The 114,976-nt window shown below is 52.3% G+C and carries 116 protein-coding genes, 1 tRNA gene and 5 pseudogenes (2 of these 122 running past the window's edge); 106 read left to right on the top strand and 16 right to left on the bottom strand.

The genetic code is table 11. The features are described 5' to 3' along the window. From ACKXF9_RS13290 to ACKXF9_RS13305, 4 genes are all read left to right on the top strand, one after another. Window positions 1-691 carry the 3' portion of an S-layer homology domain-containing protein gene (locus ACKXF9_RS13290; RefSeq protein ID WP_418266506.1) on the top strand. Its footprint begins 1,412 nt before the window's first position, so 691 of the gene's 2,103 nt are visible here — the last part of the coding sequence; its start codon lies beyond the left edge, outside the window; it ends in the stop codon at window positions 689-691. Then, entirely contained in the window at window positions 691-1,470 is a 780-nt protein-coding gene (locus ACKXF9_RS13295; RefSeq protein ID WP_339395888.1) for a ComF family protein, read from the top strand. Before ACKXF9_RS13290 ends, ACKXF9_RS13295 begins: the two co-directional genes overlap by 1 nt. A gap of 83 nt (window positions 1,471-1,553) precedes the next feature. Beyond that, window positions 1,554-1,631, top strand: a tRNA-Pro gene (locus ACKXF9_RS13300). 243 nt (window positions 1,632-1,874) lie between these two features. Continuing rightward, the gene (locus ACKXF9_RS13305) at window positions 1,875-2,126 is read left to right on the top strand and encodes a DUF6061 family protein (protein WP_418266507.1); all 252 of its coding nucleotides are present in this window, start codon (window positions 1,875-1,877) and stop codon (window positions 2,124-2,126) included. A gap of 329 nt (window positions 2,127-2,455) precedes the next feature. On the opposite strand, the gene ACKXF9_RS13310 is transcribed toward ACKXF9_RS13305, so the two are convergent. Together ACKXF9_RS13310 and ACKXF9_RS13315 are read right to left on the bottom strand one after the other, a co-directional pair. Continuing rightward, window positions 2,456-5,539, bottom strand: a complete 3,084-nt coding sequence (locus tag ACKXF9_RS13310) for a glycoside hydrolase family 2 TIM barrel-domain containing protein (protein WP_418266508.1) — start codon at window positions 5,537-5,539, stop codon at window positions 2,456-2,458. 114 nt (window positions 5,540-5,653) lie between these two features. Next, window positions 5,654-7,024: an MFS transporter gene (locus ACKXF9_RS13315; protein WP_418266509.1), complete on the bottom strand. Its 1,371-nt coding sequence runs from the start codon at window positions 7,022-7,024 to the stop codon at window positions 5,654-5,656. A 249-nt stretch (window positions 7,025-7,273) separates the two neighbouring features. On the opposite strand from ACKXF9_RS13315, the gene ACKXF9_RS13320 reads away from it, so the two are divergent. After that, complete coding sequence (locus tag ACKXF9_RS13320; RefSeq protein WP_098924928.1) at window positions 7,274-8,137, top strand: helix-turn-helix domain-containing protein; 864 nt, start codon at window positions 7,274-7,276, stop codon at window positions 8,135-8,137. 696 nt (window positions 8,138-8,833) lie between these two features. Beyond that, the gene (locus tag ACKXF9_RS13325; protein WP_418266510.1) at window positions 8,834-9,859 is read left to right on the top strand and encodes a hypothetical protein; all 1,026 of its coding nucleotides are present in this window, start codon (window positions 8,834-8,836) and stop codon (window positions 9,857-9,859) included. 64 nt (window positions 9,860-9,923) lie between these two features. Here ACKXF9_RS13325 and ACKXF9_RS13330 read toward each other — a convergent pair whose 3' ends face one another. Then, a complete protein-coding gene (locus ACKXF9_RS13330) occupies window positions 9,924-10,874 on the bottom strand; it encodes an RluA family pseudouridine synthase (protein WP_418266511.1) in 951 nt (316 codons plus the stop codon). A 514-nt stretch (window positions 10,875-11,388) separates the two neighbouring features. On the opposite strand from ACKXF9_RS13330, the gene alaS reads away from it, so the two are divergent. The 6 genes from alaS (at window position 11,389) to ACKXF9_RS13360 (ending at window position 18,890) form a co-directional block, all read left to right on the top strand. Continuing rightward, window positions 11,389-14,052 (top strand): alanine--tRNA ligase, encoded by a 2,664-nt coding sequence (alaS, locus tag ACKXF9_RS13335; protein WP_418266512.1) that lies wholly within the window; start codon window positions 11,389-11,391, stop codon window positions 14,050-14,052. 118 nt (window positions 14,053-14,170) lie between these two features. Further along, complete coding sequence (locus ACKXF9_RS13340) at window positions 14,171-14,503, top strand: histidine triad nucleotide-binding protein (protein WP_339395897.1); 333 nt, start codon at window positions 14,171-14,173, stop codon at window positions 14,501-14,503. 26 nt (window positions 14,504-14,529) lie between these two features. After that, the gene (locus ACKXF9_RS13345) at window positions 14,530-15,069 is read left to right on the top strand and encodes a phosphoribosyltransferase family protein (protein WP_339395898.1); all 540 of its coding nucleotides are present in this window, start codon (window positions 14,530-14,532) and stop codon (window positions 15,067-15,069) included. Window positions 15,070-15,159: 90 nt separating this feature from the next. Continuing rightward, window positions 15,160-17,187 (top strand): ComEC/Rec2 family competence protein, encoded by a 2,028-nt coding sequence (locus tag ACKXF9_RS13350; protein WP_418266513.1) that lies wholly within the window; start codon window positions 15,160-15,162, stop codon window positions 17,185-17,187. A 63-nt stretch (window positions 17,188-17,250) separates the two neighbouring features. Then, entirely contained in the window at window positions 17,251-18,279 is a 1,029-nt protein-coding gene (holA, locus tag ACKXF9_RS13355) for a DNA polymerase III subunit delta (protein WP_249237123.1), read from the top strand. Further along, window positions 18,276-18,890 carry a toprim domain-containing protein gene (locus ACKXF9_RS13360; RefSeq protein WP_418266514.1) on the top strand — a complete coding sequence of 205 codons (615 nt, stop codon included), beginning with the start codon at window positions 18,276-18,278 and terminating at the stop codon, window positions 18,888-18,890. The genes holA and ACKXF9_RS13360 overlap by 4 nt, the downstream gene beginning before the upstream one ends. A 28-nt stretch (window positions 18,891-18,918) precedes the next feature. On the opposite strand, the gene ACKXF9_RS13365 is transcribed toward ACKXF9_RS13360, so the two are convergent. Both ACKXF9_RS13365 and ACKXF9_RS13370 read right to left on the bottom strand, forming a co-directional pair. Beyond that, the gene (locus tag ACKXF9_RS13365; protein WP_348583014.1) at window positions 18,919-19,620 is read right to left on the bottom strand and encodes a sigma-70 family RNA polymerase sigma factor; all 702 of its coding nucleotides are present in this window, start codon (window positions 19,618-19,620) and stop codon (window positions 18,919-18,921) included. 185 nt (window positions 19,621-19,805) lie between these two features. Continuing rightward, window positions 19,806-20,276, bottom strand: a pseudogene (locus ACKXF9_RS13370) (recombinase family protein); the annotation flags it as partial. Between the two features lie 159 nt (window positions 20,277-20,435). Here ACKXF9_RS13370 and ACKXF9_RS13375 point away from each other — a divergent pair. The 3 genes from ACKXF9_RS13375 to ACKXF9_RS13385 all read left to right on the top strand — a co-directional run bounded on the left by ACKXF9_RS13375 (window position 20,436) and on the right by ACKXF9_RS13385 (window position 23,096). After that, the gene (locus ACKXF9_RS13375) at window positions 20,436-21,266 is read left to right on the top strand and encodes a replication initiator protein A (protein WP_418266515.1); all 831 of its coding nucleotides are present in this window, start codon (window positions 20,436-20,438) and stop codon (window positions 21,264-21,266) included. A gap of 132 nt (window positions 21,267-21,398) precedes the next feature. Then, window positions 21,399-21,662, top strand: a complete 264-nt coding sequence (locus tag ACKXF9_RS13380) for a hypothetical protein (RefSeq protein WP_348583017.1) — start codon at window positions 21,399-21,401, stop codon at window positions 21,660-21,662. A gap of 51 nt (window positions 21,663-21,713) precedes the next feature. Next, window positions 21,714-23,096, top strand: a complete 1,383-nt coding sequence (locus ACKXF9_RS13385) for a relaxase/mobilization nuclease domain-containing protein (protein WP_418266516.1) — start codon at window positions 21,714-21,716, stop codon at window positions 23,094-23,096. Between the two features lie 61 nt (window positions 23,097-23,157). Here the strand turns inward: ACKXF9_RS13385 and ACKXF9_RS13390 are convergent, their stop codons facing one another. After that, complete coding sequence (locus ACKXF9_RS13390; RefSeq protein ID WP_097778304.1) at window positions 23,158-23,352, bottom strand: DUF3873 family protein; 195 nt, start codon at window positions 23,350-23,352, stop codon at window positions 23,158-23,160. Between the two features lie 229 nt (window positions 23,353-23,581). On the opposite strand from ACKXF9_RS13390, the gene ACKXF9_RS13395 reads away from it, so the two are divergent. The 42 genes and pseudogenes from ACKXF9_RS13395 (at window position 23,582) to ACKXF9_RS13600 (ending at window position 63,571) form a co-directional block, all read left to right on the top strand. Beyond that, window positions 23,582-23,917 (top strand): helix-turn-helix domain-containing protein, encoded by a 336-nt coding sequence (locus ACKXF9_RS13395; RefSeq protein ID WP_418266517.1) that lies wholly within the window; start codon window positions 23,582-23,584, stop codon window positions 23,915-23,917. A 372-nt stretch (window positions 23,918-24,289) separates the two neighbouring features. Beyond that, window positions 24,290-24,901: a DUF1819 family protein gene (locus tag ACKXF9_RS13400; protein WP_348583020.1), complete on the top strand. Its 612-nt coding sequence runs from the start codon at window positions 24,290-24,292 to the stop codon at window positions 24,899-24,901. Continuing rightward, window positions 24,894-25,463 carry a DUF1788 domain-containing protein gene (locus ACKXF9_RS13405; protein ID WP_348817060.1) on the top strand — a complete coding sequence of 190 codons (570 nt, stop codon included), beginning with the start codon at window positions 24,894-24,896 and terminating at the stop codon, window positions 25,461-25,463. Before ACKXF9_RS13400 ends, ACKXF9_RS13405 begins: the two co-directional genes overlap by 8 nt. Window positions 25,464-25,494: 31 nt before the next feature. Next, window positions 25,495-29,028: a BREX system P-loop protein BrxC gene (gene brxC / locus ACKXF9_RS13410; RefSeq protein WP_418266518.1), complete on the top strand. Its 3,534-nt coding sequence runs from the start codon at window positions 25,495-25,497 to the stop codon at window positions 29,026-29,028. Further along, complete coding sequence (locus ACKXF9_RS13415; protein ID WP_418266519.1) at window positions 29,029-29,520, top strand: hypothetical protein; 492 nt, start codon at window positions 29,029-29,031, stop codon at window positions 29,518-29,520. It begins immediately after the preceding gene. 151 nt (window positions 29,521-29,671) lie between these two features. After that, window positions 29,672-31,129 carry a toll/interleukin-1 receptor domain-containing protein gene (locus tag ACKXF9_RS13420; protein WP_418266520.1) on the top strand — a complete coding sequence of 486 codons (1,458 nt, stop codon included), beginning with the start codon at window positions 29,672-29,674 and terminating at the stop codon, window positions 31,127-31,129. A 71-nt stretch (window positions 31,130-31,200) separates the two neighbouring features. Then, window positions 31,201-33,858: a BREX-1 system adenine-specific DNA-methyltransferase PglX gene (gene pglX / locus ACKXF9_RS13425; protein ID WP_418266521.1), complete on the top strand. Its 2,658-nt coding sequence runs from the start codon at window positions 31,201-31,203 to the stop codon at window positions 33,856-33,858. Further along, entirely contained in the window at window positions 33,842-35,221 is a 1,380-nt protein-coding gene (locus ACKXF9_RS13430) for a ParB/RepB/Spo0J family partition protein (protein WP_418266522.1), read from the top strand. The genes pglX and ACKXF9_RS13430 overlap by 17 nt, the downstream gene beginning before the upstream one ends. 309 nt (window positions 35,222-35,530) lie before the next feature. Beyond that, window positions 35,531-35,887, top strand: a complete 357-nt coding sequence (locus ACKXF9_RS13435) for a hypothetical protein (protein ID WP_003500157.1) — start codon at window positions 35,531-35,533, stop codon at window positions 35,885-35,887. Next, on the top strand, window positions 35,874-36,959 hold the full coding sequence (locus ACKXF9_RS13440) for a DNA cytosine methyltransferase (protein ID WP_418266523.1): 1,086 nt from the start codon (window positions 35,874-35,876) through the stop codon (window positions 36,957-36,959). The genes ACKXF9_RS13435 and ACKXF9_RS13440 overlap by 14 nt, the downstream gene beginning before the upstream one ends. 4 nt (window positions 36,960-36,963) lie before the next feature. Then, complete coding sequence (locus ACKXF9_RS13445) at window positions 36,964-37,677, top strand: antirestriction protein ArdA (RefSeq protein ID WP_005927704.1); 714 nt, start codon at window positions 36,964-36,966, stop codon at window positions 37,675-37,677. Window positions 37,678-37,691: 14 nt separating this feature from the next. After that, a complete protein-coding gene (locus tag ACKXF9_RS13450; protein ID WP_418266524.1) occupies window positions 37,692-38,741 on the top strand; it encodes a hypothetical protein in 1,050 nt (349 codons plus the stop codon). A gap of 91 nt (window positions 38,742-38,832) precedes the next feature. Then, window positions 38,833-39,303 carry a PcfB family protein gene (locus tag ACKXF9_RS13455; RefSeq protein ID WP_012741698.1) on the top strand — a complete coding sequence of 157 codons (471 nt, stop codon included), beginning with the start codon at window positions 38,833-38,835 and terminating at the stop codon, window positions 39,301-39,303. Next, window positions 39,300-40,250: pseudogene (locus ACKXF9_RS13460) on the top strand (type IV secretory system conjugative DNA transfer family protein); the annotation flags it as partial. The gene ACKXF9_RS13455 and the pseudogene ACKXF9_RS13460, both read left to right, overlap by 4 nt. Window positions 40,251-40,335: 85 nt before the next feature. Further along, window positions 40,336-42,204 (top strand): recombinase family protein, encoded by a 1,869-nt coding sequence (locus ACKXF9_RS13465; RefSeq protein WP_055163286.1) that lies wholly within the window; start codon window positions 40,336-40,338, stop codon window positions 42,202-42,204. Then, the gene (locus tag ACKXF9_RS13470; RefSeq protein WP_055163287.1) at window positions 42,201-42,599 is read left to right on the top strand and encodes a TnpV protein; all 399 of its coding nucleotides are present in this window, start codon (window positions 42,201-42,203) and stop codon (window positions 42,597-42,599) included. The genes ACKXF9_RS13465 and ACKXF9_RS13470 overlap by 4 nt, the downstream gene beginning before the upstream one ends. Further along, a complete protein-coding gene (locus ACKXF9_RS13475; RefSeq protein WP_055163288.1) occupies window positions 42,600-42,881 on the top strand; it encodes a DUF6809 family protein in 282 nt (93 codons plus the stop codon). A 122-nt stretch (window positions 42,882-43,003) separates the two neighbouring features. Continuing rightward, entirely contained in the window at window positions 43,004-43,282 is a 279-nt protein-coding gene (locus tag ACKXF9_RS13480) for a hypothetical protein (protein WP_070101529.1), read from the top strand. Then, the gene (locus ACKXF9_RS13485; RefSeq protein ID WP_055163289.1) at window positions 43,275-43,565 is read left to right on the top strand and encodes a hypothetical protein; all 291 of its coding nucleotides are present in this window, start codon (window positions 43,275-43,277) and stop codon (window positions 43,563-43,565) included. Before ACKXF9_RS13480 ends, ACKXF9_RS13485 begins: the two co-directional genes overlap by 8 nt. A gap of 216 nt (window positions 43,566-43,781) precedes the next feature. After that, window positions 43,782-44,030, top strand: coding sequence for a helix-turn-helix domain-containing protein (locus tag ACKXF9_RS13490; protein WP_055163290.1), 249 nt, complete (start codon window positions 43,782-43,784; stop codon window positions 44,028-44,030). Further along, the gene (locus tag ACKXF9_RS13495; RefSeq protein WP_055163291.1) at window positions 44,030-44,698 is read left to right on the top strand and encodes a response regulator transcription factor; all 669 of its coding nucleotides are present in this window, start codon (window positions 44,030-44,032) and stop codon (window positions 44,696-44,698) included. Before ACKXF9_RS13490 ends, ACKXF9_RS13495 begins: the two co-directional genes overlap by 1 nt. A gap of 1 nt (window position 44,699) precedes the next feature. After that, window positions 44,700-45,707: a sensor histidine kinase gene (locus ACKXF9_RS13500; RefSeq protein WP_055163292.1), complete on the top strand. Its 1,008-nt coding sequence runs from the start codon at window positions 44,700-44,702 to the stop codon at window positions 45,705-45,707. Between the two features lie 100 nt (window positions 45,708-45,807). Further along, window positions 45,808-46,488 (top strand): ABC transporter ATP-binding protein, encoded by a 681-nt coding sequence (locus tag ACKXF9_RS13505; RefSeq protein WP_055163293.1) that lies wholly within the window; start codon window positions 45,808-45,810, stop codon window positions 46,486-46,488. Further along, window positions 46,488-48,992 carry an ABC transporter permease gene (locus ACKXF9_RS13510; RefSeq protein ID WP_055163294.1) on the top strand — a complete coding sequence of 835 codons (2,505 nt, stop codon included), beginning with the start codon at window positions 46,488-46,490 and terminating at the stop codon, window positions 48,990-48,992. Before ACKXF9_RS13505 ends, ACKXF9_RS13510 begins: the two co-directional genes overlap by 1 nt. A gap of 42 nt (window positions 48,993-49,034) precedes the next feature. After that, entirely contained in the window at window positions 49,035-49,397 is a 363-nt protein-coding gene (locus ACKXF9_RS13515; RefSeq protein WP_055163295.1) for a hypothetical protein, read from the top strand. 463 nt (window positions 49,398-49,860) lie between these two features. Then, a complete protein-coding gene (locus ACKXF9_RS13520; RefSeq protein WP_055163297.1) occupies window positions 49,861-51,096 on the top strand; it encodes a hypothetical protein in 1,236 nt (411 codons plus the stop codon). Between the two features lie 60 nt (window positions 51,097-51,156). After that, window positions 51,157-51,777: a CHC2 zinc finger domain-containing protein gene (locus ACKXF9_RS13525; protein WP_055163298.1), complete on the top strand. Its 621-nt coding sequence runs from the start codon at window positions 51,157-51,159 to the stop codon at window positions 51,775-51,777. Window positions 51,778-51,793: 16 nt separating this feature from the next. Next, window positions 51,794-52,696: pseudogene (locus ACKXF9_RS13530) on the top strand (VapE domain-containing protein); the annotation flags it as partial. A gap of 32 nt (window positions 52,697-52,728) precedes the next feature. Continuing rightward, complete coding sequence (locus ACKXF9_RS13535; RefSeq protein WP_418266690.1) at window positions 52,729-54,180, top strand: DEAD/DEAH box helicase; 1,452 nt, start codon at window positions 52,729-52,731, stop codon at window positions 54,178-54,180. A gap of 103 nt (window positions 54,181-54,283) precedes the next feature. Beyond that, complete coding sequence (locus tag ACKXF9_RS13540) at window positions 54,284-56,281, top strand: phospholipase D family protein (RefSeq protein WP_418266525.1); 1,998 nt, start codon at window positions 54,284-54,286, stop codon at window positions 56,279-56,281. Between the two features lie 89 nt (window positions 56,282-56,370). Next, window positions 56,371-56,553, top strand: coding sequence for an HFLK protein (locus ACKXF9_RS13545; RefSeq protein ID WP_418266526.1), 183 nt, complete (start codon window positions 56,371-56,373; stop codon window positions 56,551-56,553). A 114-nt stretch (window positions 56,554-56,667) separates the two neighbouring features. Further along, window positions 56,668-57,195 (top strand): isochorismatase family protein, encoded by a 528-nt coding sequence (locus ACKXF9_RS13550; RefSeq protein WP_418266527.1) that lies wholly within the window; start codon window positions 56,668-56,670, stop codon window positions 57,193-57,195. A 10-nt stretch (window positions 57,196-57,205) separates the two neighbouring features. Continuing rightward, on the top strand, window positions 57,206-57,724 hold the full coding sequence (locus ACKXF9_RS13555) for an O-acetyl-ADP-ribose deacetylase (protein ID WP_418266528.1): 519 nt from the start codon (window positions 57,206-57,208) through the stop codon (window positions 57,722-57,724). A 630-nt stretch (window positions 57,725-58,354) separates the two neighbouring features. Then, window positions 58,355-58,825 carry a hypothetical protein gene (locus ACKXF9_RS13560; protein ID WP_418266529.1) on the top strand — a complete coding sequence of 157 codons (471 nt, stop codon included), beginning with the start codon at window positions 58,355-58,357 and terminating at the stop codon, window positions 58,823-58,825. Between the two features lie 14 nt (window positions 58,826-58,839). Continuing rightward, the gene (sfsA, locus tag ACKXF9_RS13565; protein WP_418266530.1) at window positions 58,840-59,505 is read left to right on the top strand and encodes a DNA/RNA nuclease SfsA; all 666 of its coding nucleotides are present in this window, start codon (window positions 58,840-58,842) and stop codon (window positions 59,503-59,505) included. Between the two features lie 110 nt (window positions 59,506-59,615). Next, window positions 59,616-59,993: a desulfoferrodoxin family protein gene (locus tag ACKXF9_RS13570; RefSeq protein ID WP_418266531.1), complete on the top strand. Its 378-nt coding sequence runs from the start codon at window positions 59,616-59,618 to the stop codon at window positions 59,991-59,993. 415 nt (window positions 59,994-60,408) lie between these two features. Further along, window positions 60,409-60,690 (top strand): helix-turn-helix domain-containing protein, encoded by a 282-nt coding sequence (locus tag ACKXF9_RS13575; RefSeq protein ID WP_418266532.1) that lies wholly within the window; start codon window positions 60,409-60,411, stop codon window positions 60,688-60,690. Window positions 60,691-60,776: 86 nt separating this feature from the next. Beyond that, entirely contained in the window at window positions 60,777-61,238 is a 462-nt protein-coding gene (locus ACKXF9_RS13580; protein WP_005921352.1) for a DUF523 domain-containing protein, read from the top strand. Next, window positions 61,223-62,032: an HAD hydrolase family protein gene (locus ACKXF9_RS13585; RefSeq protein ID WP_418266533.1), complete on the top strand. Its 810-nt coding sequence runs from the start codon at window positions 61,223-61,225 to the stop codon at window positions 62,030-62,032. Before ACKXF9_RS13580 ends, ACKXF9_RS13585 begins: the two co-directional genes overlap by 16 nt. 24 nt (window positions 62,033-62,056) lie before the next feature. Beyond that, complete coding sequence (locus ACKXF9_RS13590; RefSeq protein ID WP_418266534.1) at window positions 62,057-62,506, top strand: low molecular weight protein-tyrosine-phosphatase; 450 nt, start codon at window positions 62,057-62,059, stop codon at window positions 62,504-62,506. A gap of 12 nt (window positions 62,507-62,518) precedes the next feature. Continuing rightward, complete coding sequence (locus ACKXF9_RS13595; protein WP_418266535.1) at window positions 62,519-63,106, top strand: pentapeptide repeat-containing protein; 588 nt, start codon at window positions 62,519-62,521, stop codon at window positions 63,104-63,106. 12 nt (window positions 63,107-63,118) lie between these two features. After that, entirely contained in the window at window positions 63,119-63,571 is a 453-nt protein-coding gene (locus ACKXF9_RS13600; protein ID WP_418266536.1) for a peptidyl-tRNA hydrolase, read from the top strand. An 80-nt stretch (window positions 63,572-63,651) separates the two neighbouring features. Here ACKXF9_RS13600 and ACKXF9_RS13605 read toward each other — a convergent pair. The 5 genes and pseudogenes from ACKXF9_RS13605 to ACKXF9_RS13625 all read right to left on the bottom strand — a co-directional run. Continuing rightward, window positions 63,652-63,744, bottom strand: a pseudogene (locus ACKXF9_RS13605) (alpha/beta hydrolase); the annotation flags it as partial. Window positions 63,745-63,778: 34 nt separating this feature from the next. Next, the gene (locus tag ACKXF9_RS13610; RefSeq protein WP_418266537.1) at window positions 63,779-64,216 is read right to left on the bottom strand and encodes an alpha/beta fold hydrolase; all 438 of its coding nucleotides are present in this window, start codon (window positions 64,214-64,216) and stop codon (window positions 63,779-63,781) included. Between the two features lie 14 nt (window positions 64,217-64,230). Beyond that, a complete protein-coding gene (locus ACKXF9_RS13615) occupies window positions 64,231-64,716 on the bottom strand; it encodes a DUF5131 family protein (RefSeq protein WP_418266538.1) in 486 nt (161 codons plus the stop codon). A 156-nt stretch (window positions 64,717-64,872) separates the two neighbouring features. Then, window positions 64,873-66,012 carry a phosphotransferase enzyme family protein gene (locus ACKXF9_RS13620; RefSeq protein WP_418266539.1) on the bottom strand — a complete coding sequence of 380 codons (1,140 nt, stop codon included), beginning with the start codon at window positions 66,010-66,012 and terminating at the stop codon, window positions 64,873-64,875. Then, window positions 66,002-66,868 carry an AraC family transcriptional regulator gene (locus ACKXF9_RS13625; protein WP_348583056.1) on the bottom strand — a complete coding sequence of 289 codons (867 nt, stop codon included), beginning with the start codon at window positions 66,866-66,868 and terminating at the stop codon, window positions 66,002-66,004. Before ACKXF9_RS13625 ends, ACKXF9_RS13620 begins: the two co-directional genes overlap by 11 nt. Before the next feature lie 415 nt (window positions 66,869-67,283). Here ACKXF9_RS13625 and ACKXF9_RS13630 point away from each other — a divergent pair, with 415 nt between their 5' ends. From ACKXF9_RS13630 to ACKXF9_RS13755, 26 genes and pseudogenes are all read left to right on the top strand, one after another. Further along, entirely contained in the window at window positions 67,284-68,657 is a 1,374-nt protein-coding gene (locus ACKXF9_RS13630; RefSeq protein WP_418266540.1) for a carbohydrate ABC transporter substrate-binding protein, read from the top strand. A gap of 87 nt (window positions 68,658-68,744) precedes the next feature. Beyond that, window positions 68,745-69,629, top strand: a complete 885-nt coding sequence (locus ACKXF9_RS13635; RefSeq protein WP_005926926.1) for a carbohydrate ABC transporter permease — start codon at window positions 68,745-68,747, stop codon at window positions 69,627-69,629. Between the two features lie 12 nt (window positions 69,630-69,641). Beyond that, complete coding sequence (locus ACKXF9_RS13640) at window positions 69,642-70,538, top strand: carbohydrate ABC transporter permease (protein ID WP_291016282.1); 897 nt, start codon at window positions 69,642-69,644, stop codon at window positions 70,536-70,538. 11 nt (window positions 70,539-70,549) lie between these two features. Next, the gene (locus tag ACKXF9_RS13645; protein WP_005926920.1) at window positions 70,550-70,738 is read left to right on the top strand and encodes a DUF6903 family protein; all 189 of its coding nucleotides are present in this window, start codon (window positions 70,550-70,552) and stop codon (window positions 70,736-70,738) included. A 40-nt stretch (window positions 70,739-70,778) separates the two neighbouring features. Continuing rightward, a complete protein-coding gene (gene gnpA / locus ACKXF9_RS13650; protein WP_418266541.1) occupies window positions 70,779-72,938 on the top strand; it encodes a 1,3-beta-galactosyl-N-acetylhexosamine phosphorylase in 2,160 nt (719 codons plus the stop codon). A gap of 149 nt (window positions 72,939-73,087) precedes the next feature. Then, a pseudogene (locus ACKXF9_RS13655) lies at window positions 73,088-73,243 on the top strand (type I restriction enzyme endonuclease domain-containing protein); the annotation flags it as partial. Window positions 73,244-73,266: 23 nt separating this feature from the next. Beyond that, window positions 73,267-73,605 (top strand): ADP-ribosylglycohydrolase family protein, encoded by a 339-nt coding sequence (locus tag ACKXF9_RS13660; protein WP_418266542.1) that lies wholly within the window; start codon window positions 73,267-73,269, stop codon window positions 73,603-73,605. A 165-nt stretch (window positions 73,606-73,770) separates the two neighbouring features. After that, on the top strand, window positions 73,771-74,595 hold the full coding sequence (locus ACKXF9_RS13665) for a purine-nucleoside phosphorylase (protein WP_418266543.1): 825 nt from the start codon (window positions 73,771-73,773) through the stop codon (window positions 74,593-74,595). A 12-nt stretch (window positions 74,596-74,607) separates the two neighbouring features. Continuing rightward, entirely contained in the window at window positions 74,608-75,486 is an 879-nt protein-coding gene (locus ACKXF9_RS13670) for a ribokinase (RefSeq protein WP_120080755.1), read from the top strand. Continuing rightward, window positions 75,483-75,941 (top strand): pyridoxal-phosphate dependent enzyme, encoded by a 459-nt coding sequence (locus tag ACKXF9_RS13675; RefSeq protein WP_418266544.1) that lies wholly within the window; start codon window positions 75,483-75,485, stop codon window positions 75,939-75,941. Before ACKXF9_RS13670 ends, ACKXF9_RS13675 begins: the two co-directional genes overlap by 4 nt. Window positions 75,942-76,178: 237 nt before the next feature. Beyond that, entirely contained in the window at window positions 76,179-76,643 is a 465-nt protein-coding gene (locus tag ACKXF9_RS13680; protein ID WP_097778868.1) for an Hsp20/alpha crystallin family protein, read from the top strand. Window positions 76,644-76,892: 249 nt separating this feature from the next. Beyond that, window positions 76,893-77,750 carry a YitT family protein gene (locus ACKXF9_RS13685; protein WP_005946315.1) on the top strand — a complete coding sequence of 286 codons (858 nt, stop codon included), beginning with the start codon at window positions 76,893-76,895 and terminating at the stop codon, window positions 77,748-77,750. 92 nt (window positions 77,751-77,842) lie between these two features. After that, window positions 77,843-78,091: an alcohol dehydrogenase catalytic domain-containing protein gene (locus ACKXF9_RS13690; protein ID WP_418266545.1), complete on the top strand. Its 249-nt coding sequence runs from the start codon at window positions 77,843-77,845 to the stop codon at window positions 78,089-78,091. Window positions 78,092-78,262: 171 nt separating this feature from the next. Beyond that, the gene (gene ade / locus ACKXF9_RS13695; RefSeq protein WP_418266546.1) at window positions 78,263-80,002 is read left to right on the top strand and encodes an adenine deaminase; all 1,740 of its coding nucleotides are present in this window, start codon (window positions 78,263-78,265) and stop codon (window positions 80,000-80,002) included. A gap of 241 nt (window positions 80,003-80,243) precedes the next feature. Continuing rightward, window positions 80,244-80,849, top strand: a complete 606-nt coding sequence (locus ACKXF9_RS13700; protein WP_021885137.1) for a YczE/YyaS/YitT family protein — start codon at window positions 80,244-80,246, stop codon at window positions 80,847-80,849. A gap of 43 nt (window positions 80,850-80,892) precedes the next feature. Continuing rightward, window positions 80,893-81,063, top strand: coding sequence for a hypothetical protein (locus ACKXF9_RS13705; protein WP_172678648.1), 171 nt, complete (start codon window positions 80,893-80,895; stop codon window positions 81,061-81,063). A gap of 34 nt (window positions 81,064-81,097) precedes the next feature. Continuing rightward, the gene (locus tag ACKXF9_RS13710) at window positions 81,098-81,502 is read left to right on the top strand and encodes a GNAT family N-acetyltransferase (protein WP_227621721.1); all 405 of its coding nucleotides are present in this window, start codon (window positions 81,098-81,100) and stop codon (window positions 81,500-81,502) included. Between the two features lie 97 nt (window positions 81,503-81,599). Next, the gene (locus ACKXF9_RS13715) at window positions 81,600-82,082 is read left to right on the top strand and encodes a peptide-methionine (S)-S-oxide reductase (RefSeq protein ID WP_097774964.1); all 483 of its coding nucleotides are present in this window, start codon (window positions 81,600-81,602) and stop codon (window positions 82,080-82,082) included. A 17-nt stretch (window positions 82,083-82,099) separates the two neighbouring features. Continuing rightward, window positions 82,100-82,819, top strand: coding sequence for a DUF554 domain-containing protein (locus ACKXF9_RS13720; RefSeq protein ID WP_418266547.1), 720 nt, complete (start codon window positions 82,100-82,102; stop codon window positions 82,817-82,819). A gap of 29 nt (window positions 82,820-82,848) precedes the next feature. Further along, on the top strand, window positions 82,849-83,109 hold the full coding sequence (locus ACKXF9_RS13725) for a hypothetical protein (protein WP_097774716.1): 261 nt from the start codon (window positions 82,849-82,851) through the stop codon (window positions 83,107-83,109). Between the two features lie 53 nt (window positions 83,110-83,162). After that, window positions 83,163-83,654, top strand: coding sequence for an HD domain-containing protein (locus ACKXF9_RS13730; RefSeq protein WP_005922554.1), 492 nt, complete (start codon window positions 83,163-83,165; stop codon window positions 83,652-83,654). A gap of 2 nt (window positions 83,655-83,656) precedes the next feature. After that, window positions 83,657-84,169, top strand: coding sequence for an NAD(+) diphosphatase (locus ACKXF9_RS13735; RefSeq protein WP_005922551.1), 513 nt, complete (start codon window positions 83,657-83,659; stop codon window positions 84,167-84,169). Between the two features lie 139 nt (window positions 84,170-84,308). After that, a complete protein-coding gene (locus tag ACKXF9_RS13740; protein ID WP_339395920.1) occupies window positions 84,309-85,502 on the top strand; it encodes a Fic family protein in 1,194 nt (397 codons plus the stop codon). A gap of 21 nt (window positions 85,503-85,523) precedes the next feature. Further along, window positions 85,524-85,979: a (deoxy)nucleoside triphosphate pyrophosphohydrolase gene (locus ACKXF9_RS13745; RefSeq protein WP_418266548.1), complete on the top strand. Its 456-nt coding sequence runs from the start codon at window positions 85,524-85,526 to the stop codon at window positions 85,977-85,979. A 701-nt stretch (window positions 85,980-86,680) separates the two neighbouring features. Beyond that, complete coding sequence (locus ACKXF9_RS13750; protein WP_005922522.1) at window positions 86,681-86,917, top strand: hypothetical protein; 237 nt, start codon at window positions 86,681-86,683, stop codon at window positions 86,915-86,917. Window positions 86,918-87,239: 322 nt separating this feature from the next. Beyond that, a complete protein-coding gene (locus tag ACKXF9_RS13755; RefSeq protein ID WP_339395922.1) occupies window positions 87,240-88,325 on the top strand; it encodes a hypothetical protein in 1,086 nt (361 codons plus the stop codon). Window positions 88,326-88,447: 122 nt separating this feature from the next. On the opposite strand, the gene ACKXF9_RS13760 is transcribed toward ACKXF9_RS13755, so the two are convergent. From ACKXF9_RS13760 to ACKXF9_RS13770, 3 genes are all read right to left on the bottom strand, one after another. Continuing rightward, the gene (locus ACKXF9_RS13760) at window positions 88,448-88,927 is read right to left on the bottom strand and encodes a helix-turn-helix domain-containing protein (protein WP_339395923.1); all 480 of its coding nucleotides are present in this window, start codon (window positions 88,925-88,927) and stop codon (window positions 88,448-88,450) included. Between the two features lie 26 nt (window positions 88,928-88,953). Further along, window positions 88,954-89,433 (bottom strand): sigma-70 family RNA polymerase sigma factor, encoded by a 480-nt coding sequence (locus ACKXF9_RS13765; protein ID WP_339395924.1) that lies wholly within the window; start codon window positions 89,431-89,433, stop codon window positions 88,954-88,956. Window positions 89,434-89,586: 153 nt separating this feature from the next. Next, on the bottom strand, window positions 89,587-90,387 hold the full coding sequence (locus ACKXF9_RS13770; protein ID WP_418266549.1) for an SDR family oxidoreductase: 801 nt from the start codon (window positions 90,385-90,387) through the stop codon (window positions 89,587-89,589). A gap of 297 nt (window positions 90,388-90,684) precedes the next feature. Between ACKXF9_RS13770 and ACKXF9_RS13775 the strand changes: the two genes are divergently transcribed. From ACKXF9_RS13775 to ACKXF9_RS13805, 7 genes are all read left to right on the top strand, one after another. Further along, window positions 90,685-93,897: a response regulator gene (locus ACKXF9_RS13775; RefSeq protein ID WP_418266550.1), complete on the top strand. Its 3,213-nt coding sequence runs from the start codon at window positions 90,685-90,687 to the stop codon at window positions 93,895-93,897. Window positions 93,898-94,107: 210 nt separating this feature from the next. Continuing rightward, window positions 94,108-96,162 (top strand): TIM-barrel domain-containing protein, encoded by a 2,055-nt coding sequence (locus ACKXF9_RS13780; protein WP_418266551.1) that lies wholly within the window; start codon window positions 94,108-94,110, stop codon window positions 96,160-96,162. Between the two features lie 171 nt (window positions 96,163-96,333). After that, a complete protein-coding gene (locus ACKXF9_RS13785) occupies window positions 96,334-97,851 on the top strand; it encodes a DNA methylase (RefSeq protein ID WP_339395928.1) in 1,518 nt (505 codons plus the stop codon). After that, complete coding sequence (locus ACKXF9_RS13790) at window positions 97,832-98,329, top strand: hypothetical protein (RefSeq protein ID WP_418266552.1); 498 nt, start codon at window positions 97,832-97,834, stop codon at window positions 98,327-98,329. The genes ACKXF9_RS13785 and ACKXF9_RS13790 overlap by 20 nt, the downstream gene beginning before the upstream one ends. Window positions 98,330-98,426: 97 nt before the next feature. Beyond that, complete coding sequence (locus tag ACKXF9_RS13795) at window positions 98,427-98,642, top strand: HFLK protein (RefSeq protein WP_418266553.1); 216 nt, start codon at window positions 98,427-98,429, stop codon at window positions 98,640-98,642. Window positions 98,643-98,928: 286 nt separating this feature from the next. Continuing rightward, entirely contained in the window at window positions 98,929-99,984 is a 1,056-nt protein-coding gene (locus ACKXF9_RS13800; protein WP_418266554.1) for a macro domain-containing protein, read from the top strand. 92 nt (window positions 99,985-100,076) lie between these two features. After that, a complete protein-coding gene (locus ACKXF9_RS13805; protein WP_418266555.1) occupies window positions 100,077-100,736 on the top strand; it encodes a vWA domain-containing protein in 660 nt (219 codons plus the stop codon). A gap of 113 nt (window positions 100,737-100,849) precedes the next feature. Here ACKXF9_RS13805 and ACKXF9_RS13810 read toward each other — a convergent pair whose 3' ends face one another. Together ACKXF9_RS13810 and ACKXF9_RS13815 are read right to left on the bottom strand one after the other, a co-directional pair. Further along, the gene (locus tag ACKXF9_RS13810) at window positions 100,850-102,442 is read right to left on the bottom strand and encodes a recombinase family protein (RefSeq protein ID WP_249258104.1); all 1,593 of its coding nucleotides are present in this window, start codon (window positions 102,440-102,442) and stop codon (window positions 100,850-100,852) included. Window positions 102,443-102,489: 47 nt separating this feature from the next. Next, window positions 102,490-103,053, bottom strand: a complete 564-nt coding sequence (locus ACKXF9_RS13815) for a helix-turn-helix domain-containing protein (protein WP_249258105.1) — start codon at window positions 103,051-103,053, stop codon at window positions 102,490-102,492. Between the two features lie 185 nt (window positions 103,054-103,238). Between ACKXF9_RS13815 and ACKXF9_RS13820 the strand changes: the two genes are divergently transcribed. The 16 genes from ACKXF9_RS13820 to ACKXF9_RS13895 form a co-directional block, all read left to right on the top strand. Next, a complete protein-coding gene (locus ACKXF9_RS13820) occupies window positions 103,239-103,451 on the top strand; it encodes a helix-turn-helix transcriptional regulator (RefSeq protein WP_129872737.1) in 213 nt (70 codons plus the stop codon). A 76-nt stretch (window positions 103,452-103,527) separates the two neighbouring features. Further along, entirely contained in the window at window positions 103,528-104,019 is a 492-nt protein-coding gene (locus tag ACKXF9_RS13825; RefSeq protein ID WP_117505096.1) for a helix-turn-helix domain-containing protein, read from the top strand. 3 nt (window positions 104,020-104,022) lie between these two features. Continuing rightward, entirely contained in the window at window positions 104,023-104,211 is a 189-nt protein-coding gene (locus tag ACKXF9_RS13830; protein ID WP_156070653.1) for a hypothetical protein, read from the top strand. Between the two features lie 130 nt (window positions 104,212-104,341). Then, entirely contained in the window at window positions 104,342-104,812 is a 471-nt protein-coding gene (locus ACKXF9_RS13835) for a transglycosylase SLT domain-containing protein (protein WP_249258106.1), read from the top strand. Next, window positions 104,813-105,040, top strand: coding sequence for a hypothetical protein (locus ACKXF9_RS13840; RefSeq protein ID WP_156070649.1), 228 nt, complete (start codon window positions 104,813-104,815; stop codon window positions 105,038-105,040). Window positions 105,041-105,055: 15 nt separating this feature from the next. Then, window positions 105,056-105,253: a DUF6011 domain-containing protein gene (locus ACKXF9_RS13845; protein ID WP_117505089.1), complete on the top strand. Its 198-nt coding sequence runs from the start codon at window positions 105,056-105,058 to the stop codon at window positions 105,251-105,253. Window positions 105,254-105,342: 89 nt separating this feature from the next. Next, a complete protein-coding gene (locus tag ACKXF9_RS13850) occupies window positions 105,343-106,374 on the top strand; it encodes a hypothetical protein (protein WP_249258107.1) in 1,032 nt (343 codons plus the stop codon). A gap of 2 nt (window positions 106,375-106,376) precedes the next feature. Further along, window positions 106,377-106,754 carry a hypothetical protein gene (locus tag ACKXF9_RS13855; protein ID WP_129872742.1) on the top strand — a complete coding sequence of 126 codons (378 nt, stop codon included), beginning with the start codon at window positions 106,377-106,379 and terminating at the stop codon, window positions 106,752-106,754. Continuing rightward, on the top strand, window positions 106,754-110,590 hold the full coding sequence (locus ACKXF9_RS13860; protein WP_418266556.1) for a metallophosphoesterase: 3,837 nt from the start codon (window positions 106,754-106,756) through the stop codon (window positions 110,588-110,590). The genes ACKXF9_RS13855 and ACKXF9_RS13860 overlap by 1 nt, the downstream gene beginning before the upstream one ends. Before the next feature lie 28 nt (window positions 110,591-110,618). Further along, window positions 110,619-111,452, top strand: coding sequence for a Lin1244/Lin1753 domain-containing protein (locus ACKXF9_RS13865; RefSeq protein ID WP_249235648.1), 834 nt, complete (start codon window positions 110,619-110,621; stop codon window positions 111,450-111,452). Then, entirely contained in the window at window positions 111,400-112,338 is a 939-nt protein-coding gene (locus ACKXF9_RS13870) for an ATP-binding protein (RefSeq protein WP_238077816.1), read from the top strand. Before ACKXF9_RS13865 ends, ACKXF9_RS13870 begins: the two co-directional genes overlap by 53 nt. Beyond that, window positions 112,335-112,892, top strand: a complete 558-nt coding sequence (locus ACKXF9_RS13875; protein WP_238077805.1) for a hypothetical protein — start codon at window positions 112,335-112,337, stop codon at window positions 112,890-112,892. Before ACKXF9_RS13870 ends, ACKXF9_RS13875 begins: the two co-directional genes overlap by 4 nt. Further along, on the top strand, window positions 112,856-113,113 hold the full coding sequence (locus ACKXF9_RS13880; RefSeq protein WP_249258108.1) for a hypothetical protein: 258 nt from the start codon (window positions 112,856-112,858) through the stop codon (window positions 113,111-113,113). Before ACKXF9_RS13875 ends, ACKXF9_RS13880 begins: the two co-directional genes overlap by 37 nt. Next, entirely contained in the window at window positions 113,106-113,903 is a 798-nt protein-coding gene (locus ACKXF9_RS13885) for a hypothetical protein (RefSeq protein ID WP_249235649.1), read from the top strand. Before ACKXF9_RS13880 ends, ACKXF9_RS13885 begins: the two co-directional genes overlap by 8 nt. Window positions 113,904-113,913: 10 nt before the next feature. After that, complete coding sequence (locus ACKXF9_RS13890; protein WP_249235650.1) at window positions 113,914-114,591, top strand: hypothetical protein; 678 nt, start codon at window positions 113,914-113,916, stop codon at window positions 114,589-114,591. Then, a protein-coding gene (locus ACKXF9_RS13895) for a DUF2786 domain-containing protein (RefSeq protein WP_129872748.1) crosses the window boundary here: on the top strand, window positions 114,591-114,976 show its 5' portion. The gene runs 304 nt beyond the window's last position; the window shows 386 of its 690 coding nt (coding positions 1-386); the start codon lies at window positions 114,591-114,593; its stop codon lies beyond the right edge, outside the window. Before ACKXF9_RS13890 ends, ACKXF9_RS13895 begins: the two co-directional genes overlap by 1 nt.

Below are 114,976 nucleotides of genomic sequence, written 5' to 3' on the forward strand. Positions count from 1 at the left end.
CGATGTCACCGGCGACCTGTGGACCTATGGCGTGCTGGACGACATCAAAAATGTTTCGGTCAATTCTTCCGAGCTGAAAACGCTGGCCACCATCCTTTCGACCGGTTCCAGCACCAGCACGGATACGCAGGATAAGATCGTGGGCGACCTGAAGGGTGTTCTGGTGCCCACCACCAGCGAGGTGCTGTGGGGCGTGATCAACGGCGACATCCTCTCCACCGTCTGGCAGAAGATTACGGCCAACACGGACAGCCTGCTCAGTCTGGGTCTGCGGCAGGTGGGCACCCTTGTAGGGGAACCCTATGCGTCGATCTTCCGTTACATTGGCGGCGGCGCCACCTATGTGTGCTATGTCAATGGTTCGCAGGTGGCGTTCACCACCAACGTCAAATATCCGGTGCTGGTGGGCGGTGTTGCAGCCCGCAAGGAGACCACCGGCAGCGTAAAGACGATGGTCCAGCTGATGCCCATGAAGATCGATCAGGTGGGCGCAGCATCGGTCATGAGCAACGGGAAACGGTTTGAGATGGCGGACGATGCACAGGTCTACCTGTGGTATAAGGGCCAGTATTACGCGACCAAGCTGACCGAAGTGAACTCGGACGACTACCATCTTACCGGCTGGTACGATAACTTTGGCTGTGCTGCGGGCAAGCGTGTGCGTGTCATCGTAGCTGTTAAGAAGGACTGATGGATTACTACAGCGTTCCGTGCCGCCTGCTGCGTGGGGCAAGACAGCTGGTGTATCCACGCCGCTGCCCGTTCTGCGATCAGGTGCTGGGCAGTGTGCCCACATGCCCGGACTGCGCCGCAGAACTGGAAGAACTGCGCAGGAAGCCGGGCATGCGGCTGGATGCTTCCCAGCATTATCTGGGCAGGCTGGCCGGTGCGGCGGCGCCCTTCCGGTATGAGGGCTGTGTACGGCGGGGTGTTTTGCACACCAAATATCATGCCGCACCGTGGGCAGCAGTGGAAATGGGCGTCTGGCTGGCAAAGCTGGCCTTTGGCAGTGAGGTGCGAATGTCGGGTGCAGAGCTGCTGCCGGAACTGGTGGAGGGCATGTCCCTTGGATATGACTGCATCGTTCCTGTGCCGGCATCCGGCACAGCCCGCGGCTACAATGTGCCGCAGCTCATGGCTTTGCCGCTGACACGGGCATTGGGCGTTCCGCTGTACCCGGAGGCACTGGGCCGCGCCCGTGCAAAACAGCATCAGGCTGGCCTGCCGTTTGAGCAGCGCATGGCCAATGTGGCGGGTGCGTTCCGCGTGACAGATCCGGACAGGATCGAAGGCCGGAAGGTGCTGCTGGTGGACGATGTGATCACCACCGGTGCTACGGCTGCGGCCTGTGCGCAGGCCCTGCTGGCGGCAGGTGCAGAAAGCGTGTTTGCAATTGCACTTGCCACCGTTGAATTTGAAGCGTTCCCCGCAAAAGATCAGCCGCTGCAGGAAAATAAACCGGATTTTTGAAAAAATCTGGCCGAAAAAGCTTGACAAAACACCCTGAATCAAGTATACTGATTGAGCTGTGAGCGATAACCGCTTACAGATATCCGGGTGTAGCGCAGTTTTGGTAGCGCGCTTGAATGGGGTTCAAGAGGCCGTGAGTTCGATTCTCGCCACTCGGACCAAACAAAAATAATCCGAACTTGTTTCCGATAGGAGATGGGTTCGGATTATTTGTTTTCTTCGGAAAATTAGCGTTTGCGAAGCAATGAAAGCCCCAGTGGGGCTTTTAAGCGACGGAACGGTCTGCGTTAGCAGATGGAGGGGCTTTGCCCCGACAAGTTCCATGCAGGTGTCCGTGGAAGATAAAATCCGAAATCATAGATTGACCGACATAAACCACAACATGATTTCAGGAGGACACGAACATGAAGTACGATGAAAGCGTTTGCAAGTTCAACATGGACACCGGCTGCGTGGAGCTGCTGTTCCGGGATGGGAGAAAAATTTCCATCGACTGCACCGGGGTCGAGGATGCGTTGGATGTGACCATAGCGCAGAGGGCAGAATTGGATTACCTCATCTATAATGACCCGCTTGGCTATGCCGATTTGATTCTGAATGGCGATCCGAAGGAATATTTGAAGAAAGTGGCCGGGAGCCATGGGTTAGAAGATTAAGAGAAATGCCGTTCCAAAAGCAACTGGAACGGCATTTCTTATCTTTCGATATTCGGCATCTTCTGTCCCCGAAGCTCCTGCCGGATGGCACGGAACGGATCAGGTACATCCGCATCGGTCATCGCACCGGGGACATGCCGGGAGAAAGAGTATGCCCAACGTATGCGGCATTCATATCACAACGTAAAGTAAAAAGCTCTAGGATTAACCCCCTCTTCTTTGCGGATCTTTCTGATCCGTTCTCCAACAAGGGATGCTAGTTCGGCTGGTTCAGATTCAGACTGATCTTTCGCTTTTTTCACAGAGAACACCTCATTTGCGGACAATCATCAGATGCCACGGAACGTAAAGGTGAACTCCACAGGCTTGGTCACATCAGGAATATACTCCGGGTGGACATTGGCACCCCAGCTGTCATCGCCGCCGACGCCCATCTGCTCGCCCATAGCACGGATGACCGTGTAATGGACCGGGGGCAGCTCGTAGGGATGCTTGGCACTCTCCATTTCATGGGGAGTGTAGGGCAGCGCAGAGAAGAACATGGGCTTTGCGGCATCTGCGGTAAACAGCAGCCCGCGACCCTTGCGGTCCACTACCTTTGCCCAGCGCACAGCGGTCTTTGCACCGCACTCCTGTGGCACAAGGTACTGTGCCATGTTGTCTGCGACCTTGTTCTGGTAAATGCCCAGCTTTGCACCATGCTGACGATCCCAGTAGGTCTCCGCAGGGCCGTTTCCGTACCACTCCACCGTGTCGTAGTCAGCGTCGATCTTGAACAGTACGCCGAACTCCGGCATTGCTGCAAGTCCTTCCACCGGGTCATAGTGCAGGGTGGTCTGGATGCGGCCATCACCGAACACACGGTACTGCAGGCTGCACTCTGCTGCGGGGCTGGTCTGGAGGTTATAGAGATAGGTCACGACCACGCTGTCGGCTTCCACCTCGCAGGTGGGGTTCTGGAGGATGGTGCCGCCATGAACAGACGGGATTTCCTTGCCGATGCCCTTGGCGGTAGCGTACAGGCTTGCCAGCTTCCACTGACCGCGAACGCCGCCCATGTTGTTGCCGCAGTCGTTGTCGGTGGGAGCGCGCCAGAAGTTGGGACGGGGAATCTCCTGAATCATCTCCTTGCCAGCATAGCGGTAGGAAGTCAGGCCGCCATTCAGATCGGAGAACAAAACATCGAAATTCTCACCACGGACACCGATGTTGTGTGTACCGTGCGTAACGGTAAACGGCGTGACCTTCTTGCTGGGAATGGAACGAACCACAGCGATCACACCCTGTCCAAAGGCGACTTCATGACCCTTCTTTGCCCAGCTGGTGTCCTCCTTCAAACGGAAGCTGATGGTCACTGCATATTCACCGGGGAGCGCAGGAACCATAAACGGCAGCGGGAAGCTGGAACGCTCTTCGGGAGCAACATCAATATTGGCTAGTTCCTGCTGCTGATACAGCTTTCCATCACGGTGCAGCAGTGCAACGCAGTCGAAGGCATCCGTAGAGGTGAACAGGTTCTTGTTCCAGACTTCAAAGCCAGAGTTGTCGATGGAAATGGCGATGTTCTGATAGCAGAACTTGACCTCCTGCATCTTGGGAGAAGGAGCACGATCACCACCGTAGGCAATGCCGTTCCCGCTGAAATTATAGTCGGTAGGACGCTCACCGAAGTCGCCGCCGTAGGCTTGGAACCACTTGCCGTAGCGGTCTTTTTTCCAGATGGACTGGTCGATGTAATCCCAGATAAAGCCGCCCTGATAGCCGCAGTCCTTCTGGTCGGCAAGTTCCGTGTACTTGTGCAAAGCACCGTTGGAGTTGCCCATAGCATGAGAATATTCGCACTCGATATAAGGCCGCTTATCGCCCTGTGCCAGATACTCTTTAATGTCCTTGACCGTGCTGTACATATGGCTCTCGATATCGGTGGTTTCGAGGAAGCGGGGATCATTGACCACACCTTCGTAATGCACCAGACGGGTGTCATCAAAGCGGCGGACCATCTCTGCCATCTGGAGCAGGGTCTCACCACCAAACGATTCGTTGCCCAGAGACCAGATCAGAACAGCAGGATGGTTTTTGTCACGCTGGTAAGTGGAATTCATGCGGTCAAACAAGACAGCTTTCCACTCCGGCTTATCATTGGGCAAAACGCCCTCGATGCCGCGAATGCCCGCCTGATGGATGTCCCATGTGCCATGGGATTCCAGATTGTTCTCTGCGATCAGATACAGACCATACTCGTCGCACAGGTCGTACAGTGCATCCTGATTCTGGTAATGGCTGGTACGGATGGCATTGATGTTGTTCTGCTTCATGGTGATGATGTCCCGAAGCAGTTCCTCATGGGTGTGTACGCCCACAGCACGACCCGTAATAGAGCTGAAATCATGACGGTTGGCACCCTTGAACACGATGCGCTTGCCGTTGAGCAGCATCCGATTGTTCTTCAGCTCGAACTTGCGGAAACCGACTTTCTGCCCAGTCACCTCTACCAGATGGCCTGCATCGTCCAGCAGCTCGATTTCCAGTTCATACAGAGCCGGGTCCTCTGCACTCCACAGGTGGGGGTTCTCCACCGCATGGCTGAACAGCGCAGAGCCGCCGTTCAGTGCGATTTTTTCGGAGAACACTTCCTGTTCACTGCGGCGCAGGGTCAGACGGGCTGCGCCCTTACCCTCCACCTGCAATGCAACTTCCAGCGTGGAATGAGTAAAATCATCCCCGGCAAACAGCGTTTTGACGGATACATCTTCCAGATGCACGGTGGGGATGGCGTACAGCCACACGCTGCGGAAGATGCCGGAGAAGCGGAAGAAGTCCTGATCTTCGCACCAGCTGGAGGAAGTCCACTTGAACACCTGCACGGCAAGTTTGTTCACGCCCGGCTGGAGATAGGGAGTCAGATCGAATGCGTGTGCGGAGAAGCTGTCCTCGGTGTAACCCACATAAGACCCGTTCAGCCAAAGAGCCATGCCGCTTTCCACACCCTCGAACTCGATGTGGACGGGCTTGCCCTGCATGGATTCCGGCAGATCGAAGTATTTTACATAGCTTGCCACCGGATTGAACCGCTGCGGGATCTCGCCCGGCTGTACTTCTTCACGGCCATCCCACGGATACTGAATATTCGCATACTGGGGAATGTCGTAGCCCTCCATCTGGATGTGTGCCGGAACATGAATGTCATCCCAGCCGCTGCAATCGTAATCTGTCTTTTCAAAACCGGGGATGGCACTGGTGTAGTTCTTTGCGTAGGCGAATTTCCAGATACCGTCCAGCTTCAACGCCAAAGAAGAGGAGCCTGTCCGATATTCTTCGCGGGAAGCGTAAGTACGGAAACTTGCATGAGCATTCAGCACGTTTTCCTTGAAAAAGGTGGGGTCTTTTACTTTTGCAAAATCAAATGCAGCCATAGTATTTCCTCATTTACCTTTTATAATTTTATAATATTTCTCCAGCCTCCCCGGAGGAATCGCTGGATTCCTCCGGGGAACAGCAGATGAAGGAGAAATGATAATGGCTTGTTATCAGACTGCTGCACGCAGTTTTTCATTTGCTTCTTCGACCTTCATACGAGAGAGAATGAAGGTGATGATGGCATCCAGAGCAAACGGAATCACCAGATACATGATCTTCAGCATATTGATGCAGGAATCCGGCTGAACGGTCAGAGCGCTGTCAAAATGGCTTGCTGCCAGCAGCCAGCCGGTGATGGCAGTACCCAGACCGCCGCCCAGCTTCACACCGAGAGAAGTGCAGGAGTACATCGTGCCATCCACGCGCTTGTGCTTCGTCAGCCAAGTATATTCAGAGCAAGCAGCAATCGCAGCGTTCATATCGCCCTGCCAAGGACCCTGACCAAGAGCTGCGATTGCAGTAAAGAGCAGCATCAAGGTCACATTGCCGCTGCCCATGTAACCAGCTACAGCAACCAGTGCACGAGAAATCGTTGCCAGAGTATAGCTCATTACATTCAGCTTATACATTCCATTCCACTTTGCAACCAAGGTCGGGGTGAACACCAGTGCGATGATCAGAGGAATGTTGATTGCCCAAGAGAATACACCGAACAGATTCTGGTTGCCAAGGATGTAGGTTGCGTAGTAGGTGCCCATGCTGATCATGGCACCGTAGATCTGCTGCAAAATGTAGGTGACGCAAATCATCATATAATATTTGTTACCAGCAAGCAGCTTTGCAGCCTGAACCAGATTGTACTTTTCGTCCTGCTCGATTTCCCTTTTGTTGGTGGTATCCACCAATTCGCCTTCCGGCAGTTCCTTTACGGAGAAAACGGAGAGGGTGTTGACAAGCAGACCGATGATGGCGTAGATGATTGCAACAGTGCGCCAACCGGCAGCACCACCGCCCAATGCCGTAACAGCACCCAGCGTGATGGACTGGATGAGCAGGCTGGTGGCAAAGGCGAACATGAAACGCCAAGAACCCATCTCGACCTGTTCGGCACTGTTCTTCGTGATGAGAGCAGTCAGTGCAGAGTAGGCAATGTTGTTGGCAGTGTAGAATACAGCGTTCAGCAGAGTATATGCGATCAGGAACCATGCGTACTGTGCAAACTGTCCCAGATTGGTCGGAATGGCGAAAATTGCCACCAGCGTAATGGCACAGCCAATGTAGCCGTACAGCATCCAAGGACGGGCTTTGCCCATCTTAGAATGCGTTTTGTCAATCAAAGAACCAAAGAAAATGTCCGTCACACCGTCCAGCAGTTTGGAAACTGCAATCAGAGTGCCGACAATACCGGGGTTCAGGCCAACGGTGTTGGTCAGATAGATCATGACGAAGGAGGACAGGAATGCATACACCACGTTGCCTGCAATATCGCCTGAACCATAGCCGACTTTATTATACCACTTTAGATAACGTTTCTCAGTCATTGTGCTTTCTCCCATCTTGCTTGTTTTGTGTGGGCGCGACCAATCTGCTGCGCACTTCAGACTGGAATTCTCATTACGCAAGTTGCCCAAATCTCTTGTGTTTCGTCTGAAAATATTATAGAATCTAATGGAACGAAAAGATATAGACAAGATGGAACAAAATATGCACAAAATCAAAGTGTTTGTAATTTTTTGATAGAACATTTCTCAAATCACTGTAAAATCTCTGAAGATGAGGAGGACGCAGGAATGTATTTCAACTCAGGATATTTGAACAACTCCCGTTTGGATTTCAAAGACTACTCAAAGCCGCTGGTCGTAGGCAGCTGCGGCACTTATCGCTTGAAAAAACGCCCTAAGCTACCTACTTTTTGGGCAAAGGGTCGCAGAGACTATCAAATCCTCTATGTGGCATCTGGTAAAGCACACTTCTGGTTCGATGGTGTTGAGGAAGTGGTGACTTCTGGACACATGGTGCTTTATCAGCCGAAAGAAATCCAGAAGTATGTCTACTATGTAGAAGATCATCCAGAGGTGTTCTGGATTCACTTTACAGGATATGATGTCAAAAACATCCTGAACTATCACGGAATACCCTTGGACAAGCACGTTTTTTACAGCGGCACACTGCCGGATTACAAAATGCTGTTCCGAAAGATCATCCGGGAACTGCAACAATGTGAATATGGCTATGAAGACTATATTGCTTCTCTCTTCAACATCATTCTGCTTTTAGTAAGCAGGCAACAGCAGGAAAGCGAGAAAACAACTACAAGCATCCCGGAAGAAATCGAAGCCGCCGTTGCCTACTTTAACGAGAATTATAATACAAAGGTCAGTGTGGACGATTACGCAGAATCGCTGCATATCAGTACGAACTGGTTTATCCGTAATTTTAAGCAGTACATGAAAATAAGCCCTGCACAATACATCCTGTCCCTTCGGATGGTAAATGCACAAAGCTTATTGGAGAACACCGAATACAATATTGGAGAAATTGCAGAGATCGTAGGGTATGATAACCCACTCTATTTTAGCAGGGTATTCAAGAAAGAGTATGGTGTCAGTCCGGCACAGTACCGAAAGAATCTGGAAGAATCTACTGAAAAATGAGAAAGATTCCTTATAAATAAGGAGAGTAGAACCATGCCGTGTACTGCGCTCCATCAGCGGACACGACAAAGAGTATTTCTATCGGGATCGAAAAATCAACTGGGGAAACTTGTGATTTTAACGAACGATTCATTTTAGGCTGCAATAAACCGCAAACTAAAAAGGCCCCTTGAGGGGCCTGCCACGAGACAGGAATGCAGTTGGCAGACCCATTCGTGACCCATTCGTGGCCCCTTAAGGGGCTTTGCTAGTATTATGCCCTTCTAGGGCTTACTCAAGCCACCGGCTCAGCCGGTGGTTTTGACTTGTGGGCTGGCCTCATTTGGTTTTGACCACAATTCTGACCACAATGCCAACGATTTTATCTGGTCGATCGCAGGCACGCCTGCTTTGATCGAATGCCTGCGACGACTGGCATAAAGGATCCGGAAGGACTACCGGGATCGTCTGGGGAAATCAGAGAAACCTGGTAGACTTGCGCTGAAAAAATTTTTCCCGCATCCTTTTTACGGGCTGATTTTTTTGTCGAAAATGTAGAATATCGCTCTGGAAACTATGCATTCTCTCTAACAAAATCTGCCCAAACGTGTTAATATTGAGAAAAACGCTTCATAAACGTTTACAAAACGGTAACAGGCTGGTATACTTTATAGCGGTAGATAACAGGAATTGCAGAAGCTGAAAGGAGAATCGACCGTGAATACCGCTGCACCGTCCCATTTTCGCAAAAAACTGCTGAGCCTTGTGCTGACGCTGGTGGTAATGCTCACCTGCCTGCCTGCTGCTCTGGCAGTGGACCTGAATGTGGACGCGGGCTTCTATTTCAAGCAGAGCCGCGGCGGCACCTGCACGCTGGCATCCGCAGCCATGATGCTGCGCCGCCGGGCGTATCTTGATGGTCTGACGGATTGGACCGCTGTGACAGAAAACAGCGTACGCTCCACGGCATGGGCCAACGGTCTCTCTCACAGCTTTACATATAAGGAAATGCAGGTGGGCTACGGAACCCTGCCTTCCCGCAAACAGGAAAAGATCCAGACCCTCATTACCCTGCTGTCGCAGCATCCGGAGGGCATCGTGCTGTATGACCGCAGACAGCCCCATGCGCTGCTGCTGACCGATTACACCAATGGTACTTTCTACTGCTCCGACCCGGCAGGGAATATTTCTTCCGGCCGTATCCCGCTGGAAAATTCCAGTGTTTCGATCAACGGCTCTTCCTGCTATTGGTACGTGGCATCCGATCACAACGCGGTTGAATCCTCGCCGGACAGCCTGCGGCTGGAGGGTATGAGTTATCCCATCAACATCCATGCAGGCAAGGGCATGGCTATGACCGGTACCGCGAACGCTGCACTGGGTATGACGCTGACCGATGTTCAGGTGGCGGTGCTGGATGAAAATGACCAGACTGTGGTCACGGCGCAGGCATCGCCCAATGCGGCAGGCTTTTCCTTCAAGACGCTGGACAGCGAGATCCGTTTTGGCGAACTGCCTGCAGGCAGCTACACTTACATGGTGATCGTGACCGACTCCAATGGCGATAACCTTTGCTTCACCAGCGACTTTACGGTTTCGGATGGTTCTGCAAGCACCGGAACCTACTGGTCGGTAAAAGATACCGAGGGTGCCAAGCTGCTGGACAGCATTCAGGAAGTTCAGGATTCGTTTACCAGTGCGACCGAGTCCACGCTGGGCTGGCTTGAAAGCCTCTTCCACTAAAACGCAAAACAAAAAGATGACCCGGAGCCTGCCGCTTCGGGTCATCTTTTTTGGTGTTATGGGCTTATTTCAGCGTGCCGTCCAGCACCTGATTGTAATACCACGGTTTGGGGGCGTGGAAGGTCTTGCCGCTGAGGAAGGCAAAGTCCGGCTGGTTGAAGTGGGGCATGGTAAGTTCCCATGCGCACAGGGCCTGATACTTGAGTTTCAGCTCGCGGTTGGCGGTGTTGTTGCCGTATTTGCTGTCGCCCAGAATGGGACAGCCGATGCTGGCCATGTGGGCGCGGATCTGATGGGTGCGGCCGGTGATCAGCTGCACCTTCAGCAGGGCCAGACGACCGGAGACGGCGATGGTCTCGTACCGGGTCTCCACGTCCCTGGCACCGGGCTGCTTGTCCTCCACGATCTTCACGATGCCGCGGTCGGCGTCCTTGAGCAGATAGCCGCCCAGAGTGGCATCCGGCGGGGTCGGACGGCCGAAGGTGACGCAGAGGTAGGTCTTTTTCACTTCGCGGTTCTTGATGGCTGCAAGGAACAGCTCTTCGGCCTCCGGGGTCTTGGCAACGATGACAAGGCCGCTGGTGCCGGTGTCCAGCCGGTGGCACAGCGCCGGGGTGTACAGGTCGTTCTCCTTGTACTCGCCCTGCTGGTTCAGGTAGAGCAGGGTGCGGTTCAGCAGCGTGTCGTCCTCCGGGCCGTCCACGGCAAGACCGGCGGGCTTGTTCACAATGACGATCTGCGGGCAGTCATACACCACCTGTGCCGGGCCGCGGGCGTTCTTCCACGCCGGGCCTTCCACCCGGCGGTCCGCATCCAGAACTTCATCCAGAATGAACAGCTTGATCTCGTCACCGGCCATCACGCGGGTGGAAAGTGGCTGCTTTTTGCCGTTCAGCTTGATCTTGTTCTCCCGCAGGGCCTTGTTCAGGCGGCCGGGGGTCAGGGCGGGGTACTGCTGGGTCAGATAATTGTCCAGCCGGGTAGGGGCAAGACATTTTACTTTTAAAATCTTCACGGAATATTCCTCTCTATTATAAAATAAGAATGTGCTTTCAATATTTTTATTGTAGCGGAACAGGCACGCTGCGTCAAGCACAGCAGACTGAAAATTTTGTCCAAACCCGTTGACAAACGCCCGGCTCATGCTATAATTTAACTGTACGCGGAAAGAACTGTGTGCTTTCCGCATGTGCATGAATATTATGACAGATGGCAATGATGGGGTCAGAAATGTACACCGCCGCCCAGAGAGAGCGCTCCCAGCTGCAAGGCGCTCCGGCAGGTCTCGTTTCGTGCCGCCCCGGAGCTTCCGGCGAAACAAGTCGGACGCAGCGCAGCGTTAACGCGCCGAAAGCGGCAGGGGACACATTTTATCCTTTGCAATTTGGGTGGTACCACGGAGCAGTTTACAGGCAGCCTCGTCCCTTTTGGGATGGGGCTGTTTTTTGTTTTCTGCGCCCACCCGCCCCGTCTGCCATAATCATAAATCTGACGTGCAAACGCCAAGGACAATCGAGGAGAGAAAACCTATGCAATGGACCGGTTTGAATGAACTGCGTGAAAAGTACCTGAGCTTCTTTGAGAGCAAGGGCCACCTGCGTCTGGACAGCTTCCCGCTGGTGCCCAAGAACGACCCCAGCCTGCTGCTCATCAACAGCGGCATGGCACCGATGAAAAAGTGGTTTCTGGCTCAGGAAGAGCCGCCCCGTCACCGCGTGACCACCTGCCAGAAGTGTATCCGCACCCCGGATATCGAGCGTGTTGGCATCACTGCCCGCCACGGCACCTTCTTTGAAATGCTGGGCAACTTCTCCTTCCAGGATTACTTCAAAGAAGAGGTCATTCCCTGGGCATGGGAGTTCCTGACTTCTGACGAGTGGATGGCCATTCCGAAGGACCGCCTGCACATCTCTGTGTACGAAGAGGACGACGAGGCTTACGATATCTGGACCAAGAAGGTGGGCATCGCCCCCGACCACATGGTGCGTCTGGGCAAGGAAGACAACTTCTGGGAGCATGGCTCCGGCCCGTGCGGCCCCTGCTCCGAGATCTACTTTGACCGCGGCCCCGAGTACGGCTGCGGCAAGCCGACCTGCGGCGTGGGCTGCGACTGCGACCGCTATATGGAGATCTGGAATCTGGTGTTCAGCCAGTTCGACGCCGACGGCAAGGGCCACTACGAGCGTCTGGCACGCCCCAACATCGATACCGGCATGGGTCTGGAGCGTCTGGCCTGCGTGATGCAGGGCGTGGGCAACCTGTTTGAGGTTGACACCGTGCAGAGCGTGCTGCACCATGTAGAGCACATTGCCAACAAGACCTACGGCGAGGACGACAAGACCGATATCTCCATCCGTGTCATCACCGACCACATCCGCAGCTGCACCTTCATGGTGTCCGACGGCATCCTGCCTTCCAACGAGGGCCGCGGCTATGTGCTGCGCCGCCTGCTGCGCCGTGCTGCCCGCCATGGCCGTATGCTGGGCATCACTCACCCGTTCCTGGTGGAGCTGGTGGAGACTGTCATCCAGTCCAGCGAGACCGCATACCCCGAGCTGCGCGAGCACGATGCTTATATCAAGAAGGTCATCGGCACCGAGGAGGCAAACTTTGCCCGCACCATTGATGCCGGCATGAACATCCTGAACAACATGATCGACGGTTTGGAAAAGGCACATGAGCATCTGCTGAAGGGCCTGGACGTGTTCAAGCTGAATGATACCTTCGGCTTCCCGCTGGATCTGACCAAGGAGATCGCTGCGGAGCAGGGCATTGAGATCGACGAGGAAGGCTTCCACGCCGAAATGACCAAGCAGAAGGAGCGTGCCCGTGCGGAGCGCCTGAAGAAGAACATCTCCGGCTGGAGCGAGGATCTGTTCGGTGCGCTGAATGCAGAGCCCACCGTCTTTACCGGCTACGAGACCCTGAACGACACCGGTGTCGTGGTCGCCCTGAGCGACGAGGAGACCCTGACCGATGCCATTGCTACCGATGAGGAAGCAAAGGATGGCGTGCTGGTGGTTCTGGATAAGACTCCCTTCTACGCTGAGATGGGCGGTCAGGCTGCGGATCACGGCGTGCTGAACAGCGCTGACTGCAGCCTGCGCGTGCTGGATGTGAAGAAGACCCCCAAGGGCTACTACGTCCACACCTGCGTGCTGGAGAGCGGCATCGTGAAGGTGGGCGACCATCTGAACGCTCAGGTGGACAAGGAATACCGCATGGCCATTGCCCGCAACCACACCGCCACCCATCTGCTGCAGGCAGCGCTGCGTGAAGTGTTGGGCGACCATGTGCATCAGGCAGGCTCCTATCAGGATGCAGAGATCACGCACTTCGACTTTACCCACTTCAGCGCGGTCACTCCCGAGGAGCTGGCCCGCGTGCAGAAGATCGTGAACGACAAGATCTACGAGTCCATGAACGTCACCGTCCGGGAAATGCCCATTGAGGAAGCCAAGAAGCTGGGTGCAATGGCTCTGTTCGGCGAAAAGTACGGCAAGGTCGTGCGTGTTGTGGACATCGAGGGCTGGTCTACCGAGTTCTGCGGCGGCACCCACGTGAAGAACACCGCCCAGATCGGCGGCTTCAAGATCGTGAGCGAGGCCTCCGTTGCTGCGGGCATCCGCCGCATCGAGGCTGTCACCGGCCGCAACCTGCTGATCCGTGCAAACCTGCAGGAGGCTATGCTGCATACCGTGGCAAACACCCTGAAGGCCAACAACGTGACCGCTCTGCCCGTCCGTGCCGAGGCCGTGATGGCTGAGAACAAGGCTCTGGCCAAGGAGCTGGAAGAGATCAAGGCACAGGTCGCCGCTTCCAAGGTGACCAGCCTGTTTGACAATGCCGAGGAGATCGGCGGCGTGAAGATCGCTTCTGCATACTTCACCGGCACCACCGGCGACACCCTGCGCGGCATGTGCGATACCATCCGCGACAAGGCTGTGAAGCCCGCTGTGGCGGTTCTGGTGGGCAAGGCTGAGGACAAGATCACTATGGCTGTCACTGTGAGCAAGCAGGCACAGGAAAAGGGCCTGAAGGCCGGTGCTCTGGTCAAGGAGATCGCTGCCATTGCTGGCGGCAAGGGCGGCGGCAAGCCGGACTTTGCAATGGCTGGCCTGAAGGACGAGACCAAGATCGATGAGGCTCTGGCTGCTGTCAGCGCCATCGTCAAGAAGGCTCTGGGCGAATAAGAAAACGGGCCCGCCCTCTTCGTCAACGCTGACGCGCTGCCACCTCTGGGAGAACTGGACGCAAAGCGGCCTGAGAGGGCGGGGACGTTTATAAAATATCAGGAAGGAGTTGTTCCCCATGGAAGATTGTCTGTTTTGCATGATCGCGGAGGGCAAGATCCCCTCCAAGAAGCTGTACGAGGACGAGCAGGTGGTGGCGTTCTACGACATCAACCCGCAGGCCAAGGTGCACTTTCTGGTGGTGCCCAAAAAGCACATCACCTCTGCTGCTGCGCTGACCGAAGAGGACGGCGCACTGCTGGGCCATATCTTTGCAGTGATCGCAAAGCTGGCTGCGGAGCAGGGTCTGAACAACGGCTACCGCGTCATTTCCAATGTTGGCGAGGACGCAGGCCAGACCGTGAAACATCTGCATTTCCATGTTCTGGGCGGCGAAAAGCTGCCCGTCTGATTCCAAAAAAGGGAGAGCGTTGAATTATGGCTGAGACTTATACCCTGCATGTTGCAGGCCTGACCCGTGAGCTGACTATCTGCAAGGTGAATGACCACATGGACATTGCGGCTTTTATCATGCTGGGTGACGCCGAGCTGACCGTGGCTGCTGCCACCGAGCTGCTGAAAAAGTGCCCTGACTTTGATATCCTGCTGACCGCTGAGGCCAAGGGTATCCCTCTGGCTCACGAGATGAGCCGCCAGAGCGGCAAGCCCTACGTCTGTGCACGCAAGGGCGAAAAGCTGTATATGACCGACCCCGTGGTGGTGGAGGATCAGTCCATCACCACTGCCGGTAAGCAGAAGCTGGTCATCGACCGCAAGGAACTGGATAAGATGAGCGGCAAGCGCGTTCTGGTGGTGGATGATGTCATCTCCACCGGCGGTTCCCTCAAGGCTCTGGATGCGCTGGCTGAGCAGACCCAGTGCACCATTGTAGGCCAGGCCGCTGTTCTGGCCGAGGGCGATGCAGCTGAGCGCAAGGATATCATCTTCCTGGAGCCGCTGCCCCTGTTCTTCCACTAAGCTGCCATGCGACGCCCGCTCTGCGTTTTCTGCGCTGGAATGCTGGGTGTTGAGTTCGTGTGTGCTTTTTTGCCGCAAACGGAGCTTTTTGTGCCGTTTGCGGCATTTTTTGTTGCCGTTTGTCTGGTGCTGTGCATCTTTGATGCTGCCCGCAAAGCGGCGCTCTGCATCCTGCTGGGTGCTGCAGTGGGCATGGCATCGGTGCTGTACACTGCAAACCGGATGGAGCGCATCCGCGTGCAATATGCCGCCCGCCCGCTGGTGCTGACGGCAGAGGTGGAAAGCGTTTCGGACTCCTACTATCCCGGCGTTGTGGACGCAGTCTTGCGGGTGGAGAAGGTCAATGGTGCAAAGACCTCCTTCCGGGTGGAATGCGAGACCCTGCCGGAATGTGAGGCGGGGCAGCGGGTGCAGGGCAGATTTGTGCTGTCCGTTCCGGCACAGCAGAGCCGGGTCGGCCTGTATTCGGACGGCATTGTGCTGCTGGCAGAACCGGACGAGGAGAAACCGGATTTCAAACAGCTGGGGCAGAGCAACAGCTTCCGTGCCCGCACCCACCGGCTGCAGCAAAGGCTCAGCGCAGCCCTGCGCCGCCGCATGGATGGCAAGACCGGCGGCGTGCTGGCGGCTATGACCGTGGGCGACCGGACGCACCTTTCCCCGGCGCTGCGCAGCGCCTACCGGGGCGCGGGCCTTGCCCATGTGCTGGTGGTGAGCGGAATGCATGTATCCATCCTGTGCGGCGAGGTGTTCCGCTTGGATGCACGCAGGAAGAAAGAACGCTGCTATGCGGCGCTGCGCCTGAGAGCAGTGTGGAAGGCGCTGCTTGCGTTGCTGCTGGTGGGCGTGACCGGCTTTACGCCCTCGGTGCTTCGTGCAGCGGCAGCGGTGTGGGTCAGTGCGCTGGGGGTGTGGCTGTATGCCCCGCCGGATACCCTTACCTCTCTGGCGGTGGCAGGTATCGTTATGACCGCAGGCAACAGCTATGCAGTGTGCGATATCGGCTTTGAACTTTCGTTTGCGGCGGTGGTGGGCACGGTGGCAGGCGGTGCGTACATCCGCCGCACCCGGGATGCATGGTACCGCCAGTTCTGGAAAAACGCGAAAAATCCGGTGAAGCGCCCATGGTATTTCAAACTGCCGGAACGTCTTTGGGGCCTTGCGGAAAGCATTTGCATCTCGTTTTGTGCTTCGGTGGCCACATTCCCGGTGTTGGTGCTGCGCGGGCTGAGTGTGAGCATTTATGCGGTGGCATCCAGTGTGGCGGTGCTGTGGCTCATCCAGCCCATGATGCTGCTGGGCCTTGGCACGGCCTTTGCCGGCCTGGTACCCGCTCTTGCTCCGCTGTATGGGGTGCTGTCAGCAGCGTCTGCGGCGTTGACCGGCCTGCTCGACCGCTGGGCCGTCTGGATCTCTGCAAAACCGGGCGCGGGAATCTACTTCGATACGGCCTATGCAGCCATCGTGTGTCTGGTGCTGATCCTGTTGTGCTGGCTGGCGTTCCACTGGCGGGTACGGCTGCGGGTGGCAGGGCCATGCATCCTGCTGGCGGCAGCTGTTTCCATCGGGCTGGGCAATGCTCTCAGCCGGGATGTGGTGCACATCGACCTTGTAGGCAGCGCCAACGCGCCGGCAGTGGTGGTCACCCAGAACGATACCGCCGTGGTGCTGTTCCGGGGCGGAGCTTCTGCCCAGAACGCAGTGGAAAACCAGCTTGCCCGGCGGGGCGCGGGGAAAATTGAACTGCTGGTGGATCTGCGCACAAAACCGGAAACGCCCTGTGCGCTGGAAGCGGAACAGAGCGTTTTGGCAGAAGAAATGTCTGTGAACACTGCGCAAAAGCAAAAGTGCACACCCGCACTTGTGGAAGTCCTGCGCACCCGGAACGGCTGCCTTGTGCGGCTGACCATCGGCAACCGGCAGTTCGTGACCCTGAGCGGCAGGGTGGAGCTGGCGCAGCCGGTCTCGGCCCGGTGGCTTCTGGCATCCCCTGCAAGGCCGGAGACGGTACAGTATAAAGAGGTTCTGGCTCTGCGGCGGTATGATTGGATGCCCGGCGGAGCAGCGCAGTCCTCGTCCCTCAGCCTGCGGCGGTATGGCGGGCTCAGAGCGGAGTGATGCTTTGCAATCCGGGCAGAGTGTGGTACAATAGAACAACATGAGGGGAAAGGGGGTGCCTGCATGGCCACCGAAACCAGGCTCCGGCAGCTGGCAGACAAGGGCTGCCCGGTCTACTATTTTTATTCCAGTGAACGGTATCTGGTGCGGCAGGCCGTGGCAGCGGCCACCCGCATCCTGACCGCAGACAGCGACGAGGACGCCACCATTCTGGATGGCGGTGCGCCGGAGATCGAACAGCTCATCATGGCAGCGGGCACCATTTCTTTTTTTGGGACCCGGCGTGTGGTGGTGCTGCCGGAGCTGGAACCCGGCAGCTATGGGGATAAAGATCTGGAAGAACTCAGCAGCACGCTTGCCAGTCTGGAAAATGCCGTGGTGGTGCTGGGAAGCGTGTTTGAGCTGGAGCGCAGTAAGCTCAGGCTGAACAAAAAAGCGCAGAAGCTCATCGCGCAGTGCAAAAGCATCGGCTACACCGAAGAATTGGCTAAGCCGAAGCCCTTTGAGCTGAAAATGATGATGATCGACCGCGCCAAAGAACAGGGTACCAGCCTGCCGGACGGCGCAGCAGCGGCGCTGCTGGAACGCTGCGGCGAGGACCCTTTCCTGCTGGAAAATGAGGTGGACAAGCTCTGTGCATTGTCCGGGTACCAGACGGTCACGGCAGCGATGGTGGCCGAGATGGGCACCGTGAGTCTGGAAGCGGATGTGTTTGAAATGATCCGCATGATCACGGCCAAAAACGCCACAGGTGCCTGCAAAAAGCTGCAGACTTTGCTGCGCCTGCAGCAGGAGCCCATTGCCATCACGGCGGCACTGATCGGCAGTTATGTGGACCTGTACCGTGTCAAGCTGGGCGCGGCAAAGCGCAAGCCTTACGGCACCGTGTTCAAGGATTTCGGCTACAAGGGCAGTGACTACCGGCTCAAGCGTTCGGCCGAGACGGCCTCGCACTACACGCTGGGCCAGATCGAAAACTGTATGCAGGTGCTTCTGGAACTGGACCAGAGCCTGAAAAGCCAGCCCACCGATGACCAGATCCTGCTGGAAACAGCGCTGTGCCGGTTGGCAATGGCGGGGAGCGGACGATGAAGGAAAACGAAATGATCCATACCAGCCGGGTGCTCATTGTGGAAGGCAAATACGATGCGGCCCGGCTTTCCCATCTGACCGATGCCATGATCCTGCTGACCGACGGCTTTGGCATTTACAGCGACAAAAAGCGCCAGCAGCTGTTCAAAGCGCTGGCGCAGAAAAACGGCCTGATCCTGCTGACGGATTCGGACGCGGCAGGCTTCCGCATCCGCACCTACATCACCAATCTGGTGGGAGAAAAGAATGTGGTGCAGGCTTACGTGCCCGCGATCCACGGCAAGGAAAAGCGCAAGGAACAGCCCGGCAAGGAGGGCCTGCTGGGGGTCGAGGGTGTGGACGATGCCATCGTTCTGCAGGCGCTGCGGGATGCCCTTGGCGCAGAGGCGGGTGCCGCACTAGCCCGTCCGGAGGGACGGCAGATCACCTATACCGATCTCTATGAGTGGGGGCTCTCCGGCAGGCCGGGCAGTGCCGAGCGCAAGGCAAAGCTGCTGAACGCGCTGGGTCTGCCGCCGCGTCTTTCCAAAAAGGAACTGGTGGAAGCGCTGAATCGGCTGTATACTTTTGAACAATTGAACGAGATACAGTTGAAAATTTTGGAAAGTTGACTGTATGGCGCAGGGGAGAGCACACTTTTCACCTCTGCGCTGTTTTTGTGTCCGGGGCGTTCCAGCGCTGACGCAGAAGCTCCAATGCATGGGTCTCAAGGCGGGAGACATAGCTCCGGCTGATGTTCAGAAGCCCGGCCACCTCCAGCTGGGTCAGCGGCGGCTGGCCGGCAAGGCCATACCGCAGCAGGATAATCTGCCGTTCCCGGGCGGGCAGGCCGTCCAGAAGCAGTCTGGCCCGGCGGATCTCGGCCTGCTTTTCGCAGACCTCCTCCATGCAGAAGCTGTCCTGCAGAACATCGGCCAGAGTCAAAGAGGAAGCCTCATCAGATTCCAGCGTTTCCTGCAGAGAAACAGTGCCGCCGGTCTTGCGCTCCCGCCGGAACTGCATCCGGAGCTCGTTTTCAATGCACCGGCTGGCGTAGGTAGAAAACCGTGTCCGGCGGGCAGAGTCGAAGGTGTCCACCGCTTTCATCAGGCCGATGGTGCCGATGGAAACAAGGTCGTCCTGATCGCCGGGCAGGGCGTAGTATTTTTTTACGATGTGTGCCACCAGACGCAGATTGTGCCGGATCAGCTTTTCCCGCGCGGCAGGGTCACCGGCACGCAGTGCGGCAAAGGCTTCGGCTTCCTCCTGGGCAGAGAGGGGCCGCGGAAAGCTGCCGCTTTCCAGATGAAGCGCCAGAACCAGAAATTTTGTGGCAAAAAATTGCAGAAGAGATAAAAACATGCCGACCCCTCCCCAAAGCATCATAAACGGTTTACTGCAATTTATGAAGGAGGGCTTGCCCTTTTTCCGGACTCCGGGGCGAACAGTTCTGCCTCATTGTCCACAAAATACTGATAGGCGTCCTTGTCTGCAATCAGGTAGACAGGATTCTGCAAAATCGACTTGATGGAAAACCGGGTGAACGAACGCCCGGTCTTTGCCAGCTCGTGCATATTGTCCCGGATGCGCTCCGCAATGGTCTCACGTTCCAGCTGACTGAACACCGACGCGATGTACATCATCGCGCGGCCCATGGGGCTGGACGTGTCAAAACTTTCGCGGATGGACACAAAGTCGATGCCCAGCCGTCCCAGTTCTTCAATCAGGCTGGAAAAGTCGCTGATGTTGCGGCTGATGCGGTCCAGACGGTAGACCACAATGGCCTTGAATTTCCGGCCCTTGGCCGCAGTCATCATCTTTTTGAAATCCGGGCGGTTCAGGTTGCCGCCGGAAAAGCCCTCGTCCTCAAAGACAACGGCATGTTCCGCGGCAGCATCGCCGTAGTGAGTGCGGATATATTCGCGGCAGAGGTCGATCTGATTTCCGATACTTTCGCCCTTGCCGGTGTAGCGGGATTTGCGGGAATAGATGGCAATGGTGTCGGCAGTTTTGGCCATGAGATACTCCTTTCCTGTTGTCCGGTGGCCGTAGATGCGGCTATTGTAGCATGGCAGGCCATCTTTGTAAAGAAAAATAACGATAGTCATACATATTTCATCATACTACGAATGGAGGTGTCAAGGATGTGACAAGGCAGAACAAGCGAGGAAGTCAGGATGTTTGACTATTTCTATGGGCAGTCGGGCGAGATGTTCTCGTATTTCCGGGTGCCCAAAATTTTATTCCGGGACATAAAATTCAAGGACCTGTCCACTGATGCCAAAACGCTGTATGGCATCCTGTTGGACCGCATGGGGCTGTCGGTGAAAAACGGATGGCTGGATGAGCAGGGAAGGGTGTATATCATTTTTCCTGTGCAGGAAGTGATGGATGCACTGGGCTGCGCAGACAACAAGGCAACCAAACTGTTCCGGGAATTGGAAAAGTTTGGTCTGATTGAGCGCAAACGGCGAGGCCTTGGCAAACCCAATCTGATTTACGTCAAAAACTTTGCAGACCCGCGTTTCCGGAATCGTGAAAAGAACGGTTCCGGTGCCGCGGATTCAGCGCAGCAGGAAACGGCAAAATCACGAGGAAATAAGACTGAGTGGAATAAAACCGAGGGGAGTGAACCTGATCCTTTCTCTTCCGACGCGGAGGACGAACCGGATGAGCGCACACGGCTGGAAGCGTATTTTATGCAATCGTTGGAGGTGGACTTGCTGCTCCGGGCCTGCCCGGATGAGGAGGATACCATCCATCAAATCGTGAATCTTCTGGTGGATACCTGCTCTTCGAAACGCAGAATGCTGCGGGTGGCAGGGGATGACAAGCCTGCGGAAGTCGTGCGCAGCCGATTCGTGAAGCTGAATGGTTATTCTTCCGTTTTCGCTGCTTACGGCTTTCTTTGCGCTGATGCTGAAATTGACATTGAATCTGTCGGCATTTGTGCTTGCGCTGCCGATGCTGTATATTTTTGGCTGCGGACTTTATACTCTTTATTGTAGGGAATGGACACAGTTCCTGATCCTTTTTGTGGCAGAGTTCGGGTGCTTTTTGCTCATCGTGGCAGGAACGGCGCTTGTGGAAGCCGTCGAGCGATTCAGCAAATGGCTTACGGAACTGTAATGGAGGAAACGATGAATAAAGGTAAAATGCTGGATTATTTCAATGACCGTGAGGCAACGCTTTTTCGGGATGAATTGGGAAGCAATGCATGGTATCACGAACTCCTGCGGAAAAAACTGGCAGCGGAAGACGCACACCGGAAAATGGTGGGCGAAGCAGCATGGAAGCAGTATCTTCAGTTGGATGAGATCTGCAATGAGCTGGAAAGCGTACGATATCAGGCAATGTATCTGGCCGGGGCCGCTGATTTTGAAAAGTTGTTCCGTCAATCCTGATGGATAATGTGCCGCCTTCGGGCGGCTTTTTCTTTATGGGGGTGGTTTGAGGTGGCAGCAACACGGCTGATTGCGCTGCATAAAAACAAGGGAAAGTCTGTTGCGGCTTGCTTGAAAAGCCGCACCGACTATGCACAAAACCCGGATAAAACGGAGCAGGGGCAGCTTGTAAGCAGCTATAAATGCAGCCCCTTGACTGTAGATGAAGAATTTATGCTGTCCAAGCGGCAGTACGAACTTGTTACAGGGCGCAGACAGAAAAATGACGTGATTGCATATCAGATTCGGCAGTCCTTCAAACCCGGAGAAATCACCGCTGAAGAAGCCAACAAAGTAGGTTATGAGTTGGCGATGCGCTTTACAAAAGGCAAGTATGCTTTTCTGGTTGCTACGCACACCGACCGGGAGCATATTCACAATCACATTATCTATAACTCTACGGCTCTGGACTGCAGCCGTAAATTCCGGGACTTTTTGCTGTCGGGGTTGGCTGTGCAGCGGCTGAGCGACCTGATTTGCCTGGAACACAGCCTGTCTGTGATTGAAATAAAGCCCTACCGGGAGCGGCAGAAGCGTGTACTTTACCCGCCAAAAGAAAGCAACCGCGATCAATTGTGCGGTGTGATTGACAGCATCCTTGCGGACAAGCCGGGCAGTTACGAAGAATTTTTGAAAAAACTGGAACAGCAGGGATATGAGGTCAAGCGCGGAAAATTCACATCGGTGAAAGGTGTACGGCAAAAACGATTCATCCGGTTTCGGACTTTGGGGGCGGGATACAGTGAGGAAGAATTAAAAGCGGTCCTCGCCGGAAAAGCAGAGCATTGCCCGAGGAAAAAACATCCGGTGCAGGAACAGAAATTTCAGATGTTGGTGGATATTCAGGCAAAATTGGCTGAAGGAAAGGGAGACGGCTATGCGCGTTGGGCGAAGCGGTACAACCTGAAGGAGATGTCCAAGACGCTGATTTTTCTGCAGGAAAACAAAATCGGGAGCATGGATGAAATGGAAGAACAGGTGCGTGCTGCAACGATGCGCTATCACGAACTGGGCGACTCCATCAAAGCTGCGGAAGCGCGGATGGCAGAAATTGCGGTAATGAAAACGCACATTATCAACTATGCCAAAACAAGGTCCATCTATGAGGCCTATCGAAAAGCAGGATACAGCAAGCGATTCTTGGAAGCAAATCGGGAGAGCATTGCGTTGCACAAGGCGGCCAAAGCGGCTTTCGATGAGGCTGGGCTGAAAAAACTTCCGAAGGTAAAAGAACTGAGCATCGAATATGTTGAGCTTCTGAAAAAGAAAAAAGCAGAATATCCGAGCTATCGGAAAGCACGAGAGAGGATGCAGGAGCTGATGAAGGCACAGAAAAACGTAGAAATGTTTTTTGCAGACAACAGGAGCGAACAGGAACAGCAGCAGACCCGATAAAACGAAAGTCACCGAGGATTCGATCCCAATCCGTTTTGGGAAAGAATCCTCGGTGGCTTTTTTAGTTTATATAGCAGCGGTCCTGCGTGACGAGCCAATCCTCACATAACCGCTGCGCTTCGTCCTTTGAGCGGCAGGTGCAGTTGAAAAGTCTGCCGTGCAAAGAACAATATGTGTAGTGTACCTTTGGGATGCCATCGGAATCTCTGAAATTGACACAGCGTTCTTCGCCGGGCAGCAGGTAGATTGAATCCACGTTCGGCAGCTCCTTTTATTCTTGTTTGATGTGCATTGCACAACATTGCTATTGTAGCATGCCCGGTTCAAAAAGGCCATTGATGATTTGAACAAAGAAATGCTCTAAAATTTTCTGTCCGAAACAAACGCTAATAGAGTTGAACAAACGCCAACTGATTACATATAAAGAAATGCACGGCCTTTATTCTAGTGGTGTGTAACTAACGCCAATAGAATGCGAGGATGTTATGAAAACACTTTTAGGCCAACGAATCAGAGAACAACGCAGGAAAAAAGGCTGGACAATGGATAAACTGGCCGAGAAAGCAGATCTGTCTGTAAACTATGTGGGTGATTTGGAACGTGGGGTGAAGACGCCAAGCCTGGACGCTTTCATCCGGATCGTTGAAGCATTGGATGTTCCCGCAGATGTGCTGATCCGGGACACCGCAGCCCCAGCATCTTATGTGGCAGATGATGAGCTGAACCGGAAGCTGAGCCGTCTTACACCGGGGCAGAAGAAAGCCGCAACCGATATTTTGAACGCATATATCGATAACATACCGTACATCAAAGAGAAGTAAATAGGTTACAGTGGGTGCTGACAAAATCATTGTCGGCACTTTTTCTTTTAAGTGGGTCTGTGCCCAGCGAATATACCACTGAATCATGAACTCCATCAAAAAAGCGTTCGGCAGGAACGCGCAGCCTGCAGCGGTACGATGCAGATCACAAAGGGTTTGGAAATTCCCAACAAGCATTTTACGAAGCAAAAATGGCGTTTGTATAGACAGACGCCCTGCTTGCCGCAACAATGTCGCTGTAGTCTTTGGTATTCTTTCATTGATTTTAACTGATTACAAGTGTAAAATATATATGATGATATCATAATGGATTTTTGTACTTGCTTAATACAAAGACATCGGTTATTCACGGATTTCAGGAGGTTCCCCGGTATGATATGCCCTTTGGACAGTTCTTACAAGGCTTCTCTGACACGAGAGCAGTTTCTGTTCCACGAAATGCGTATTGTCGCTAAATTTATGGTAGATGGAAAAAATGAATCAGAAATAACGGACATAATTACAAAAGATAACCTCTTTCAGTACCCAACTGAACGTATGACAGTTGGTATGGTACGGGCGTGCTATCGACGGCTAAATCTTTTGAGCAGTGAACGACTGATTCGGAATGTTGCAGAGCATCCAGTTGAAGAGGCAAAACAAATTTGTCTTTATGCGATTATGAAAGATAATAGGCTTGTCTGGGATTTTATGGTAACAGTTATTGGGGAAAAATATCGAAACCAGGATTTCAGCTATGGAAAACTTGATCTGACAAGCTTTTTCACAAGACTACAGGAACAGAATGAAGCCATCGCGGGTTGGAGTGAATCTACAGTTAAAAAGTTAAAATCGGTTCTGAACCGAATTTTAAGGGAAAATGATTACCTGAATGATATAAAAGCAGGCCATTTGAACCCGGTTTGGCTTTATCCGGAATTGGAAAATGTGATTCTTACAAATGGGGATCAGGCGGTATTGCCCGCATTTAACCGTTTTGAGTGAGGAAAATTTAATGGGTGACATACAAAAACGCCTTGATAACGTTCGGCAGATGATTCAGAGTCAAGACTTCCTGGAAGGAAAAGGTCTTAGCAATGAAGTGAACATTCGTATCTTCTGCTATGAACCGAGAGATGAAATGGCGGTTCGACATTTCATTGAACAGCTATCTACAGATATGACACTGGGCTGTCAGTTGCGGATCTGTAATTTATATCAAATCTTCCTAGGGATTTGTGAAGGCATGGATATTTTAGATGCAATCCCCGATATGGAAGAAGAGGACGGCCATGATTATCTGTTGGAACAGCTTCAATCGACAATTGGAGTCGATGAAATTGTGCAGAAAATTCAGAGCGAGCCGTTCCAGCCGGGAGAAGTATTGGTTTTGACTGGCGTTGGAGAAGCGTTTCCATTTATGCGAATTCATACGTTACTGGAAGCATCATTGTTTGCAGAGAGGCCGGTGCTTGTGTTTTACCCGGGAACATTTAACGACCAGCAGCTGCGGCTGTTCAACTGTCTGAAGCCGAACAATTACTATCGCGCATTTAACGTTGTGTGAAGGGGGAAACAGAGCGTTGGTTATACAGAATATGTTTGTAGAAGACATCAACCGTAAAATTAACGGTGTTGTCAAGGTTGACGAGGACGAGAACAAGGTCCTGGAACAGGAACTGAACGAGTACGTTATTACACGAGAGCTGAAGCGGCATTTTGCAGACTTTTTCAATACCTATGCAGAAGCATTTGACGAACCAACGGCAGATACAGGAGTCTGGATCTCCGGTTTTTTTGGCAGCGGTAAATCTCACTTCTTGAAAATGTTGTCATACTTGTTGGAAAACAAAGAGGTTAATGGCATTCGTACGGTGGAGCGTTTCCGCAAAAAATTTGAGGATGACCCCGGTACCTTTATGCAGGTGGATCGTGCAACCAAAGGTGAAACCGAGACGATTCTGTTTAATATCGATTATGAAGGCTCTATCAATAAGGACAAAACAGCCGTTTTACGTGTTTTTGCTAAGGTGTTCTATAATCATCTGGGATTCTTTGGCAGCAATCTTAAAGTTGCTATGCTGGAGCAGTACATTACGCAGCAGGGCAAGATGGATGAATTTTGCCGTCTGGTTGAAGAAAAGAAGGGCAAGCCCTGGGCAGAAGTGCGCAAGGCGTTTGCATTCAATGGAAAGGTCATTAAACCTGCATTGGCGGAAGCATTGGATATCAGTGAAGAGGATGCAAATAACTGGTTTAACGATAAGAGCGCAACGGAACTCTCTGTTTCACAGCTTGTAGACGACATCAATGCATACGTCAGAACAAAACCTGCAAACTTCCGCCTTCTGTTTATGGTGGACGAAGCGGGTCAGTATGTTGGCACGGACACGGATATGCTGCTGAATCTGCAGTCTTTGGTGGAAAAAATCGGCAGTGAATGCAGAGGAAAAGTCTGGGTGGTCTGTACCGGACAGGAAGCTATTGATGAGATCATCAAGGTACGCGCAGATGAATTCTCTCGGATCCAGGCTCGTTTCAAAACTCGTCTGAGCCTTTCTTCCTCTTCCGTAGACGAAGTAATCCAGAAGCGCATTCTGAAAAAAACTCCAGAAGCAGAAAAAACGCTGGATGCAGTCTATGAGCAAGAAAGCTCCGGGATGCGCAACTTGTTCAGCTTTACAAATGCAATGCCGGACATCAAGGGCTTCTCTGGTCCGGCACAATTTGCAGAGGACTTTCCGTTCGTTCCATACCAGTTTCTCATCATGCAGAAAATTTTTGTGGAGATCCGCAAACACGGCAATGCAGGTAAACACTTCTCCGGCGGCGAGCGTTCCATGCTGAGCGGTTTCCAGGAAGCAGCCCAGAAAGTGGAAAAGCAGAACGAGTTTGCGTTGGTGCCGCTGTTCCGCTTCTATGATACTGTACATTCTTTTCTGGACAGCTCTATTCGCAACGTGATTGACCGCTGCAGCAAAGCTGTAGAAAATCACGATGGTCTGGAGCCAATGGACGTGGATGTTCTGAAACTTCTCTATCTGATCCGGTATGTCAATGAGGATATTCCGGCCAACTTGGACAACCTTGTGATCTTGATGGCGGACGACATTCGTCTGGAAAAGGTTGCTATGCGCGAAAAGCTGCGCGGCAGCTTGGATCGGTTGATGGGACAGAACTACATCGGCCGTACTGGTGACACCTACAACTTCCTGACGGATGAAGAACAGGACATCCAAAAAGAAATCAACCTTACACAGGTGGATACGGGCGCTATTGTTGGGGACATTGCAAAGATTATTTTTGGTATGATCTATGATGCAAAAAAGTTCCGCTATGGCAAGTGCGACTTCCCGTTTGACCAAATGGTGGATAACACCATGTATGGTATCGCTACATGCGGCATGCGCCTGCGCTTTTTGACAGCAGCTTCGGATGCAACGGAAAAAACGGAATTCCGCCTGATGAACAGCTCCAAGGGCAGTGAAGCCATTGTGGTTTTGGGCGATACACCGTATTATGAATCGCTGGAAGCATCCATGAAGATCCGCAAATATGTCAAACAGCGGAATGTCAGCCAGATGCCCAAGAGTGCTCAGGATATTATCCGCGGCCAACAGGAAGAAGCAACCAAGTATGAAGCTGAAGCCAGCAAAGCTCTGGTAGAGGCTATTGAAAACGCAAAATTTTACGCCGATGGTGAACATCTGGACATTAAGAGCGGCAATGCTAAGGCCAAAATTGACCAGACGATGGAGTATCTGGTCTCGCATGTTTACAGCAAGTTGGACCTGATTGGGAAAAACGCAGATACCGATGCTGACATTCTGGCAGTGCTGTCCGGTGCGGACTATATTCTGCCGGAGGCAGATCCGAACCGCGATGCAGAGGCGGCGGTGGAAGAATATCTTGAGATGCAGGCAATGCATCACCTGCCGACCTCCATGGCGGATGTACAGAGCAAGTTCAGCAGTATACCCTATGGCTGGAAGGAAATCGACATTGCTTATGTGGTGGCGCGTTTGATCGTGAATCAGAAGGTAACCATCAAATATGCAGGCACTACCATCCAGCCGGACAACGCCAAATTACCTGATATGCTCCGCAAAAAGAGTGAGGTGGGTAAAACATCCATTAGCAAGCGCGTGGTGGTATCGGCAACCAAAATGAAGGCTGTGCGGGACCTTCTGCGGGATTACTTCGATGTCATGGATGTTCCTGCGGACGAAGACGGTTTGGTTAAATTTATTGCCGATGAGTTCGGAAACCAGCTGCAGCATTATAACAAACTGAACGAGAAGTACGATGATGCCCACAAGTATCCGGATCAAACAATGGTGCACAACGCTATTACTGCAACGCAGGAAGTGTTGAACCAGAAGAAGGACAACATTGCGCTGATCGACTATCTGCTCAAGAAAGAGGACGACCTCTTTGATCAGAAGGATGCCATGGGCAATGTAGAGACCTTCTTCAAGAGTCAGGTCGGCACCTTTGATGATGCTGCACGGTTGGAACACGAGATGCAGGCGGATCTGGACCGCATTGCGCAGGATGCGGCGGCATACGAGGCCCTGAACAAGATTCGGCTTATCATCACAGTGCCATCTTTTGGGCAGAAGTTCAACTACAAGCGCATTCCGGAGCTGAATGGGTTGATGCAAACGGTGCGTACAGCCCATGACCAGATGCTGGATGACAAACGCTCTGAGATTCTGGAAACAGTGCGTCAGTGCATGGAAGCGACCCATACCGCTGCCGACGGCGATCCCAAGGCGATGGACATTATCCACAAATCTGACACCTACTTTGACGGGTACAAGACGAAGATCAACGAATGTAAGAGCATTGCACTGCTAGACGGTATGATTATCCCGCTGAGCAAGTACAAGGATGATGCTGTTAGCAGCATTGAGATTGCACTGATGCCACCAGCACCAAAGCCGGCCGCAGAAAAGAAGGATGTTGTTACTCCGGCACCAAGGCAGAAAAAGGTGAAATCTTACAGCCGCCAGATCCTGTTCCCGGCCAAGACACTGCGGAACGATGCAGATATTGATGCTTATGTGGAGAAGATTCGCTGCCAGCTTCAGAATCTACTGGACGACTGCGACGAGATCAAGTTGAACTAAATGGATATGTCGAATATGATTGAAATTTTCGCTGCAATTATAGGTGTTGTTGTGGGTTGGGCACTTAACGAAATCACGGATTCGCTTCATAAAAAGCCAAAGCTGTGCTTCCGAATGGTGTCAACCCCTACAAATGAATTGACGGACAAAGAGTATCGCACAAAAACTAGCTTGTCAGAGTCTGGAATTGAGGTGTTTAATATTGGCGAAAAGCCTGTAATCCTCAATGATTTCACTCTCACATACAGAGATAAAATACTTGTTGACTGTTTTATCGAAGACTCTCAGCAAGTAATTGCACCATATCAGAGCGTAATCTACACGCTGACTGAACAGGAAGCTGATGCGCTGCAATGGCACTGCAATCAGGCGCATTTTAAAACCTGCGATGTTGAAGCGCATGGTATTGATGGAAAGCAAATCAAATCTACGCTTTCAGTGCCGCTTTTTTACATTCGTTCAAATCTACACGCAGCGATGCCATCAAAATAGCAAGGATTAATAAAATGCGAGTTTTGGCACGTAAAGTCTTACCTTTCCCTTGGTACAAAAGGCTTAATGTCGTAGTATCATAAAAACGCTATCCTCTATGCAATTAATAACTCTAAAGTGAAATCAAGCTGAATTACAGCGGGAGAAAAAGATGGTGGAGAATGTTATCCCAAAAGTTTTTATATCGTATTCATGGACTAAGAGCGATTTGGTTCTCCAAGTTGCTAACAGACTAATGTCGCATGGCGTCGAGGTTGTTCTTGACAAATGGGATTTAAAAGAAGGACAAGATAAATACGTCTTCATGGAGCAGTGCGTCAATAATTCTGATATAACGAAGGTTTTGATTTTCTGTGATAAAACGTATACGGAAAAAGCCAACAATCGGACGGGTGGTGTTGGCGATGAAACGGTTATTATTTCAAGCGAAGTGTATGGAAAAGTAACTCAAGAAAAGTTCATTCCGATTATAACGGAGCGAGATGAAGAAGGAAAGGAGTATGTTCCTGCATATATAAAAGCAAGAATCTACATAGACTTTTCAAATTCGGACATATTTGAAGAAGAGTATGAGAAACTGGTTCGGAATATTTACAATAAACCATTATATAGAAAGCCAAAACTAGGAAAACAGCCTGAATGGCTTGATGAAGAAAAGAGTGATTTGTTTCCTCTGACTGATCTGATTCGTCAAATAAAAGGTGCAACAAGCGATAAAAAGAAGCATAGTTGTGCAAATAGGTTCATCGATGCGTATATTGAAGCGTTAAAATCTTATTACAAGTCAATAAAAAATGCTGGAGAAGAAGTCTATAACCAATTTTTGGAGACAAAGAGTATCAGAGACATCTTTTTAGACTTTTTACCAGCACTTGATGAGGCTGAAATTTCAATTTCAGAAGTAGTCTGCCCTGCTCTCGAAAAAATGTACAATGAATTGACCAGTGCTTATGGGTTCGAATCTGGTTCCTGTCAAGCGTCTGATTGGGATTATGAGGTATATCATATCTTTATATGGGAATTATTCATTGCAATCATTGCTTATTTACGTCATGTTGGGGAATATGAAGAAATCAATGCTATGATAACATATACGTATTTTTTAAGAAACAGCTGTTTGGATCGGAACGTCACAGAGAAGAACTACTGTGTGTTTCGACATTACAGTAGTTTGATAGAAGAAAACTATAAACCTCAAACACAATATGCACGAAAATATACTTTATTGGGAGACACTATTTGCTCACAACGAGAAAAGCTGCCGATATATTCCTCTGAGGCACTTGCAGAAGCTGATTTGTTTTTGTACCAGATTCGAAACGCTTTTCAGTTAATACAATCGGAAAAGGTGTGGAGTGCTCCATACTGGTTCCCTAATTTGTACGTTTATGCAAAAAAGAATCCGGTAGAATGGACAAAAATCAAGTCAAGAAAGTACTGTAAAAAGATGTTTGATCTTTTTGATGTTCAAAGCATAGAAGAATTAAAGAAAGTGTTATCTAAATGTGTTAGTGATAAAAATGTGCAGATGCGATATCCTGGATGCTGGGAATTCGCACCAGCAATTTTGGATGTTGTTAAACTTGAAGAAATTGGCTCGTTGAATTAAGGAGAACCATCATGGATAAAAACGCCATCAAGAAATATGCGGTCTGGGCACGGAAAGAGATGCTCTCCCGCGTGGCGCAGAAAGCCCAGCAGTACGGCATTACGGAAACGGAAATGGTGGACGCCGGTGCTGATAGCGTCAACGGCAAAGTGTTGTCTGCAGAAGAGATGCAGCAACGCAGGGCACTGATCGCACAGATCAATGAAAAGGGCTACCAGCAGGTTATGGAAGAGGTGGCGTATACATGGTTCAACCGCTTCTCGGCACTGCGGTTCATGGAGGTCAACGGCTATTTGCCCAGCCATGTGCGCGTGTTTACGGATGAAAACAATGCGTTCAAGCCCCAGATTCTGGCCGAAGCCCTGCATCTGGAATTGGATAAGCTGGATAAGGACAAGGTCTACGCCCTGAAAGAGACCGAGCAGGCCGAAGAACTGTACAAATACCTGCTCATCGTGCAATGCAACGCGCTGAACAGCATTCTTCCCGGAATGTTCCAGACCATTGCGGACTACACGGAGCTGCTTCTGCCGGACAACCTGCTCCGGGAGGGCAGCGTCATTGAGCAGATGATCTCCCAGATCCCGGAGGACAACTGGCAGGATGCCGTCCAGATCATTGGCTGGCTGTATCAGTACTACAACAGCGAGAAAAAGGACGATGTGTTTGCTGCCCTCAAGAAAAATGTCAAGATCACCAAGGAAAATATCCCGGCGGCGACCCAGCTGTTTACCCCAGACTGGATCGTGCGGTACATGGTGGAAAACAGCCTTGGACGCCTGTGGGTGGAGGGTCACCCGGACGCAAAAGCACAGCTGCTACCCACACCGGAGGAGCAAGCAGCTTATACTGCCGGGAACCGTGACCCGGAGGACACCAAGTGGCACTATTATCTGGAGGAAGCCCAGCAGGAGCCGCAGGTACAGGCACAGCTTGCCGAGATCCGCAAACAGTATGCCGACCTGACCCCGGAACAGATCAAGGTCATCGACCCTTGCTGCGGCAGCGGCCATATTCTGGCGTATCTGTTTGATGTACTGATGCAGATCTACGAGAACTACGGCTACACGCCCCGCGATGCTGTGGCCAGCATTTTGCAGAACAACCTCTATGGTCTGGATATTGACGACCGCGCCGCCCAGCTGGCCTATTTTGCGGTGATGATGAAGGCTCGCCGGTACGACCGCCGCTTTTTCAGCCACACCACCCAGCCTCATGTGTATGCCATTGAGGAAAGCAACCGCATCGAAAAGCCGGATGTAGAGTTTTTCTGCAACGGCAAACCGTCATTGACGGATGCTATGCACACTATCCTCACCCAGCTTTACGATGCCAAGGAGTATGGCTCCATTCTCACCATCACCCCGCAGGACTGGGATGCCCTCTATGCCCGGTTTGACGAGGTGGCAGACGCGTCCTCGTTCCATAGGGAGAGTATTCGCAAAAAATTACTCCCATTGGTGCAGGTGGCGCAGAAATACGATGTGGTCGTCACCAATCCGCCGTATATGGGTGCATCTAATATGAACTTGGATTTATCTGAGTATGTGAAAAAATACTACCCGGACAGCAAGAGCGATCTGTTTGCCGTGTTTATTGAAGTATGCTCCCGTATGGCAAAACAGAACGGTTATCAGGCAATGATCACCCAACACGCATGGATGTTCCTGTCCAGCTTTGAAAAGCTGCGAGAGAAGATGATGCTGACTGAAACCGTCAGCATGGCACATCTTGGCGCACGAGCATTTGAAGAAATCGGCGGCGAAGTGGTGCAGACGACCTCGTTTGTGCGTGTGCGGACGCATATTGATAATTTTAAAGGTGTGTATTGCCGCCTGATTGAACCTACCACCCAGCAGGGCAAGGAGGATATGTTCCTTGCCGGAGAAAAACGCTATACTGCCAATCAGGATGATTTTGGGAAGATTCCGGGCGTTCCGGTGGCATACTGGTTTTCTCGAAAGGCACTTCATGCATTTGAATCAATGCGGTTATCTGAAAAGTATGAGGCAAGAAATGGCATTACAACAGGGCAAAATGACATGTTTATCAGATGCTGGTACGAAATTGAACCTAATATAGAAAAGTGGTTTAAATGCAATAAAGGTGGAGCATATAGAAAATGGTATGGCAATCAAGATTATGTTATTGACTGGGAAAATAATGGATACCGATTAAAGAATTTTAAAGATGACAATGGAAAATTACGCTCAACATTGAGAAGTATTGAATTCAATTTTCAAAAGTGCATAACGATGTCGCGGATTGGCTCTGCAACAAAAAGTTTTCGGTATCTTCAAGAAGGCTTTATAACGGAGGGCGCATCAAATAATATTTATTATAAAAGCGATGAGTATAATTTGCTGGCATTTCTGAATAGCAAACCATGCGATTATATTCTGGAATTATACAACCCAACAATAAATGTTATGCCAGATGACTTAAGAAACCTTCCATTAGCATATTTGTCTGAGCATATAAATTCAAATTCACTTGTAGAAGAAAACATAGATTTATCAAAAGATGATTGCAACGGTGTACAAAGGGAACATAATAAAAAACTTAATAATGGACTGCCAATCTTACACAAAGTACCGCCCAAACGAGACTACGGGCGGTATTTTTGTATCATGGCGGAGAAAGGAGGAACTTCCCACGGGGGCTTGACTGAAAAGTTGAGCCCCTTTTTTCATGCCAAAAAACAGGAGGTAAATGCTTATGGCAGATGATAAAACCACAAAAACGCCGGAACAGCCGGTAACGGATAGCGGGCCGGGCACGGAAACGCCTCCCGCTCCCCCAAAAGAGCCGGAGAAGGTTTCCGTTTCCTCGGAGCCGGGAAAAAAGACGGAACCAGAGGTAAAGAACCCACAGGTTTCCGTCTATAACTTCGCTGAAATTATGAAGGAAAAGAAAGCCGAGGAACGGGCGGCAGCTCCCGGCGTGGAAAAGCCTGACCCGGCAAAAGTGGAGAAACCGGAAAAGCAGCCGGAGACTCCGAAAAAAGCAGAGGAAAAACCCAAAGAGCCGGAACAGCCGAAGCGCCGGGGCCGTCCCCCGAAAGCAGATAAGGACAAGGCCGCAGCCCCGAAGTCCAAAGCCCCCGCACAGAAACCGGAAAAGACGGTCAAAAAGGAGCCGGAGAAAAAAACGGCTCCAACGGTGCAGACCGCTCCCACTCCAAAGGAACCTGAAAAGCCGCAGGATGCACCACGCCGGGGCAAGGAGCAGATCGTCTATATCAAGCTGAATGAACTCCACGCCTTCAAGAACCATCCCTTTGAGGTTCGGGATGATGAAGAAATGCGGGCTATGGTGTCCAGCGTCAAGGACAAGGGCGTGACCCAGCCCGCTATCGTCCGTCCCCGTGAGGATGGCGGCTATGAGATCGTGTCCGGCCACCGCCGCCAGAAAGCCAGCGAGCTTGCCGGATATGCGGATATGCCCTGTATCGTCCGAAACCTGACGGATGATGAAGCCATCACCCAGATGGTCGAGGATAATCTGAACCAGCGTGAAGAAATCCTCCCCAGTGAGCGGGCCAAAGCCTTGAAAATGCAGCTTGAAGCTATCAAGCACCAGGGCTCCCGCACTTCGGGCCAGATTGACCCGAAGGACGCTGGCAAACGCTCCAACGAGATCGTGGCCGAGCGCAATAAGATGGCGGTCAAGCAGGTGCAGCGGTATATCCGGCTGAATGAGCTGGTTCCCGACCTGATGAAGCTGATGGATGAAAAAAAGCTGGGTTTTACTACGGCGGTGGAGCTTTCCTATATCGGCAAGAAGAACCAGAACTATATCGCTGTCGCCATTGACAGCCAGCAGTCCTCGCCTTCACAGGCGCAGGCAAAGCGTATGCGTGAGTTGGACGAAAAGAAGCTACTCAACGGGGATGTGATCGACGGCATTATGATGGAGGACAAAAAGGAGGTAGACAAAGTGATTTTGACAGGTGCGGAACTGAGCAAGTATTTCGGCAAGGAAACTACGCCAAGGGAAATGAAGGACCAGATCATCAAGTTGCTGGACGACTGGAAGGGTCAGCAGAAGGAACACGAAAAGCCGGAGAAGAAAACCGAACAGGAAAAGTAAGCCAAAACCTCGGGTCAACGTGGCCCGAGGATTGCGGGGCTCTGCCCCGCACCCCGAAGCTCTGGAGATATAAATCATTCCCCGTCGCCAGTTATTCCGTAGCATAGCCGGGAAAATCAGTCAAGGGCAGCGCCGCCGCAGGCGGTGCCAGAGGCACCCTTGACGGATTTCTCCCGGTTATGCTTTTTCCCGGTCAAGCGACGGGGATATAAATTCTCCAGAGCCGTTCCCCTTCCCGGGGGAAGGGGCGGAGGGGTTGGGCGATACCTTGCTTTTCCCTAAACCAAAACAGAAATGGAGGCTCAACCAATGAAACGACCTTTAGCATACCTGACTGCCGCATGGAGCGGCGAGCCGGATGTTGATATGGAGCTGGCGGCCCACTACTGCCGTCTTGCTTATGAGGCGGGCTTTTCCCCGATCTGCCCGCTCTTGTACCTGCCGCTGTTTTTGAATGACAGCGTTCCCGAGGAACATAAGGCCGGGATTGATATGCGCCGGGATATGCTGCGACGCTCCCATACCCTGATCGTCTGCGGCAGCGCTGTGGACGAGGATGTAAAAAATGATATTGCGGTTGCCGGGCGGCTGGGCATTGCGGCGACCACACTGGAAGGGGTGCTTGCCGTGAAGGGACACGGCACCCCGGGCCATGCCGGACATTAAGCTGGGGAGCCTTTTCGACGGGATCGGCGTGTTCCCTCTGGCTGCTTCCCGGTGCGGTATCCGTCCGGTATGGGCCAGTGAGATTGAAAAAGCGCCCATCTCCATAACCAAAAGGCACTTTCCCGATATGGCGCATTTGGGAGATATTACGAAGGTGGACGGCGGGAAAATCCCGCCGGTCCATGTGATAACCTTCGGCTCTCCCTGTCAGAACCTTTCTCTGATCGGCAACCGCTCCGGCCTTGCCGGGGCAAAATCAAGCCTGTTCTATCAGGCGTTTCGTATCATACAGGAAATGAGGGATGCTACTGATAACCTATATCCAGCTATCGCTGTTTGGGAAAACGTCATGGGAGCGTTTTCTACAAATGACCGGATGGACTTTAGAGCCGTCCTATCCGCCTTCTCGGACACCGAAGTTCCAATGCCTCCTTCGGGAAGATGGGGAAACGCCGGAATGGTGCGAGGGGGAACGCCTGATGTGTGCTGGCGGCTCATGGACGCCCAGTATTGGGCAGGCTCCCGAAGGCTGGCACGAAGGCAGCGGATTTTCGTCGTGGCGGACTTTGGAGGCAGACGTGCCGCAGACATACTATTTAAGCCCCGTCCAATGCTCCCACTTCCTCCGCCTTGCGGAGAGGGCGGGCGGGCCGCCGCCGAAGGAGATCGAACAGCTTCTTTTGAAACAGGGTGGCAGATACCAGTCATCCACCCCTTTCAGTGCTTCCGTATGCGGGGAGCGGCAAAAAGGCAGGAAGAAACGGCCTTCCGAAACAGCTTCGGATTACCAACTGACCCTTTTCCCACTCTTTTAGCCAGTGATGTAACGCCCTTTGCCTTCTGGTATGAGGGCGACCCGGAGGGTGGCTGTATCCGTTTTCTGACGGAAACAGAAAGTGAACGGCTGATGGGGCTGCCGGAGGGCTGGACAAAGTACGGGGCGGACGGCGTGGAGATCCGGCCTCTGCAACGCTACAAGGCGCTGGGAAATGCGATTGCCCTCCCTTGCGCCGATTACATTATGGCCGGGATCTATGAGGTGCTGGCTGACCGGGCCGGAAAGGAGGAATAAGCCCATGTTTGAAGCCTATATAACCAATACAGCCCTGTACCCCTTAATGGGGATCGAGGTAGGGACAACGGTACATTTCCCCATGACGACACAGGAGTTGCAGGCCGCCCTTGCCAAAATCGGGATAGATGGGAAACGGTACAGCGAAGTGTTCTTTACCAGCTTTGACAGCGATGTGCTGGGGCTCTACGATCATCTCTACGAATGTGAGAACATCGACGAGCTGAACGAGCTGGGCCACGCCCTGCTGGAAGTACGGGATAAGGGCGGACTGGAAACCTTTGAAGCCGCTCTTGTCTTGGGAAACCACACACGGAGCGTGAAGGATTTGATAAACCTGACCCAGAACCTTGACCTGTACCGCTTTTACCCGGATATTTCTGATGATGAAGGGCTGGGCCGTCTTTACGCCGACGAGCTTGGGACCATCGACATACCGGAGCACATTCAGAACTACTTCGATTATGAGGCATACGGGCGGGATGTGCGTATCAACGAGGGCGGCGTATTCGCTCCCGGTGGGTACGTGTCGGCAGTCCCGGAGGGCTTCAAGGAGTATTACCACGGGCCGCAGGACATTCCGCCGGAACACCGGATATTTGCCTATCCTGAAAAGGCCGAGCCTGTCCACTCCATTCTCGCTGCACTCAAACGGTTTCAAGAAGCCCCGCCCGCTCCGAAAAAGGACAAGGCGGGGCCTTCCCATGAAGAACGGTAAGACTTCGGGCCAGCATGGCCCGAAGCATGAAGGAGGTGCATACCATCAACTATTACCCTATCAATGAAGGGGCCGCCCGTCGGGCAAAGGAAATGAACAGCTTTTCCGACTACAAGGAAGGGAGCGCAACGGTGGAATACCGGGCAATGGTGGACAAGGCCGCCGCCATAGCGGAACAGCAGAAATCCCGGGTGGACCCCATGTACCATGAGAAGATCGACCATCTGTTAGACACCTACGCCCGCAAGCTGGCCGAAAACATGAACCAGGGCTTTGCCATTGACGCAAGGGTTCCCTCTGTGATGATCGCCGGACCTGCCAATTTCCCGGTGGGAAAGAAGGAAAAACAGAACCGGGCCCGGGACAGCAACATGGAGGAATGGCGGTATATTCAAGGGCTGCTGGATAAGATACGCAGTACCGGCATGGGCGGGATCAGCGCCGATGACCCGGCAGCGATTGAAAAGCTCCAGAAGAAGCTGGACGGGCTGGAACGCTCCCAGCTCATTATGAAGGAGGTCAACGCCTATTACCGCAAGCATGGCAAGCTGGATGGCTGTGCGCTGCTGTCGCCGGACCAGATCGAAAAGCTGAAAGCAAGCATGGCGGCAAACTGGCGGAGCGACCCGAGGCCCTTTGAAAGCTACCAGCTTACCAACAACAATGCGGAGATCCGCCGGGTAAAGACGCGTATCGAACAGCTCTCCAAACAGGCGCAGCGGGAGTTTTCCGGCTGGGAGTTCGACGGGGGCCGTGTGGAGATGAACCGGGAGGACAACCGCTTGCAGGTATTCTTTGATGGAAAGCCTGACGCGGACACCCGGGCCGAGTTGAAAAGCAGCGGTTTCCGCTGGGCTCCCAGTGTAGGCGCATGGCAGAGGCAGCTCACGGACAACGCCATCCGGGCGGCTGACCGTCTGGAATGTATCAAGCCGCTGTCCGGCGAAAAGCCCTCCCAGCTTCAAAAGAAGCCCTCTATCTTGCAGACCATGCGGGAACAGGGCGAAAAAGTCCAGACGGAGCCGGAAAAGAAAGCTCCGTCCGGCAGAGATGCCGAGCGGTAAGCCTCGGGCCACATTGGCCCGAGGTTTTCTGTTCCCCGAGATTGTACGGGGGCCTCCCGGATAGCGGGAACCCCGACGGAAAGGAGGTTTTATGCAGGAAGAAGTAAACCAAAAAACGGTTGCCCTTTCGATCAGGACAACGAAGCTCACAGGAAAAGTGCTGGCTGCCGCTCTTGGCAAGGTGGTTCGGGCGCTGCAAAAGCACCACCGGAAGGCGCTGACCCCGCAGGGACGCCAGAGTGTAAAAAAGCTGATGAACCACTATGGCGGCAAAAGCGCTATGCCCTATGTGGGAGCCCCAAAGGATTTTGACCGGATCGCAAAGGAGTTCCATGTGGACTACGCTTTCCATAAAGTGAGCCCCGGCCATTACCTGCTGTTCTTCAAAGCCAATCAGGCGGACGCTATCACGGCGGCCTTCCAGAAGTACAGCGCAAAGGTGCTGAACAAAGAGCAGGACAAGGCTTCCATCCTCGGTCAGCTTCGGAAATTCACGGAGCAAATCAGGACGCAGGCAAAGGAAAAGCAGCGGACCAGAGAGGCGGTGAAGGACGGACGTTGAGTGACAAGATCAGAAAATATGTGCTCCCAAACCTGCCGTACCTCTTTGTGTTCTGGTTTTTCTCCAAAATCGGGACGGCCTACCGGATCGCCCCCGGCACAGACTTCGGGACAAAGCTCATGGGGATGCTTGATACCTTCCCCAAAGCCTTTGAAACCTACTGGCCGGGGCTGGGAGGTATTGACCTGCTGGTGGGCCTTGCCGGTGCGGCTGGGATGTATCTGCTGATACAGTCAAAGATCAGGCAGGCGAAAAAATTCCGGCGGGATGCGGAGTACGGCACCGCCCGCTTTGGAACAAAGGAAGATATAAAGCCATTTGTTGACCCTAAATTTCAGAACAATGTCATTCTGACCGGGACGGAGTTCCTTACCATGAACACCCGTCCGAAGATACCCGCCAATGCCCGGAACCTAAACGCCTGTGTCATCGGATCGTCCGGCTCGGGAAAGACAAGGTTCTGGCTGACTCCGCAGCTCCTTCAGGCCCATTCCTCGTATGTGGTGGTAGACCCGAAGGGCGGCACTCTCGACCAGTGCGGGCGGTTTCTGCAACGGGAGAAATACAGGGTGCGGGTGTTCAACAGTATCGACTTTTCAAAATCCATGCACTACAATCCGCTGGCCTATATCAAGACAGAAAGCGATGTTTTGAAATTTGTTACCGCCCTGATTGCCAACACCAAAGGCGACGGCAAGGAGGGCGACGAGTTCTGGACAAAAGCAGAAACCCTCTTGTACTGCGCCCTTGTGTCCTACATCGTCTTTGAGGGGCCGGAGGAAGAACGCAACATGAATACGCTGGTGGAAATGATAAACAGCATGGAAGTCCGGGAGGATGACGAAACCTTCAAAAACGCGGTGGACTATATGTTTGACGGACTGGAACGCCGCAGCCCCCAGCACTTCGCCGTGAGGCAGTATAAGAAATACAAGCTCGCCAGCGGTGTTGTATGCTTTAAGAGACTTATTCATCACGATATGAGTAAGTCTCTTAAAACATATAAGGCTACAAAGCAGAAAGGAGACCCCCATGAGCAAACAGAAAATAACCGCCCTGTATGAGCGTTTGAGCCGTGACGATGAACTGCAAGGCGAGAGTAATTCCATATCCAATCAGAAAAAATTATTGGAGGAATACGCCGCACAGCAAGGCTTTACAAACTGTGTCCACTTTACGGACGATGGAATAAGCGGGACTTGTTTCGATAGACCCGGCTTTCTTGATATGATGCGGCAAGTCGAAGCCGGAAATGTGGACTATCTGTGCATTAAGGACATGAGCCGTCTGGGGCGTGATTATCTCAAAGTCGGTCAGATTATGGAGATTTTACGCCAGAGAGGTGTCCGTCTCATTGCCATCAATGACGGTGTGGACAGTGCCAGAGGAGACGATGATTTTACCCCTTTTCGCAATATCATGAACGAATACTACGCCAGAGACACAAGCCGCAAAATCAAGTCCACTTTCAAGACCAAAGGCATGACAGGCAAGCATCTGACAGGGACGGTCATTTATGGTTATCTCTGGAATGAGACGAGAGACCAATGGATTGTTGATGAATACGCCGCCGAGGTTGTCAAGCGTATTTTTGCTATGACGATTGACGGCTACGGACCGTATCAGATTGCAAAGAAGCTGTCCGAGGACAAGATACTCATTCCCTCTGCCTACCTTGCACAGCATAACGAGGGCGTGAACAAAAACAAGACTTTCAAGGATGTGTACGGTTGGGGTTCTTCCACTATCGTCAATCTGTTGGACAAGCGTGAATATCTCGGTCATACCGTCAATTTCAAGACCCGAAAGCACTTTAAGGACAAGAAAAGCCATTATGTCCCGGAGGACGAATGGACGATTTTCGAGAATACCCACGAAGCCATTATCAGCCAAGAGACTTTCGACCTTGCACAGAAAATCCGAAGCAAGGTCAGACGATACCCCGATGGATGGGGCGAAGCTGCTCCCCTCACAGGCTTGCTCTACTGTGCCGATTGCGGCGGCAAGATGTATGTCCACCGCACTAACAACGGCAAGCGTATCTCTCAATACACTTGCTCACAGTACACAAAAGTCCCTTGTGGAACGCTCTGCAAGACACAGCACCGTATCAATGAAGATGTGGTACTTTCCCTTGTCTCCGATATGCTCCGAGCCATAGCCGAGTATGCAAAGCATGAGCGAGCCGAGTTTGTCCGAGTGGTACAAGAAGCACAGTCCAGTCAGCAGACAAGCGAGGTCAAGAAGCAACGCACAAGGCTTGCTACGGCAAAACAGCGTGTTTCAGAACTGGAAGTTTTGCTCTGTAAAATTTATGAGGACAATGTATTGGGCAAGCTCCCCGATGCCAGATATGCCGTTCTGGATGCACAGTACGCAAAGGAACAGGCGGCACTTACCGCCGAGATTGCAACACTTGAAAAGGCTGTCGGAGATTATGAGAAGCATGAGAAATCCGCAGACCGCTTTATCGCTCTGATTGACAAGTATCAGAACTTCGACAAGCTGACAAATACCATGCTCAATGAGTTTGTCGATAAAATCCTTGTCCATGAGCGAGCCAGAAAAGGCAGTCGAGAGACTACGCAAGAGGTTGAAATCTTCTTTAACTTTGTCGGGCGTTTCGTCCCTCCGGCATTTGCCGAAGTGGAGCTTACACCGGAAGAATTAGAGGAAATCCGCAAGCGTGAGGAACGCAAGGACAAACTTCATCAGAACTACTTGAAGCGTAAAGCCAGCGGTGCCCAGAAGCGTTATGAGGACAAAATCAAGGCGGCAAAGAAAGCCGAGATGGACGAAAAGAAAAATGCCATTCGAGCCGAGGATATTGCAAGGGGCGTATTTATCCCTGTCAGCAATCTTCCGAAGCGAGAACCACAGAAAGGAGCTATCACAGCATGAACGAACTGAAAGCGAGAATCCATGAAAACGGCATTGACTATGTCCTTGTGGGAGATTACTATGTGCCGGATTTGAAGCTGCCGGAGGAAAAGCGACCTATCGGGCATTGGGGCAGACTTCACAAAGCCTATTTGCAGAACTACCGCCCCACCGTTTACAACGAGCTTGTTTTGTCCTGTCGGCTTCATTCCGTCCTTGCGGATCTGAACGAACAGGCAAATGACCGCTTCTCTCTGATTATGGAGCAGATGGCAAGAGCCGAGGGCGTGACAGAGCAAATGAAAGCGGAAAATCAGATGTTGTGGGTGCAGTCTATGAACTCTATCCGCAACCGAGCCGAGGAAATTGTCAAGCATGAAATGATTTACTGCCATTATAGCGGAGGGGGTGATTAAATGATTATGGAAGCGATTTTCGGCGGCGATATGTACCCATTGGAGAACATTGTACCGCAACAGGACGGCTACAAGGCAGAGGTCAAAGCCATTGCCGACCTTATGGACGAACTGGCGAACAGGTTTTCAAAAGCTGACTTTTCCAAAGTGGAGGAGCTTCATCAGCGAATGACGATTATTCAGCAGTACGAAAGCACCGAGCATTTTAAGTGCGGACTGTCCACAGGATTGCTACTTATGAAAGAAGCCTATGAATATCCACTCAATCCCAAAGAGGATTAAAAAAACAAGGTCTGAACCCGACAATTTAATACCGTAATTCAAGCGGCAAGTGTTTCGTTCTTCGTGAAATGCTTGTTGCTTTTATTAACCTTAAATCTTAATCTTTCAAGGAGGAACCCACTATGAATATGAACATCAATGAAAAGAAAGCTCTTTATGCTTTTGGCTGTCCGAATCGAGAAGCGACCGTTCAACGCTTGCGTCTTGTGGCTGCACTTGCTCCCGACCCTGCGGCTAAGAAGCTGTTTTTCGCTCTGGCAGTCAAGTTGAATGACAAGGACTGTGACCGTTGGTATCGCTGTTTCTTCTACAACATGAGGGTGGAAATGGAACGCTTTGCTCACCACAAGTATGTGCCGGACAGCTATCCTGTTCCGATTATGGAGGGGCTTTATGAGTAAGCTGACGAAGTATGAGAAAGAAACAATCGTCCTGTTTAATGAAGCAGACGAAGAAGCTCATATCCAGACTTACAATGCCGGACTTCGGAAACGCCTTGAAGCGTTCAGCAAGAAGTACCCCGACCTCTGCCGTTTGGATATGAGTATGGGGCAAGGCGGTGTGTCCTATTGGATTGACAAGTCCAGATTGTCTATCCGCTTTCAGCCGCCCATGAGCGAGGAACGCAGACGAAAAGCAAGCGAATTGGCGAAGCAAAACGGTTTTAACGGTCAGAACGGATAATGTAGCTTTTCGGGTCTGTTTGCGGTCAAAATGTCGGGTCTGTACCCGATGTTTTGACTGTTACATATCGTCAAGGTATAAAGTCCTTACCTACCCAAAAAAGGAAAAGTATGCGTTATGGAGCTAATATGAACTACGAATTTACCGCAAGAGTGTTGATTTATTCACACTTGCGTGATATAATAATAGAATATGTAAGCACAAGGAGGGTAAGCTATGGCGGTAACATATAAAAAGTTGTTTCATTTAATGATTGACAAGGGTATGAGCAATGCGGAATTGATGGAACAGGCAGGTTTTAGTGCCAACATCATAACCCGATTGAAACGAGATAATTACCTTTCCCTTGACACCATCGAAAAGATATGCAACACACTCCATTGCGGAGTTGATGATATTCTTGAATTTATACCTAACGAAAAAGGCAATGATGCCAGAAATCCTTTCAGCAAGGAGAATACATGATGAGTAAATTATTATTAGTGGAGGATGACCAAAGTATCGTATCCTCATTATCGGACTATTTAGGAAATGAAGGGTTCAAAATCGAAAGTGCTTCCGGGCAAAAAGAAGCAATAGAAAAATTGGATAACGACCAATACGATATAGCCTTGGTGGATATTCAATTATCAAATGGAAATGGCTTTTCTGTTTGTTCTGCAATTAAAGAAAGAGGAACTATGCCGGTTATTTTCTTAACGGCGTCTGATGATGAATATAGTGTTGTGGCAGGACTGGACATGGGAGCTGACGATTATATCAGTAAACCATTTAGACCAAGGGAGCTTCTTTCAAGGATCAACAGCGTATTAAGGAGAACTAAGAACACGCAAAACATTATCAGCTACCATGACTTAGTTGTGGACACAAATCAAGCAACCGTGGTAAAAAACGGAACAGAGATTTTATTGTCTGCTATGGAATATAAGTTGCTGTTAGTCTTTTTGCGTAACAAAGGTATTGTCCTTTCTCGCAGAAGATTGTTGGAGCTTTTATGGGACACTACCGGAGAGTTTATCAATGATAATACGCTGACTGTTTACATGAAAAGGCTGCGTGACAAAATTGAAACAAATCCACAGGAGCCGGAAATCATAATTACCGTTCGTGGGCTTGGCTATAAGGTGGGTTGATATGGACTTTATCAGAAATAAAGAAGTTAAAAGGCAGATTGTTGTCAGCAGTATTCTTATTCTATTTTGGGGCGGCATTGGCATTATCGTTGATAGCAAAGCTGTGTGGATTGTTCTGTCGGCTATCATTTCATCAAGTGCAGTTTCCCTCTTTTTTACATATCAGAGATACAAGAAAATTGCTGATTTTAGTTTGCATATTGATAGGCTGCTGCATGGAGATGAAACGATTTCTTTTGGGCAGTTTCAAGAAGGCGAATTATCTGTTTTACATGATGAAATATCTAAGATGACAAGACGACTTATTGAACAGGCAGAAGCTCTGAAAATGGAGAAAGGTAATTTGGCGAATGCTTTAGCCGATATTTCACATCAATTAAAAACACCTTTGACATCGCTGAATATCCTAAATGCTTCTCTGTGTAATGAGGAACTGACTGACGAAGAAAGGTATGAGCTGATCCGCAAACAGACTATGCTCTTATCAAGAATGGAGTGGCTGATAGCCACACTTCTGAAAATATCCAAGCTGGATGCAGGAACGATTACTCTAAAGCCACAGGAGATATACTTAAAAGATGTGGTAGAAAAAGCAATTCGTCCTCTGGAGATTGCGGCAGAATTAAAAATGCAGACAATAACGCAAGTGATTCCGGCAGAACTGAAACTTGCTCTTGATGCTGATTGGACTGCTGAAGCCTTGGGGAATGTAATTAAAAACTGTATCGAACATTCACCAGAGAGCAGCAGTATTGAAATCAAGGCAATAGAAAGACCTCTTTTGACACAGATCATTATAGCGGATAATGGAGCAGGTTTTCGGAAAAAGGATATACCGCATCTATTTGACCGATTTTATCAAGGAAGTGGCTCTACAATCGGTAATGCCGGTTTGGGGTTGGCTCTGGCAAAAACAATCATCGTCAATCAGGGCGGCGTCATCCAGGCGAAAAACCGGAAGTCAGGCGGTGCAGAATTTGAAATCTGCTTTTATCGGGGGACTGCTTAATGCAGCCCCTTTTTAAGTGACATTTTTGTAATGAAAAAGTAATGAAGCAGTCACTTGGCTTTGCTATACTGAATTGCAAAAATATATGGAGGAACTTTTTATGGAAATATTAAGAGTAGAGAATATCTGCAAAACCTATGAAATGGACAATGCTCCTGTCCATGCTTTGTCAGATGTTTCTTTTTCCGTCGATAAAGGAGAGTTTGTTGCAATCATTGGAGCATCTGGGTCTGGCAAGTCTACCCTGTTGCACATTTTAGGTGGTGTTGACAGACCAACTTCGGGAAAAGTATTTGTGGATGGACAGGATGTTTATGAGCAAAACGAAGATGAATTGGCTGTATTCAGAAGAAGGCAGGTTGGGCTTGTCTATCAGTTTTATAATCTGATCCCGGTTTTGACTGTCGAGGAAAATATCACGCTGCCGATTCGATTGGATGGGCGTAAAATCAATAAGGAGCGTTTGAAAGAACTGCTATCCACGCTCAAACTGGTAAAGCGTAGAAAGCACCTGCCAAGTCAGTTATCCGGCGGTCAACAACAAAGAGTGGCAATCGGACGAGCGTTGATTAACGCACCTGCGATTATCCTTGCGGACGAGCCGACGGGAAATCTGGACACGGAGAACACAAGGGATATTATGAAACTTCTGCGTGAATCCAATGAAGTCTATCGCCAGACAATGATCCTGATTACCCATGACCGTGAAATCGCAATGCAGGCAGACCGTATTCTGGAAATTCAGGATGGCAGACTTGTGAGGGATGAGGTGATACGCTGATGAATATGATTTTCACGCTTACACTCAGGAATCTGCTGTCGAATAAAAAGCGTACCCTACTCACACTTTTAACCATTCTTTTGTCAATCAGTATGATAACCGCTATTCTCTGTGGGGGATGGTCGTTGGTTGATTTTTTGAAAGAGAAAGAAAAAGTGTATGGTGGCGATTATGACTACTACATGGAGGATTTGACTTGGGAGCAGGTTCAAGAGCTATATAGTCAAAACAATGTAGGCGAGGTTTCGCTTCTCCGCTTTGCCGGAAACAGTTTTTACGGGGAGAAATCCAACAGTACAATGCTCTCCGTTGGCGAGATTGACGAGAACTTTACCCAAAGATTTTCGTTAAATCAGTATTTGCTTGCGGGGCGTTTCCCGCAAGATGAAAATGAGCTTGTTATTTCAGAATCTTTTTTGAAGAAAAACAATATGAACACAGAGATTGGAGATACGATTTCTTTAACCCTTGGTTCAAGAATTTGGGATGAATATAATGCCCAGCTTTCCGGGCTGACAAATTATAGGGGCGAAGAAGAAAGTTTCGTTCCAACGAAAGAGAAAGCGTATGTAGTTGTTGGTATTCTGTCAGATGTGAATGACTCAAAAATCGCAGCAAACTATAATGCCTTTGCAGGCGTTGACAAAACGGCATCCGATTTTGCTGCGTATGTCAAGGCAAAGAATTTATCCAATTCGATCTATACAGAAGCCGAAGAAGTGGCTGCGGCAGTAGACAGTCATGTAGCAAAGTTTCATTCTGAACTGTTAGTCTATCATGGAATTACCGGCGGCAAAGGAGCTGCCAAACTGATTGCTTTGGTAGTCATGGTCATTTGCCTTTTGATGGCTGCATCCGCTTCAATGATCAGCAACGCCCTCTCCATTTCCTTGCAGGAACGAATTAAGCAGATGGGAATGTTATCCAGTATTGGAGCCACAAAAGGGCAAAAACGCCTTAGTGTATATTTAGAAGCCTTTCTTTTGGGTGTGGTAAGCATACCTTTGGGATTGGTTGTCGGCATACTGCTGTCTGCTCTGTTGTTAAGTGTGGTCAGGGCAGCTTTTGGAGAAACATTCACTTTTGGCATTGTAGAACTGTCCTTAAAGGTAAACGGACTTATCCTACTCGTCAGCGGATTATCCGGCATTGCTTCTTTGTACTTCGGAAGCAGAAAGCCTGTGAAGCAAGCTGCTAAAATTACAGTTATTGAAGCTATCCGCCAGTCTAACAATGCGGTATCAAAAAAGAAATTCCGTGATGGAAAAATCGTTTCTTTGGTTTTTGGCATTTATGGTTCGCTGGCAGCTAAAAATATTAAGCGTAATCCAAAACGCTTCCGAGCAATTACTGGCTCTATTTTCTTGTCGGTGGTAATTGCCCTTTCCTTATACAGTTTGTCTGATTTTATGCTTTATCAGACATCCTTGGACATGAAGGAGGACGGTTCCTGTTATACTGATGTGATTTCGACGATTCAATACAAAGATATTCCTACCGCAATCGGGGCATTATCGGATGAAAATATCACTGCGGATGTTTCCTATTCTTTTCAGCGATATATGACTGCTGAATTTTCGCAGGAACAAATCAATCCTGATATGCAGGGATATTTTATCAATGGTACGAAAGCAGAGGTATATGTCGTAGGACTGGACGAAGAACATTTTACTTCCTTTTGTGAGGAAAATGGCTTTCATATTATGACTGGCAGCTCCAATCGTGGAATCCTGCTCAATCAGACAATGGGATATTATAATGCGGGTCAAAATCGAGTGATTGCAGGCTCCCCGTTTCTTATTGAACCGGGAACTGAAATCATTCCGTTGGGGGCATCCGAGGATGCCTTGCCGATTATCGTGGAAGAAATCGTTTCAGAAGAAAATGCAAATATCCAATCCATGTTTGTGAGAGATCGAGCTGTCCTCATTGTGCCTTTAAGTTATTTTAACTGGCTGATAGATGATAACGCCTATGTGGAAATGAGAATACAGACAGCACAGCATAAAGAAGCAATGGACTGTCTGGCTGACAGAGGATTTCCGCAAACTGTGGACATTGCAGCCGCAACGAATAATTCCAGACAGGTATATACGATTGCAAAACTGGTAATCTGCCTGTTCTCGATCCTGATGACGGTTATTATCAGTTTGAATGTTTGCAACACTATCTCAAATACAATTCATTTGAGAAGAAGCGAATTTGCTGTTCTGCGTTCTGTTGGTATGACTGCCAAAGGATTGAAATGTACGCTATTGCTTGAAGCTGTTTTGTACGGCGTAAAAGCATTGGTTCTTGCGTTGCCTGTGAGCTTTTTGATTCATTGTGCCATCTACTACTTCATATCGTCGGGTATGACACCATTTGCTTTTTATATCAACGGTGGTATTTATGCTCTTGCAGTTCTGGCGGTCGGTGCTATGGTATGTATCGCTATGCTGTTTGCTGTCAGAAGCGTATCAAAGGTGGAAATTGTAGAGGAACTGAAATTGAGCAATATGTAATCATTCAATCTAACAAAGCAACTGAAACGGAGGTAATAGAAATTGCGTAAAAAGAAACTGGTAAAGAGAGTTGCAGGCATTGCTTTGACTGTTGGTGTAGTTATACTTGCCATTGTATGTGTCGGTAAAGTAAATCGCATTCAGAACGAAAAAGATATTATTGGCACATGGAAGGATACAAATGCGGAGGAGGTATTTACCTTTCAAGAGAACGGGGAACTTGCTGTGAGTAAAGATATGCCCGATTCGGGTCTGTCCTGCGGTAACGCATCTTATGGTTTTTCTTACTCGGATATAATCTGCGTGACACAGGGAGATAGTAGTGTAGAATTTGAGATAGAAGTAGATCATGACGAATTGACAATCTTCTTTATGGGGCAAGAATACTTAGCGTTAGAAAGGTAATGGTAGAAACTCTCTTGTTTCGTAAAAACTGAATAGAATGAACAAACCAAAGGCGACTAACCGTAAAAAGTTGGTCGCTTTTGCTTTGCTCATTTGCAAAGCGGATGTGTCGGAAACGGCATATCCGAAAAGTGGAGAAATCCGATTTGACGAAATTGGACTTCTCCATTTTTTTGTGAAAGTCTCCGATGGAGAGTTTCGCAAAAACCGATGGACTGCAAATGTCGGCAGCTGACGATGTGAAGCAGTTTATCGGGCAGGAGTACAGAGGGCGGCAAGCCCTTTGTGCATGGGTACAGGGAATGCAATATCCCTGTGCAGGTCAAGGGCGGCAGCCTTGCCCAGTTAAGTGGCGTTTCGCCACTTAGTACTGGGTATTACTTGTCGCAAAATTGCAGCAAGGATGGCAGCTTCGCTGCCCCTTTCCCCTGCGGGGAAAATCTGAACGGAGGTTAGAAATGGTTTGAAATTAACAAGACACAACGGTCGCTCCGGCAAGCATGGCACTTACAACCCGAAGCACAATGACCGCACTTTTGATGTGAGCAACAGCGAACACATTGACGAAGAACGAGCCAAGCACAATGTCTATTGGGACTGCTTCAACGGCTATCGCACCTTTGCAGAGAAGCAAGTCCAGAGCGAGCTTGCAGACACTTTCGAGGAAGTGGAGGAACTGTTCTACTCCGCAAAATACGGTGCTTATGTCGAAGCACAGAACGCCAGAAACGATAAGAACAGGCACTCGGAACGCAACCGCACCACAACGGATTTGCTTAAAGACAAAAGGACTTGCCCGGAGGAAACCATCTATCAGATCGGAAAGATGGGCGACCATGTTTCGCCTGATGTTCTGCTGAAAGTCGTGACGGATTTCTTCGTGGAGATGGAACGGCGTTTCGGCTCTCATGTTCACATTCTGGATTGGGCATTACATCTGGATGAAGCGACACCGCACATTCAAGAACGCCATGTATTCGACTGTGAAAACCGCTACGGCGAGATTTGCCCACAACAGGAAAAGGCACTTGAAGCATTAGGCTTTGAACTGCCAGACCCCACCAAGAAGCAAGGCAGACACAACAACCGAAAAATGACTTTCGATTCTGCCTGTCGTGCCATGCTCTTTGATATTGCAAAAAGGCATGGTCTGCATTTGGAGCAAGAGCCGGAATATGGAGGGCGAGCCTATCTTGAAAAACAGGACTTCATTCTTGCCAAACAAAAAGAGCAGTTGGAGGTACAGGAGCAGAGATTAGAGGAACTGACTTTGAAAATCGAGGATGTGGAAACGCTGATTGATGATGTTGCCGATATTGCCTATGACAAGGCGGTGGAGGTCGTGACAGATACAGTCAGAGTGGAAACCCACAAGGAGGACATTCGGCTGATTGAGGAAACAAAGACATGGCTTCAATCGCCGGAACGCAAAGCACCGAAGAAAGAGCGTGACTATGCAATCAGCCGTTTGGATGGCGTGATTGGCAAAATCAAAAATGCCATGCAGTCTGCATTGCAGAAAATCCAGTCCAGACTTCTTTCGCCGGAGGTCAAGAAAACGAGCAAAGAGCAGATTAAGGAAAAGGTCAAGCCCTCCATCCTTGCCAGACTTGAAAGAAACAAGGAACTGGCAAAACAGGAAAATGAAGCGAGACGGAGCGAACACCGTCCGCACAAAAAACAGAATATGGAGCTTTAAGGCACTTGCCATTTTCGATTTGAGAATGACAGGTGCTTTTTCCATTTTGGGAGGTTGATAATGAATGTATTTGAAGCAGTAAAGCAGTCGGTCACGACAAGGCAGGCGGCAGAGTTTTACGGCTTTCGTGTAAACCGAGCCGGAATGATAGCCTGTCCGTTTCACAATGACCGCACACCGAGCATGAAAGTGGATAAGCGTTTTCATTGTTTCGGCTGCGGTGCGGATGGGGATGCCGTTGACTTTGTTTCCCGACTGTTTGAATTGCCGAGCAAAGAAGCCGCTATGAAACTGGCTGACGATTTCGGTATCGCTTATGACCGAAACGGCAAGCCGTCCATCGTGGCAAAAATCCGAGAGCCTACCGCCAAACAGAAGTTTGAAGCGGAGGAAAAACGGTGCTTTCGTGTGCTGTCCGATTACTTCCACAAGCTCCGAGCGTGGGAAAAGGACTATGCACCGAAGCAGCCAGAGGACGAATGGCATCCGCTATTTACAGAAGCCTTGAACAAGAGAGATTATATTGAATATCTCCTTGATATTTTGATTGACGGAACACTTGAAGATAGAAAGGCACTTGTAGCCGAGCAAAGAAACGAGGTGATGAAACTTGAACGAAGATTTGCAGACAGCCGCCAGAGAGGAAATTCGAGACCGATTAGAACTGACACAGCAAGGTAAGCCTGCGAATACCGCCATGAATTACAAGACGGTATTTCAGAATGACCCTCTACTGAAAGGTGCTATCCGCAAAAATCTGTTGACGGAACGCACCGACATTGTAAAGCCGCTTGGTTGGTATCGTGAAAGCTCCACTCTGACCGATGTGGATATTAAATATCTGCTTCTCTACTTTGAAGAACACTACGGCTTGACGGTTGAGAAGAAAATCGAGGATGCCGCATTGGTTATTGCCAACGAAAACCGCTACCACCCTGTCTGCGATTTTCTGAACGGCTTGGAGTGGGACGGACAGGAACGCATACGCTTTTGTCTGCACCGCTTTCTTGGGTCGGATGCCGATGATTATACCTATGAAGCCTTGAAGCTGTTTCTGCTTGGGGCAATCAGCCGAGCCTTTAAGCCGGGGTGCAAGTTTGAAGTCATGCTATGCCTTGTCGGAGGGCAAGGAGCCGGAAAGTCCTCTTTCTTCCGTCTGCTTGCGGTCAAGGACGATTGGTTTACCGATGACCTTAAAAAGCTGGATGATGAAAATGTGTACCGCAAAATGCAAGGGCATTGGATAATCGAGATGTCGGAGATGATAGCCACAGCCAATGCAAAGAGTATTGAGGAAATCAAGTCCTTTTTGAGCAGACAGAAAGAGACCTACAAAGTCCCCTATGAGACACATCCGGCAGACCGCAAGCGACAATGCGTGTTTGGCGGTTCGTCAAATACTCTGGACTTCCTACCCCTTGACCGCACAGGCAACCGCCGTTTCGTGCCGGTCATGGTTTACCCCGAAAGAGCCGAGGTGCATATCCTCGACAATGAGGAAGAATCCAGAGCCTACATTCATCAGATGTGGGCAGAAGCAATGGCGATCTACCGAAGCAGAGACTTCAAGCTGCGGTTTAGCCCGACAATGAATGAGTATGCCACCATGCAGCGGCTAATACTTATCAAAAAATCTTTACCTACTTCCATCCGAAGTTTATTCTGGGCTTGACTGCAACACCGGAGCGCAGTGATGGCGAGGATATGCTGGAGTTGTTCCAGAATGTTGCCCACAAAATGGACCTGAAGACTGCAGTGGAGCGCGGTGTACTGGTGCCGATTCGCTGCATCCGGGTCAAAACCAACATTGATCTAACCGATGTGCGGATCAATGGTATCAAATACAACTCGCAGGATCTGGAAAGTAAGCTGTTCATTCCGGAGCGCAATCAGTTGATTGTTGATACCTATCTGAAGTACGTGAATGGCAAGAAGACTGTGATTTTTTGCGCAAGTGTAGATCATGCGGCGGAGATTGCGAAGCTGCTGCGCGACAATGGGGTGAAAGCAGAGGCTGTTTCCGGGCGTGACCGGGTAGAAATCCGGGATAAGATCCTGAAAGATTACGAAACCGGTTCTACGAATGTTCTTTGTGCCTGTGACTTGCTGAATGAGGGCTGGGATAGTCCTCATACCACAGTGCTGTTCATGGCACGGCCCACAATGTCTAAAACAATCTATATGCAGCAGCTTGGGCGAGGCACCCGCCGCTGTCCGGGAAAAGATGACCTGCTGGTGATTGATTTTGTAGACAACGCCAATATGTTCAATATGCCCTACAGTCTGCATCGGGTGCTGGATATTTCAAAATATCAGCCCATGGCCTATGTGCTGGCCCCGGAGAACAAGCGGAAGCTGGATCAGGACATGCTGTTCAAGGGAGAAAAGCCGGAAGCGTGGCTGGATGTGCCGATTGATGTAGACGACTACGAAATCATCGACTTGTTCAATTGGCAGAACAGCGTCAAGGATATGATCTCGCAGATTGAGTTTGTTCGGATGGTAGATGTGCAATCCGAAACGGTAGATCGTTATATCAAGGATGGAAAAATCAAGCCGGATCTTTCTGTCCCGTTTGGCGACAAGCGGATGTTCCACTATTTCCGCGAGGAAAGTGTCCGAAACATTGCCAAGCAGTACGGCTGGGATCTCATCACGCCGCAGAATATGGCAGATAAGTTCATGAAATTCATTGAAACGATGGATATGAGCTTTTCCTATAAGCCGGTCCTGCTCAAAGCAATTTATGAGTACATGGACAGCAATGGCAGAGTTGCCCTGCCGGATGTGGTGGATTACTTCATTGACTTTTATGAAGACCGCAAGGCGCATGGGATGATTGCGGAAAAGCCCAACAGTATCTACCAAAAGGGTGGCTACACTAAGAAGGATGTGGAGAAGAACATTCTGTCCAATCCTTTCAAGCGTTTTGAAGACATGCGTTTTTTGATGCGTTGCAAAGATGTAGAGACCGTTGAAGTGAATCCCATCATCTTCCGCAAACTGACACGGGAAGATTGGCTGCATATTGTGGATGTCTGCGACAAGAGCCTTGAAAAATATTATGCACGATTCCCAAAGTGACTAAAAAGGGAGGATTATAGTACACATATAGGTGTAAAATGTGAATAAGAGCAGCATTCAAACTGAATTGTGCTGAAAAAACCAATGAAAGGAATGAATCTGAATGGAGAATTTGTCCTTTTTCGATGAGCAGCAAACTATGGAAAACTTGAACGGTGTAAAAGACTCAAAGCACTTGGATGTTGTTAAACTGAATTATGAGTCATGCGAGTCTCTGACATGGCAGGAGCTTTTTTTCGGATATAATAATCTTTGCGCAATCACCTATTCTTCCGGTATTGGTTTTGTGTGTGAACTTTTGGATCGGTTTGAACAGGCAGAGATTATTTTCGGTTGCGAAGATGTTATGGATTACTCCATGCAAAGTGTGATGGCGTACCAGTGCAAGCTGATTGAACGAATGAGAAATAAAGCGTATAAAAAGCTTGCCGAGCGTGTGGAAAATGGAACGTTGCATCTTTTCGTTGCAAGGGATATTCTTTCTCATGAAAAGATCTATTTGCTTTCAGCCAAGGATGGTAGAAAACGCGTGATAATGGGTTCGGCAAATATGTCAGCAGCCGCATTTGAAGGAAGGCAGCGCGAGAATATCTGCTATATGGATGGAGATGAAGCATTTGACTGGTATATGGAGTGTTACCAGACGTTAAAAGAAAAAAGCACGGACGAAATTGGAAAAGATTCGCTTTTGTGTGCCGATGACGGTGAAAATCTGGAAGAACTTCCGATTGCAAAGACGGTTCGAGTAAAAAAGGCTGTTGTGATTCAGCCTGTCTCAGAAAATCAGAAAGAGGAAGTGCGCTTTGCGCTTGATGTAAAGGGACTTGCAGCAAAATTCAAACCATGCGTCCCGAAACCGGATAAAAAAGGAAAAATTCTGCTGTCGCCAGATAAAATCAAAATCATCCGAAAGCATGTGGTTGAGGCAAAAACATTGGAAAAAGAACAACGCAGTGAGTACCCGCAGCTTGATGTTGAGCCGGATGAAAAGTACGTGACGTTAAATGAACAAAAACTCGATTTGAACCCTCCGAAGGCCGAAGTTGAGAAAGATGTGGAATTGTTCCTGCGTTATATGGATGGATATGAAAAATTCCATGGAGATCATGTTGGAATGCAGTTCCGATACTATGAATTTGCAAACTGGTTCTTCTGCTCTCCATTTATGGCCTGTATGAGGGATATGGCAGTTCGATATAATCAGAACACATTACCTTATCCGGTGTTCGGGCTTGTTTATGGACAAAGCAAAGCAGGAAAAACAAGTTTTCTGGAAACGCTTCTAAAAATGATGATCGGCCAAAAGACAAAGATTTCTGCACCTGATTTTACGCGATCAAGCATTGATAGCCTTAAACAAACGGTGCACGGAGCACCGATTATTGTGGATGATCTGACAAATACAAGATTCAGTCAACATGCGATCGAAACAATCAAGAATGATGATTTTGGGATTGCAGAGCATTTGGTAAACTATCCGGCTGTTGTGATCAGTGCAAATGAAGATGTCAAAGCTGTTGCACCGGAAGTGATTCGCCGGACAGTGATCTGTCGTGTTCAGGCAGGACTGACCAACACAGAAGTGATGAGCAGCAATATTGTGCGTACGGTTCAGCGGGAGGTTGGGACGGCACTTTATCGGGAATATCTGCGACAGATGCTTGAAATTGTTCCGGAATTGCTGGAATTGATGAAAGATGATGAACAGGATGAAGCGCCTGATATTCTGAAAGCATCGTCACAGGTCCTTATGAATATTTTCAAAGAGTATGGGCCGGAAACGCTGCCAGAATATATTCGAGTTTTGAGTCTTGAGGATTATTTCAGCGAGAAAGTAACGGGAAGCTACGCAATAAAAACAATTCAAAATGCATGGAAAACCAGCAAGGATTCATTTGAAATTTATCCCCGAACAAATGAACTCTGCTATAATGCGGGTGCGACATATGAGGCCGACAGAATTTTGAAAGAATTGCCAGAGACATTGGAAGTACGTAAATCCAGAGACTGCCTGATGATGAATCTGGAGGAGGCGCAGAAGTTCTTTGGTATCACTTTTAAGAAACCGTTATTTCCATGGCTTTCAAAGATTTTTGCATAAAATGCTTTGAAAGAGATGCTTGTTGGACATCACTTTCGATAAAATGAACCTCAGAAGGGAAAAAATATATTTCTGAGGAAGACAAAACAATGTCAAACGGTGATTATGGTTACTTCGGCAAAGGTGATACGGGCTATGCCCAGTACATGACGGCGTTCAACCGCAACTTCGGCGGTTCGTCCGGCGGTGGCGGCAGGGACGGCAGCGGGTGCGGCTGCCTGATCGTTATTACAGTGGTCGTGGTGCTGATCCTGATCGTCTTGGATGGCTGAATCAATCCCTGCAGGTGAAACACAGGTTTTCCCTGTGGGGATTTTTCGAATCTGCTTGTAGAAAACGGCGGTCTATGATAGCATGAAATCAAAGAAAAACAGGAGGGCTTACACATGGTTTTACTGATTGAGGATACACAAAAAGGTATCGTGGATGAACGCCTGTACGCGTTTGAAACGTTTGTCAGCAACATCAAGAAGCTGATCCGGACTGCCCGCGAACAGGGAATCGAGGTCGTCTATGTCCAGCATGACGATGGGCCCGGCACCGGTTTCTCCATCGGGGACGATGAATTCGAGGTCTATTCCGGGTTTGCGCCACTGCTGACTGAAAAACGGTTCGTCAAGACTGTATGCAGTGCGTTCAAAAAAGAGAGCGGCCTGCTGGAATATCTGACGGAAAAGGACGAAAAAGACGTGATGGTCTGCGGCATCATGACCGACTTCTGCATCAATGCAACGGTGGAGGCGGGCTTTGAGCATGGCCTGCACATGATCGTTCCTGCCTATGCAAATTCCACGCAGGACAACGAGTACATGACGGGGGAGCAGAGCTACCGCTATTATAATGAGTTCCTCTGGCTGGATCGCTATGCCGATTGTGTGCCCATGGACAAGGCGCTGGAGCTGCTCAAAAAGTGAGGTGTTTACAATGATTTCTGAAAAAGCCAAAAATCAGATTCAAGTGGTGCAGGGCGACATCACTAAGCTGGACTGTGACTGCATCGTGAATGCGGCCAATCGGAGTCTGCTGGGTGGCGGCGGTGTGGATGGTGCCATCCACTGGGCAGCAGGGCCGGAATTGTTGGCGGAGTGTCGTACGCTGCACGGCTGCCGCACCGGCGAAGCAAAAATCACCAAGGGCTACCGGTTGAGAGCAAAGTATATCATTCATACGGTAGGCCCGATTTATTCCGGCACAGCAGAGGATGCCGCGCAGCTGGCGGACTGCTACCGCAATTCGCTGGACCTTGCCAAGGAGCATGATGTCCATAGCATTGCGTTCCCGGCAATTTCGACCGGCGTGTATGGCTACCCGCTGGAAGATGCCACGGAGATTGCAGTCAAAACAGTGGCACAGTGGCTGGAAGATCACGCGGATTACGCCATGCAGATGATTTTCTGCTGCTTCGATGCCCGGACGGAGCGGGTGTATCAGGCAAGGCTGTAACCGGAAGAGGTGTGAGAGATGGGCTTTTTCAAAAAGCTGTTTACAGGGATCGGTTTTGCGGCAGGATTTCTGTTCTTCGGATGCTTGTCAGTGATTGTGTATGCGTCCCGTGGACGGCATAAACCCTGCCATCGGCGCAGCAGCTTTTGGAACACACTGGAGCGCTACCTGATTTTTTCGTGGATCTGTGATGGTGTGCGCAGCAGCCGGAAACGAGCGGAAAAGTCCTATTATCAGCGCACAGGCGGCGATTTCTGGCAGATGCAGACACAGGCTCGACCGGAAAATGTTAAAAATGCTGTTCCTGCGGTGAAAACACCAAGGCCGGAGGCAAAAAGCACGAGCACAGGTGCAACGCGGTCGGTAAAACCAAAGAGAACGGAGCGTCCTTCTGCGGCACAGAAAGCATCGGCAGCACAAAGTAGCGTCCGAAATGTGTCGGTGCCGACTATGGCAGGGCATAGCGTTTCGGAGGCTGACGCAAAAAAGCACAGCGAATGGTCAAAGCCGAAAACAGAGCCCAAGCAGGAGCATGCTGCGCAACAGTCAGAAGCCAAAGAAGTACATCAAAAGTCCGCACAGCAATTGGAAGCAAAACGGCAGCAGAAACTGGAAACTCTGCGCACTGCGATGCAGAAACAAATTTGCGCCATCCATGCAGATGTAGAACTCCCGGCCAACGGTCAGAATGACAGTGGGGCGGTGGAGCAGAAACTGCATGTCCTGTTGTACAAGTCCACGCTGCCAGAAAATGACCTGAATCGGGCACTGGACGAGCTTCGGACAGAGCGCAGACGGCAAAAGGCAGAGTATCAGGGCGCACCGTTCGCAGACGTGTTTTTGGTGAACCTGATTTTGTCCGATGAGGACAGTGAACGGGCCTGCATCGTGGATGTGGGGGATACGGGCATGAGCTATGTCATTCCATGGAGCAGCATCCCGAAAGACCTGCAGGAACCGCTGCACCGCTATGTATCGGAAGCGGAAGGAAAGCTCTGCGGCTACTGCAAGGAAGAACTCTGCAACAGTGAAAGCGGCAGGATGGTCGTGGAACTGTATCTTGGTAAACAGGATGGGCATGGCTCCCGAATCCTGTACTGAAAATGGAGTAAAGATTGAAATACAGAGAAATCGCAGACGGCATTTTTGTTGACCGTCCCAACCGCTTTATTGCCCATGTGGAAATGAATGGAGCGGTGGAAACCGTCCATGTCAAGAACACCGGGCGGTGCAGGGAACTGCTGCTGCCCGGTACTGCGGTGCGGCTGGAAGTGTCAGACAACCCAAAACGCAAAACAAAATACGACCTTGTGGCGGTACACAAGCAGGGCCTTGGCTGGGTCAACATGGACAGTCAGGCACCCAACAAGGTAGTAGGAGAGTGGCTTGCAAAACAGGGCTACGACTATATCAGGCCGGAATTCACCTATGGGAAGTCCCGCATCGACTTTTACATGGAAAAGGGAGAACAGAAGTACCTGCTGGAAGTCAAAGGCTGTACACTGGAAGTGGACGGCATCGGCTATTTCCCGGATGCAACTACCGAGCGCGGCGTGAAGCACCTGCACGAGCTGGCGCAGGCACAGCAGGCAGGGTATCGGTGCGCAGTGGCTTTCGTGATTCAGATGGAAGGCATCACCGAGGTGCGGCCAAATGTCAGCACACAGCCGGAGTTTGGTACGGCACTGGCCGAAGCAAAGGCCGCAGGTGTGCGGGTGCTGTTTCTGCTCTGCCATGTAGGGCGGGATAGTCTGGAAATCGTGGAGCAGAGGGAAGGGTGAAGACGGCAGAAAAATGCTTTGCGTGATTCAGTTACAGAAATCATAAATAGGAAATGTTATCATATAGATACAAGAAACACACCGATAACATTCCGATGGAGGATTTCGATATGAAGGCAAAGTTTTACATCTGCAATCACTGCGGCAACCTCGTCACTACCATCCATAACGCAGGCGTTCCGCTGGTCTGCTGCGGGGAGAAAATGAAAGAGCTGGTTCCCAATACGGTGGAAGCCAGTGGCGAGAAGCATCTGCCGGTGGCAGAGCTTTCCGGCAGTCGTCTCACGGTCACAGTGGGCGCGATGGAGCACCCCATGGCGGATGTTCACTATATTCAGTGGATTTTTGTGGAGACTGAGAACGGCGGGCAGATCCGCTATCTGAATCCGGGGCAGGCTCCCAACGTGGGGTTTGAACTGGGAAGTGAAAAGCCGGTGGCTGTTTACGCATACTGTAATCTGCATGGGCTCTGGATGACGAAACTCTGATACAATCAATGCAAACGGGGAGTGATTTGATGTCACTCCCTGTTTTTTGATGAGAACTTTATGCGGTTCTTTTGGTTCGGAACTGTGTATAAATGGGATGGATAAAATGAGTAGGCACACTATATGCGTTTGTTAAACGCTGACAGCGTTCAATTTTTTGCGTGGAATCGTGAAAATGAGACCTGTGAAAAACGTAGAAAATTTGATATGGTTGCGCTGCAAACTAAGACATATTGATGTTTTTGAAACGAGTTTATAGTGAAATATGTGCGATTCGAATGCAGATATTCATTCTTGTGAGTTTGTTGTGTGAATTTGTCACGTTCCGCCGCAAAAAAGGACTTGACGGAAAAATACTCTGTGGTAATTTATGAGCAAATTCGCTTTTGTGAAATAAAGTCGAATTTGAATCCGCATGCATTATCCTGGTATCCGCGATTTGCGGAAAAAGCAAGGGATTACACAGAAACAGTTGAGTATAATGCTGAACATTAGTGCGAACCATCTTGCAAAAGTTGAAACGGGAAGCCGCTGCTGCTCGATTGAGTTGCTGCAGGATCTTTCGTCCTGCCTGAATGTCAGAACGGACTATCTGCTGAACGGAGATGCACCGCATAACAACCATCTGAGGGAAAGACTGACGTTTCTTGCACAGGAATTAGAAAAGATTACGGCGGACCTCCCGGTATGGGGATAGGAAAAAGCAGAATCCTCTTTTTCAATGCCCAAAAGCGTGGTAGAATAGGTAAAAGATTCAGTATCTGAAAAACGGAGCGCGCAACAATGAAGATTCTGGTCAGCGCCTGCCTGCTGGGCGAAAACTGCAAATACAGCGGCGGAAACAATTACAATCAGGCGGTCTGTGATTTTGCGCGGGGGCATCAGGTGGTTCCGGTTTGCCCGGAGGTTTTGGGCGGCCTGCCCACACCGCGGTGCCCGGCGGAAATCGTGCAGGGCGTTGTCACGAACAAAGAGGGCATCAATGTGGACCGGGAGTTCCGAGCGGGCGCAGCCAAGGCCCTTGCCATCGCAAAAGAAAATGGGGTGGAGCTTGCCATCCTGCAATCCCGCAGCCCCAGCTGCGGCGTGAAGGAAATTTACGATGGAACGTTTTCCGGGACAAAGATTCCCGGACAGGGCGTTTTTGCCAAGATGCTGATGGACGAAGGCATCCGTGTTCTGGATGCCGGGGAATTGCCTAAAATTATCTTGAAAAATGAGGACGGAAAATGTCAATCAGACTGATTTGCAGCGATATTGACGGTACGCTGCTGCAATACGGCAGGAAAGAGCTGGAAGGCGAGATCTTTGAACAGATACGGGAGCTGCATCGGCGCGGTATTTTGTTCTGCCCGGCATCCGGCCGGCAGTATACCAGCCTGCGCAAGCTCTTTGCACCGGTGGCAGACTGCTGTGTGTTTCTCTGCGAAAACGGCGGCGTGATCTATAAGGACGAACAGTGCATCGCCAAGAACCCGATGCCCCGTGCACTGGCCGAAGAAATCGCCAACGACCTGTGGACCCGCAGCGATGGGCAGGGCGAAGTGATGCTCTCCGGTCAGAATACTGCATACCTGATGGAGCGGGGTCTGGGAATGCTCAAGCGTATTCAGTTCATCGGGAACAATTATCAAATCATCCATGACCCTTCCGAGGTGCCGGAGGAGATCACAAAAGTATCGGTGTATCTGCACGAAGGCGTAGAATCTTACACGAAACGGTTTGTCCCACGATGGAAAGAGGCGAACTGCGCTGTGGCAGGGCCGTACTGGATCGACACCACCTTTGCCAACAAGGGCATCGGTGTGCGCAGCATCTGCAAGACGCTGGACATCGCCCTTGCCGATGTGATGGCTTTTGGCGACAACTACAACGATGTTTCCATGCTGGACATTGTAGGCACGCCTTACATCATGGATGGCTCTGCTGCACCTCTGCGGGAGAAGTACCCGAACCATACACCCCGCCCAGAGGATGTGCTTCGGGAGTTCTTGAAGCAGAACTGGATTTTGAACGCGCGTGTGCAAAATTCAAAATGATACGATATAAGGAAATATTTTGACATGACAAAAGTGCTTTTCATCTGCCACGGCAACATTTGCCGCAGCCCAATGGCCGAGTTTGTAATGAAAGACTTGGTGGCCAAAGCCGGGCTTTCTGATAAATTTGAAATCGCATCCGCCGCCACCAGCACCGAGGAGATCGGCAACCCGGTCTATCCGCCCGCCCGGCGGAAGCTGGCCGAGCACGGCATCTCCTGCGAGGGTAAAACCGCCCGGCAAATGACCCGGAGGGATTACGAAACCTACAATTACCTGATCGCCATGGATCACAACAACCTGCGCAATATGGCGCGCTTTGTGGGCGGCGACCCGGAGCATAAAGTGTCTCTGCTGATGGATCATACCCGCCGCCCCGGCGATGTGGCCGACCCGTGGTATACCGGGGACTTTGAAGCTACCTGGCAGGATGTGCTGGAAGGCTGCACAGCTTTGCTGGAAGAACTGCGCTGACAGGAGAATTTTATGACAGAGCGTTATTGTGAAGGTGAACGGTTTGCTGACCTGTCGTTCACCGAGGAGACTTTTGAGGACTGCGACTTTACCGACTGCGTGTTTGTGGATTGCTCCTTTACCAAATGCGAACTGGATCATACCACGCTGAACGAGTGCAAATTCGCGCGGTGTGAGATCACAGGTCTGCGCAGCACCCATTCCTCAGTGCAGTCGCTGGATTTTGAGGACTGCCGCCTGAATGAAATCGAGTGGGCACCGCTGATGTCCAACGGTGCCTTCCCGGACCCTATCCACACGCTGAAAGAGTGCAGTCTGAAATATAACACCTTCACCGAAATGAACTTCAACCGCTTCAACTTTTCAGACGGAAACGAGATCGTCGGCTCCATGTTTGCCAAATGCGAGATGCAGTTGGCGAATTTCAAGGGCGTGGAACTTCACGAAACGGAATTCTACCAGTGTGACCTGCGCAAGGCGGATTTCCGGGATGCCGCCGGTTATAGGGTGGACATTCTGGGCAGCCGCCTGAAGGATGCGAAATTTTCCCTGCCGGAAGCGGTGAATCTGTTGGCAGATTTGAAGATCAAGCTGTCGTAAGAAGGAGAGAAAATGCGTCAACTCATCATTGCCCGAAAAGATCTGCAGATGTCTCCCGGTAAGCTGGCGGCGCAGTGCTGCCATGCTTCGCTGGCATTCCTCACCGACCCCATCGGCATGGGACAGGGCGTGGAACCCATTGAGAAAAACGGAGAAATTACCGGCTATCGGGCAGAAATCATGTTGGAGAAAGCAACCTATGAAGAATGGTTCGATGGCTCTTTTACCAAAACTATCTGCGGGGCAAAGAACCGCAATCAACTGCTGAAAGCAAAGACAATTGCCGAGGAATTGAGCCTTGTGGAAAACAAAGACTTCTTCCTTATCCGGGATGCCTGCCACACCGAGCTGGAGCCGGAAGAATTTGATGAAAACGGAGAAGGCATGACCCTGACCTGCATCGGTTTCCGCCCGCTGCCGGATGAAATTGCACACCAGATCAGCCATAAGTTCCATTTGTATTGAGTGCTGGTTCGCGGAATAATAAAAATAGTCCCGGCCATTCTCCTGTGACATACAGGAAAATGGTCGGGATATTTTGCTTTTTATTGAAGATTCATCCATGCCGCCAGTGCATCCGCTGTCTGCTGTTGCTGTTCCTCGGCGGAGATAACAGGCGCGTCATCGCCCTTCTGCGCACCGTAACTGCCAAACCCGGCATGACAGCCGCCGTCAAATGACCGTTTCGGTAGTGTCCTGTGGGAGGTTCGTGCGGTCGGCTTCGTATTTTTCGCGGTTCAGTACGCCGTCCTCGCTGCCGTAGGCGGCATAGACCCGCAGGCCGCTGTCGGTCAGGTCGGCGGTGGAGTAGGCCGCCAGCAGCACCAGACCGTCCAGTTCATCGGTGTGCTTGGCCGCATAGCTTGCCGCCATGGCCCCGCCCAGCGAGTGTCCGCCGATGTACCAGTCTGTGACTTCGGAAAAGCGTTCCGGGATGCTGTCCGCCGCGTTCATGTCCAGTACGGCCAGATTGCAGGGCATCTTGACCAGCACGCACAGAATGCCGTCCTCGGCAAGGTCGTGCAGGAGGGGAGCATAGACGGCCAGCAAAACAGCCAGCAGGCAGAGGAACACTCTGCGGGGAAACGATTTTTTCTTCTGGTTCTTCATAGAACTCCTTTATTTTATAAGCATTTTCCGCAATCGCTGCAGCCGTTGCAGATCAACTTGCTGCCGCAGGTCTCGCAGTTTGCGCGGAAATGAGGCACATAGAGATCTTCCTGCGGGATGGGGTAGCCCCAGTCGTCCACGAGGTCAAAACGGATGGGCCTTCCCTGAAAGTTCATACCGGATTTACAGGCCATTCGGCTTTGCAGCTGCTTGTTTGGCAGGTGGTAGCGCCTGCCGTCCTTGATGAACACGGTGCCGGTCTCGATAAAGCAGAAGGTCACGTTGGCATCCACGCATTCCTGCCGGAGAGACTTGACCCAATCGAAATTGCAGGGGTGGGCACCATCATAGTTTTCGCCGCCGCAGATGACCTGCTCGATTTGCCCGGCGGAAAGGTACTGCCGGATGCTTACTGACCCGATGAAGGGCGCGCACATGATGCCCTTGTGCTTGAAGGGCAGGTCAAACAGAATTTGGTCAGGGCTGAAAAGGGCTTTCATAATTTGCTGCAGCGCATCATGTCCTCGACGCTCCCAGCGTCCTCAAAGGACGATTTGATGGGTGTGTAGTGATAAGCTGTAAAAAGAAGCATGGACGCCCCCGAAAAGGAGAGCGTCCATGCTTCTTGCTGTATCCGAATGGAGGAGATTGCGAAATCAGCGCTTGTCCGGGCAGACGATTTCCAGCATCTGATCGAAAACCTCTTCCATCTGCCGCACCAGTGTGAACTGGGTGCGGGCGCGGTCGAGGTTGTGATCCGGGCGAGCAATATGGAAATAATGGTCGCCCTCCAGATAGTCAGTCAGAAAACGGATGCCGCATTCCAGCGTCATGAGCCTTGCACCCCATGCAAGGCTCTTTTTTTCTGCCATGCTCATGGATGCCCCGGCAGTGGAGAGATACCCTTTGGCGAACACTTCGTACAGATGCAGGTCAAAATGGACTTTGCTCTGGTCAGGTTCGTCCTCAGCGCAGTCGTTGGCACCGGTGCGGATGGAATCGCCGAAGTCGTAGGCCGAAAGTCCCGGCATCACGGTGTCGAGGTCAATGACACAGATGCCTTTTCCGGTAGCGGCATCGATGAGGACATTGTTGATCTTGGTGTCATTGTGGGTGACGCGCAGAGGAATTTCGCCAGCTGCCAGCTGATCCAGCAGGACATGGCAGTCCTGCTCCCTCGCATGGATAAATTCGATTTCCGACGTGATATTTTTTGCCCGGCCCAGTGCATCGGCGGCGAGGGCTTTTTCAAAATTGGCATAGCGGTTGGGCGTGTCGTGGAAGCGGGCGATGGTTTCGTGGAGGGTGGAGGCTGGGTAATCCTCCAGCTGGTTCTGGAATTTGCCCAGTGTCTCGGCCACGGTGCGGAAGTCGGTTTCGCTGCCGACCTGCTGCAAACAGATGGTATCTTCTACAAAGTCGTAGGCACGCCATGCGCCGCCGTCTGCATCCAGATAGCAAGTCGACCCCGACAAAGTTGGGATGACATTCAGCGTTTCCCGTGCTGGGTCGCCGCCCTCGGCAAGAATTTTCGCCCGCAGATGCCGGGTCACGCCGCAGACATTCTCCATCAGGCCCACCGGGTTAGTAAAGGTATCTGTGTTGATGCGCTGCAAAATAAAGCGTTTGGAATGATCTTCCCGCCAGACCACAAAGGTGTCGTTGATATGCCCCTCACCATAGTGGTGAGCATCGCAGAGCACAGGCCCGCCAAAATCAAAGGCATTTGCAGCAGACTGGAGCAGAGAAAGGGTAACGGATTTCATCATAAATTCCTCGTTTTCGTTATACTTCATGCCGTTTTGTCGGGGCGGGGCGTTTTCCCTGCCGCGTCTGACGGCGGTATTCGTTGGGGGTCATGCCCTCCGCCTTGCGGAAGCACTGGGAGAAATAGCTGGGGGAGGAAAAGCCCATCAGCTCGCTGATCTGCGCCAGACTGTAGCTGGTGTTGCCCAGCATATGCTTGCTCTCCTCAATGCGGCGGCGGTTCAGGTAAGTAATGGGGGAAATGCCGTACTCCCGCTGGAAGGTGTGGGCCAGATAGTATTTGTTCAGGTGGGTAAGCTCTGCCAGCAGGTCCAGCGAGATATCCTCGCGGTAGTTGGTGTCCAGATACCGCTTGATCTCGGCGCACTCCCGGTTCTCGGTCGGGGCAGCCTCCTCCAGCTGCAGCGAAATGGTGGTGCAGCGCACCAGCCAGATCAGCAGTACCTCCAGCAGGTCCTGACAAACGGTCTCGCAGCCGTCTAAGCTGCGGTCGGCCTCGGCCAGCAGCATGTGCAGCAACGTAACCATCCGCTCCCGGTTCTCCCGGCAATTGAAGATGGCGTAGTTCGTATCCGCCTTGCTGAACAAAAACTCCATGCTGGCAACGCCCAGCACGATATACTCCAAGGGCGAGGCGTTCAGGCTAAGCTCGGTATGCTCCACCTGCGGATTCACAATGACCATATCGTCCGGCTTTACCGGGAACAGCTGCCCGGCAAGGTAGAACTGTCCCTCGCCGCTGAGGCAGTAGAACAGCTCCGTGCAGGAGTGGGTGTGGGCAGTGCTGTTCCAATCGCCGCCAAACCGGCTCTTGCTGATGTACAGCAGACGGAAGGATTCCCGCGGGGCGGGCGCGTGGCGGATATCAAAGCGCTGGGTACTCATAGATGATCGGCTCCTTCGGGAAACGCAAATTTTCTAAAAATAAACGCAACATTCTAAAAACATTACCCCAAAATGGTGCGTTGTTTCGTGCACTTTACCCTCATTATAGAGGGAACACACAAAAAAAGCAAGCCCTGATTTTAGGCTAATTTTTATATTTTTGTTTCTCAAGTCCCTTCGAAATATGTCAAAATAGTTACAGGCTGGGGATTATGCTGAAATTTTTAAAAGATTTTTAGCACTTTTGCTGGAAGAATTTTTCAGAAAGCAACATCTATAAAAAATGAAACAACAAACCTCTTGAGCAAGGAAGCGAAAGAATTTATATTGGAGGCAGAAAAACACACAGTCCTTCGGGCAAAGCCTGTTTGCCCGGCTGTGTTTGAACGGAACAAAATGATGGAGGCAACACAGTATGAATCGTATTTCTCGTCGTAATTTCCTGAAGGCGGCCGGCGTTGGCGCCGCTGCACTGGGTCTGGCTGCCTGCGGCGGCTCTTCCAGCTCCACCGCATCCAGCGTGGCATCCTCCACCGCCGCTTCTTCCGCAGCGGCGGCTGCAGACGTTACCATCAAGGTAGCCGCCATCGAGACCGGCTACGGCGCTGATATGTGGAAAAAGGTCGCCGAGGCCTTTACCGCACAGACCGGCATCAAGGTGGACCTGACCACCGACAAGAAGCTGGAGGACGTCATCGGCCCCTCCATGCAGGGCGGCGACTACCCCGACGTTGTCCATCTGGCTACCGGCCGTGAGGCTGCCCTGACCGAGCAGTTCATCAAGGGCAACCTGATCGCCGACATCACCGACGTGCTGAGCATGACCGTGCCCGGCGAGAGCAAGAAGGTGAGCGAGAAGATCGCCGGCGGCTTTACCGACACCTCCCTGACCAACCCCTACGGCGACGGCAAGACCTATCTGGCTCCCATGTTCTACAGCCCCTGCGGCCTGTTCTACAACGCCGGTTTCCTGAAGGAAAAGGGCTGGGACGTGCCCAAGACCTGGGACGAGATGTGGGCACTGGGCGACAAGGCTGCCGCTGAGGGCACCTACCTGTTCACCTACCCCACCACCGGCTACTTCGACGCCTTCTTCTATGCGCTGATGTACGCTGCCGGCGGCCCGGAGTTCTTCAACAAGGCCACCCACTACGAAGAAGGCATCTGGGACACCCCCGAGGCAAAGACCTGCTTTGATATCGTGGCAAAGCTGGCTTCCTACACCAACCCCATCACCCCCGCACAGGCCAACGATCAGGACTTTACCCAGAACCAGCAGCTGGTGCTGGACAACAAGGCCCTGTTCATGCCCAACGGCACCTGGATCGTGGGCGAGATGGCCGAGGCTCCCCGTGCAGACGGCTTTGAGTGGGGCATGACCGCCCTGCCCGCTGTCAAGGCCGGCGGCGATGGTTACAGCTACACCTGGTTCGAGCAGGCATGGATCCCCGCCGGTGCCGAGCATCAGGATGCCGCCAAGCAGTTCGTGGCTTACCTGTACAGCGACGAAGCCTGCAAGCTGTTTGCCGAGAGCGGCGCTATCCAGCCTGTGCTGGGCATCGCCGACAGTCTGGAAGGCGACAACAAGATGTTCTACTCCATCTACGACAACGGCGCAAAGGCCGCCATGGGCAACTTTGCAGCCTTCAGCGCCATCCCCGGCGTGGAAGTGCGCACCGTGTTCTTCGACCCTGTCAACTCTCTGGTGTCCGGCAACATGACCGAGCAGCAGTGGATCGACGGCATCAAGTCCGCCAGCGACCAGATGCGCGCCAACATCATCGAGTAATTAAGCCCTGCCCAGCGGGGGCGGTTTTTACCGCCTCCGCTTTTTTGGGCTGTACAGTACCATCAAGAAAGGAGCGGTCAATCCCCTATGAGAACGGATAAAAGCCGCAAACGGTTCGTATTCCTCTGTGTGGCACCGGCTACCATCCTGTTTTTCCTCTTTATGATCCTGCCCACCCTCAACGTGTTCCGCATGAGTTTGTATGAGCGGGGTGCCTATTCTCCCAACGAGACCTTTGTGGGGCTTAAAAACTTCCAGCATCTGCTGCGGGACGCCCAGTTCATCCGCTCCATGCAGAATATGATCCTGCTGGTGGTAACGGTCACCCTGATCACCTTCGCCTTTGCACTGGTGTTTGCGGCCATCCTCACCCGGGAGAAGATCAAAGGGCAGAACTTTTTCCGCATCATCTTCTACATTCCCAACATCCTGTCGGTGGTCGTCATCTCCGGCATCTTCTCTGCCATCTATAAGCCGGAAAACGGCATGTTGAACAGCATCATCGGCCTGTTCCGCAACATGAGCGACCCCATCCTGTGGAAGGGCGAAAAACTGGTCATCCCCTCCATCATCATTGCCATGGTGTGGCAGGCCATCGGCTACTACATGGTCATGTACATGGCCTCCATGTCTGCCGTGCCCATCAGCCTGTACGAGAGCGCCAATCTGGACGGTGCCGGGCGGCTGACCCAGTTCTTCCAGATCACCATCCCCCTCATCTGGACGAATATCCGCACCACCCTCACCTTCTTTATCATCTCCACCATCAACATGGCCTTCCTCTTCGTCAAGGCCATGACCAGCGGCGGGCCCAACGGCGCATCGGATGTGGCGCTGAGCTATATGTACAGCCAGAAAGACGCTGGCCTGTATGGTTACAGTATGGCCATCGGCGTGGTAATCTTCCTGTTCTCGTTTGCCCTGTCCGCCTGTGTCAACAAGGTTACCAACCGCGATACGCTGGAATTTTAAGGAGGGAAGAAGATGCAGAATACCACCGAAAAATCTTCCCGCTCTGCGGAAGGTCTGTACAAGTTTTTCATCTATTTTGTGCTGGTTCTGCTGGCCGTTACCATCATCGTGCCGGTGGCATGGGTGTTCATGGCCTCCATCAAGCAGAATGCAGAGTTCTACGGCAACCCCTGGGCACTGCCCGCCGGCTTCTACTGGCAGAACTTTGTCAACGCATGGAACGGCGCGAAAATGGGCGAATATATGCTCAACTCGGTCATCGTCACCGCGCTGGCGCTGGCGCTGCTGCTGGTCGTTGCCCTGCCCGCCGCCTACTGCCTGTCCCGCTTTCACTTCAAGGGGTGCAAGGTGCTGAACACCCTGTTCATGGCGGGCTTGTTCATCAACGTGAACTACATCGTGGTGCCCATCTTTCTGATGCTGCGGGACGGCGATGTGTGGCTGAAAGGCCATTTCGGCAGCGGCTTTCTGCTGAACAATCTGGTGGTGCTGGCGGTGGTGTACGCCGCCACCGCGCTGCCCTTTACCATCTACCTGCTGTCGGGCTACTTTGCCACCCTGCCCCACGATTTTGAGGAGGCCGCCTATATCGACGGTGCAAGCTATTTTTCCACCATGACCCGCATCATCTTCCCCATGGCAAAGCCCTCCATCATCACCATTATCCTGTTCAACTTCCTGTCCTTCTGGAACGAGTATATCATCTCCATGACCCTGATGAGCTCCACCAAGGCACCCCGCACCCTGCCGGTAGGTCTTTTGAACCTGATGCAGGCGCAGCAGAGCGCCGCCCAGTACGGCACCATGTACGCAGGCCTTGTGCTGGTAATGCTGCCCACCCTGATCTTGTACATCTGCGTGCAGCGGCAGCTGACGCAGGGCATGACCGTGGGCGGCCTGAAAGGTTAAGGTGACAAACGATGAAAGCATACTGGAAAAACCATCCCGCCCTGCGCATGATCCTGATGCTGGTGCTGTTCGTACTGGCACTGGTGCTGGTGGTGTCCGGCTGGAAAATGACCGGACAGCTGGCAGGGCTTGGCATCATGCTGGTGGGCGTAGCGCTGCTGCTGGCTGTGCTGGCGCTGTATAACGCCGCCTACGATTGACCCCCCTACGATTCAAAGAGAGGCAAAAGGAGAGTTTCCCATGGATGAAATAAGAAAGACCGGGCGCGTGACCATTCCCACAGACTTGGACGTTGTGCCCGAAACACTGGAGATCTTAAAAAAGTGGGGTGCTGATGCCATCCGCGACTGCGACGGCACCGACTTCCCGCAGCAGCTCAAGGATGCGGATGCCAAGATCTACTCCACCTACTATACCACCCGCAAGGACAACGCATGGGCAAAGGCAAACCCGGACGAGGTGCAGCAGTGCTACATCATGACCGGCTTTTACACCGCCCCCGGCGACACCGTGACCATCCCGCTGATGAAGGGCATCAGCCCGGAGCTGATGCAGGTGAACACCAACGACGACATCACCCGCTGGTGGGAGGTCATGGATCGAACCACCGGTCAGCCCGTGCCGCCGGAGCAGTGGAGCTACGCCGACGGCAGCGTGACCGTGCAGGCCGTGCCCTTCCACGAGTACACGGTCAGCTTCCTTGCCTACCTCATTTGGGACCCGGTGCATATGTACAACGCCACCACCAACGGCTGGACGAATTTTGAGCACCAGATCACCTTTGACGTGCGTCAGCCCAAGACCCACAAGTATTCCATGGAGCGCCTGCGCAAGTTCATTGCAGAGCACCCCTATGTTAATGTCATCCGCTACACCACCTTCTTCCACCAGTTCACCCTGATTTTCGACGAGCTGAAGCGGGAGAAGTTCGTGGACTGGTATGGATACTCTGCTTCGGTCAGCCCTTATATCCTCAACCAGTTTGAGCAGGAAGTGGGCTACAAGTTCCGCCCGGAGTACATCATCGATCAGGGCTACTATAACAACCAGTACCGGGTGCCCAGCAAGGAATTCCGGGATTTTCAGGCCTTCCAGCGCCGCGAGGTGGCAAAGCTTGCCAAGGAGATGGTGGACATCACCCACGCGTGCGGGTGCGAAGCCATGATGTTCCTCGGCGATCACTGGATCGGCACCGAACCCTTTATGCCGGAGTTCAAGACCATCGGGCTGGATGCCGTGGTGGGCAGCGTGGGCAACGGCTCCACCCTGCGCCTGATCTCTGACATTGAGGGCGTGAAGTACACCGAGGGCCGTTTCCTGCCGTACTTCTTCCCCGACACCTTCCACGAGGGCGGCGACCCCGTGCGGGAAGCCAAGGAGAACTGGGTTACAGCCCGCCGCGCTATCCTGCGCAAGCCCATCGACCGCATCGGCTATGGCGGCTATCTGAAACTGGCCTTGCAGTTCCCGGAGTTCGTGGACTACGTGGAGAGCGTCTGCAACGAGTTCCGCGAACTGTACGAGAACATCAAGGGCACCACACCCTACTGTGTCAAGCGAGTGGCCGTGCTGAACTGTTGGGGTAAAATGCGGGCTTGGGGCTGTCACATGGTGCATCACGCCCTCTATTACAAGCAGAACTATAGCTATGCCGGTGTCATTGAGATGCTGTCCGGTGCGCCCTTTGATGTGAAGTTTATCAGCTTTGAGGATATCAAGAACGACCCGCATCTGCTGGATTCGTTGGATGTCATTATCAATGTCGGCGATGCCGACACCGCACACACCGGCGGCATCTGGTGGGAAGACCCGGAGATCTCCTCCGCTATCCGCAAGTTCGTCTGGAACGGCGGCGGCTTTATCGGCGTGGGTGAGCCTTCCGGTCACCCGTATCAGGGCCACATTCTCCAGCTTGCCAGCGTGCTGGGCGTGGAGGAAGAAAACGGCTTCACCCTCAACTACGACAAGTACAACTGGGAAGAACACCCGGACCATTTCATTCTGCAGGATGCCGACCGGCCCATCGACTTTGGCGAGGGCAAAAAGAACATCTACGCCCTCGAGGGCACCGAAGTGCTGGTGCAGCGAAACAAAGAAGTGCAGATGGCGGCACACGACTTCGGCAAGGGTCGTGCCGTGTACATCAGCGGTGTGCCTTACAGTTTTGCCAACAGCCGCACCCTTTACCGCGCTATCCTGTGGAGTGCCCACAGCGAGGAGGAACTGCATACATGGTTCAGCTCCAATTATAATGTAGAAGTTCACGCCTACGTCAAGAACGGCAAGTATTGTGTGGTGAACAACACGTACGAGCCGCAGGACACCACCGTTTACACCACAGACGGCAGCAGCTTTGCTCTGCATCTGGATGCCAACGAGATCAAGTGGTATGAGATCTAAGTTCTCCTTTTCATAAACGAACACAACGGGCAGCTCTGTTACCAGAGCCGCCCGTTGTGTTTGCTGTATCTGCCGATAACTCAGCCTGTGTCAATCGAACGCTGCAATGGAGATGGCTGGAAACGCAGAAATTCAGTAATGCAAGCGTAATAGACCTGCAGAAAAAAGAAACTGCCTGCGCAAGTATGCGTAAGATGGTGAAGCACTTGCTGAAAAAATATAAGTATCCACCGGAAGATTATGATACGGCAATCAGCACGGTCATTAGCCAGTGTGAGATGTGGACTGACAACATGATAGTATGAATTGTATGAAATGTCGTTGATTTGTGCTTGACAATCGGATTCCTTATGTGGAGCAGACCTTTGGCTACGATTTGAGCCGCACCTGCGATGAAATTCGTCCGGGCTATCGCCATGTGGAGACCTGTCAGCAGACCGTGCCGGAGGCCATCATTGCCTTTCTGGAAAGCACCGGCTTTGAGGATGCCCTGCGCAATGCTGTTTCCCTCGGCGGTGACAGCGACACCCTTGCCTGCATTACCGGCGGCATTGCCGAAGCCTTTTACGGGATGCCGCAGGAACTGCGGGACGAGACTTTGAAACGTCTGCCAGAGGATATCCGGGAAGGATATGAGCTGTTTCGGTGGAACATCGGCCAGAGATAAGACATTCGGAGAACCAAGGAGCAGATACAACACACTCGTGATGTGAAGTATCTGCTCCTTGGTTTTTAATAAGACTCGATGGAGGGCGTCTTGCATCGGCCTGAAAAATCCGATATACTGAACCCAGAGAGTATATCGAATTTTTTGGGAAAAGGAGAGAACGGTATGGAACATCTTTATGAAAAGGCACTGGAAAGTGCGGAATATATCAAGACGCACACGAAAAAGCGCCCGAAGATCGCGGTGGTGCTGGGCTCCGGCCTTGGCAAGCTGACCGCGGACTTTACGGACACGGAAGAACTGTCCTACAAGGATATCCCCAACTTCCCGGTATCCACGGTGGCAGGACACAAAGGTGCATTGTTGGCTGGCAAGCTGGGGGACACGGAAGTCTACGCCATGGAAGGCCGCTTCCATTTCTATGAGGGCTACTCCATGAAGGAAGTCTGCTACCCGTTCTATGTGTTCAAGCTGCTGGGCGTGGAAAAGGTGGTGCTGACCAATGCATGCGGCGGCATCAACCGGGAGTTTGCGCCGGGCACCCTGATGCTCATTACCGACTTCATCAACATGATGGGCACGAACCCCCTCATTGGCCCCAACGATGAGCGCTTCGGCCCCCGCTTCCCGGACATGACCGAACCTTACAGTCTGGAACTGCGGAACCTTGCCAAGCATACCGCCGATGAACTGGGCATTGCCTACAAGGAGGGCGTTTACATGGGCTTTATGGGCCCTTGCTATGAAACGGCGGCTGAAATTCGCGCCTTTGCGGGGATGGGAGCCGATGCCGTGGGCATGAGCACCGTGCCGGAAACCATGGTCTGCAACTACATGGGCATGAAGGTACTGGCCGTCAGCTGCATCACTAACATGGCCACCGGCATCCAGACGGTCAAGCATAGCCACGCCCGTGTGCTGGAGATCGCAAATCAGGCAGGCGATACCCTGTGCCGATGGCTGGGTGCGGTGATTCAGAGAATGGAGTAAAAAAGATATACCATGAAAATCCTTTCGTTTGGTTCCCTCAACTACGATTATACCTATGAGGTCGAGCACTTTCTCGCGCCCAAAGAGACCCTTGCAGCCAAGTCCATGCAGCGGGGCTTTGGAGGGAAAGGCGCAAACCAGTCTATCGCCTTTGCACGAGCTGGATTGTCAGTATACCATGCGGGTCGTGTCGGCGCAGATGGACAACCATTTGTGGATTACCTGAAACAAAATGGTATTCATACAGATTATCTGATAAAGGACGATGCTGCTGCCACCGGCCACGCCATCATTGAGGTATGCCGCGGCGAAAACTGTATCCTGATCTACGGCGGTGCCAATCAGGAGATCACCACAGAGCAGATCGATCACACGCTGAAAGCCTTTTCGCCAGGCGACTGGCTAGTGCTGCAAAATGAGATCTCCAATCTGCCGTACCTGATGCAGGCCGCACAGAAAAAGGGGCTTTCCATTTTCTTCAATGCCGCACCCTACGATGTCGGCATCTTGACCTACCCGATGGAACTGGTGGATGTGCTCTGTGTCAACGAGGTGGAAGCCTGCGCCCTTGCCGGAACCGAGACCTTTGAAGCGGACGCTGTTTTGACCCTGCTGCACGAAAAATACCCGCAGACCCGTCTGCTTCTGACAGCCGGGAGTGCGGGCAGCTACTATCTGGATGCGGAGCGGCGGCTGTTTGTCCCCTGCGAAAAGGTGCAGGCCGTGGATACTACAGCTGCCGGGGACACTTACAGCGGCTATTTTCTGGCGGGCCTTTGCAGCGGCAGTTCAGTAGAGGACGCCATGCGGCTTGCTACCAAAGCAGCCGGAATTGCCGTGCAGCGCAAAGGTGCAGCGGCATCCATCCCGGAAATCAAAGAGTTGAAATGAATGATACAGAAGGCCATGTGGATATTCTGGTCTGCATGGCGGGCACCGGCGGCACGGGTTTTGGCACAGCAAGTTATCTGCGCAGCCGCAACCCGAATCTGCAAGTGGTTCTGGTGCAGCCCCATCCGGACTCCCGCCTGACCCCGGAGCACCCGGATGCGCAGATCATAGATGGCGTTTTGCCGGCGTATGATGTGCCGGAAAGCGCACTTTCCGACTATCTGCGGCCAGACTGGAGCAATGCGTGCATCAATGTTCGCACCGAGGAAGCCTACGAAACGGCCCATGAGGTGCTGCGGGCGGAAGGACTGTTTCTAGGCACATCGGCAGCAGCGGCTTTGCACGCAGCGGTGCAGGTGGGCCACAGACCGGAGAATCAGGGAAAGAACATCGTGGTCATCGTCCCGGACAACGGCATGAAATATCTGTCTACGCCGATGTACCGGCAGAAATGATAAAAACACGATGATACGACTGAATTTTGAAAAGATTGCATAGGATTTTATAAAAGTGTTATTCTTTCATGAATTTTAGCACTCTTCTATTGACACTGCTAATAAACGGTGCTATAACAGTGGCGTGCTCAGGAGGAAGGGCAAAAGGAGAGCCGCTAGGCTCCCCGGAAAGCCCTTCTGAATGGACGCTTCAGATTTTTTGCCCCGACCCGAACGCCGGGATTGGAGGAATGATTTATGCTTATGCCGACTGTTTTCCATGAAAACCTGTTCGATGATTTCTTCGATCCGTTCTGGAATGACGCTGCACTGGAACGTATGATGAACCGTGAGGCTCGTGATACCTTTGGTAAGCGCGGTGCAAACATGATGAAGACCGATGTCAAACAGACGGACAACGGCTACGAAGTAGCGGTTGACCTGCCGGGCTGCAAGAAGGAAGACGTTCAGATGGATCTGAACGACGGCTACCTGACCATTCAGGCAGTGCGCAGCCACAGCAACGATGAAAAGGATAAGAAGGGCCGCTATCTGCGGCGCGAATCCTTCTCCGGCACCTGCGCGCGCAGTTTCTACGTGGGCGATGTGAAGAAGGAAGACATCCACGCAAAGTTCGAGGATGGCGTCCTGCACATCGAGCTGCCTGCTCCTCAGCAGACGAAGGCTTTGCCTGAGAACCCGAATCTGATTGCAATCGAGTAAAACGCCGGTCGTGTGCGCCAAAGCACAACGCACATAAGATGCCCCCGGAGAGCCGCAACAAGCCCTCCGGGGGCATTTTTGTTTCGCTATCTTTTCCGCAAGGGAAAATCATGGTATACTGAGAACAGCAACTCGGAATTTATGGAGGTACTTCACTATGGAATACAAACGCTTTGGCGGTAAGCTCCTTGTCCGCATCGACAAAGATGAGGAGATCGGTGAAACAAATTTGATTTTAGGGGGACAAAGATGAGTGATGTAAAAGGAAAGACCGGCGCAGTCCTGAGGGAGACGGCAGTCCTGACCGGGGCGGTGGCGATCATTGCGGCGGGCGTTTTCTTTTTTCTGGTGCCGAGCCATACATCCGTCAGCAGCATTTCCGGCCTTGGCATCGTGCTGTCCAATTTTGTGCCGCTGCCCTTGTCGGTCATTACGATGATCCTGAATGTCGTGCTTCTCATCATCGGGTTCTTTACCTGCGGCAGAGAATTTGGCGCAAAGACCGTATACACCAGTGTGCTGCTGCCGGTGTTTCTGGGGCTGTTTGAAAAGCTGTTCCCGGAGTTCGGCTCGATGACCGGCAGTCAGGAGCTGGACGTGCTGTGCTATATTCTGGTGGTCAGCATCGGGCTGAGTATTTTGTTCAACCGCAATGCATCCTCCGGCGGGCTGGATATCGTGGCAAAGATTATGAACAAGTACCTGCACATGGAATTGGGAAAAGCCATGTCTCTGTCGGGAATGTGTGTGGCGCTTTCCGCGGCCCTGGTCTACGATAAAAAGACCGTGGTGCTGAGTATCCTCGGTACTTACTTCAACGGCATCGTGCTGGACCATTTCATCTTTGATAACAGCATCAAACGCCGCGTCTGCATCATCACCGAAAAAGAGGAGGCGCTGCGTCAGTTCATCCTCCATGACCTGCACAGCGGTGCGACCATGTACGAGGCCATCGGTGCATACAATCTGGAAAAGCACAACGAGATCATTACCATCGTGGACAAGAGCGAATATCAGAAGCTGATGAACTTTATCAACCGGGAAGACCCCAAGGCTTTTGTTACCATTTACAATGTGTCCAGCATGCAGTATCAGCCCAAGATCTGATCGGCGGAGAGCTGCCGCAAAGGGCGGGCCTTTTGCGGCTTACTCTTTGCCATAGCTGCGTGGTATACTCAAGTCCGGAAAGATCAAAGCGCATGGAGGTAAAAAGCATGCTGACCTACACCTATGTTTCAAAGGGCAAGTTTGCCCTGATGGAAAAACCAAAGCCGGTGCTGCAGCACGAGCGGGACGCCATTGTAAAGGTGACCCTTGCCAGTATCTGCTCCAGCGATCTGCACATCAAGCACGGCAGCGTGCCCCGGGCCGTGCCCGGCATCACGGTAGGCCATGAGATGGTGGGCATCGTGGAAGAAGTGGGCAGTGCGGTGACCGTGGAGTGCTGACGGTCTGCGCCAAGGCACAACGCACATAAAGTGGCCCCGGAGAGCTGTAACAAGCCCTCCGGGGCCATTTTTGTTCCTGGCATCTTTTCCGCAGCGGCAAGGCGTGGTAGAATAAGGGCAGAACCAATCCACAGGTGAGAAAATCGAACTTCAGAGAGAGGAGATGTTTCTATGCAGTCTGATGAGCTGAAACGCCGGATCTCGGCAGGCAGAGGAGATGCTTTGGCCGATCTGGTTTTGAAAAATGCCAGAATCGTCAATGTGTTTACCGATGAGATCGACACCGCTGACATTGCCATCAGCGGAAATTCGATCGTGGGCGTGGGCATGTATCATGGCCGGAAAGAAGTTGATCTGCACGGCAAATATGTCTGCCCGGGCCTGATCGATGGGCATATCCACATCGAAAGCTCCATGCTCTGTGGTCCGGCTTTCGAGCAGGCAGTGCTGCCCCACGGTACCACTGCGGTGGTCACAGACCCACACGAGATCTCGAACGTTGCGGGGCTGGAAGGCTTGGATTTTATGCTGGAAACGACAAAAAATCTGACCCTTTCGGTTTATTTCATGCTGCCCTCCTGTGTTCCGGCCACGGATCTGGATGAATCCGGTGCGGTGCTGAACGCAGAACAGCTCCGGCCTTACTACGGCGATCCCCGCGTGCTGGGGCTTGCGGAACTGATGAATGCCTACGGAACGGTGCGCTGTGACCCGAAGATCCTGCAGAAGATCCGCGACTGCACCGAAGCGGGAAAGATCGTGGATGGACACGCACCGCTCTTGAGCGATAAGGAACTGAATGCTTATATTGCGGCAGACGTTCAGTCCGATCACGAGTGCTCCAACATCGAGGAAGCCATGGAAAAATTCCGGCGCGGACAATACATCATGATCCGGGAAGGAACGGCTGCCAAAAATATGGAGGCCCTGATGCCGCTGTTCCGGGAGCCCTATTGCAGCCGCTGTATGCTGGTGACGGATGATAAGCACCCCGGTGACCTGCTGGACAGCGGCCACATCGATTCCAACATCCGTAAAGCGATCCGGCTGGGCGCAGACCCAGCAGTGGCCGTCAAAATGGCAACGCTGGTCCCGGCACAGTATTTTGGGTTCAAGCAGCGCGGTGCCGTAGCACCGGGGTACCGGGCAGATCTGGTTGTGGTTTCTGATCTGGAATCCTTTACGGTCGAACAGGTTTACAAGAACGGCACGCTGGTGGCCGAGCACGGAAAAACGCTGAAATCCGCACCGCTTGACATCGACCGTGTGAGATTTTCCCACGTTATGGATTCCTTTGATCTGGATGAGATCACACTGGAGGATTTGGAACTTCGGGAAAGCGGGGAGCAGGAGCGTGTCATCTGCCTGAACCGGGGCGAGCTGCTTACGGAGGAAAAAATCATCCCGTTCCAACGGCATCCGGGCAAAGCTCCCGGTGTGGACCCGGAACACAACATCGTAAAACTGGCCGTTTTTGAGCGGCATCATCACTCCGGCCATGTGGGCATTGGCTTTTTAGGAAACTTCAGCCTGAAATGCGGAGCCGTTGCATCGAGCATTGCACATGATTCCCATAACCTGATTGTGGCAGGGGACAACGATACCGATATGATGCTGGCCGGCAACACTGTGCGGAAAAACAAAGGCGGACTTGCGTTTGTGGCAGATGGACAGGTCGTGGCAGAACTTGCGCTTCCGGTGGCCGGATTGATGAGCACCGAAAGCGCAGAGAGCGTTGCGGCGAAAATGCAGGCGCTGAACGATGCCCTCAAGGCACATGGTGTAGCGGAAGATATCGGCATCTTTATGACCCTCGCCTTCGTCAGCCTTCCGGTCATTCCCAAACTCAGACTGAATACATACGGCATCATCGATGTAGCGCAGCAGAAAGTCGTTCCGGCTGTTTTTTAATACGCGATAACAAAAATACTGCCGGAGACCGACCCGAATGGTCCGTCTCCGGCAACAGAACAGTTCGCTCCTACTCTTAGAAGCGAGCCGCATCAAGAGAAAAATTGACGGAAATTCTTATTTGATAAATCGGAATTTGTGGAGGAGAGTAATTTGCTGGTATTAAATAAATTAGAGCGGTTGCTAACGGGATGCTTTAAACCCAAAGAAAATTATACGAGGAGTGAATTATTAAAAGTCAATGAAAAATAACAATAAAAAAACACTAAAGAAATTGGCAATCCTTGTAATAGGTTCTATAATTGCGGCTTATGGAATTACACTTGCACTGTATGCTGGATTTGGCGGAGCTACGCTTGCGGTGCTGTGGCAGGGGATTGCAAGAACATTTCACATAAGCATTGGCACAGCATCTTTTGTTGTAGCATTGGGAATGATTTTGTTTGCGCTCATTTACGATAAAAGTCAGATTCATATAGGAACTGTGTTGTACCAGATTGTATACAGTACCTGTGTAGATTTGTTTGCTAACTGCCATATTTACAGTACCTATAAGTGGATCAATTTTTTAATTATGTTGTTAGGAGTGGTTTTGTTTGCTGTCGGAACAGGACTATATGCGTCGGCATCCCTTGGTAGAGGCTCCTATGAGGCAGTCACTTTTGCTTTAGCAGAAAAAAATCACTGGCAGATTAAATTTGTCCGAATGGCATTGGATATTTTGGTTGTTGTTACAGGTGTTTTGTTTGGCGGAAAGTTTGGTGTATGCACGCTTATTACAGTTATCATTTCAGGCCCAATTATCCAATTTGTTAATGCGAAAGCAAAACAAGTTTTAAAGATATGATAGTAAAGAAACTTACAACTTAGAATTTGTGGAGGAAACAAATATGGAAGATAATAAATCAACGAATGTCAAGAAAACGGTAAAATCAGGAATAACTTTTGGAAGTGCATTAGCTATGGTTATTAGTTATACAGCGTGGAAGTCTGTCGGTTGGGCGATTTTTCATGGATTACTTAGTTGGGTGTATGTCATATACTTCCTTTTGCGTTACTAAATTCACGTTTGTGGAAGTTATAAAGGGGTGCATCATGGAAATCGAGTATAAACAAACAAAAGATTTCACGGCCGATGAATTGCAGAAACTGTTTTTATCCGTTCACTGGGAATCCGGCAATTATCCCGAAAAACTTGTCCGTGCGATGCACAATTCCACACGAGTTATTTCTGCATGGGATGGTGATAAGCTGGTCGGGCTGGTTCGCGCGCTTGATGATGGAGAAACAGTCGCATTTTTGCATTATCTTTTGGTGGACCCTGCTTATCAGGGACAGTACATTGGAGATGAGCTGATGAAACGGATCATGAGTTTCTATCAAAATCTTCTGTATGTGAAAGTTATGCCGTCTGATCCTAAAACGATCCCATTTTATGAGCGATATGGCTTTCAACAATATGATAATTACTCTGCAATGGTGCGGAAGCACTTTTTGTGAGTTGGTATGATGGATCGATTTGCAGCTAGCAAGGAAACCGTAAGGAGTACAGAGCATGGATGCAAACTGTACCAGTAAAAGAAGGAAAGTCAAGAGTATGGAAACGGTATACATTGCAGGCGGGTGCCTTTGGGGCGTCCAGCATTTTTTTGACACGGTGCCCGGTGTACGGACGACCGAAGCCGGGAGAGCCAACGGAACAACAAACACGCTGGACGGCCCGTATGATGGATATGCAGAGTGCGTTAAAGTGGTCTTTGATGAGAAATGTACCAGTGTTACAGAGCTTATGGAGCATCTGTTTGAAATCATCGACCCGTACAGCCTGAACAAACAGGGCGTTGATGTTGGAAAAAAGTATCGCACGGGGCTTTACAGCACAAATCCCGGACATCTGGAAGAAGCAAGAGCCTTTATTGACAGCCGGAAGGACCGGGATAAAATCGTTGTGGAAGTGCTGCCGCTGACGAATTATGTCCGGAGTGCAGAGGAGCATCAGCATCATCTGGAGCGGTACCCGGAAGACTGCAGCTACTGTCATATCCCGGATGAAGTCTTAAACAAATACAGGAATCAGTAAGCAAAGGAAAAACGAAAATGCGGGGATTGGGAACGATCATCAATGCGCTGGCCATTGTGATAGGCGGTGTGCTGGGGATTCTGTTCAAACGCTTTCTGAAAGAGCGCTATCAGGATACAATCATCAAAGCCACGGGCTTTTCCGTGGTGTTTCTGGGAGCGGCGGGAACGCTCTCCAAGATGCTGACGGTTAGGCCAGACGGAACTTTGAGCACCGGTGGTTCTATGGTCATGATTCTATCGCTGGCGTTGGGTGCGCTGCTGGGTGAACTTATTGATCTGGATGCACAGTTTGAACGCTTTGGCGAGTGGCTCAAACACAAGACTGGCAGTGACGGCGACAACCAGTTCGTCAACGGCTTCGTGTCGGCATCCCTGACGGTGAGCATCGGGGCCATGGCCGTCATCGGCTCCATTCAGGATGGCATCTACGGCGACCATTCCACGCTGGTAGCAAAAGCGATTCTGGACTTTATCATTGTGCTCATCATGGCGTCCTCCATGGGCAAGGGCTGCGTGTTTTCATTTATTCCGGTGGCAGTGCTGCAAGGTGCCATGACGGCTCTTGCGGTAGTGCTGTCCGGCTTTATGACGGACGCTGTGCTGAACAATCTCTCGCTGGTAGGAAATATTCTGATTTTTTGTGTGGGCATCAATCTGGTGTGGCCAAGAACCATCAAGGTGGCAAACCTGCTGCCGTCCCTTCTGGTTGCAGTGGCGCTGACGGGGATTTTATGAATCGGAATTTGTAGAGGGAGTGTGATTATATGAAAAACAATAGCCCACAAAAGCAGGCTGCCATTTCTTGGATCATTTTGATGATAGGAATATTGCTCGCAGTAATAGGAGCAATGACGGCAAAGGAGTACAGAGTAAACCTATGCCTGCTAATCGGTGCAATGGTTGCTGTTGGTGGTATTGTATATCATCTCACCATGATGAAATGTCCTTATTGCGGTTGCTCGCTTGTTGGTTATAGGCCGATCCCTAAAGAATGTCCAAAGTGTCATAAAAAATTTGAAGAATAAGTTCGCGTTTATCAAGGTGAACATTTAAGTATTAAAAACGGGAGTGAAAACAAATGATGACCATTGCACAGATCATGGAAAAGATGATCGCCTTTTCCGAAGGGAATATCCATGACATCACGCACCTGAGCTGCGTGTGGACCTATGCCAAAACCATTGGTGAGCTGGAGGGGCTGGACGCAGACACGCAGTTTATTCTGGAGGTGGCGGCCATCACCCACGATATCGCCTGCCCGCTCTGCCGCAAAAAGTACGGCAACACCAATGGTAAATATCAGGAGCAGGAGGGTGCCCCGCTGGTGCGGGAGTTCTTGGCGGATACCGGCATGACAGCAGAACAGATCGACCGGGTGGCCTATCTGGTAGGGCACCACCATAGTCCGGCGCAGATCGACGGCATTGACTATCAGATTCTGATTGAGGCAGATTATATCGTCAATGCGTCCGAAAGCGGGTACGACCAGCAGGCAATCCGAACCTTTATGGAACATACGATGAAGACGGCAGCAGGTATCCGGCTGACGAAAACAGTGTTTGGAGTGTAAAAATGATTCAGAAGCATTGCTTTGAATGCGGTACGGCATTGATTGAAAAAGAACTGGAAGAAGAGGGCATTGTGCCTTATTGCCCGAAATGCCAGCAATACCGGTTCCCGATGTACAATGTGGCAGTCAGCATGATTGTTGTGGATGAGGAAACCGGGAAAATTCTGCTCATCCAGCAGTACGGCAAGCCCTCTTATATTCTGGTGGCTGGATATGTGAACCGCGGTGAGGCAGAAGAACACGCCGTGGTGCGGGAAGTCCGGGAAGAAACCGGGTTGGAAGTAGAGCACCTCCGGTTCAACCGTACTAAGTTTTTTGAGCCGTCCAACACGCTGATGTGCAACTTTACGGCTTTCGTCAGAACCGCAAAGGCGCTGCATATCAACCACGAAGTGGACCGCTGCAAGTGGTTCACCCCACAGGAAGCCAGAGAAAACATCCGTCCCAACAGCCTTGCAGCGGAATTTTTGAATGCGTATCTGGACGAAGTGGGGAATAAGCCGATGGAGATGTGATTCGTGACGGAACCACGGGAATTTTGACGGGGAGTATGGAAAAAAAGTTGGTTCGGCCTGTTTCGGTTGACTTTTTTATAAAGGATCGATATATTGATACTATATAGTATCAATAAGTATCAACTGCGAGGTGGACAGAATGGATGGGGCACAGTTTGCCAAAATGCTTTCAGATAAGCATTTGTTTGAACTCAATCGGATGGAATACAAGTACTCGACTGTCAGCGTCAAAGAATTTGCCGAATTGCTGCGGCAAAACTTTGCGCAGCCTCTGCCGTTGACTGATTTTTCTGGAAATAAGCTGTTTTACCTGCCGAACCTCGCGCAAATTTCAACAAATGGTATGAAGCAGTTGCTCTCTGTCCCTGTCAGTGGACAAAACTTCGGTTTGTCGGCGATGACCGAGGAAATTTATGCGACTTTTCAAATTGAAAGTATCCGCTCGACCCGCAGCAGTATCCGTTATATCCTCGATGGCTATGCCCCTCGTGATGAACAAGAAGCCCGCATCTATGGTATGAAGCGCGGACTGGAGTTTATCGCGAATCGTCAGAATAGGATCACCGAGGAGAATCTGCATTACCTATATCAGATCAGCACAGGGGATTATCTCCCGGATGAAGATCGATTACTGCCAAACCACTTTTATCGGCATGGCGAGGTTTTTATTGTGGGCGGTGAAGAACCCAGACCGGGACTTCCGGCAGAGCGGCTTCCCGGTGCCATGAAATGTCTTGTCGATTTTGCGAATGCCAATGACGGCATCAATGAGCTGCATAAGGCTGCCATTCTGCACTTTGCCTTTGCGTACTACCACCCCTATTTTGACGGGAATGGACGCACTGCACGGCTATTCCACCTCTGGTATCTTGTTCAGCAGGGCTATCCTGCGGCACTGTTCACGCCGTTTTCCCGATACATCGCTAAAAACAAGGACGCATATTACAAAGCCTACGAACGCGTGGAGAGAAATGCTCTGATTTCCGGCTATACGGATGTGACTCCCTTTCTGTTCTACTTCTGCAATGAGGTCTATAACCGCCTGCAGGTGGATGCAGTCCCGCCGAAAACTGATCTTGAGGTATATCAAACTGCTCTTGCGGAAGGAAAAATCACAGAAAAAGAACGGCTGCTCTGGGAGTATGTTCTGTCTGCTTATGGTGCAGAGGAGTTTACCACAAAGCAGCTGGAAAAGGATTTCCGAAACGCTGCGTATGCAACCATTCGGACGTTTGTGATGAAATTCCATGAGATGGGACTGCTTACTGCAAGAAAAGCAGGAAACAGGGTGTTCTATCGTGTCGGTGGGACTTCTGACGGTCGGCCATTATAATGAATCCAAAAGGAGAACGTTATGAAAACGATTCGTGTTGTGGCCGCTGTGATCTGCGACTCCATGCAGGAAAAGCACAAAATCTACGCTACCGCCCGTGGCTATGGCGACTATAAAGGCCAGTGGGAGTTTCCGGGCGGCAAAATCGAGCCGGGCGAAACCCCGCAGCAGGCTCTGAAGCGGGAAATAGAAGAAGAACTGGACACGGAAATCGCCGTGGGGAATCTAGTTGGGACAATCGAGTATGATTATCCGGCGTTTCATCTTTCCATGGACTGCTTCTGGTGTGAAGTGGTTTCTGGCAATCTTGTTCTGAAAGAAGCGGAAGCCGCGCGGTGGCTGACAAAAGATGACATTGATTCCGTTCCGTGGCTCCCGGCGGATCAGACTATTTTGGATGTTATCAGAAGCTCAATGCAGCCAGTGAAACCACTCCATACCAGCGAATATGACAACGAACCTCTGCAGAGATGCTGAGTGTTTACGGCATGAAGGATGAACTGCGCCGTCCCATGATGCTGCTGGTGAAAGCCGCTATTCCGAAAAAATCGTAAAACAGAGGCCTCTGAATCTTTTCCTAATAAGAAAGAGATTCGGAGGCTTTTATTGGTTGATTTAGCTAACAGTCGTGTCGAAAGACATCCCGTCTGAGGGCAAAGCGAAGGTTTTGCTTTTCAGGCGGGATTTTTTTGCTTTTTGGGACTGTTGTATACAATACATGGACTAAGAGGGTGGGTGACTTGGACTACGAGTCCATAAACTTTTGCTCGAAAGTACGATACACTATTGTCACGGCATCGGCCCACCTCCGAAAGGGAGCGGGAGCCGCAGCCGGGCGGACCTTGAAAATTGAATATGCAGCTTCAGGTACTTCCAGATAATGATACTTCCGTAATTCGCGGCCCGGTCATAAAGAAGACGGGGTGGCCGAGAGGCCAATGGAGTGGTGCAAATCCAACGCCTGAATGTTTCCCTTTCTCAGGGGTGCCGGGGGCAAATTAAGAGAAACCATCGAACGCTTTATGGGCTATGCCAGCAAGGCTGAAATGCTCCGCATTGACATGGCTTTGCTGGTCAGTCTGGCTCTGAACGTTCTGAGCGGAAACCGCAGCGAATAGCGGACAACCAGTAACCCGTAAAAATGAGGTGATAGCGATGTAACCGGAGGTGAGTGAGCCATGCGAAAGAGTGCCCCCATTGAAGTGGTGGTACATTACCCCAAAACGAAAGAGGGATGGGACGAACTCGGAAAACGGGTCGCAACCGCCCACGCCAACTATGTGATCGAAAAAATCGACCGTCTGAACTGCCCCACATGGCAGAAGCTCGAATTGCTGCAGGCGGTGATCGATACTACCAAAGGAACCTACAAACCCAAAGAACACCAAAAGCCCGGCTGGCAGCCGAGCCGATAAACAAAGCCCCACGCTCAACATATGCTTTTCTGCTCTGACCAGAGATAGTCGGATTCAGAGGCAGTGTTGAGCGTGGGGCTTTTTGTGTTACATAAGTTTTTGGAATTTTGCTGACAAAATAAAATCATTGATTGTTGGCGGCCAATATGGTATCCTATGGCATTGCATAACACGCAAAACAGTTCCACTTTTTGCTGAAAGAGCGTATCGAAACCGTCCTGATGGAGCAGCAGAAAAAGCTTTTTGAAAAGTAAAAGCTCTTGCGTCCCGTGAAAAAAGAAGGTAATATAAATACAGAGCAAGACACAGAGCGCAGGGAGGGATGAAAACCATGTTTTACGAGATCATGCACCGGGAAAGCTGTGTGGCACAACTCAGCACGACAGGGGAATGCAGGGTCTGCCTCGAGGATTTCATGCCCTATGATCTGGTTCTGGTGGAATCGGATGATTTTGACGAGCGCATCAATAATGTAACGAACTTTTACTATTGGTGCGCCTCCCGGATGTTGACGTTGGATCGCACCTACGCCAAGGAAATCCTGAACAGTATCGGTGCATCTCAGAGTGTTACGGACAGGGAACGAGCACAGATTGCATTATCCTACCATTGTCTGTCTTTGCTGGATGTGTTCTGGGTGAAAGAAGAAAACGAGAAGATTCGATTCGAGGATATCAACCTTTTTGCACACTCCTTAAGCAATGCGCTTGTGGATATTGCGCTGCGGGGGCACCAAATGACGGTGACAAACGCCCATCTTCTGGCAAATGACCTGTCTACGGGCGGCTTGTACCCCAAGGCGTGGGTGCGAAAAGAGGATGGCTTCTATCTTTACAAGGATGGTGGCAGGGAAGCGGTGGAACGTGAAGTGCTGGCAAGCAAAATCTGCCGGTGCTTTGACTGCCATCAGGTACTGTATGAGCAGGGGATGTTTGAAAATGAGCCGGTTTCTATCAGCAAAATCATGACATCTCAGCGATACAGTCTTGTGACCTATGCAGCCTATGACGTCTACTGCACGAACCGTGATTGGAACACGCTGGATAAGATCTTAGAGTTGGATGCTCCCAGCTACTATATGATGAACATTCTGGATTATCTGGTGGGCAATACCGACCGTCATTGGGAAAATTGGGGTCTGCTGGTAGACAACGAAACCAATCAGCCCATCCGTCTGCATGACCTGATGGACTTCAACCGGGCGTTTCAGCAGTACGACACGCCAGAAGGCGCAAACTGTCTGACCGTGGGAAAACGCCATCTGAGCCAAAAAGATGCTGCAGTGGAAGCGGTGCGGAACATCGGACTGAACCAAGTCCGTCAGGTGGAGCACACCGTATTCTCCGAGCATCCGGCATGGAAAGCAACGTTTGAAGAACGACTGCGTGTTTTACGGAACGCCATGTAAGTCAGAGCGAATATCAGAATAATTGAAACAGGATGATTCCATAACGAAAGCCCGTCTGCGCTGCCACATATCGTGGCTTGCAGACGAGCTTTTTCGTTTGCCCGGAGAAAAATTGCCATACCTCACATGCGAAGCATAGATGGAAAATCGGAACCAAGGTTTTCCACCAGATGGCAAAAGCACTTCTGACTGATGGTCTTTTGTCCACTTTCCCAGCAGCGGATGCTTGTCCGGCTGACCTTTGCGTGGTCGGCAAGCTGCTGACGGTTCCAGCCTTTTGCCTCCCGGTATCTGCGGAGGAAGTCTCCGCCGCCCCGGTGCAGAAACAGGGTGTAGTCGTCCAGAATGTCCTCCACCGGGATGCCGTAAAGGGCGGCGAGCTTGTCCGCAAGTTCCGGCGTAAAGCTGCGGTGAAATGTGCCGCTTTCCAGATCCCGATAGAGCCATTCCTCCATGCCAACCATGGCAGCAACCTCTTTTTGCAGCAGGTCAAGACCATAGCGGCACCAACGCAGACGGTCCCATGGGTCCGGGATGTCGGCGTAAGAGCGGTACATACGGTAGAACGCCTGCGCCTCTACGGTGGTGCAGGGGCCTGCCAAAGTTACCTGTAAGATGTATAGAGGGGTTAGACCACAACCCTCACATGATACTTTTTGAAGTAGAAAAAGGTGACCGCTCTCTCGGCTCCAAAAAATCCATTTTGACGTAGATGCGTCATTGCGTGAAAGAGGTGGATTCTCTTTTCCATTCCAAAGTGCGCTGGGGAGAGGATAGCATTTTCAATGCACCGGCTGGCGTAGGTAGAAAACCGTGTCCGGCGGGCAGAGTCGAAGGTGTCCACCGCTTTCATCAGGCCGATGGTGCCGATGGAAACAAGGTCGTCCTGATCGCCGGGCAGGGCGTAGTATTTTTTTACGATGTGTGCCACCAGACGCAGATTGTGCCGGATCAGCTTTTCCCGTGCGGCAGGGTCACCAGCACGCAGTGCGGCAAAGGCTTCGGCTTCCTCCTGGGCAGAGAGGGGCCGCGGAAAGCTGCCGCTCTCCAGATGAAGCGCCAGAACCAGAAACTTTGTGGCAAAAAATTGCAGAAGAGATAAAAACATGCCGACCCCTCCCCAAAGCATCATAAACGGTTTACTGCAATTTATGAAGGAGGGCTTGCCCTTTTTCCGGACTCCGGGGCGAAAAGCTCCGCTTCATTGTCCACAAAATACGGATATTAGTTTATATAGCAGCTTTGCGGAGCAATGCGCCTGTTACCCGTATATTTTCCCCACGATCTTTCCGCGTGCTGCGGCAGGCAGGAGTTTGCACAAAAGGCTCAGGAATTTATACTGTGCGCCGGCAACGTAAACGACTGCCGGGTTCTTTTTCTCCACAATACCGGCGATGTACCGTCCAATGCGTGCCGGGTCCATGCCGTTTTGCTCGTCATGCTCCATCTGACTGACGCTCCGGGAGATGCGCCCGCCATATTCATCATCGCCGAGAATGCTTTTCTGACGTGCTTTTGTAAACCCGGTGCAGATGTCACCCAATTCTACGACGGTAACATGGATGCCGTAGGGCTTGACTTCGTTTGCCAGCGCATAGGAGTAAGAGGAAATAGCGGCTTTGCTTGCAGAGTAGAAGGTCTGGAACGGAATGTGCGCTACGGCAGCAACAGAGCTGATGTTCACAATATGCCCCTTCCCTTGATGGCGTAGGAAGGGGAGAACTGCTTTATTTACAGTGACTGTCCCGAAAAAGTTCACATCAAACTGTGCTTTGGCTTGCTCCATGGACGTAAACTCCACCGCACCGGAAATGCCAAAGCCTGCACAGTTGATCACTGCATCGATTTTGGTCTCTTTTTGGATGACCTGCTGCACAGCGGCGTTGACCGCATCTTCATCGGTCACATCGACAGACAGATGGGTGACACTCTCCATAGGGATACTTCTGCGGCTGAACTCATAGACGATGCAGCCGTTCTCTTTCAGAGCGGATGCCGTGCACCGTCCGATGCCGGAGCTTCCTCCGGTAACGATGACGACCTTGTTGTTTTCTCCCACCATGATTTTCCTCCTGAAAATGTTGATCTGGTTCGAGTATACCGCATCGCAGGGCGGCTGTCTATACGGATAGCCGGATTGTGGAAAAGTACAGGGATCAACTTGTGTAAATTTTTACGCAGATTGGCCTCTCTTTTTTACACAACCAATGCCAATTAGCGCTTGAAAACGAAACGCTGCGCAAGTATACTATACTAGTTATACTGTACAAGCTTGATCACAAATCAGTATGCCAGTTGACCATAAAAGACATACCAGAATTGAAGTGCGCGGCAGAATCAAAACCCTACGAGGATGAAAATGAAATTCGATAGAAGACTTACAGATGAAATCTACACTTCCGATACGGTAAGGCTGGGAAAAAATGCATTTCAGGCCATACAGGAGACGATCTATCATAATGGCGGTGTCGGAACCATTACCGGGTACTATGATGCCGAATTGTCGATCCTGTCGGTCAGTGATCTGTTGCTGCATAATCTGAACCACAGCTATGCATCCCTGATGGAGCAGACAAAGGGTTCGCTGAAGAATCTTTTCTATAAGGAAGATGCCGCATTCCTCGACAATGCGCGCTTTCGTCAGCTCCAAGGCGAAGGAGAAGGCCGGATCCTTACAGCAGATGGGTCTCCCGTCTATGTGCGTCTCTACAAAAAAGATGCAGTCGATACGGATGGAACACCGATCTGGATCATGTCAGTACAGATGAACTGGGCGTATGAGAACCTTGCGCTGGTTAATGAATCCATCCATTCTGCACTATGGTATTTTGAGTGTAATGAAAACGGTGAGATCGTTCATGTGAACTGGAGCCATGCGTTCCGGCAGATCCTTGGATATCATGACATTCTGGATTTTCCAAACAAACTGGATTCGTGGTCGAACCTTCTGCACCCGGAGGACTATGACCGGGTAATGCAGCTGCTTTTGGAAACGATTGCGGACAAAACCAATACTACAAAGTATAATGTTGAGTACCGGCTGAAAATACAGGATGGCCAATACCACTGGTTCCGGGCATCGGCGGAGGTGATACGCCGTCTGGATGGTTCGGCCAATCGAATTGCCGGAATCATCAGCAACATTGACGCGGAAAAAAGAAGCCGGATGCAGGCGCAGCGGGCAGCGGCATTTCACCGTGCATTTACCAGCGCAAACCTCTGCGAATACTATGTAAATCTGGAAAAGAACACCTTTGATACTTTCAAAGTGGAGCCCTCTTTGATGACTGCCTTTGAGCAGAACCATACATGGGATGGACTGGTCAGATTCCTTGTGGATAACTATGTGGTTGAAGAGGACAAAAAGTCTGTAACAGATTTCTACAATCGCGCCTACATCACGGAAAAATTAAAGGGGCTTGAGACGGAGCTGCGTCAGGAGTGCCGCATCGTTCTGGATGGGGAGGAACGATGGGTCAGCAACGTGGTCATGCGCGGCGAGATCGAAGATTCCGAATATGCGATGATTTTTCTGCGGGACATCACAGAGTCCAAAGCAGAGACGGCACGGCGGATGCAGATGGCCTCAGATAACGCATCGATGGATCTTTTGATCAAGAGTATGGTGCGTCTGCTGGACCGCTTTGTCGTCTGCGATCTGGAGAATGACCGGTATCGGTTCTATAATCTGCAAGGTGAAATGATCTACGCGCCGACGGGGGCTTACCATGATTTTGTGGCGCAGGTGGCGGCAAAGTATAAGACGCTGGAACCATTGGCGGCGATGGACGCATTGTTCTCACCGGAAAATATCCGAAAGAATCTGCAGGGCGAGAACGACATCTACAAATTTGAATACTGCTCCATAGACGAAAACACCTATAAGATCGCGTCCTTCATTCCGCTGGAGTGGGATGGCACAAAGCTGGTCAAAGCACTGTTGGCATCTATGGATGTGTCACAGGAGAAAAAGGCCGAGATCGAATCCCATAAGGCACTGAAGGATGCGTACCGGGCGGCGGAAAACGCAAGCCGCGCCAAGACGGAATTTCTCTCCAATATGTCCCATGATATCCGTACACCGATGAATGCAATCGTTGGCTTGACCGCCATTGCGGGTGCGAATATCGAGAGTCAGGACAGGGTGGTCGAGTGCCTTGGCAAGATCACAAAATCGAGCCGTCATCTGTTGGGGCTGATCAATGAAGTGCTGGATATGGCCAGAATCGAGAGCGGGCGAATGAGCCTTGCCGAGGAGGATTTCAGCCTGCCGGAGCTGGTCGATAACCTGCTCACCCTCACAAAACCGGCAATCGACGAGCACAAACATCAGCTCGAAGTCCATATTGAGCACATTGAGCACGAAGCTGTCTGCGGCGACAGCCTGCGCATCCAGCAGATCTTTGTGAACCTGATGAGCAACGCCGTCAAGTACACCCCGGATGGAGGAAACATCACCCTTACGATCAAGGAAAAACCGAACGGCTTCTCGGAGCTTGGCTGCTACGAGTTTTCCATCGAGGACAACGGCATCGGTATGACGCCGGAATTCCAGAAGATCATGTTCGAGCCGTTCAGTCGGGCAGACGATCACCGGACGACCAAGGTGCAGGGCACCGGTCTTGGCATGGCCATTGCAAGAAACATCGTCAACCTGATGAATGGTGACATTCAGGTCGAAAGCGCTCCCAACAAGGGAACGAAGATCACGGTCACGGTCTATCTGAAGCTTCAGGAGAACGAGAAGGAACAGGAAAAAGAACTGCTCGATCTGCCGGTACTGGTCGTGGACGATGACAAGACCTGCTGCGAAAGCACTGTTGCAACCCTTCAGGAGATCGGCATAGCGGGCGAATGGGCCCTGACCGGTAAGGAAGCTGTGGAACGCTGCGCGGCGCGGCACAAGACCGGCCGCGACTATTTTGCGGTGATCCTGGACTGGAAGATGCCGAAAATGGACGGTATTGCAACCGCCAGAAAAATCCGGGAACGGGTAGGAGAAGATGTCACGATCATCATCCTGACTTCCTTTGATTTCAGCGAGATCGAAGAAGAAGCCAGAGCAGCGGGCGTGAATGCGTTTATGGCAAAACCGCTGTTCCGTTCCCGTCTGACGGCAACTCTGCGGCAGTTTACATCCGGGAAGAAGGAGAAAAACGCCCGGAACTATCTGGAAGATTTTGCGAAGGAAAACTATGCGGGTAAGCGGATCCTTCTTGTGGAAGATAACGAGCTGAACCGTGAGATCGCAACCGAGATCATAGGCATGACGGGCGTGGCCATTGACATTGCCGAAAACGGAAAAATTGCAGTCGAAAAGGTGATGGAAGCACCGGAAAAGTGGTACGATCTCATTTTTATGGACATCCAGATGCCCATCATGAATGGTTACGAAGCCACTGCTGCGATCCGTGCCCTTGCCGGCAGCCGGGGCAAAGTGCCCATCATTGCCATGACGGCAAATGCCTTTGCCGAGGACGTGCAGCTGGCAAAGAACACCGGCATGAACGAGCATATCGCCAAACCGCTTGATTTGAATAAGCTGAGCGATGTGCTGAAACAGTGGCTGTGATCTGTGCATTGCAGTATCTGGGCAAACAGGAACATCACGTTTCAAGGATCTTGTATTGAAATAGCTGCACAACCGCAGCTATTGGGTTGAAAATAAGGCTGAAGCCCCAATTGCTCCAGCCAATGTCAGAGTTTCTTAATTGTCCATCAAAAATACGTTGGTACGTTTTACACTGTGACGATTCAAAAAACAGAGGAGAGATATTTTACTATGATCTACAAAAAGCAATACGGTCAACCGTTTGATACCGAAAGTGTAGTGGGTTCTTTTCTGCCCATGATGGAAACGATACCCTATCTGACCAAGGAGCCGGATGGTTTCTCCTATGCCATGGAGCCGCAGGATGTCCTGTATGGTCTTGGCGAAAACGTCCGTGGTATCAACAAGCGCGGATGGGTGTACGAAAGCAAATGCTCCGATGACGGCAACCATACCGAGGGCAAATCCTCGCTGTACGGTGCTTATAATTTTATGATCGTGTCCGGCAAGGATACATTTGGCGTTTTTATCGACTACCCGGGCAAGGTCACCTTTGACTGCGGCTACACCGACCTGGATACCTTACGCATCACGGTGGCCGAGGAAAATTACGATCTCTACATCATTGAGGGCGAGAGCCTGACCGATATTGTACACCAGTTCCGCCAGTTGGTGGGGCGCAGTTATATTCCGCCCAAATGGGCTTTTGGCAACGCCCAGAGCCGCTGGAGCTACATGAACGAGGACGAGGTCCGCGAGGTGGTGGCAAATTACCGTGCCAATCATATGCCGCTGGACGCTGTGGTTCTGGATATTGATTACATGGAGCGTTACAAGGACTTTACGGTGGATGCGCAGCGCTTCCCGCGTTTTGCAGACTTTGCCGCCGAGATGAAAGCGCAGGGCATCCATCTTGTCCCCATCATCGATGCAGCAGTCAAGGTCGAAGATGGATATGATGTGTACGAGGAGGGCGTGAAAAACGGCTACTTCTGCACGAATCAGGATGGCACCCCCTTTGTAGCCGGTGTGTGGCCGGGACGGGTACACTTCCCTGATATGCTCAACCCGGAAGCCCGTGCCTGGTTTGGCAGTCAATATAAAGTTCTGCTGGATCAGGGGATCGAGGGCTTCTGGAATGATATGAACGAGCCTGCTATCTTCTACGCAGAAGAAAGACTGAAAAAGACCTTTGCTCAAATTGAGAAATACAGCAAGCAAAACCTGGATATTTCCAGCTTTGGTGCTTTTACCGGCATGGTGGCAGAGCTTTCCAACAACGAAAACGATTATAAGCTGTTCTACCACAACACCAAACAGGGGCGTATGCGGCACGACAAGGTACATAATCTTTTTGGTTATAACATGACCCGTGCGGCAGGCGAGGCTTTCGAGCGGCTGGAGCCGGACAAGCGCATTTTGATATACTCCCGTTCTGCCTGCATCGGGATGCACCGGTATGGCGGCATCTGGACCGGCGACAACCATTCTTGGTGGAGCCACATTCTGCTTGCGCTGCACATGATGCCCTCCCTGAATATGTGCGGCTTCCTGTACGAAGGCCCCGACATTGGCGGCTTTGGCAGCAATACCACGGAGGATCTGGTGCTGCGCTGGTACGGCATGGGCATCTTCTCTCCGCTGCTGCGAAACCACTCTGCCAACGGCACCCGCCGGCAGGAACCCTACCGCTTTAAGAATAAGGCCGCCTTTGCCGGTATTTTACAACTGCGCTACCTGCTGCTGCCCTACATTTACAGCGAGTACATGAAGGCTGCCCTGCGCGACGGCATGTACTGTATGCCGTTGGCGTTCGCCTTCCCGGAGGACGACTTTGCCCGCCGGGTGGAGGATGAGGTGATGATCGGTGAAAGCCTGTTGATCGCCCCGGTATATGAGCAAAACGCCCGAGGTCGTTATGTTTACCTGCCGGAGGAGATGCTGCAGGTGCGGGTAAAGTGCAGCGAAAGCAACCGCATCGAAACCAGTGTGCTGCCGGCAGGCCATCATTACATTCCGGTGGAGCTGGATGAAGTGGTGTTCTTTATGCGCAAGGGACACCTTCTGCCCCTTGCCAAGGACGGCAAAAAGATCCAGAGCGTTGCCGATGTGGATTTTGCAGACCTGCGCCTGCTTGCCTATGCTCCCGATGGTGCATCCTATGAATACTATACCGATGACGGCGAGACAAAGGATTATGATAAGCCGGAACATTTTGTGCATATCACGCTGGATGCGGATGGAAACGCAAAGAGCGATCGTGCTACGGTCAAAGTAGAAGGATAATCGTCAGTCATTACGCAGTTCCTACAGAGTGACAGCGTTTCAGCTTGAAATGCTGCCACTCTTTTTTGTTGTCTATATCACAGATAAAATAGCCGTTCCATCTTGAAAACAGCGTAAAGATTTATTATAATAAGATAAATAGTTGTGACTTTTGCAAAGGAGGGCTGAATCATGGCAGCGCAGCGCACCTATCTGGCAATCGACCTGAAAAGTTTCTATGCCTCGGTGGAGTGCGTAGACCGCCATCTGGACCCCCTGACCACCAATCTGGTGGTGGCAGACGCCTCCCGCACCGAAAAGACCATCTGCCTTGCGGTGTCGCCCTCCCTGAAAGCCTACAAGATACCCGGCAGAGCGCGGCTGTTTGAAGCCGTTCAGCGGGTGAAAGAGGTCAACGCTCAGCGGCTGCAAACTGCCATCCAGCAGAAAAAGGCAGTCCGGGGAGAGGATGGAAAATACCACTTTGCCAGCACCTCCTTCGATGCCAACGCCCTGAATGCAGACCCGGCACTGGGGCTGAGCTACATCGTTGCGCCGCCCCGGATGCAGCGGTATCTGGACGTTTCCACCCAGATCTACAAGACCTACCTCAAATATGTGTCCCCGGCGGATATCTACCCCTACTCCATTGACGAGGTTTTCATTGATGTGACGGGCTATCTGCCCTATTACCACATGAGCGCCCACGAGCTTGCCATGACCATGGTGCGGGAGGTGCTGTACAACACCGGCATCACCGCAACGGCAGGCATCGGCACCAACCTCTACCTTGCAAAGCTGGCCATGGACATTGTGGCAAAACACATCCCGGCGGACAAGGACGGTGTCCGCATTGCGGAACTGGACGAGCAGTCCTACCGGTATCTGCTGTGGAACCATCGCCCGCTGACGGATTTCTGGATGACCGGTCCCGGTACCGTCAAACGGCTGGAAGCCCACGGCATTTATACGATGGGGGATTTGGCACGGTTTTCCATCCACGGAGAAGATCGTCTGTATGAGATTTTCGGCGTGGATGCGGAAATTCTCATTGACCATGCATGGGGTTACGAGCCCTGCGGCATGGAACAGATCAAAAGTTACAAGCCCAGCACAAACAGCATCAGCGAAGGGCAGGTGCTGACCTGCCCCTACCCCAACGACAAAGCCAAGCTCGTCGTCCGGGAGATGGCGGAGATTCTGATGTTCCGGCTCACCGAAAAGAAGCTGGTGACCGAATCCATCACCTTGGAGATCGGCTACGACCGGGAGAACGTGGACAAGGGCGGCTACCGCGGTCTGACCCAGACCGACCGCTACGGCAGGGTCATCCCCAAGGCGGCACACGGCACCGTCCGGTTTGATGCCCCTACCAATCTGGGCAGCACCCTCATCAACGAAAGCGCAAAGCTGTTTGAGCGCATCACCGACCCGGCGCTGACGGTGCGGCGCATTACCATCAACGCTAACAAGGTCACGCCGGACGAGGGCATCTATCAGGTGGACTTTTTCACCGACACCAAGAAGCTGGAAAAGGAGAAAAAACTCCAGCAAGCCATGCTGGGCATCAAGAACAAGTACGGCAAAAACGCTGTGCTGAAAGCCAGCAGCTACGAAGAGGGTGCCACCATGCGCCAACGCAACGCACAAATCGGCGGGCACAGTGCAGGAGGTTCGGCGGGAGGTTCAGATGGAAAACTACAAAAATAGCAAAATCGGGCGGGAGACCGCCCAAAAGTACGGGGACATTCTGGAAGTGGAACGCCCCCAGACCGAAGAATCCCTTCGCAAGCACCCCCGCATGACCCTTCAGAATCGTGCCAAAATCTTCTCGCCCTTCTCTCCGCTGCGGGGCTATGACGAGCAGCTTGCCGCAGAAAAGCAGCGCACCGAGCGAGTGACCAAGCGCATTCTGACCGAGGAAGAAATGTCGGTTCTCTCCGATAAGCTGATGCAGGTCACCAAGGGCATGACCATCACGGTGCGGTACTTCAAAGAGGATACCGCCCACCCGGAGATTCCAGCAGTGGGCAACTACATCACACTGACAGGAAAAGCAGACCGCATCGACCCGGTGTTCCGCACCCTGCAGGTGGGCGATACCGTGGTGCCCTTTGAGGATCTGGTGGAGGTCAGCGGGGAGGGGATCATGGACATTGATGTGTATCTGGACATCGGGGAAGAATGAGATGACAAGAAATGCTGAAAGAGATGTTTATAGGACAGCTCTTTCAGTAAAATGACCTCAGAAGAAGCAAAACACACTTCAGACGGAGGAAAGTACAATGGCAAACGGTGATTACGGCTATTTCGGCAAAGGGGACACGGGCTATGCCCAGTACATGACGGCTTTCAACCGCAACTTTGGCGGCTCGTCCGGCGGCGGTGGCGGCGGCAGCCACAACAATGGCGGCGGCGGTGGCGGAGACGGCAGCGGCTGCGGCTGCCTTATCGCCATTGCGGTGGTGGTCGTGCTGGTGCTTATTGCCATGGGAAGCTGAGGGCATACAGAGAGATCGTGGACGGCATTTTTCTTGATCGCCCCAACCGTTTTATGCTCCACATAACAACCATCTGAGGGAAAGGCTGATGGTTCTTGCACAGGAGTTGGAAAGGCTCACGATGGACCTTCCTGCATGGGGGTAAAACGCTATCTCTGATGCGGCACTCCGGTCTTTTACAGCCTGCTCCCTGCCAGAGCTGTGTGGACGGCAAAATAAGCGCAGCCCTTGCACCACTCTGCCGGATGTGATAGGATGAAGAAAACCGTGTAAGGGAGGAACCAGCATGCCTTTTTTGATGATCCGCAACGACATCACCAAGGTAACAGCGGATGCCATCGTCAACCCCGCCAACCGGAACCTTTTGCAGGGCAGCGGCACCAGCCGCGCCATCTATCAGGCGGCAGGGGAGCAGGAGCTGACCGCCGCCTGTGAAGCCATCGGGCACTGCGATTTGGGCAGGGCAGTGTGTACCCCGGCATTCGGGCTGCCCGCAAAGTATATCTTCCATGCGGTCTGCCCGGCATGGCACGGCGGATTTTTTGGCGAAGCAAAACAATTGGCCGGTGCGTACCATTCTGCACTGGAACTAGCCGCAGAATACCACTGTGAGAGCGTGGCTTTTCCGCTGCTGTCCAGCGGAAACTACGGCTACCCCAAGGAGCAGGCCTTCCGCATTGCGGTGGATACCATCACGCAGTACGTTATGGAGCACGACCTGACCGTGTATCTGGTGCTCTACGACCGGCACTCGCTGGCGGTGAGCCTCAAGCTGTTCACCTCGGTGGAGGAGTACATCGACGACCACTATGTAGCGCAGAACGATGAAAGCTACCAGTTTGACCGTCGGCGCAGAGAATACGTGGAACGCTGGGAAGATGCTGTGCTTGCCGACCGGGAGTATCCTGCGCAAGAGTGCGCATCGCCGGTCTTTGCGACTGTGCTGAGGCAGCAGAGTGCCCCCATGGCAGCCCGCAGTCTGGAAAACCTGATGGACAATCTGGGCGAGAGCTTCACCACCCGGCTGCTGCGGCTCATTGACGAGCGGGGGCTGAAGGACTCCACCGTGTACAAGCAGTCCAACATCTCCCGGCAGCACTTCTCCAAAATTCAGTGCAACCGGGACTACAACCCCAAAAAGAAGACGGTGCTTGCCTTTGCGGTGGGGCTGCATCTGTCGGAGGATGAGACCATTGACCTGCTCAAAAGCGCAGGCTATGCCTTCTCCGATGGCTCCAAGCGGGACTGGATCGTGCGGTACTGTCTGGAACAGAAAATTTATAATATCAATCAGGTCAATACCCTTTTGTTTGAATACGATCAGGAACAGCTGGGTGCGTGATTTGTCGCCTGCCCGTTGACCTTTTGCCCTCCGGTTTGTGGTATCCTCTTGTCAGAAAGACAGAACACCACAAAAAACGGAGGGCATTTATTATGAAGAAGAATCTCACAGAGCTTGTTTTCATCCTTGACCGCAGCGGCTCCATGGGCGGACTGGAACCGGACACCATCGGCGGGTTCAACGCCATGCTGACCCGGCAGAAGGAGCAGGAGGGCGAAGCCAACGTGACCACCATCCTGTTTGACCACGAGGTGCAGTTGCTGCACGACCGCTTTCCCCTGCACGCCGTTGCACCGCTGACCGAAAAGGACTACTACGTCCGGGGCTGTACGGCGCTGCTGGATGCCATCGGTTACGGCGTGGAGAAGATGGTGAACATCCAGCGCCATCTGCCGGAGGACGAACGTGCCGAAAAGATCATCTTTGTCATCACCACCGATGGGCTGGAAAACGCCAGCAAGCGGTTTGGCTACGAGAAGATCCGCCGGATGATCGAGCGGGAAAAAGAACGGTACGGCTGGGAATTTCTGTTCCTTGGTGCCAACATGGACGCCGTACAGGAGGCCGCCCGCTTCGGCATCGGGGCAGACCGGGCGGTGCGGTTTGAGAACGATGCGCAGGGCGTGGCAGTCAATTACCATGTGGTCAGCGAAACGGTCTGCCAGATGCGGCAGGCAGCCTGCCCGGCATCCGTCGGCGCAGAGTGGAAAGAGGAAATCGAAGCCGATTTCCAGAAGCGGCATCAGGGGTAAAGGAGGAAACAGCCATGTTGGGAGCAATTTTGGGCGATATGGTAGGCAGCCCCTACGAGTATGGCTAAACACGATAACTATAAGAAAGAGAGGACCGAAACGGCCCTCTCTTTTCATTTTTCGGATTTTGGGATGCGCGGGTATATCTCAATGGTGAAACCATCAGGACTTTTTTTGCGCTTCTCGTTTAGCTTCTGGTAGACGACCTTTTCGAGCACTTCTTTTAGGAGAGCGTTTTTCTCCTCGGCCGTTTCGAGCAGCGGGTACACGTCGAGCAAATTCTTAACCTTAGGGATGATGTCACGGCGGCTGGTCTCCCGGAGCTTCTCCTCGGTCAACTCACGGGAGCAGCGGGTGACGCTATCCTTTGCGGAAGCGATTTTGTCGGAGAGCATTCGAGAACGGGACAGAAATGTGTCTGTGTCGTAGATGCCCTGCTCGAGGAAGTCGTGGGTGCGTTCGAGCTGCTGCTGCAATTTGCGGAGCTCGGCCTCCGCGCTGGTGAGAGCTTTTTCCCGGACGCCGACCGACGACACGGAGGACGACGCGGCAGCAGAGCTCCACTCGAGCTCATAGCCTTTCATCCACTCGGAGAGGCCCTGTATGACGCGCTCCTCGACGATAGGGAGATAGCTCGAGCAATTCGGGCAGCCGCGACGAGGGCAGCGCACGACCGGCATATCTGGATGGACAGGGTTTATCATCCGCATCATCTGCCTGCCGCACTCGGAGCAGACGAGCAGACCGGCCAGAGGATTCCGGACAACCTTTTCTTTGCGCGTGGAAGTATTCTCACTCCGGGTGAGCTTATCGTTTGCGAGCTCAAATGTTTCTTTCGGAATGAGCGGAGGGTGAATGCCTTTGAATACGCACTCTTTCTCTGGGTCGGCAGGACCGCGCACAGAAACGACCTTGCCGTCAACCACTTTCTTCTTCGTCTCACGGCTGCCCCAGCGCACCATGCCGATGTACGTCGGATTCTTGATGATTCCGCGAATGGTGATTCTTGCCCATTGCGAACCGGACGGAGACGGGATGCGCATATCGTTGAGCCTCGTGGCGATTGAACCCAAAGACAGCGGGCGAGCGGAACCATCCTCGTCCTGCAAACCGACCGTGTACAGGTCGAAAATCATACGAACTATTGCGGCCTGCTCCTCGATGGGCTCGAGTGAGCAGCCCTTTTCGTTTTTGAGCTTTACCCGACGATAACCAAAGGGAGCTAGACCGGACGGCCATTTGCCCTCTTTGGCGGAGGCGAGGCGACCGCGCTGCAACCGGCGGTTGATGATTTTGTACTCGCGGCGGCTCATAAACAGGCCGAACTCGAAATACTCCTCGTCGAACTCGTTGTCAGGGTCATACGTTTTTATAGGGGTTATTATTTTTGTCCCGGAGAACTTGAATGTCTGCGCGATGATGCCTTGGTCGATGGTGTCGCCGCGCGCCAGACGCTCGACCTCCATGACGAGGACGCCGGACCAGACGCCCTGCTCGACCTCGGAGAGAACCCGTTGCATCATTGGGCGGGCAGCGATGGTGTCACCAGAGACGACCTCACGGTAAATATCGGTCACGTTGAGATGCTGCCTTTTCGCCAGCTCGAGCAGAGTGTGCTCGTGCCGGGAGAGCGTTTCGCCCTCGCCGTGTGCCTCTGCCTCGAGGTCGGAACGAGACTTGCGCAGGTATATGAGATACTGCTCCATGATGACCTCCAAACAAAAAGGCCCGCGCCGGAGCGCAGGCCAATAGGTTACTTGTTGCTGTCTTTTAAGGCCGCAACATCGGCCTGCAAGAGGCTATCCAGAATAGAGGCGGTCTTGGCCTTGAGCGTGTTCTGCTTCTCCATAATCTGCGGGAAAGCATCTGCCAGGTCTCCCCCGCAATCAGCGAGGATGCTCTTTATCTCGCCGCGACCGGTTTGCAGCTCAGAGAACAGCTCGCGGTACAGGGCCAGCTCTGCTGCGTTCTGCGCGTTCATGCACCGGGAGAGCAGCACATAGACCGAATCGAACGTCGAGGAGACGACGACGCGGAGCTCTTTCGAGAGGGCGTCATATCTGCGCTTGAAGTTTGCGTTGTCCTGACGGAACGCCTCGTTACCGTGGGCGCGCTCATCCTCGCGGCCCAGCAGATAGTCAGTGGTTACCCCGAAATAGTCCGCCATCTGGCAGAGCAGGGCGAAATCTGGCTCTTTGCCCTCGGTCTCGTAGCCGGAGACCGTAGTGCGCTGCTTGCCGCAGAGGCGGGCAAACTCTGCCTGCGTCAAATCTTTCTCCTTGCGGAGCGCGACCAACCGTTCAGAAAACTTATCCATACAGACGTACCTCCCTAAGACTTTTATATTGTATCACAAAAATCCCCTCACGGGGACAAATGACGCTAACTGCGTCATAAATAGCAAAAAATTTTTGAAAAAACTTGACTTTGACCCAATTAGGGACTATAATAAACCACAGAAAGACCCCAAAAGGGTCACACAGAAAGGAGGAGACAGGCGGAATGCGGAAAAAGCTGCAAACGCTCCGAGAGGGCGCAGGCTATACCCAGCAGACTTTCAGCGAGCGACTGGGCGTGAGCCGGAGCCACTACGCACAGATTGAGAGCGGAGACAAGAATCCGTCCCTCAAGCTGAGCCTGAAAATCAAGCAGGCCCTCGGCTATCCCTACGACGACCTTTTTTTTAACCCGAAGCGACCCGTTTCGCGTCATTGATGCGAAATGATGACGCCAAAAGCAAACATTTGGCGTTTCCTTGTAAATATTTTAACCGAAAGGAGGCACGGGATAAATGCCTAAAATGGCAACGAAAGCCGCAGATAACGTGTTCTACAAGGCACGAATCGCAGCGGCATCGTGGAACGACCGGTTAGGCAGCAGAGAGGGTGCGTCAGAGGTGACCGGCATCGACCGGACACGGCTCGCCAACATCGAGCTCGGAACCATCAACCCGCATCCGGAGGAGGTCCTGATGCTGTCGGACACCTACAACGCGCCGGAGCTGCAAAACCATTTCTGCTCGCACCTCTGCCCGCTCGGCATCGGGACGATTTCACCGATTGAGCTGGAAGAGCTCGAGCGGGTCACATTGCAGCTCATTTCGGCAATGAAGTCGTTACCGGAGGTCAAGGACGGAATCATCGACATCGCGGCCGACGGCGTCATCGACGCGAAAGAAAAGCCGCGCATGGAGCAGTACCTCGAGGTACTCGACGAGATAACGAACAAGGCTCAGACCTTGAAGCTCATTTACAGAAAGCAATTCGGAAAACAGGAGGTGTAAAAAGTGTTGGAGGCGAAGCAGAGCGGGAACGTCGTGGAGGACTTCACCATCGGGAACACCCGAATCAAGATTTGCGACGACTTCTGCCGGACCCGGACGAGCGGAGAGGTCAAAGAAATCCTCAACCGCGTCGCACGGAGGACGGTCGGCTCGCTCACGGCAGCCGCCACACCTGATTATGGATGCGCTTAAAAGAAAGATGGAGATTGCGGCCGTTGCGTTTTTCTGCACAGTCACCGCACTCATTGCGGCTTATTCCTGCGCGACGACGGCCGCAGCAAACCTCGCACAGCAGACAGCAGCAGCACCGGCAACGGAATATGTGACGCTCGCCTACATGGAGGTGCAGCCAGAGGCCGAACAGGAGCCGGAGCTCCTCTACGACGTGCCCATGAGCGACGAGCTGCAACGGTACATCCGGGAGCAGGCGGAGCGGCAGGACGTCCCATTTGAAATCGCCCTCGCCGTCATCGAGCGGGAGAGCAGCTACCAGCCGGATGCGGTCAGCGACACCGGAGACTTCGGCCTCATGCAGATTAACATCTGCAATCACCGCTGGCTCTACGAGGAGCTCGGAATTACGGATGTGATGGACCCGGAGCAGAACATCGAGGCTGGCCTATACATCCTCGGGCAGGCGTTCCAAAAGTACGACGACCCGGACAAGGCTCTCATGGCCTACAACATGGGCGACAGCGGCATGAAATCAGCGTGGAGCAAGGGCCAGCACAGCAGCAAATACAGCCGCGCAGTCATTGAGACGGCGCAGGCCCTCAAGAGAAAGGAGCACTAAATGAACTGGAAGATTCACAGAGCGATTCTCATTGCGGCCATCTGGATTGCAGAGGTCCTCTCGGCCGGTATCTGCGGATTCATCGCCGCGCTGGCACTCATTCCGGCCAGCTACGCCGCGCGCGGCTACTTCGCCTTTGGTGGCGAGTGGCTTATCGTGCTCGGCGTCACGCTGCTTGCGTTCCACGTCATCAACAACGCATTCTTCAAGATGCTCAAGGACCACTGAAAGGAGGTGAACCACATGGCTGAACAGAACCTTTTCTGCCTCTGCGGCAGATGCTCGCGCAAGCTGCGCAGCGCGGCTGCCCGTCGCGTCGGTATGGGCTCGACCTGCTGCCGCAAGGAGACGGGCAAGACCATCACCCAGTTGCTCAAGGAGCTGGACGAGCAGGAGGCCGCAGCAGCGGCAGAGCAGCAGGAGCCGGATACACAGGCATAAAAAAAGAGCCGCGCTCGAAAGCGCGACCCTCTTGTCGGACAAGCCTATTGTATCTCGCTCCACATCAAAAGTCAACAGGAGCGTGAACCATGAACGAACAAAACAAACACGCTGCGCTCACCATTGCGCAGCAGTACCCGCCCGCGCAGTACAACCTCCTCGTCCCGATGCAGACCGTGACGGAGATTGCCGACATCCAAAAGCCGGTGATGAACTCCGTGAAAATCAGCACCGACCTCAATGACGGCGAAATCTATGAGATGGAGAAAGCCAAGGACGAGTGGCGCGACAGCAAGGGGTACGTCCACAAAGCGACCCCGGCCAAGTACGCCCTCACCAAAAAGGGTCTCACCAAGCTCATGCGAGCTGCAGGCATCAAGATTCTTTCCAGCCGCCCGGTCGTCCCGTCCACCTGCCAGAAGTGCGCTGAGGTCAACCGCAGCATCGGAAAGCCGATTCGCTGCGGAGGCTGCCCCAACAAGGACGTCAAGCACGAGGTCCGAATCAGCGTCCCGCAGCTCACCGGCGAGAACGTCACCATCGTCGCCCATAAGGAAATTGCGGTGGATGATGTGACGGCTGGGATGACAGAGAAGCAGCGGGCAGAATTTATGAAGTTCCGCAGCGAGATGTGCGAGAGCAAGGCTCTCAACCGCGCCCTCCGCACCGCGATGCAGATTAAGTCCAGTTACCTTATCGAGGAGTTCGGAAAGCCCTTTGTTGTGGCTTACCTCGTCCCGAACCTTGACAATCCGACCGTCCGTGAGGAGGCGGTAAAGTCCATGTTTGGCGCGGCGAATGACCTGTACGGCAGCCGCCCGAAAACCAGCCACACGGTCTATGTGGACGATGACGACGACGGCTATGTGCAGCCGGAGCCGGATTTTGAGGTCGGACAGGAGCAGCCCCAGCAGGAGCAGCAGCCCGAGAGACCGGCGCAGCGGCCTCGCCAGCAGCAGCCCACGCCGAGCAACCGACAGCAGGGCCGGAACGGCGACAGCGAGTTCTGCGCGGACTGCGGTAAGCAGGTCGGCCTCGACGTAGCAGAGTACAGCCGCAAGCATTTCGGCGGAGTGGCTTATTGCCGCGACTGCCAGAGAAACCATACATGGAGGAAATGATTATGATGATTCTTTCGCAGGACGGCATGGTCGCCGTCAATTCGGACAACGTGGCAATGTTTGAGGTCAAGGAGACTGAAACAATCCCTCACGAGGCACAGCTCATGGCGACCATCTTTATTTCCGGCGGCGGACGTTACACCAACGCCGAGCGCACCTGCTGCCCTATCGGGACGTTCCGCAGCCCGGACCGCACCGAGCTCGCAAAGCTCGCGCTGGACTACATTTCGTTCAGCATCAGCTCTGGCCACAAGGTCTACGCGCAGGTTCCGACCGAAGATGAAATGAGGAATATTCAGTGCGCGAAGTCTCGTGCGGATGCAGCGCGGCGCGGCAAGCTCGACGACATCATCAAAGAGCTGCTCAGGGAGGATATGTGATGCTGAAAGTATTGCACACCGGAGACTGGCACATCGGCAGTTTCCCCGGGCCAGAGGTCGGCGGACAGAATGCCCGTTTTCAGGACATCTGCCGCTGCCTTGATTTTCAGGCGATGTACGCGGAGGAGCACCGGCCGGACCTTATCGTCGTCTCTGGCGACATTTTCCATCAGGCCCGCGTATGGTCGGACAGAGGTCTCCGCGAGAGCCGGACAGCCATAGACCACATCCGGCGGCTTTCCAACGTGGCCCCGACCGTCGTGTTGCGTGGCACTCCGAACCACGACAGCGAGGAGCAGTTCGAGATGCTGACGACGGCTTTTTACGGCGATGATTCGGTCAGCGTCGTAACGGAGCCGGAGGTGATCCACATCCACACCTACCACGGGCAGCGCGTAGATGTGGCGTGTATTCCGGGCTTTGACCGTGGCGTACACCGGGCAGCGCACCCGGGCCTCTCTCGAGAGGAGGAAACGCAGGTGTTCACGGACGAGCTGGCAAAGGTCGTTCTCGGCCTGAAAGCACAGTGCGAGCCCGGTGTGACGAGCATCCTGTCTACGCACTTCACTGTCCCGGGATGCAACATGGAGAGCGGCCAGGCCGCGCTATTTGCACAGTTTGAGCCCGTCATCTACCCAGACACCCTGAAAGCTGCAGACTTTGACCTCGTAGCACTCGGCCACATCCACCGGCCGCAGCAGCTCCCGGAGGCAGGCCGTGCGGTGTTCTACTGCGGCAGCATTACAGGCCTCAACTTCAACGACGAGGGCCAGCCGCGAGGCTTTTACATCCACGACATCGACGACGACGGGGAGGCATGGAGTGAGTACATCGAAACGCCCTACCGGGAGTTCGAGACCATCCGCCTCAACGAGGACGATGTCTGCACAATGTTGAGCGCGGAGCGGGTCGTTGTACCTGACCGCCTCAAGGGAAAAATCGTCCGCGTTCTCTACACCTGTTCGGACGAAACAAACAAGGCTTTCAACAAAGCTGTCCTTGAGAAAAGGCTCTATGACGGTGGTGTGTTCTATGTCTCCGAAATCACGCCGGAGGAAATCACGACAAGCGTGAACCGCGACGAGCTCCATGGCGACAACAGCCCGGAGCAGAACCTCGCCGAGTACCTCGCCGAAAAGGAAAAGAGCCCGGAGGACGCCCAGCGCATAATCGAGCTGGCCCGCCCGATTATCTCGGAGGCAATGGAAAAAGGCCGCCTTGAGACCCCGACCGGCTTGTTTATGCCGGTGGAAATAGAGGTCAAGAACTACCGCAACTACCGCGACGAACTGTTCAGCTACGACGGCATTTCCTTTGCAACCATCAACGGCGAGAACGGCGCAGGCAAGTCCAGCCTGTTCATGGACGCCATGCTGGACGCCCTTTTCGAGGAGCCCCGGGAGGGCGACCTCACTGGCTGGATTTGCAACGACCCGGATGCCCGCAGCGGTTCCATCAAGTTCACGTTTTACCTCGGCACCAAGCTGTATCGCGTGACACGCACCCGCACAAAGAGCGGCAAGGCGACGCTGAATCTCTCCGAGTATGTGGACGAGAGCTGGCAGAACCGCAGCGCGGAGAAATACCGCGATACGCAGGCCATCATCGAGAACACCATCGGCATGGACAGCCTGACGCTCAAGGCGACCGGCCTTATCATGCAGGACCAGTACGGCCTCTTTTTGCAGGCCGACAAGGCGGACCGCATGGCAATTCTCGGCAACATCCTCGGCCTCGGCATTTATGACCGCATGGAGAGCATGGCGGCCAACCGGGCAGCAGACGCCAACTGGGAGCTCCGGCGCGTCGCGGATTTGCAGGAGGAGACCGGGCGGACGATGCCGGACAAGGCAACGGTCGAGGCGGCCATGAACAAGACGGCCGTCGAAAAGGCCAGCGCGGTAGCAGACAGGGCCATCCACACAAAGGCCATGAGCGAGGCGCAGACAAAGCTCGACATTGCCAAGCAGGCACAGAAGCGGTCGGAAAAACTCGCCAGCGAGCTCGGCTCTTGGATTGCGGAGAAGAACGCGAACGCCAGCGCGCAGGCTGTTTGCAGAGCGCAGATTTCCGATGCGCAGGCTCTCCTCGATAAGCGCGAGGAGGTAGAGGCAGGCAGCCAGAGTTACGGAAAACTTTCCGCACGGCGGGAGGAGCTGCTGGGAACGGCGGCCCTGATTCAGCCCAAGGAAGAAAAGCTGCGGGACGTTATGGCCGCGCTCTCTGCCCAGCGGAAAAAGAAAGGCAGTCTCGAGGCCGAAAAACTTTCTGCACAGGCAACGTGTTGGAGCTATGAGCAGGCCCTCGCGGACTATGACGAGCTCGAGCGGAAAGCGGCAGACCTCGCAGGAGCGAGCGAACGGCTCACCGCGCTGGAAGAACAGGACGAGCAGTATCTCGCAGCAGACCAAGAGGCCATGAAGCTGCTCCAAACCAAGAACGCAGAAACCGCGCGGATACAGTCTTGGCTCGACATAAAAGAGAACGAGGTCACACATATCCGCTCCCGGGCCATCATGCTCGAGACCTGCGGCTGCCCGGTCGAGAACCCGGAATGCCGTTTCCTGCAGGATGCAGTGGAGGCGAAAAAGAAACTGCCTGCGGCCGAGACGGAACTGGAAACCTACCGGCAGCAGGCTGAGGAGCGCGCCGAGCAGCTCGACGCTGAGTATCAGGCCGCAAAGAAAAAGGCAACGGGCCTCAACTGCCGCAAGGATTTGCAGGCCCAGCGTTTCCTCGTTGCAGACCTGCGGAAAGCCTCGGAGCGGTTCGCAAAGCTGGCGGCGCAGAAAGAACGCCTCGCGGAAGTTAAAGAGCGCATCAAGGCCATCGACGAGGAGCTTGAAACCATTCCGGCCAATATCGAGAGCCTCGAGGCAGACCGTTTCGTCGTTGAGGACGAGCTGAAAAAGCTCCGGCAGAACGCAGCGGAGCTCGCCAGCATTGAGGCGCAGCTTTCGGACGTTAAGAAATACATCGAGCTGGAAAAGCTGCTCCCGGCAGCGGAGGCTAAAAAGAGCGCAGCGCAGACCCGCCTCACGGAGCTCCTGACCTACGCAGAAAAGACCCGGACGGCGATTGATGGCATCAATGCGGAGATTCTGACCCTCGCAAAGGCGCAGGCTGATGTTGACGAACTCAAGGAGCAGTACGCGGAGGCGGATGCAGCCCTCACGGTGGACAATATCCGCATTGAAGAGCTGGACCAGCAGGCCGGACACAGCCGCAGGCAGATGGAAGAAATCGAGACGGCAGAGGCAAAGCTCGAAGTCCTTCGCCGTCAGGCGACGGAACAGGGCCAGCTTGCAGCGGGCTATGAGGAGCTCAAGCGGGCTTTCTCTCAGGACGGTATTCCGCATAACATCGTCCGCAGCATCGTCCCGCTGTTCGAGGCGACCGCGACGAGCATCATCAGCCAGATGTCAGGCGGCCACATGAGCATTGAGATGCGCATGGAAAAGACCCTCAAGAGCAACAGCAAGAAAGAGGTCACCGCGCTGGACATCATCGTAAACGACGCGGCGACCGGAGCTCTGCCCTATATGAGCCGTTCCGGCGGCGAGCGCGTTAAGGCGGCCCTCTCGGTCATCCTTGCGCTGGCAGAGCTCAAGAGCAGCACCGCAGGAGTGCAGCTCGGATTCCTGTTTATCGACGAGCCGCCGTTCCTCGACGACAAGGGTGTACAGGCCTACTGCGACGCCCTCGAGGCCATCCAGAAACGGTATTCCTCGCTCAAGATTATGGCTATCACTCACGACCCGGAGATGAAAGCCCGTTTCCCGCAGGCCGTTGACGTTGTAAAGACGGCGGAGGGCAGCAAGGTCATCTACTCTTGAAATCACCAGCAGAAAGGAGGTGCGAGACTTGGGAAGAAGCAACAGGCAGACCGCCGACTACTTCCCCCATTACGTCGGGGAAAAGAGCCGGACAAAGTTCATCCTTGAAAAGAACTGGGGAAACGACGGGTATGCCTTTTGGTTTAAGCTGCTCGAACTTCTTTGCGCGGCAGACGGCCAGTATTACGACTGCTGGGACAAGATGGGATGGGAGTACCTACTCGCCGTCACCGGAGTTACAGCCGAAACGGCGGAGGCCATCCTGAACACGCTCGCCTCCATGGGAAAGGTGGACAAAGAGCTGTGGGAGAGCTGCCGCGTCATTTGGGTGCAGTCTCTCCTTGAGAACCTCCGCCAGCTTTACTCAAAGCGCACCGCAGCACCGACGAAACCGTCGGTCGATAACTTTCCCGGCCGCAGGGCGGAAAGCCCTGCACAGGAGCCTGCAGCGGCCACAGAGGCGGAGGAAACGCCACCGGCCGTACCGGAGCCCACGCCGGAGGAGCACGACAAACCGAAAGCTCCCCGGCGTAAAGCCGGGAGCCTCTCGGCAGAGCAGGCCGAACGGTTTGACCGCTTCTACGCGGCCTACCCGAAAAAGGTGGACCGGGCCACGGCAGAGCGGGCGTGGGCCAAAATCAACCCGGAGCCGGACGACGCGGCGACCGACAGAATCATCGCGGCGGTTGAGGCCGCAAAGAAATATGACAGCCGGTTCCGGGAGCGGCAATTCACGCCAAACCCGGCAAGCTGGCTTAATGCAAAAGGCTACATGAACGACTACACAGGAGGTGAGCAGCGTGGAAACGATGACGGCTATGCTGGATTCACTCCGTCCGGCGGATTCGGCTCGTTCGGCTGAGACCACACAGCACCGACGGCCGACAAGCAAGGATATTCTGGCTGGTGGTTACAACTGCCAGCGCGAAATCCCGGAGCCGGTCGAGTGCGAGTTCTGCGGCCGGAAACTGTACCACGAGGCCCTCGTGATGGGCCGAACGGTCCTCATGTTTGCCCCGTTCCCGCAGAGATGCACCTGTGAACAGGCAAAAGCCAAATGGGCGGAGGCGGACGCAGAGGAGGCCAGACAAAAGGCGGAGGCCGAGAAAGAGGCGGCGCAGGCCAAACGGCGCGCCAAAATCGAGAGGCTGCTCGGCAGGAGCGGCATCAAGAAACGCTTCCAGCAGCGGACGTTCGCCAACTTCATCCGGGACACCCCGGAGCGGCGGCGGTGCTACGACACGGCCAAAACCTATGCAGACAGCTTTCCACAGCGCGCAGAGCGTGGCGAGGGCCTCTACATAGAGGGAACATACGGAACCGGCAAAACGCACCTCGCGGCCGCCATCGCCTTGCAGCTCATAGGATGCGGCGTCCCGGTCGTCTGCAAGACGTCCGGCGACCTGCTGGCCGACATCAAGGAGGCTTTCGACAACAGCGACGCCACCGAGTACGAGATACTCAAAGCGTACAAAACGGTCGATTTGCTCATTGTGGACGACCTCGGGAAAGAGCAATGTACCGATTGGAGCGTGAGCACCCTCTACTCCATCCTGAACGACCGGTACGAGGATATGAAGCCGACCATCATCACGACGAACTACAACGCCGACGAGCTGGTGCGAGCACTGACCCCGAAAGGCGGAGACGGCACAAAAGCCCGGGCCATCATAAGCCGCCTGCGGGAGGTCTCAACGGTCATCACGATGGCGTGGCCCGATTATAGAACAGGAGGCAGCAGACGTTGAAGTACATGAAATTAACTGACGAGCAAAAAGAACGGCATCCATCAATCCATTATACCGGCAGCGTCCGAGGCATGAAAAAGCTCGGATATTGGGGCAAACATGATGTATGCGTTCGGTGCGGTCAGTACATCTACAACATCTCTATTTGGCTGGACCCGAACCGCTCGAATAAGACCGAAAGGCCAAAAGAGGAGCTGCCGCAGGCGTATTTGGATATTCTCGAGAAACGTGAATGGAGCGTTTGCGATTATACGGACGACGGCCGCGTTGAGCTCGAGTGGTATTCACCGGCCGGAGAGGACTTCATTGTCTGCGTGAAAGTCGAGAACTTCCCGGACGAGATTCTGGACTACTCCGACAGCTTTGACCCGGACGAGCATATTGCGATGTGGATTGAGGCAAAGCAGAACGGTACGAAGGGCGTTCCGGGCGCGCGGCAGATTGTCCACGACGCGGAGGAAATCGAGAAAGAGCTTGACGAGCTCGCATTTGAATTGCAGGAGGCAGAGAGAAAATTATGGCTTACAGATATTACAGCACACGCCGCCCGCTGATGGTGGGCGGAATCCCCTCTACGGAGAGCGTTACCGAAATCGTAAACTTCGAGAGCGGTCGGACCTATTGCGAGGAAATCGACAATAAAGCATGGGGCTACATTGAGTACGCCACACCGCTCGCCCCGCAACAGGCATCCGATTACGAGCTGGTTTTGGCCCCGCAGAAGCCCTCTATCCCTAAACCGCCGCTGAACCGGCAGGAGGTCTACCATGAGTGAGGTGAAAATCAAGGAATTGGACAAGAGCCTCATTCATCAGGCGAACAGCAACAGCATGAGCGGCCAGCGCGGCGACATTTCGGCCCACGAGTACGAGGTCTACTGCCAGAAAGTTATGAGCTGGAACATCCCGGACAGCCGCAAGCAGAAAATCGTGGACCAGATTTATGCCAAGTGGAGCGAGCAGCTCCGGCACGAGGCAGCCCATGTGAGCGTCGCCGTCGCAGGACCGGCGCGGTACAACGCAAAGAAGCTGGACCACAGCGACACCATTCTCCGCCTTTCCTCTGAGTTCGTGGAGTGGTTCAACGGCCTGCAGGAGCAAGTCTGGCAGGGCCGTATCGAGGACAAGGACGCAAAGGAGATTGCGCGGCTGGTCGATGACATCAAATTCTGCATCGAGCGGCCGACGCTTAATCCTACCGCGAGCCTATGCGAGCTCGCCAACAAGGACCCGGAGCTCTTCATGGAGTATTACGAGAAGCTCCATGAAAAGTACCGCTGGCGCAAGAACAGCGTCATCGCCAAGCTCTACGCGGCCGGGAAAGAGGGCAAACTCGCAAACCTGAACCGGCAGAAGTTTTTCGAGGACGAGAACCTCGTCGCCTACACGATGGGCGACCGGGCGTACATCAAGTTCGTTATGAAGCCTCGGCAGCAGCTTATTGTTGCCCTCAAGAGCCGGAAATGGTGGTGGAACAGTTACGAGGAGGCGTGGAGCACATACCTCAACAAGCTGGACGAAGAGTGGGTGCAGAGCATCAGCACCCGGTACGCCGATTACGTTTGAGGAGGACAGCATGAAGCGACTTATGATTATCGGCCTGTGGCCGGACGACGCGGTCAATTATTGCACCGAGAAATGCGACTGCCGCAGGTACGCATTCGACAGGATACTTTACCACAGGGGCGGACGAGCCGCCCGCGAGCGCATCTGCATCCCGGTAGTTGACAGGAGCGGAGCGACAACGACATACCTCGACCTCCCTGTAACACTCCTCGAGGCGGGCGTCGTTTATCTCCGCCTCGACGACGGCAGCGACATTTTTTTGAGCAACACGCAGATGGCGTTAATTGCCAACGAAGTCGAGAGGCAACGCGCAGAGTGCGCAGGAACCGGCCTCAAGACGCTCGGGAAATGGTTTGAGAGCGGCCTCCCGACCGCAGAGGACTATCTCGAACCGGGCGACGAGGTAGACGAGGACCTGATTGGCTACTTTCTTGACGTCTTACCGCCACGCACAAACCGCGCAGGCCTGTTGCAGGTGGGCGGAGAAATCAGCACCGCAAAGGATGTCAACGGACGCTGGCAGCCGACCTACCTTACGTTCAAGCGACAGGGCGGCACATGGCGGTACGCAGGACGGTGTTTTGAGGGCTCTGCGGAGCCAGTTCAGAAGTACCAGTCCTCGCTAGAGAGGATGATGCTTACACGCTGTAAGCTACTGGGAGTTGTAGCGCAGGAGGTTGAAGCCTAATGGACTACAAGGACAAAATCCGAAAGCTCCTCGCTCTTGCAAAGAGCCCGGAGCCGGAGGAGGCAAAGCTCGCCCTGCTCAAGGCCCGCAAGCTTATGGCGGAGCACAAGCTCAGCGAGCGGGACCTCGAGGAACGGAACACTACGGTCATAAAACGGGCCATCGGCGAGAAGTTTTCCAAGAAAGCAAACTCGTGGATGGACCCGCTCTCAATCGTTATTGGAGAAAACTACTGCTGCTCGGCGTTTCGATGCAAAATTAGCGCAAAAACAACCGTTTGGCACGTCGGATTTATCGGCTTGGAGGGCGATATTGAAATCTGCGTAAAGATATTCCGGTATGCGGTCCGGTGCATTAAATCGGAGCAGAAGAAGCTCCGCAAACA

Source organism: Faecalibacterium sp. 9 (genome assembly GCF_048320955.1).
In the GTDB taxonomy this organism is placed as follows: domain Bacteria; phylum Bacillota; class Clostridia; order Oscillospirales; family Ruminococcaceae; genus Faecalibacterium; species Faecalibacterium wellingii.

Bases quoted from the DNA above. Each gene is read 5' to 3' on its own strand.
- ACKXF9_RS13295 (WP_339395888.1), top strand. From the start codon at position 691: ATGGATTACTACAGCGTTCCGTGCCGCCTGCTGCGTGGGGCAAGACAG.
- ACKXF9_RS13305 (WP_418266507.1), top strand. From the start codon at position 1,875: ATGAAGTACGATGAAAGCGTTTGCAAGTTCAACATGGACACCGGCTGC.
- ACKXF9_RS13310 (WP_418266508.1), bottom strand. From the start codon at position 5,539: ATGGCTGCATTTGATTTTGCAAAAGTAAAAGACCCCACCTTTTTCAAG.
- ACKXF9_RS13315 (WP_418266509.1), bottom strand. From the start codon at position 7,024: ATGACTGAGAAACGTTATCTAAAGTGGTATAATAAAGTCGGCTATGGT.
- ACKXF9_RS13320 (WP_098924928.1), top strand. From the start codon at position 7,274: ATGTATTTCAACTCAGGATATTTGAACAACTCCCGTTTGGATTTCAAA.
- alaS (WP_418266512.1), top strand. From the start codon at position 11,389: ATGCAATGGACCGGTTTGAATGAACTGCGTGAAAAGTACCTGAGCTTC.
- ACKXF9_RS13340 (WP_339395897.1), top strand. From the start codon at position 14,171: ATGGAAGATTGTCTGTTTTGCATGATCGCGGAGGGCAAGATCCCCTCC.
- ACKXF9_RS13345 (WP_339395898.1), top strand. From the start codon at position 14,530: ATGGCTGAGACTTATACCCTGCATGTTGCAGGCCTGACCCGTGAGCTG.
- holA (WP_249237123.1), top strand. From the start codon at position 17,251: ATGGCCACCGAAACCAGGCTCCGGCAGCTGGCAGACAAGGGCTGCCCG.
- ACKXF9_RS13360 (WP_418266514.1), top strand. From the start codon at position 18,276: ATGAAGGAAAACGAAATGATCCATACCAGCCGGGTGCTCATTGTGGAA.
- ACKXF9_RS13365 (WP_348583014.1), bottom strand. From the start codon at position 19,620: ATGTTTTTATCTCTTCTGCAATTTTTTGCCACAAAATTTCTGGTTCTG.
- ACKXF9_RS13375 (WP_418266515.1), top strand. From the start codon at position 20,436: ATGTTTGACTATTTCTATGGGCAGTCGGGCGAGATGTTCTCGTATTTC.
- ACKXF9_RS13380 (WP_348583017.1), top strand. From the start codon at position 21,399: ATGAATAAAGGTAAAATGCTGGATTATTTCAATGACCGTGAGGCAACG.
- ACKXF9_RS13395 (WP_418266517.1), top strand. From the start codon at position 23,582: ATGAAAACACTTTTAGGCCAACGAATCAGAGAACAACGCAGGAAAAAA.
- ACKXF9_RS13400 (WP_348583020.1), top strand. From the start codon at position 24,290: ATGATATGCCCTTTGGACAGTTCTTACAAGGCTTCTCTGACACGAGAG.
- brxC (WP_418266518.1), top strand. From the start codon at position 25,495: ATGTTTGTAGAAGACATCAACCGTAAAATTAACGGTGTTGTCAAGGTT.
- ACKXF9_RS13415 (WP_418266519.1), top strand. From the start codon at position 29,029: ATGGATATGTCGAATATGATTGAAATTTTCGCTGCAATTATAGGTGTT.
- ACKXF9_RS13420 (WP_418266520.1), top strand. From the start codon at position 29,672: ATGGTGGAGAATGTTATCCCAAAAGTTTTTATATCGTATTCATGGACT.
- ACKXF9_RS13430 (WP_418266522.1), top strand. From the start codon at position 33,842: ATGCTTATGGCAGATGATAAAACCACAAAAACGCCGGAACAGCCGGTA.
- ACKXF9_RS13435 (WP_003500157.1), top strand. From the start codon at position 35,531: ATGAAACGACCTTTAGCATACCTGACTGCCGCATGGAGCGGCGAGCCG.
- ACKXF9_RS13440 (WP_418266523.1), top strand. From the start codon at position 35,874: ATGCCGGACATTAAGCTGGGGAGCCTTTTCGACGGGATCGGCGTGTTC.
- ACKXF9_RS13445 (WP_005927704.1), top strand. From the start codon at position 36,964: ATGTTTGAAGCCTATATAACCAATACAGCCCTGTACCCCTTAATGGGG.
- ACKXF9_RS13450 (WP_418266524.1), top strand. From the start codon at position 37,692: ATGGCCCGAAGCATGAAGGAGGTGCATACCATCAACTATTACCCTATC.
- ACKXF9_RS13455 (WP_012741698.1), top strand. From the start codon at position 38,833: ATGCAGGAAGAAGTAAACCAAAAAACGGTTGCCCTTTCGATCAGGACA.
- ACKXF9_RS13465 (WP_055163286.1), top strand. From the start codon at position 40,336: ATGAGCAAACAGAAAATAACCGCCCTGTATGAGCGTTTGAGCCGTGAC.
- ACKXF9_RS13470 (WP_055163287.1), top strand. From the start codon at position 42,201: ATGAACGAACTGAAAGCGAGAATCCATGAAAACGGCATTGACTATGTC.
- ACKXF9_RS13475 (WP_055163288.1), top strand. From the start codon at position 42,600: ATGATTATGGAAGCGATTTTCGGCGGCGATATGTACCCATTGGAGAAC.
- ACKXF9_RS13480 (WP_070101529.1), top strand. From the start codon at position 43,004: ATGAATATGAACATCAATGAAAAGAAAGCTCTTTATGCTTTTGGCTGT.
- ACKXF9_RS13485 (WP_055163289.1), top strand. From the start codon at position 43,275: ATGAGTAAGCTGACGAAGTATGAGAAAGAAACAATCGTCCTGTTTAAT.
- ACKXF9_RS13490 (WP_055163290.1), top strand. From the start codon at position 43,782: ATGGCGGTAACATATAAAAAGTTGTTTCATTTAATGATTGACAAGGGT.
- ACKXF9_RS13495 (WP_055163291.1), top strand. From the start codon at position 44,030: ATGAGTAAATTATTATTAGTGGAGGATGACCAAAGTATCGTATCCTCA.
- ACKXF9_RS13500 (WP_055163292.1), top strand. From the start codon at position 44,700: ATGGACTTTATCAGAAATAAAGAAGTTAAAAGGCAGATTGTTGTCAGC.
- ACKXF9_RS13505 (WP_055163293.1), top strand. From the start codon at position 45,808: ATGGAAATATTAAGAGTAGAGAATATCTGCAAAACCTATGAAATGGAC.
- ACKXF9_RS13510 (WP_055163294.1), top strand. From the start codon at position 46,488: ATGAATATGATTTTCACGCTTACACTCAGGAATCTGCTGTCGAATAAA.
- ACKXF9_RS13525 (WP_055163298.1), top strand. From the start codon at position 51,157: ATGAATGTATTTGAAGCAGTAAAGCAGTCGGTCACGACAAGGCAGGCG.
- ACKXF9_RS13540 (WP_418266525.1), top strand. From the start codon at position 54,284: ATGGAGAATTTGTCCTTTTTCGATGAGCAGCAAACTATGGAAAACTTG.
- ACKXF9_RS13545 (WP_418266526.1), top strand. From the start codon at position 56,371: ATGTCAAACGGTGATTATGGTTACTTCGGCAAAGGTGATACGGGCTAT.
- ACKXF9_RS13550 (WP_418266527.1), top strand. From the start codon at position 56,668: ATGGTTTTACTGATTGAGGATACACAAAAAGGTATCGTGGATGAACGC.
- ACKXF9_RS13555 (WP_418266528.1), top strand. From the start codon at position 57,206: ATGATTTCTGAAAAAGCCAAAAATCAGATTCAAGTGGTGCAGGGCGAC.
- ACKXF9_RS13560 (WP_418266529.1), top strand. From the start codon at position 58,355: ATGCAGAAACAAATTTGCGCCATCCATGCAGATGTAGAACTCCCGGCC.
- ACKXF9_RS13570 (WP_418266531.1), top strand. From the start codon at position 59,616: ATGAAGGCAAAGTTTTACATCTGCAATCACTGCGGCAACCTCGTCACT.
- ACKXF9_RS13575 (WP_418266532.1), top strand. From the start codon at position 60,409: ATGCATTATCCTGGTATCCGCGATTTGCGGAAAAAGCAAGGGATTACA.
- ACKXF9_RS13580 (WP_005921352.1), top strand. From the start codon at position 60,777: ATGAAGATTCTGGTCAGCGCCTGCCTGCTGGGCGAAAACTGCAAATAC.
- ACKXF9_RS13585 (WP_418266533.1), top strand. From the start codon at position 61,223: ATGTCAATCAGACTGATTTGCAGCGATATTGACGGTACGCTGCTGCAA.
- ACKXF9_RS13590 (WP_418266534.1), top strand. From the start codon at position 62,057: ATGACAAAAGTGCTTTTCATCTGCCACGGCAACATTTGCCGCAGCCCA.
- ACKXF9_RS13595 (WP_418266535.1), top strand. From the start codon at position 62,519: ATGACAGAGCGTTATTGTGAAGGTGAACGGTTTGCTGACCTGTCGTTC.
- ACKXF9_RS13600 (WP_418266536.1), top strand. From the start codon at position 63,119: ATGCGTCAACTCATCATTGCCCGAAAAGATCTGCAGATGTCTCCCGGT.
- ACKXF9_RS13610 (WP_418266537.1), bottom strand. From the start codon at position 64,216: ATGAAGAACCAGAAGAAAAAATCGTTTCCCCGCAGAGTGTTCCTCTGC.
- ACKXF9_RS13615 (WP_418266538.1), bottom strand. From the start codon at position 64,716: ATGAAAGCCCTTTTCAGCCCTGACCAAATTCTGTTTGACCTGCCCTTC.
- ACKXF9_RS13620 (WP_418266539.1), bottom strand. From the start codon at position 66,012: ATGAAGTATAACGAAAACGAGGAATTTATGATGAAATCCGTTACCCTT.
- ACKXF9_RS13625 (WP_348583056.1), bottom strand. From the start codon at position 66,868: ATGAGTACCCAGCGCTTTGATATCCGCCACGCGCCCGCCCCGCGGGAA.
- ACKXF9_RS13630 (WP_418266540.1), top strand. From the start codon at position 67,284: ATGAATCGTATTTCTCGTCGTAATTTCCTGAAGGCGGCCGGCGTTGGC.
- ACKXF9_RS13635 (WP_005926926.1), top strand. From the start codon at position 68,745: ATGAGAACGGATAAAAGCCGCAAACGGTTCGTATTCCTCTGTGTGGCA.
- ACKXF9_RS13640 (WP_291016282.1), top strand. From the start codon at position 69,642: ATGCAGAATACCACCGAAAAATCTTCCCGCTCTGCGGAAGGTCTGTAC.
- ACKXF9_RS13645 (WP_005926920.1), top strand. From the start codon at position 70,550: ATGAAAGCATACTGGAAAAACCATCCCGCCCTGCGCATGATCCTGATG.
- gnpA (WP_418266541.1), top strand. From the start codon at position 70,779: ATGGATGAAATAAGAAAGACCGGGCGCGTGACCATTCCCACAGACTTG.
- ACKXF9_RS13665 (WP_418266543.1), top strand. From the start codon at position 73,771: ATGGAACATCTTTATGAAAAGGCACTGGAAAGTGCGGAATATATCAAG.
- ACKXF9_RS13670 (WP_120080755.1), top strand. From the start codon at position 74,608: ATGAAAATCCTTTCGTTTGGTTCCCTCAACTACGATTATACCTATGAG.
- ACKXF9_RS13675 (WP_418266544.1), top strand. From the start codon at position 75,483: ATGAATGATACAGAAGGCCATGTGGATATTCTGGTCTGCATGGCGGGC.
- ACKXF9_RS13680 (WP_097778868.1), top strand. From the start codon at position 76,179: ATGCTTATGCCGACTGTTTTCCATGAAAACCTGTTCGATGATTTCTTC.
- ACKXF9_RS13685 (WP_005946315.1), top strand. From the start codon at position 76,893: ATGAGTGATGTAAAAGGAAAGACCGGCGCAGTCCTGAGGGAGACGGCA.
- ACKXF9_RS13690 (WP_418266545.1), top strand. From the start codon at position 77,843: ATGGAGGTAAAAAGCATGCTGACCTACACCTATGTTTCAAAGGGCAAG.
- ade (WP_418266546.1), top strand. From the start codon at position 78,263: ATGCAGTCTGATGAGCTGAAACGCCGGATCTCGGCAGGCAGAGGAGAT.
- ACKXF9_RS13700 (WP_021885137.1), top strand. From the start codon at position 80,244: ATGAAAAATAACAATAAAAAAACACTAAAGAAATTGGCAATCCTTGTA.
- ACKXF9_RS13705 (WP_172678648.1), top strand. From the start codon at position 80,893: ATGGAAGATAATAAATCAACGAATGTCAAGAAAACGGTAAAATCAGGA.
- ACKXF9_RS13710 (WP_227621721.1), top strand. From the start codon at position 81,098: ATGGAAATCGAGTATAAACAAACAAAAGATTTCACGGCCGATGAATTG.
- ACKXF9_RS13715 (WP_097774964.1), top strand. From the start codon at position 81,600: ATGGAAACGGTATACATTGCAGGCGGGTGCCTTTGGGGCGTCCAGCAT.
- ACKXF9_RS13720 (WP_418266547.1), top strand. From the start codon at position 82,100: ATGCGGGGATTGGGAACGATCATCAATGCGCTGGCCATTGTGATAGGC.
- ACKXF9_RS13725 (WP_097774716.1), top strand. From the start codon at position 82,849: ATGAAAAACAATAGCCCACAAAAGCAGGCTGCCATTTCTTGGATCATT.
- ACKXF9_RS13730 (WP_005922554.1), top strand. From the start codon at position 83,163: ATGATGACCATTGCACAGATCATGGAAAAGATGATCGCCTTTTCCGAA.
- ACKXF9_RS13735 (WP_005922551.1), top strand. From the start codon at position 83,657: ATGATTCAGAAGCATTGCTTTGAATGCGGTACGGCATTGATTGAAAAA.
- ACKXF9_RS13740 (WP_339395920.1), top strand. From the start codon at position 84,309: ATGGATGGGGCACAGTTTGCCAAAATGCTTTCAGATAAGCATTTGTTT.
- ACKXF9_RS13745 (WP_418266548.1), top strand. From the start codon at position 85,524: ATGAAAACGATTCGTGTTGTGGCCGCTGTGATCTGCGACTCCATGCAG.
- ACKXF9_RS13750 (WP_005922522.1), top strand. From the start codon at position 86,681: ATGCGAAAGAGTGCCCCCATTGAAGTGGTGGTACATTACCCCAAAACG.
- ACKXF9_RS13755 (WP_339395922.1), top strand. From the start codon at position 87,240: ATGAAAACCATGTTTTACGAGATCATGCACCGGGAAAGCTGTGTGGCA.
- ACKXF9_RS13765 (WP_339395924.1), bottom strand. From the start codon at position 89,433: ATGTTTTTATCTCTTCTGCAATTTTTTGCCACAAAGTTTCTGGTTCTG.
- ACKXF9_RS13770 (WP_418266549.1), bottom strand. From the start codon at position 90,387: ATGGTGGGAGAAAACAACAAGGTCGTCATCGTTACCGGAGGAAGCTCC.
- ACKXF9_RS13775 (WP_418266550.1), top strand. From the start codon at position 90,685: ATGAAATTCGATAGAAGACTTACAGATGAAATCTACACTTCCGATACG.
- ACKXF9_RS13780 (WP_418266551.1), top strand. From the start codon at position 94,108: ATGATCTACAAAAAGCAATACGGTCAACCGTTTGATACCGAAAGTGTA.
- ACKXF9_RS13785 (WP_339395928.1), top strand. From the start codon at position 96,334: ATGGCAGCGCAGCGCACCTATCTGGCAATCGACCTGAAAAGTTTCTAT.
- ACKXF9_RS13790 (WP_418266552.1), top strand. From the start codon at position 97,832: ATGGAAAACTACAAAAATAGCAAAATCGGGCGGGAGACCGCCCAAAAG.
- ACKXF9_RS13795 (WP_418266553.1), top strand. From the start codon at position 98,427: ATGGCAAACGGTGATTACGGCTATTTCGGCAAAGGGGACACGGGCTAT.
- ACKXF9_RS13800 (WP_418266554.1), top strand. From the start codon at position 98,929: ATGCCTTTTTTGATGATCCGCAACGACATCACCAAGGTAACAGCGGAT.
- ACKXF9_RS13805 (WP_418266555.1), top strand. From the start codon at position 100,077: ATGAAGAAGAATCTCACAGAGCTTGTTTTCATCCTTGACCGCAGCGGC.
- ACKXF9_RS13810 (WP_249258104.1), bottom strand. From the start codon at position 102,442: ATGGAGCAGTATCTCATATACCTGCGCAAGTCTCGTTCCGACCTCGAG.
- ACKXF9_RS13815 (WP_249258105.1), bottom strand. From the start codon at position 103,053: ATGGATAAGTTTTCTGAACGGTTGGTCGCGCTCCGCAAGGAGAAAGAT.
- ACKXF9_RS13820 (WP_129872737.1), top strand. From the start codon at position 103,239: ATGCGGAAAAAGCTGCAAACGCTCCGAGAGGGCGCAGGCTATACCCAG.
- ACKXF9_RS13825 (WP_117505096.1), top strand. From the start codon at position 103,528: ATGCCTAAAATGGCAACGAAAGCCGCAGATAACGTGTTCTACAAGGCA.
- ACKXF9_RS13840 (WP_156070649.1), top strand. From the start codon at position 104,813: ATGAACTGGAAGATTCACAGAGCGATTCTCATTGCGGCCATCTGGATT.
- ACKXF9_RS13845 (WP_117505089.1), top strand. From the start codon at position 105,056: ATGGCTGAACAGAACCTTTTCTGCCTCTGCGGCAGATGCTCGCGCAAG.
- ACKXF9_RS13850 (WP_249258107.1), top strand. From the start codon at position 105,343: ATGAACGAACAAAACAAACACGCTGCGCTCACCATTGCGCAGCAGTAC.
- ACKXF9_RS13855 (WP_129872742.1), top strand. From the start codon at position 106,377: ATGATGATTCTTTCGCAGGACGGCATGGTCGCCGTCAATTCGGACAAC.
- ACKXF9_RS13860 (WP_418266556.1), top strand. From the start codon at position 106,754: ATGCTGAAAGTATTGCACACCGGAGACTGGCACATCGGCAGTTTCCCC.
- ACKXF9_RS13870 (WP_238077816.1), top strand. From the start codon at position 111,400: ATGACGGCTATGCTGGATTCACTCCGTCCGGCGGATTCGGCTCGTTCG.
- ACKXF9_RS13880 (WP_249258108.1), top strand. From the start codon at position 112,856: ATGGCTTACAGATATTACAGCACACGCCGCCCGCTGATGGTGGGCGGA.
- ACKXF9_RS13885 (WP_249235649.1), top strand. From the start codon at position 113,106: ATGAGTGAGGTGAAAATCAAGGAATTGGACAAGAGCCTCATTCATCAG.
- ACKXF9_RS13890 (WP_249235650.1), top strand. From the start codon at position 113,914: ATGAAGCGACTTATGATTATCGGCCTGTGGCCGGACGACGCGGTCAAT.